Here is a 110,053-nt window from a genome sequence, read left to right as displayed (position 1 = left end):
CGCGCTGGAGACGGCCGGGACGCGGCGCGTCTCACCACGCACCGTCCCGATGCTCATGCCCAACGCGGCGGCAGCGCTGATCAGCATCGAGTACGGCGCCAGGGCCGGGGTCTACACGCCCGTCTCGGCCTGCTCCTCCGGCGCCGAGGCGATCGCCCTGGGCGCCAGGCTCATCCGCGCCGGCGAGGCGGACGTGGTCATCGCCGGTGGCACCGAGGCCGCGATCACCCCGATCACCGTCGCCGGCTTCGCCCAGGCCAAGGCACTGTCGCGGCACACCGCCGAACCCGCCTCGGCCTCCCGGCCGTTCGCCGCCGACCGCGACGGATTCGTCCTCAGCGAAGGCGCGGCCGTCGTCGTGCTCGAAAGCGCCGAACACGCCGCCGCCCGGGGCGCCCGCGTCCACGCGGTCATCGCGGGCGCCGGCATCGCCGCCGACGCCCACCACATCACCGCGCCCGCTCCCGACGGATCCGGCCAGATCTCCGCCATGCGCAAGGCCCTCGCGCAAGCCGGCCTGGCTCCGGGGCAGATCAGCCACATCAACGCCCACGCCACCGGAACCCCGGTCGGCGACACCGCCGAGGCGCGCGCGATCAGGGAGGTCTTCGGCCACGCCACCGTGACGGCGCCCAAGGCGGCGCTCGGACACCTCTTCGGTGCCGCCGGCGCCGTCGAGGCGCTCATCGCCGTCCTCAGCGTGAAGCACGGCGTCATCCCGCCGACCCGCAACCTCACCGCGGCCGGCGTCGGCGATGACATCGGCCTCGACGTCGTCGCCGAGCGACGGGACGCCCCCCAGGAAGCCGTGCTCAGCAACTCCTTCGGTTTCGGCGGGCAGAACGTCTCACTCATCGTCACCGGCGCACGCCACCAGGCGTCCCGTACGGCGCCGGCCACACCCTGACCCGCGCGAGAAGACGGCCCGTGCGGCAGCCGCCGCACGGGCCGGGCCGCCTGGCGCCACAGCTCGGGCAACCGGTCGACGGGTGCGGGGGAGCGCCGCTCCTCCAGCCGGTGGAGGCAGACCCGCAGGTCCGTCGCCGCCCTGACCCGGCGTCCACCGCGCCGCGGCCGGTTCGCCTCCCGCGACGAACCGGCCGCGGCCATCGGCACCTTCGTCCTGGCCGACGACGAACACGACGCCAGGCCCTGCCGCCGGAAGGATCAGCGCGGCGCCGCATCAGTGCTGGAAGAGCACTTCCGGATTGTCCGGCGAGGGGCCGTCCAGCAGCGGACTGCGGATCCCCTTCAGCGTCCGGTCGAAGAACGCCGTCACGTACTCGCGGGTGATCACCAGCCCGCGCTCCGGGGAGAGGGGCGGCGTCGGGAACCCGGCCTCCTCCAGAAGCAGGTCCAGGTCGCTGAAGCTGAAGTGGTCGGCGCCGGCGACCGTCAGCCACTTCTTGTAGCCGCCGAGGGCGGCCCAGGCCTGCTCCCACGTGGTGTCGTGGCCGCCGTCCGGGTGGGTGGCGGCCGCACCCAGCATGAGGAACGGCCGGTCGATCCGGCCGGGCACCGGGGCCGGGTGGAAGGAGCCGTCCATGTTCACTCCGGCCCGTACTCGCGGGTCGGCGATCATCGTGGCGGCGGACGCCGCTCCGCCGATGGAGTGTCCGGCCATGCCGATCTCGTGCTTGTCGATGAGGTGTGCCAGGCGCCACGCGGTATTGCCGTGCGTCAGCCGGTCGATCACGAAGGACACGTCCAGCGCGCGGCCGGCGGCGAGGGAGTCGAAGTCGAGCGTCGGGTCGTCGCAGACCGCGCACGGCGACGTCCGGCCGTCCGCCAGCGTCTCGCCGCTGTCCTCGTTGGTGTGGCCGACGAGTGCGACGACGTAGCCGTGACTGGCCAGGTCGGTCGCGAGCGCGGTGAGCGTCATGCGCGGGTCCTCGTGCGCGGGTGAGAGGACCACCAGCGGGTACTTGCCGCTCCGCGGCCGCGCGCCGTCGAAGGCGTGCGTGGTGACGCCGGAAAGGTTCTGCGGGGTGACGCCGGAGCTCGTCGGCAGCTTCCGGCGCTGGAGGATTCCGGCTGCCTCGCCGAGGGTCATGTAAGGGGCCGGAGTCCCGGTCCCGGGGACGGCCGGGTAGAGCATCGTGACGGTCAGTTGGCGGGGGCCGGATGACGGCACCCACGGGTCGGGACGGCTCGCGTCGGTGACGTGGATGACGTCCTCGCCGGCGGCGTAGGGGCCGGTCGGCGCGGGGAGCGTGCCGTGGAAGGACGGCGTGGGCACGGTGGCGGTGGCGGTGGCCGGTGCGGTGTCGAACGCGCGCGTGGCCACCGGTGTGCCCGACGGTGTGGTCGTGGCGGCGAACCCGGCGCCGGTTCCGGCGACGAGGGCGGCGAGCGCCAGCACCGCGACGGCGCTGATACGGCGGTTGCTTTTCATGGGATCGACGCTAGGTTCCGCGGCTCCGTACCGGCCATGAGCCTGGTATCCGAATCCGTGGTGGCACCAGCGCCACCGTTGCCGATCCTGTGGTGAACGCTCGCCGGCAGTGCCGGACCAGGTCGGAGCCGTCTCACGACCAGGCGAGTCGGCCTTCGGTGAACCGGCAGACCGGGAAGCTTCCATCGGCGATCCTCGTCAGCGTCTCCGCTACGGAGTCGAAATACCGGGCCATCGATTCGTACTCGCCCGTGATCGTGGGGCCACCCACGAACCACCTGCCGACGCGTCCGTCCCGCACATCGACGAACTTTCCCGTCCAGCCGTCCTGGTCCGACAGGAACGGGATCCACTCGTTACGCCAGAACGGACTGTCCGGCTGGTCCGGAGGGTCGAATCCGCAGGACGTGGAGCGGCTCGCGTAGAGCCTCTCCATCGCCCGGATGCCCAGAAAGAAGCTTCCCTCGTCGGGGAACCCGTCGAAGCCGCAGCACATCACGTCGTCGTCGACGTCTTCCTCCGGCAGATCCAGATTGTTCTGCAACAGCCAGGTCCGCAGGTCCCCATGCAGGGAGATCCCCATCCGTTCCTCGGCTGCCGCGAGCATCTGCTCGGTAGCGGGCCCTGGCAGCTCCGCGTGATCGGCCGGCGCGTGCTCCCGAAGAAGACTCATCACACGCGACCAACTCTCAGCCACACTCATCGCCCTCTGCCCTCTGCCCTCTGACTTCTCCACAGGGATGTTTCCGTCCGGCTACGCCACTGCGGAGGTTGGGAAGTACCGGCCGGAGCACCTTGCAGGGATGGTACTTCGCGCATGAGTTCCGACCGTGACAGGGGAATCCCCCGGCTTCAGCTGGGGGAGCGGAAGTCAATTCAGCAGGAAGTCGTACACCGCCTGCCGTCCGGCCGGGTTCGCCGCCCGGTTCTGTACCGAGTGCGCCGCCCCGGGCACGATCACGATCTGCGGGTCGTGCGCCAACTCGGCCTGCTCGTAGATCAGTTCATACGGCGTGGACAGGTCCCGGTCGCCGCCGAGCAGCAGCACCGGCACGTCCGGCAGCCTGCGGTCCTCCGGCGGCGCCGGCGGCACCTGCTCGCGCGGCCAGTCGAGACAGACCAGGAGGCTGCCGAGCCCGGTCGCGGTCGCCGCGTCGTACGGCCAGGTCTGCTCGGCGGTCAGCCGCTGCCGGGTGCGCTCCAGCGCCGCCGCCCGGCCCGCGACGGGGGTGTCGGTGGTGCCCCACGGGAAGCGCGAGTCGGCACACAGGGCGGCGGAGTGCAGCCCCTGGCTGAGCTCCTCGGCCGGGGCGGCGTCGACCTCCCGGCGGACGAGCGCGAAGAAGTCCTGGAGCTTCGCGGGCTGCCCGGCGGCGGCCTCGTGCAGGATCTCCGGGACCCCGCCGAAGTCCGGGTCGATGAACTCGTAACCGGTGAGCGCGCTCAGGACCTGCGCGCCGTTGCCGTACCGCCGGACGGTGGCAGCGAGGTCGGCGGCCGGGTCGGTGGTGCAGCCGGTGGCCTGGCAGGCGGCCCGCAGGACCCGGGCGGTCGCGGGCAGCGCGGCCAGGTCGAGGGGGTCCAAACCCTGCCGCGGCGTCACCGAGTCGAGCACCAGCCGGGCCACCCGCGACGGGTGGGCGAGCGCGTACCGCTCGGCGACGAAGCTGCCGTACGAGACGCCGTCCAGGGTGAGGCGCCGGGCGCCGAGGGCGCGGCGCAGCCGGTCGATGTCGGCGACGGTGTCCGCCGTGCTGTAGTGGCGGGAGTCCGGGCCGAGGGCGGCGGCACAGTCGGCGACCGACTGCCCGCGCGGCACGGCGAGGTCGGAGGAACCCATGTCCTCCTGGAGGCCCGGGCACTGGAGCGCGCCCCGGCCGGTGCCGCGCTGGTCGAACATCACCAGGCGGTAGTCCTTGAGGACGGGCTCCAGCTTGCCCGCCATCCGCCTGATCGTCGGGACGCCGGGCTGGCCGGGGCCGCCGGTGAGGAACAGCAGGTCGCCCCTGGGCGCCGTGGTGTTGCCGGTGAAGGCCACCTGGAGGCCGAGGGTGCCGGGGGTGGCGCCGCTGTGGTCGAACGGGACGGTGAGGGTCCCGCAGGTGAACTCGGGTGCGTCCGGGCAGGGCGCCTGCCCGGTGATCGCGCCGCCGCCGTGGGCCGGTCCGGCTGCTCTGGCCGTTCCGCCCGGCCCGGCCGTGGCGGCGAAGCCGGCAGCGGGGGAGGCCAGCGTGGTGCCGGCGACCACCGCGACGGCGCCCAGCAGGGCGGCGATGCGCCCGCGCGTGCTCGTCATGTTCGTCCTTCCGGTCGCGCCGCGCCCGTGCCGGCGTGGTCACGGAAGCAGCCTGCGCCCCGGGGCACTTCGATGGCGAGCGTCCGGGCGCGATTCGACCGGGAACGAACCCGTCAGGACCCGGACGGCCCCCGGAAGGCGGACGGAGCCGCCCGGCACCCGCTCAGGCGGGCACCGGCACCAGGGCGGTGACCAGACGGCGGACCAGCCGGTCGCTCCCCTCCGTCAGCACGCTGCCGTGCATCCGCAGATGGTGCACCGTGCCCGTGATCGCCAGCGCGAGCATCGCCGCGTCGGCCTCCGCCGGGACCCGCCCGAGCCGCTGCTCCGCCTCCAGGTACCGCGCCATCGCCTCCTCGACCGCGCCCGGCCCCGGCGCGCCGCCCTCCCAGGCCCGCCGGACCCGTTCCGCGACCCGGTGCCGGGACAGCGCCGCCGCCGCCATCGCCGGCCCGTTCGTCCCCAGCAGCGCCAGCGCCGCGCCCGTCAGGTTCTCCCGCACGTCGCCCCGCCCCGCCCGCCCGGGCAGCTCCCGGACCTCGGCCGCGATCCCCTCGAAGCGGTCCAGCACCAGCTGCGCCACGAAGTCGTCCAGGTCCGCGAAGTGGTTGTACAGCAGGCCCTTCGCGCAGTCAGCCTCCTCCGTGACGGCCCGGTTGGTCAGCCCCGCCGACCCCTCCCGGCCGAGCACGCGCTCGGCCGCCGCGAACAGCCGCTCCCGCACGTCCGGGATCGCTACGCCGCGTGGTGACATCGGGTCCTCCGTATCGGGCTTGCCGGTCGTATCGGGCTTGCCGGTCGTATCGGGCTTGCCAGTATGGGCGTTCGCCCATACCTTCTCTATGGGCGAACGCCCATACTAGCTGTCCGACAGGAGCCATCCCATGCGCCAGCTCGTCAACACCGCACAGTCCGAAGCCTGGAACGGCGAGGAGGGCCGGTACTGGAGCGACCACCACGACCGCTGGAACGCGGTCAACGAGGGCTTCGACCACCCCCTCCTCACCGCCGCCGCGATCACCCCCGGGGACCGGGTGCTCGACGTCGGCTGCGGCGCCGGCCAGACCACCCGGCTCGCCGCCCGCGCCGCCACCCACGGCTCCGCCCTGGGCCTGGACCTCTCCGGCCCGATGCTCGCCCGGGCCCGCGCCCTGGCCGCCGAAGAAGGCCTGCACCGGATCACGTTCGAGCAGGGCGACGCCCAGGTCCACCCGCTCCCCGCCGCCGGGTTCGACGTCGCGATCAGCCGCTTCGGGATCATGTTCTTCGCCGACCCGGTCGCCGCCTTCGCCACCATCGGCCGCGCCCTGCGCCCCGGCGGCCGGCTCGCCTTCGTCTGCGTCGCCGACCCGACCCGCTGCGAGTGGGTGCAGGTGCACGGCGCGGCGCGCGCCGCCCTGCCGCTCCCACCGGAGGACGCAGGCACCCCCGCCGGCCCGGGCATGTTCTCGCTCGCCGACCCCGCCGAGATCCGCCGGGTGCTCGGCGCGGCCGGCTTCACCGGCGTACGCGCCGAAACCGTCGAAGCCGACGGACACTTCGGCCGGGACGCCGCCGACGCCGCCGGCCACCTGCTGGGTTCCGGCCCCGGGCAGCACCTGGTGGGCCAACTCGGCGGCCCGGGCGGCGCCGACCGGGTGCGTGCCGCCCTGGCCGCCGCCCTCGCCCCGTACGAGCGGCCCACCGGCGTCCACCTGCGCACCGCGGCCTGGCTGGTGACCGCCACCCGCCCCTGACCGCCCACCGCACGGATGGACCGCGGGCCCGGGTCGTGCCCCGACGGCTACGTCTGCCTGTGAGTGGAGGGCGACTTCATCCGGGGCGGGACCGTCAACGGCGCGAAGTTCGGCTCCTTCCCGTCGAACCAGAACACCGGCGACATGGGCAAGCTCCAGAAGCGCGCCAGCGGCGGGGACAAGGGCATGCAGGACACCACCTCGTCCGTGCTGAACAACACCGGGAGCAGCATCTGCTTCTACGAGAACAACTGGTGCGCCGGCCCGGAGTTCAGGATCGGCCCCTGGGAGCGGTGGCCGTTGGTCCCGTCGTGGATCAACGACAGGATCAGCTCCTTCAAGTACTGCTGACCCGACCGGGCACCGCACGTGCCGCAAGCGCAGGCCCGGACCGCAGTGGATGCGGTCCGGGCCTGCGGTGTGTCCCTCAAGGCCTTACGAGCCGGCCCGGTGCGTGGGAAGTCGGTGGGGTCGACTTCTGGCGCAGGGTGGTGGCTTGGGTGCGGCAGTGGGTGAGGGCGTAGATGATGCGGCGGTCGGGGTTGGTGGTGGTGAGGAGTTCGCCGGCGGTGGTGAGGGTGGTCCAGTACTGGGCGGGGTTGCCGGTGCGGGGCAGGGGGCGGGCGGCGGCGAGGGAGAGGTAGGCGGTGGTGAGGTTGCCGGTGGTGATCCAGCGCTGGAGGCCGTGGTGGTGGCCGGCCCGGATGCCGCCCATGGCGTCGATGGCGGTCAGGAACAGGTTGACGATGGCGAGTTCGGTGTCGGTGAGGGACTTGGGGATGTCGAAGATGCCGAGGGCTTCGAGGACTTCGCCGGTGTCGGTTTCGGAGTTCGGGCGGGGGTCGGCGAGGAGGGGGAGGCCGGTGCCGTGTTCCCAGGCGTCCCAGGCGTCTTCGACGCGGCGGTAGCAGTCGTCGGTCATGGCGTCGCGGAGCCTGTGCCGGGGGATCCAGTGGAGGGCGCGGATCTGCTGCGGGGGCTGGTGGTGGCGGAGGGTGTGGGCTTGTCGGGGTGTGAGCATTCCGCCCGCGTAGACGAGGTCGAGGGCTTCGGGGGTGTCGGTGGCGGGGGTGTAGTCGATGGTGAGGATGGTGCGGAGGGGGAGGACGAGCCCGGTTTCGGTTTCGAGGTGCCGGCGGGCTGCGAGGTGGGGGAGTTCGTCCTGTTCGGCGGGGCCGCCGGGGAGGGTGAGGCCGTCTGTGTCGATGGGTTCGACGAGGAGGACGGAGAGGTCGTGCGAGCCGTCGGGGTCCTCGCGCAGGACGAGGGTGTGGTGGCCCGAGCGGCGGGTGGGGGGTTTGGTCGTGATGCGGGTCGTGCTCAACTCTGCTCCAGGCATGAGGGTTTGACGGTCACAGCGGTCGACGGTGCGACTTCCCGCAAGGCATGGGGAAATTTCCACAGATTGCGCTGCGCGTCCGGCAAATCACCGGGTGTAGCCATGGTGGGGGTTTATCCCCTACGATCGGAAGGCTTTCCCACTTGACAGTTTTCGCATGTGGAATTTGCACGGCAGTGGAGGCATGGCTATGCGTGAGTCTCAGCTGGATCCATCGGCTTCGCCCCTCAGGGCGTTCGGGGCTCAACTGCGCAGGTTGCGCAAGGCGGCGGGCTTGACGCAGATCGAGCTTGGCGAGCGCACGCAGTTGAGTGATAGTCAGATTTCGAACCTCGAAAGAGGGACGCGGAATCCCACACTTGAGTGGGTGCGTGCCGCTGACAAGGTACTTGAGACCGGCGGGACGCTGGAACTGACGTACTGGAGCCTCAGGGGCTCCTCCTTCCTGCCCGGCTACCCGGAATATGCGGCCAAGGAGCGGGAGGCCAGGGTCATCCGGCTCTTTGAGCTGGGCATCATCCCTGGCCTGGTGCAGACTCGTGGCTACGCTGAGGCCCTGGAGGCTGGTTCTGTTGCGCGAGGAAGTGTCACAGCCGAGCAGGGAATTGAGCGCGTGCGGCTCCTCCTGAACCGACAGGAGCGCATCAACAGGGATCCGGCTCCGCTGATCCATGTGATCCTTGACGAGAGCTGCCTTCGGACTGTGGTCGGCGGTGGAGTCGTAATGTCCCAGCAACTGGCCCATGTAGAGGAGTTGGCCCAGAGGCCCAACTATGTGGTCCAAGTTGCACCCTTTGACCTGGGCGCGCTTCGCCCGTTCATGAGGTCTATGTCGCTCCTTGATCTTGGCGATGGAGCCTCACTCGGGTACACCGAGACGCATCAGCGCGGATACTTGGAGAACGACCGGGCAATCGTGTCCGCCTGGGCGAAGGAATACGATCTGCTCCAAGTGGAAGCGCTGCCGCAGGCGGCATCACTCAAAACGATCAGCAAGGCGCGAAGGGACTCTTCAGCATGAGCGAGAACGTTGACCTGACGGGAGCTTCCTGGAGTAGGAGCAGCTACAGCGGCAATGGTGGGCAGTGTGTCGAGGTGGCCGCCAACTTCTCTGGCCTGATGCCCGTCCGTGACTCCAAGGATCCCTATGGCCCGGCCCTGATCTTTGCTGCTGAGGCTTGGACGTCGTTCGTCACCGCCGTCCGCAGCGGCGAGTTCGGAGATGTCTGATCCATCGCCTTGAACCGCAGGCCCGGGCCGTTCGTGGCCCGGGCCTGCGGTCTTTGGTCCGGAACTGGTAAGGCTGGTTGGCGTGCGTGCGTGCGTGCGTGCTTGGCGCCGGCACCGGCGTGGCCCGGTCCTGGAGTTCACTTCTGCGGCGTTCCAGGGGTTCCTCGATGCCGTCAAAGCGGGCGAGTTCCCGGTCTGGCTGTAACGGGTGAACGGCGGAAGGGTGGGTGCTGGCGAATCAGCCAGGCGGAGGGCGCAGACTGGTGCTCCGGCTCTGGCCGATGCGTGGGTGGGTAGAGAAGCCCGAAGCGCGGTCGAAGTAGGCCGGCTTCGTACTCTGGGGCGGCATCGCTCCTGTGATCAGCCAGGTGTGAAGGGACTCGGCATGAGTGAGAACGTTGACCTGACAGGTGCTTCTTGGAGCAAGAGCAGCTACAGCAACAACGGCGGAACCTGCGTCGAGGTAACAGCGGACTTCCCCGGCCTGGCCCCTGTCCGTGACTCCAAGGACCCTCAGGGCCCGGCCCTCGTTTTTCCGTCCGAGGCCTGGGCGTCGTTCGTCGCCGCCGTCCGCAGTGGTGAGTTCGGTGAGGTCTGACTGACTGACGGCCCCTGCGGGCGGGGCGCCCCTGACCGACCCTAGGGGGTGGCCCATCCCTGAGGGGGAGCGGCTCATCGTTCGAAGGTAGGTCGAGGGCCGGAGCCGGTCCGGACCGTGGGCTGACGACCCGGTACCCCGTCGGCTGTCAATGTGTCAGTTGCCGTCATTCACAGGGGTGTTGCATTCGCCCTTCGGCATGGACACGGGAAGGCGGACGGGCATGGCGGAACACAGGGGCGGAACGGGTCCGGGCGGTCGCGGTCGCGGCCGCGGGCGCACGGGGCGCCGGCGGGGCCACTCGGTCGCGCGCCTGGTGGCGCTCGCGCTGGCGGGCGCGGGCCTGGTGGGGGTGACGGCCCCGCCGGCCGGTGCCCTCGGCACAGCGGGACCGGTCGGAGTGGTGACGGTGACCGCTGTCCAGGACCCGGCGCGGGACGCCGCCGGCCGGGGGCCGCGCAAGGGCGTCGACCCCAGGGCCCTGGACGCCGCGGTGCGGGCCATCGTCGACTCCGGCGGCGCCTCGGCCTCACTCGCCCGGGTCGGCGAGTACGGCCGCAGCCGGTGGAAGGGCGCCGCCGGTACCGCCGACGACGCGACCGGCGCCCCCGCCTCGGCGACCGGCCGGTTCCGGATCGGCAGCGTGACCAAGACCTTCGTCTCCACCGTCGTCCTCCAGTTGGTCGCCGAGGGACGGCTGGGCCTGGACGACCCGGTGGAGCGGCTGCTGCCGGGCGCGGTGCCGAACGGCGCGAACATCACCCTGCGCCGGCTGCTCAACCACACCAGCGGGCTGTTCGACTACACCGAGGACCACGCCTTCGACCCCACGGCGCCCGGTTCCCTCGAACGATGGCTGGAGTCCGGCCGCTACACCCGCTGGACACCGCGGCAGCTCATCGCCCTGGCCAACAGCCACCCGGCGTACTTCCCGCCCGGCCAGGGCTACCACTACTCCAACACCGACTACATCCTGGCCGGACAGATCATCGAGCGGACCACCGGCCGCACCTGGCAGCAGGAGGTGGAGCGTCGCGTCATCAGCCCGCTGGGCCTGACCGGCACGTCCATGCCCGACCACGAGACGGCCGTCCCCGGTCCGCACGCGCACGGCTACTTCGACCTGCCCACCGGCCGCGTGGACGTCACCGACCTGGACCCGAGCATGGCGGGCGCGTCCGGCGCCGGGATCTCCACCACCGCCGACCTCAACACCTTCATCACCGCCCTGCTCGGCGGGCGGCTGCTGCCCCGGCCGCAGCTCGCCGAGATGATGACGGTCACCCCGCAGAGCCAGGGCGGGTACGGCCTGGGCCTGGAGCGGACCACCACCGACTGCGGTGAGCTCTGGGGCCACACGGGCGGCATCCCGGGCTTCAGCACCTTCCTGTACACCAGCCCCGACCTGCGCCGTCAGCTCTCCGTCTCGATGAACAACAGTGGCCTCTCGACCCCGCTGCCCACCCGGAAGGCCTTCGAGAAGCTGGTGGGCGCCGCGACCTGCACCGGCTGACCCCGCCCGGCCGGCACTGCTCCCGGACCTGAGAGGTGCGCCATGGCTGACCGCGTGGACCTGCCCGGTGCTTGCCGGGTCAAGTCCTCGTACTCCGCCAACGGCGGCAGCTGCGTGGAGACCACCGCGGACTTTCCGGGTCTCGCTCCCGTCCGCGACTCCAAGGACCCCTGTGGCCCGGCCCTGCTCTTCCCCGTCGTCGCCCGGGCGTCGTTCGTCACCGCCGTCCGCGGCGGCGAGTTCGGCGAGGTCTGAACCCGCCCGCCCTTCGGGTCACACGGGCAGGTTCCAGCCGGGCCCGTCCTCGCTGCCGAGCCACACCCGCTGCCCGTCGCCGGTGACGGTGATGCCGAACCGCTCCTGGTGCGGCGCACCTTCCGCCTGCCAGGCCTCGACCGCCTCCTCCACCCGGTCCCACAGGCGTAGCGGCCCGCGCTGGGTGACCGTCCATCCGCCGTGGCCGTCGGGCCGGGTGCGGGCCTGGGAGCCGGTGGCGTGGTCGATGAGGATCTGCTGGTCGCCGGCGCCGATGCGTTCGGCGGAGGGTGCGGCGAGCTGGGCGACCCAGGTTCCGGTCCAGGTGGTGATGGTGGCCGGGTCGATGCGGGCGGCGCGCTCCTCGCCCGGCAGCAGGGTGGGGTTCTGGCGCGGGGGCCGGTCGTGGGGGCGGGCGATCATGAAGCTGGTCCAGCCGGGCAGGAAGCGGCCGGTCGCCTCGCCGGGCTCGGTGACGGTCAGCAGGGCGAGGGCGTAGCCGAACTGCCAGCCGGAGAAGGTGACGAGGATCTTTCCGCCCGGCTTCACCTGGTGCAGCCAGGGGTAGGGCAGGGTGCGCACCGCGCAGGTCGCGATCAGCCGGTCGTACGGGCCTCGGGCCTTGTGGCCGGCCAGGCCGTCGCCGACGACCAGGTGCGGGGCGTACCCGGCCGTCCTGAGGGCGGCGGCGGCCCGGTCGGCGATCACCGCGTCGACTTCGACGCTGACGATGTTCTCCTCGCCGAGCCGGTGGGCGCCGAGCGCGGCCGAGTATCCGGTGCCGGTGCCGACCTCCAGGACCCGGTGGCCGTCGTGGACTTCGAGCTGCTGCCACATGCGCAGCACCAGGGAGGGCAGGGTGGACGACGAGGACGGGGATCCGGCGACCGGCCCGTCGGCGTCGGCGGGCCGGGTGCGGCCGTCGAGCTGGGTGACGAGGGTCCGGTTGGCGTAGACGGCCTCCAGCCAGCCGTCTGCGCCCTCGCGAACCGGCTCGTAGGAGGTCGGGAAGGAACCGTCGACCATGCGGAAGTAGTCGCCGACGAAGGCCTCGCGCGGTACGGCCGCCGCGGCGGCGTGCCACAGCGGGTCGGTGAGGCCTTCGCCGTCGGCGAGTTGCCGCACGAGGGCTGCGCGCAGGTCCGCGGCGGTGGAGGTCATGCGGTGTGGCCTTTCCGGAGCTGGTCGGCGATCGCCATGGCGATGGCGTCGGTGGTCGGGGGTGGGAAGAACGCCCACTGCCCGTTGCTGTTGCACTCCAGGAACCACCAGCGGCCGGAGGCGTCGACGGCGAAGTCGAAGGCGCCGTAGACGAGTCGGAAGTGCTCCAGGTAGCGGGCCACGGATCGGCGCACGGGCGCCGGGACGTCGACCGGGGTGCAGGTGAGCAGGGACTGGCGGCGCCGCCAGTCCAGGTCGGGGCTGTCGATCCGTACGGCGAAGAGCTCGCGGCCCACGGCGGTCAGTCGCACGTCGTGGTCCTTGGCCAGGCGGGCCTGGAACAGGTGTGGGCAGGCGCCGACGGCGTCGGTGATCTCGTCCGGGGCGACCTCGGCGACCCAGGCCTGCACCGGTCGGCCGTCCTCGTTCGTATAATGGGGAGTTCCACAGCGGCTTGTAGACCGTCCCGCCGGGCTGCTCGGCACAGAAGGCACGCGCCTGCCCGGGGTCGGTGGTGACGAGCGTGTCGGGAACGGCGAAGCCGACTGTGAGCGCGGCGTCGAGCTGGGCGGGCTTGTGCTCGGCGGCCCGGATCCGCCAGGGGTGGTTCACGTAGTGGGCGCCGGGCAGCGCGGCGAGGACGCCCCCGAGGCCCCACTGGGCCTGGGCGCGGGCGAACTCGGCGTCCTGCCCGGTCATACCGGCCGGCGCGGTCAACCCGACGGGCGCCGATGCCAGACCGACCGGACCCGACCGAGGTCGAGAGCGCGGCTGGCGGTGGTGAGGATGCCGCGCCGCCCGCCCGCCGTGTAGCGGGCGGTCAGCGCGGCACCTCGGTGGAGGTCGGCGCCGGGGTCCACGCGTACGACCGGCACCTGCCGTTCGGCCAGGATCCGCAGCACCAGGTCGGCCGTCGGATCGTAGGCGCAGGTCAGCACCAGGACCGCCGGCTGCCGGTCATCCGCCACGGCTCAGTCCTGGTCGTTGCTGGTCATGGTGTCGACGTCGGTCGGCTGCGCCTGGCCGCCGCTCTGCCCGTCCCCGCCACCGCCGCCGGTGCTGGTCGGGCCGGTCTGGTCGGTGCTGGTCCCGTGCTTGCCCATCTCGACGGTGCGGCCCCGCTCGTCGTGGAAGACCGCGGCCTGGGTTTCCGGGTCGATGACGGGCGTCAGCGCCGGCCACGGCGGTGTGCCGGTGCAGGGGCGCATCCGGGTCGTGCCCCACGGGGCGGTGACGGTGTCCGGCATCCGGCCTCTCCCGCATCTGATAGGTGACGCTGGTGATATGAGTGGTGACCATCGGTCATCATGCCGGTCGGCGGGACCTGTTGGGGGCGTTTCGCCGGACTCTCCACCAGGCGCTGTCGGTGGTCGCCGGCATGTTGCCGGGCGTGACTCCTGGGAAGGGCGCGACCGCCTTTCCCGGTGACCGCGCCCTGGCCGCCGTCCTCACCCCGTCCGAGCGGCCCGCCGGCGTCCACCTGCGCACCGCAGCCTGGCCGGTTACCGCAACCCGCCCCGTGACCGGGTGAACCCGCAGGTCCGGACCGCACGTTACGGCGGCCCGGGCCTGCGGTCCCGGGGGTGCCCGCCGGGCGTTGTCAGTGGCCGCCGGTAGTTTCGGAACATGACTCCTGCGAAGAGCATGACCACCTTCCCGACCGGCGCCGGCCGGGCCGCCGCGGCCGGGCGGAGCGTCGAGGCCCCGACCCGGGGCTGCGTCGCCGCCGTCGAGGTGATGCCCCTGTGGGCGCGGCGGTCGCCGGCCGCGCGGGCCGCCGAGGAGCGCTGAGCGTGACGGCGGGCGCCCCTTCGACGGGGCGGGCGATCCGTCGGATCCCTTCGTTTCAGGTGGAGACGGGGATCCGGCGGCGCCCCGGCCCGTCGGCCGCGGCGCCCGCCCGGCGGACCAGCACCCAGGAGGCCAGGGCCGTGGCCAGTCCGGCCGCCGCGAGCAGGGCGGCGACCCGGGAGGGCGCGGTGAAGCCGAGACCGGCGTCGATGACCCCGCCGCCGACCCACGGGCCGATCGTGTTGCCGATGTTGAACGCGGAGGTGTTGGTCGTGGTGGCCAGCGTCGGCGCGTCCCCGGCCTCCCGCATCACCTGTGCCTGGAGCGCCGGGTTGATGGAGAAGGCGGCCACGCCGAAGGCCACGACCGCCGCCACGGTGGCGGCCTTGTGGTGGGCGGCGAGCGGGATGAGCAGGAGAACCACGCCCATCGCGGTGATGCCCGCGCAGAGGCCGGGCAGCAGGTGCCGGTCGGCGAAGCGGCCGCCGATGACGCTGCCCAGGAAGCAGCCGGCGCCGAACAGGGCCAGCAGCAGCGGCACCACGGCCTCGGCGAAGCCGGTGACTTCGGTGAACAGCGGCGACAGGTAGCTGAAGCAGCAGAAGACGGCGGCCTGGGTGAGCATGGAGGTGCTCAGGGCCACCCACACCCGGGGATTGCGGAAGGCGCCGAACTCGGCTCCGATGCCGGCGTGCGGCGCGGTGGGACGGCGCGGGACGAGCAGGGCCACGCCGAGCAGGCCCAGGACGGCCAGCGCGTCGACCGCCCAGAAGCTGACGCGCCATCCGGCGTGCTGGCTGAGGAAGGTTCCCGCCGGGACGCCGACCACGTTGGCCACGGTCAGTCCGGCGAACATGACGGCCAGGGCCCTGCCGCGGCGTTCGGGGCCGGCGAGGTCCACGGCGACCACGGAGCCGATGCCGAAGAAGGCGCCCTGGGCGAGGGCGGCGATGACGCGTCCGGCCATGAGGACGTCGTAGCCGGGCGCCAGGGCGCAGACCGTCTGGCCGGCGATGAACAGGAGCAGCAGGCCGAGCAGCGAGGTCTTGCGGTTGACCCGGAGCGTGGCCAGGGTGACGGACGGGCCGCCGACGACCACGCCCAGGGCGTAGCCGGAGATCAGCCAGCCCACGGCGGGGATCGACACCGACAGATCGCCTGCCAGGTCCGGCAGCAGCCCGGAGATCATGAACTCGGTCGTCCCGATGCAGAACACCGTCAGACCGAGGACGTAGACCGGGATGGGCATCATGACTCCTCGATGGACTTGAATTGGAATGTGCGTTACAGAATCTGGGCATGCGGAGGCACGGCCGCCGCGAGGCCCGGGCGGCCCACGGCAACCGCCTCAGAGCATCGACAAGGTGGTGTCGACGATGCCGGCGAGCGCGCGGCGGTCGGCCGTCTTGCCCAGCACCCGCAGGCCGTACATGGAGTTGAGGACGAACAGGGCCAGCGCCCGGGGGTCCTTGCCGGGATCGACCTCGCCGTCCCGCTGCGCCCTGGCGAGCGCGGCGCACAGGGCCTCCTCCATGCGCTCGAAGATGCGGCGGACCCGTGCGGTGATCTCGGCGTCGAGGCCCGCCAGCTCGAGGGCGGCGTTGACCGCCAGGCAGCCCCGGGGGCCGGGGTCGTCCGTCCGGGACTCCTCCTCGACCACCGTCATCAGCAGGCTCCGGATCCGCTCCCGGATGTCGCCGGGCCCTTCGAGCAGTGCCTCCTGGCGGGCCGTCTGCGCCTCGCCGTACCGGGTGAGGGCCTCCTGGAAGAGGTGGTGCTTGCTGGAGAAGGCGTTGTACAGGCTTCCCCGGCCCAGGCCCGTGCTGTCCACGAGGTTCTGCGCCGAGGTCGCCGCGTAGCCCCTGCTCCAGAAGGCGTTCATCGCGGCGTCGAGGACGCGGTCGGGGTCGAATTCCTTCGGTCGTGCCATGGGGGGAGCATCGCAGATTTTGGAATGATGAGTCAAGAATAGTCGGGGCGCCCCGGCCGGCCAGCCTGGCCGGTTGTCGCCACCCGCCCGGGAACGCGTGAACCCGCGGGCCCGGACCGCACGTTCACGGCGGTCCGGGCCCGCGGGTTCATCCGGGAAGGCTCACGAGCCGGCGGTGGCCGCCTCCAGGGTCGTGGCCATCACCGGGCTGGTGAAGGTGTTCGTCGCGTCGCCCGTGGAGGGGTGGTAGGAGCCCCACTTGAGGTAGTTCCGGTCGCCGTCCCAGGTGGTGCCCTTGAACGTGCCCGAGCCGGTGGTGAACGTCTGCTTCACGCCGTCGAACCAGAAGTCGATGGTGCCGTCGGTGCGCCCCAGGCGGATCTTCAGCGCGTACGAGTGCCACGTGTTGTTGGTGGTCTGCGCGGTCCACAGCGAGTGCGACACGTGGGCGGTGTCCCACTCCTGGAGGCGCACGCGCCCGTTGAGGATGTCGATCTCGATCGGGTGGTTGGCCGTGTCGGTGCTCGGCGAGCACTTCAGCTGGAACACGTACCGGCTGTTGGTGTCCTGGATGTCCACCTTGGACGACCAGCCCAGGTAGAAGGTGTCGCCCTCCTTCAGGTCCGGGCTCAGCGTCTCGCAGCGCTCCTCGCCGGCGGCCTGGAAGGCCCGCCACACGTTGCCCTTGACCGCGTCCTTGACGACGCCGAAGTTGTTCGCCGCGCACTGGACCGCCTTGAACGAGGACGGGCCGGTGCTGGTGCTCGGGGTCCACAGGACCTGGCCGGCCGCGCTGCTGGGCGTCACCCCGGCGCAGGTGATCGCGAACGTGCCGAGGGCGACGGCCGCGGCGGCGGCCTTGCGGCGGTGGGTCAGAAGGGACATGCCTCTCCCGGGGGGATGAGTGGCCGATACGAGCGATCAGTGATTCGACCACTGCCGGGCCCGTCCGGCCACATGGAACGGCCGGCGGAAGATCCTTTTCGGACACTTCCGCCGGCCGCCCCGCGGGCCTGAACCCGGCCCCTACCTCGTCCGTTACGGCTTGCGCGGCTCCCCGGAGGCACCCTCGGCGCCTCCGGCACCCTCGGCGCCCTCGTCGTACGAGGACGTCCCCTCGTCCAGCAGCGGCTCCTGCGTCTTCAGGTGCGCCGGGGCCAGCGCCCGCAGCGCGTGGTAGCCGGTGATGACGACCAGCGTGCCCAGCGCGATGCCGCTGAGGCTGAAGGTGTCGGTGAACTTCAGCGTCACGTTGCCGATGCCGATGATGATGCCCGCCGCGGCCGGCACCAGGTTCAGCGGGTTGCGCAGGTCCACCCCGGACTTGGTCCAGATCTGCGCGCCGAGCAGGCCGATCATGCCGTACAGGATGACGGTGATGCCGCCGAGCACCCCGCCCGGGATCGCGGCCACGACCGCCCCGAACTTCGGGCACAGGCCGAACAGCAGCGCGAAGCAGGCCGCGGCCCAGTAGGCCGCCGTCGAGTAGACCCGGGTGGCGGCCATCACGCCGATGTTCTCCGAGTACGTGGTGTTCGGCGGGCCGCCGACCGCGGTGGAGAGCATCGAGCCGACGCCGTCCGCGGAGATCGCGGTGCCCAGCTTGTCGTCCAGGTTCGAGCCGGTCATCTCGCCGACCGCCTTGACGTGCCCGGCGTTCTCCGCGACCAGCGCGATCACCACGGGCAGCGCGACCAGGATCGCCGACCACTGGAACGACGGGCCGTGGAAGGTCGGCAGGCCGATCCAGTCCGCCTTGCCGACGCCCGACAGGTCCAGGCGCCAGTGGTCGGTCATGTGCCCGCCGCCGTCCACCGAGTGGATCTTCCCGAAGACCCGGTCGAACAGCCAGGAGATCCCGTAGCCGAACAGCAGCCCCAGGAAGATCGCCACCCGCGACCAGAAGCCGCGCAGGCACACCACGGCCAGACCGGTGAACAGCATCACCAGCAGCGCCGTCCACTGGTCCTGCGGCCAGTACGTCGAGGCGGTCACCGGGGCCAGGTTGAAGCCGATCAGCATGACCACCGCACCGGTGACGATCGGCGGCATCGTGGCGTGGATGATGCGCGCCCCGAACTTCTGGACCGCCAGCCCCACCAGGAACAGCGCCGCGCCCACCACGAACACCGCGCCGGTCACCGTCGCGCTGGTGCCGCCCTGCGCCCGGATCACCGCCGCCACACCCACGAAGGACAGCGAGCAGCCCAGGTAGCTCGGCACCCGGCCCTTGGTGGCCAGCAGGAAGATCACGGTCGACACGCCGGACATCATGATCGCGAGGTTCGGGTCGAGCCCCATCAGCACGGGCGCCACGAAGCTCGCCCCGAACATCGCCACCACGTGCTGGGCGCCGAGCCCTGCCGTACGGGGCCAGGAGAGCCGTTCGTCGGGACGGACCACCGCCCCCGGCGCGGGCGTGCGCCCGTCACCGTGCAGCTTCCAGCGCACGCCGAGATCCATGGTGAGGTTCGCTTTCTCTGTACTTCCGAAGAACTGTCCGCACCATTGTGGTGGCCGCTGCGGGTCCCGGCGGTCACCCGGCCCCCGTGTGAGCTGCGGATACGTGTGGTAGCGCCCCGGAAGCACCCGGATCCGGCCCGCTCAGCCCTCGCGCCGGATCCACTCGCTGCCGCCCAGCGGGTAGTCGTAGCCCGGCCGCCCGACGCCCGGACTGGTCCGGAACGGCTTGCCGTTGGCCGGCCTCGGGCGCCGCGGTCGCGGCGGCACCGGCCGGCTGCTGGTCGGCGGCGCCGCCGCTCTTCCCGTCCCCGCCGAAGGGCTCCAGGCCGAGCGCCACCACCCCCAGCACGGCCGCCGTCGCGACGGCGGCCACCAGCACCGCGCGCCGGCCCCGCCACGGGACGGGCCCCGCGGGCGGCGTCACGCCGACGGTGACCGGCTCCTCCTCCGCACCGCCCGGTGTCACGTCCGGCACCCGTACCGGTACCGGTACGGGCCCGGGCGCGGCCGCCGCACCGCCCGCCTCCTGGGCCGGCCGGGCCCGGCGGGCGCCGTCCGCCAGGATCCAGCGCCGGTGCAGCTCGGTCATCTCCTGCGGCGTCGCCCGGCACACCCGCGCCAGGCGGTCCAGCGGGGCGAACTCGGCGGGCACCACCGTGCCGATGCAGTAGCGGTGCAGCGTCGAGGTGCTCAGGCGCAGGCGCTTGGCCAGCACCCCGTAACTGAGCCCCGAACGAGGACTCCAAGCCGCAGGCCGTCGTCACCCTCAAGCCGGGGGAGTCCGGCTACGCCTCGGTGAACCTGTCCGCCGCCGACGGCAGCGGCGCCCACGGCCACACCGAGACCACACTCGCCGTCTACTTCCAGGGCCCGTCCGGCAACGAGAGCGTCGGCGCGGGAGGCAACCCCGGGCTGCCCTCGAAGGGTCTCTACATCGACGACTCGCTCAAGGTCACCTACTGGCAGCAGGACATGGACGACGCCGTCACCTGGTAGTTCCTCCGTCGTGTTCCCATGGGCGGCGGCGCCCCGGCCCCGCCGCCCGCGCGGACGCTCCGCGACCGGGGGATCGCCTGCCGTCATATGCTTGTCATATACATCTAAGGGGGGTGCGTGGAGTTCCGACTGCTGGGCACGGTGGCCGTGCTGGCCGCCGACGGCCGGGAGCTTCCGGCCGGATCGGCCAAACGCCGCAGCCTGCTGGCCATGCTGCTGCTCCACCCCGGAGCACCGGTCACCGTCGAGCGGCTCACCGAGACCCTCTGGGACACCGAACCGCCCCGCCACTCGCGCACCGTCATCCACAACCACGTCTCCGGACTGCGCGCCCTGCTCACCACCCACGGCGCCCCCGCCGCCGGCGTCGAACTCGTCACCGACAACGGCGCCTACCTGCTCCGGGCGCCCGAACTGGCCGTGGACACCGTCAGGTTCGACCACCTGGTGGCCCGCGCCCGCGCCCTGGACGACGCCCACCAGGCCGCCGCCGTCCTGAGCGAAGCACTCGCCCTGTGGCGCGGCCCCGCCCTCGCCGGCACCGCCGGACTGCCCCTGCGCTACGCCGCCCAGGCCCTGGAGGAACTGCGCCTGGCCGCCACCGAGGAACTGGCCCGCGCCCACGGCCGGCTCGGCGACCACGGCGCCGCCGCCACCCTCCTGCACACCGAGGCCACCGCCAACCCGCTGCGCGAACCCCTGATCGCCGGACTCATCCACGCGCTCGGCCGCGCCGGGCGCCGCTCGGAGGCCCTGGACTGGTTCCACCGCACCCGCCGGGCCCTGGCCGAGGAACTCGGCATCGACCCAGGCCCCGAACTCGCCGAGGCCTACGACCGCCTGCTGCACGCCGGGGCGTCGGCCCGCGCCGGGGCCCCGCCGCGCGCCGACGCCGACACGCAGCTGCGCAGCGACACCCCGGCGCGCACCGATGCGGCACGGCACCGGCCCGACCGGGTGCCGCCCGCCCGGCTGCCCGGCGACCAGGAGATGCCGGTCCGCCTGCCGTCGGACCGCTCGCCGTCGGACCGCGTCCCGCCCGCCCGGGTGCCGACCGTCGGCGGCCTGGCCTCCGTCCCCGACCGGCGGCCCGCCCCCGCCCCCGCGCCGGCCACCCCCGGGCAGCACGCCCCCTGGCCCTTCCCCCGCCGCCCACGCGGCTTCGCCGGCCGGGAGGACGAACTGACCGCGCTCGACCGGGCCACCACCGCCCCCGGCGCCGTCACCGTGCTCACCGGCGGCGCCGGCGTCGGCAAGACCACCGTCGCCCTGTACTGGGCCCACCGCCGCCGGCAGGACTTCCCCGACGGACGGCTCTTCGTCGACCTGTGCGGCCACAGCCCGCTGCCGGAACGCGACACCGCCGCCGTCCTGCGCGAACTGCTGCTCGCCCTCGGCCTGCCCGCCGAGCAGATGCCCGCCACCGCCGAGGCGATGGGCGCCCGCTACCGCGAACTGACCGCCACCCGCCGGATGCTGATCGTCCTGGACAACGCCCGCTGCTCCGAGCAGGTCCGCCCGCTGCTGCCGGACGGCGACGACTGCGTCACCCTGGTCACCAGCCGCGACCGGCTCGGCGGCCTGGTCGCCTCCGACGCCGCCCGCCCCGTCCCGCTCGCCGAACTGTCCGCCCCGCAGGCCGTCACCCTGCTCGCCGCCACCCTCGGCGCCGACCTGGTCGCCGCCGAACCCGAGGCCGCCACCCGCCTGGCCCGCCTGTGCGACGGGCTGCCGCTCGCCCTGCGGCTGGCCGCCGCCCGCCTCGCCACCGGCCCGGCCCGGGCGCTGGCCACCCTCGTCGACGAACTCGCCGACGAGCAGGACCGCCTGGACCTCCTCGACATCGAGGACACCAGCGTCGCCGCCACCCTCGCGCTGACCGTCCAGCACCTGACCGAGCCCGCCCGCCGGATGTTCCGCCGCCTCGGCGCCCACACCGGCGCCACCCTCGACAGCCGCACCGCCGCCGCCCTGGCCGGCTGCCGGCCCGAGGAGGCCGCCGAGGCCCTGGCCCAACTGGCCACCGCCCACCTGATCGTGGAGATCGGCCGGGACGCCTACACCCTGCACGACCTGGTCCGCCTCTACGCCCGCAGCCTGCCCGGCGACACCGACCGCGAGGTGCTGCCCCGGCTGCTCGACCACCTGCTGAACACCCTGCTGACCGCCTGCGGCACCGCCGAACCGGGCAGCGAACCGTGCTGCGCACTGCCGCCCGGCACCCGCCGCCCCGCCGACGTCCGCCCCTTCCCGGACCGGGCGAGCGCGCTCAGCTGGTACGCCGCCGAACGCGACACCCTGCGCGGCGCGGTCGAGGCGGCGGTCGCCGCCGGACTGCACGACCGCGCCTGGCGCCTGGTGCTGCTCCAGTGGCCGCTGATCGTCTGGCAGGTCAGGGACGGCTGGGCGCCGCTGCTCGAACACGGCCTGGCGGCCGCCGAGGCCGACCGCGACCCGGGCGCCCAGTCCCGCGCCCGCGCCCTGCTGGGCTGGGTCCTGCTGGAGGAGGGCCGCCCCGAACAGGCCCTGGTCCACCTGGAACGCGCCCCCGACCTCGCGGCCAGGGCCGGCGACATCAGCGCCCAGGCCGTCGCCCTGGTCAACCACGCCATCGCGCTGGCCCGCCACGGCGACCAGGGCGGCCGGGACCGGGTGAACGGGCTGCTGCTGAAGGCCCTGTCGCTGGCCGAACGGGCCGGGCGCGCCGACCTGGTCGGCCTCGCCCGGCTGCACCTGGCCGGCGAGTGCCTGGCCGCCGGCGCCGCCGAGGAGGCCGCCCGCCACGCCGCCCACGGCCTGGCCGTCGCCGAACCGCCCTTCCCGGTCACCCGCCGGGTGGTCCTCCAGACCCTCTACGGCCGGGCGCTGGCCGCCACCGGCCGCCCGGAGGAGGCCGCGCTCCACCTCGCCGCCGCCGTCCGCACCGCCCGCGCCCACGGGTACGGGGAAGGGGAGGCGGAGGCCGGCGCGGCCCTGCGCGCCCTGTCGGCCGGCAGCCCCGCCGTGGCCGCCGTCGCGCACACCGCCACGGCGGCGCCCGCCGAGGCCGCGGCGCCCGCCAGGGCCTCCGTGCCCGCCACGGCCGCCGCCGGTCCGGCGGACCGGGAACCGCCGGCGGCCCCCGCGGTGGCCGGAGCCGCCTGGTAGGCCGTCAGCCCGACCCGCGAGTCGGCTCGTTCCGTGCGTCGGCCCGCCCCGGGCGTCGGCCCGGCAGCACTGGCGGGCCGGCGTACAGGGAAGGATGGACACATCGGGGGGAGCCCGGGCAGCGGGCGAAGCCGGCACACCACCTGCCCGAGGGGGTTTCGCGATGACCACGCCGCCGGAGCCGAACCGTCCGCCGGACCGTCCGTCCGACCGTCAGTACGAGCTGCTGGAGCTGTACAAGCTCGCCGTGGAGATGGCCGACCGGGTCTCGGCCCGGCGCGGCACCGCCAACACCTTCTTCCTGTCCGTGCAGACCGCGCTGGTCACCCTGATCGGCTTCGGCATACCCAGGCTCTCCGAGTCCCCGTGGTGGGTGCCGACGGCCGTCGCACTGGCCGGCATCACCCTCTCCGGCGCCTGGTGGATGCAGCTGCGCAGCTACCGGGACCTCAACGGCGCCAAGTTCCAGGTCATCAACAGCCTGGAGGAGAAGCTGTCCGCGCGGATCTTCACCGACGAGTGGGACGTCCTGCGGAGCACCGAGGGGCCCGGCCGGCGCCACCGGCACTACACCGAACTCGGCACCACCGAACGGGCCGTACCGATGATCTTCGCGGTGGCTCATCTGATCCTCCTCGCGGGCACCCTCGCCGGCGGCACACTGGCCGTATGAGCCACCTCGATCCCATCGCCGAACTGATCCGCGACTGCCTGCCCTCGGAGGCCAGACCCCCGGCGGGCTCCGACGACCTGTTCCGCATCTACGCCGTGCTGCTCCAGGCCAAGGGCGAACAGGTCACCGACGAGGACGTCCACAACGCCTGGACGGCCTGGACCCAGACGACCGACGACACCCACCGGGCCCTGGTGGCCTTCCACGACCTCGACGCCCGCACCCGCGCCCTCGACGCCCCGTACACCCTCGCCATCCGCACTGCCGCCCGCAAGCTCCACCACCCCACGGTGGGTTAGGAGTTCGGGCCGCCGGGGGGTCGGGGCCACGCTGCCTCCGAGGGGTGCGGCGGGGCCGCCGCCGGGTCAGGCCCCGGGCGCGGCGGCGGCCAGGTCGTCGACGGTGCCGGACATGACGGTGCGCAGGTGGCGGGTGAGGTGTTCGGCGGGCCAGTCCCACCAGGCGAGGTCCAGCAGGCGGGCGACGTCGGCCCCGTCGTAGCGCGGCCGGATCACCTTGGCCGGGTTGCCGCCGGCGATCGCGTAGTCGGGGATGTCGGAGGTGACGACGGACCCGGCGGCGACGATCGCGCCGTGGCCGATGCGCACCCCGGGCATGACGGTGGTGCGGTAGCCGAGCCACACGTCGTTGCCGACCACGGTGTCGCCGCGCCCGGGCAGGCCGGTGAGCAGGTCGAAGTGCTCGGCCCAGGCGCCGCCCATGACGGGGAAGGGGAAGGTGGACGGCCCGTCCATCCGGTGGTTGGCGCCGTTCATCACGAACCGCACCCCCTCGGCGAAGGCGCAGAACTTCCCGATGACGAGCTTCTCCGGCCCGTAGTGGTACAGCACGTTGCGGGTCTCGAACGCCGTCGGGTCGTCGGGGTCGTCGTAGTACGAGTACTCGCCGACCTCGATCAGCGGCGAGGTGACCAGCGGCTTGAGGAGCACCACCCGCGGCTGCTCGGGGAAGGGGTGCAGCACGGTCGGGTCGGGTACGGCGGGGATCACGGAGGGGCACCGCTTTCGCGTGGGAGGTGGCGTCAGGGACGTGTGGGACACCGGAGGCGCCCGGGCGCGCCGCTCCATGATCCTCCGGTCGGCGCCGCCGGCCGGCGGGTTTCCCGTAGCCTGCCGGAACGCCCCGGACGGGTTTCACGGAACCTTCACCCCGGGCGGCCGCATCGATCGGCCGAGGCGGGGTAGTCGGGGCGTTCGACCGTGCCGACACGAGGAAAGGACTCCGATGGTCATGACCACTGGTGAACTGACCACTTCCGTTCCGCCGACGGACCCCTGCCGCACGGCCGCCTCCGCCACAGCCGACCTGCGCGGGCTCCTGCCACCGGAGCTCGACCCGGCCGAGGACCTGCGGGAGGTCGCGCCCGCCGACGCGCGCGAGCTGACCCGGGTGCTGCTGCGCCGGCTCGCGGCCCTGGAGGAGGGCACCCGGGAGTACTCGTACGTGCGGGCCACGCTGGTGGAGATGAACCTCTCGCTGGTCAGGTTCGCGATCCGCCGCTTCACCGCGCACCGGGAGCCGCAGGAGGACCTGTTGCAGGTCGGGGCGGTCGGGCTGATCAAGGCGATCGACCGGTTCGATCCCGATCTGGGCGTCGAGTTCACGACCTTCGCGCTGCCCACGGTGCTCGGCGAGGTCCGCCGGCACTTCCGTGACACCACCTGGGCCGTCCACGTGCCGCGCCGCCTCCAGGAGCTGCGGATCGTGCTGGCGAAGGCCCAGGAACGGCTGGCGCAGGAACTGGACCGGGCCCCCACGGTGGCCGAACTGGCCGCGGACCTCGGGCTCTCCCAGGAGGAGGTGGTGGAGGGGCTGACCGCCTCGAACGGGCACACCGCGGGCTCCCTGGACACCAGCAGCGAGGACGACGACCGCCCCGGCTGTCTGGGCGAGCGCCTCGGCGAGGAGGACCGGGACCTCTCCCTGGTGGAGGACCTGGTCGCGCTCAAGCCGCTGGTCGGCGCACTGCCGGAGCGGGACCGGCTGATCCTGTCGATGCGCTTCTGCGAGGACATGACGCAGTCGCAGATCGGCGAGCGCCTCGGGCTGTCCCAGATGCACGTCTCCCGGCTGCTCAGCCGCACCCTGCGGCGGCTGCGCGAGGGCCTGACCGAAGCCTGAGCCCGGGCGGGGTCGCGGACCGGGCGGGGCCCGGTCCGCGACCCCGCCGCTTGGCCGAGGGACACCGCCTACGTAAGGTCGGAGGGCACGGACCTGGAGGGGACGACGATGATGCCATCCGACAACGACCAGCGGGACCCCGCACCGGCGGCCGCCCCGTACCGTGCGGAGCCGGCGGTACGGACCCGCACCGCGGCTTGCGGCGCGGTGGTGTGCGCGCTGGCGGGCGACCTCGACATCGAGACGCTCGCGCCCGCGGCCGACACGCTCACCGCCCTGGTCGCGCAGCGGCCCGGCGCGGTGGTGATCGACCTCGCCGGAGTGGGGTTCTGCGACTCCTCCGGCCTGAACCTCCTGCTCAGGACCCGCCTCGCGGCGGAGGCGGAGGGCGTGCCGCTGCACCTGGCGGCGGTGCCGCCCACCGTCATGCGGGTCCTCGAACTGACCGGCACCCAGGCGGTGTTCTCCATCCACGAGTCCGCCGAGTCGGCCCTGGCGGCCTGAGCCGTTCCCCCGCCCCGCCGGGTAGGGCCCACCGGGTTCCCGTCCGGTTCGTACCGGGTTCGTACCGGGTTCCCGTCCGGTTCCCGACCCGGTTCCCGACCGGCTCGTGCCGGGACGCGTGCCGCAGAGGCCGCGCACCCGGTGCCCGGACAGGCATAATCCCGGAAGCGCCGGGAAACCGACCATGCGAAACCGCCGTCGATCCGTAAGGGTGCCCTCACATGACGATGAGCCGGGGAACCCTGGACGGCGACGCACACCCGGCCGGGCCGCCGCTGCCGCCCGGCGGCCAGCGCCGGCGGCTGACCCTGGCCGGGTTCCCCAAGCCGGTCGCCCGGGCCAGGGGCTTCACCGCCGAGGCGGTGGGGGACTGGTACCTGCCCGACGTCCACGAGGGCGTCGGCGCGGATGTCGTGCTGCTGGTGGCGGAGCTGGTGGCCAACGCCATGCTGCACGGGGACGGCCCGCTGGAGCTGGTCCTGGACGCCACCGGGGAACGCCTGCGGGTGGAGGTCAGCGACCGCAGCCCGGCGATGCCCGCCCTGCGCCACCCGCACGACCCGGCCCTGCCCGGCGGCCACGGCCTGTTCATCGTGCAGCGCACCGCCGACCGCTGGGGCGCCGAGCCGCACGGCCAGGGCAAGACGATCTGGGCCGAGTTCGACGCCCGCCGCCTGACCCGCGGCTGACCCGCGTCTGACCCGCGCCCTCGCAGACCCCGTACTCCCGCAGGCCCGCGCCCCCGCAGGCCCCGCACGGCGGCCGGCCGCCGCCCCGAGCGGGACGGCGGCCGGCGGCCCGGGCAGTCAGAGGATGCGGCCGCTGTAGAACGGCCCGTAGTAGAGCGCGTACCGCTCCCGCTCCTGGAACCCGGACTCCGTCTCCAGCGCCCCGCCGTCCAGGTCGGGACCGTTCTTGATCTCCTCCTTGGTCCGGTCCACGTACACCGTCCGCTCCGCGATCTCGATGCGGATGACGGTGCCGGCCGGCAGCAGCACCCGCTTCCCGAAGATCCAGGGGCCGGTGTCCACGACCAGGTACCGCGTTCCCACCTCCTCGGACAGCTTGTCCACCTTGCCGACGGGGCCGTCCTGGGCCTCCACGTGGAACCCGATGAGGTCGGTACCGGCGCTGTGGCCGCTGGTGCTGCGGAACTCCCAGATGTCGGTGTTCCCACTCATGCGCTTCTCCCTTCCATGGGGCAGGTACGGGCCGGCGGGGCGCCGGGCCCGGCGCGGGCGCGCGACCACCGGCTGCCCCCGGCCGCCGCATCCATGCCCCGCGGGCCCCGCCGACCGGGTCCCCGCCGGGCCGACGCCGTCACCGGCCGCCGCCGCCGTCCTTCCCGCTCTCCTTGGTGTCCCCGCCGCCGTCGTCGCGGCCCCCGCCGTCGTCGCCGCCCTCGTCCGGGTCCTCGGGTGCCCCGGGGAAGGAGACGTCGACCCGCTGCTCGGGCCGGCGCTCCTCCTGCCGGGCGACCGAGGACAGCACCGCCTGGTCGGCGTCCGTCAGCGGAGGCTGCAGCAGGCTGCGCGGCCACAGCCGCCGGGTGAGCACCACGTTGGCCTCGGCCGCGTACACGGTGACCTGCGCGGCCAGGTAGAGCCAGGACAGCAGCCCGATCACGGTCGCGAAGAACCCGTAGACCTGGCTCGCGTGGCGCAGCTCGTGGGTGACCAGCAGCGAGCCGCCCGCCTGGAGGGCGGTGAACAGCGGCCCGGCGAGCGCGCAGCCCGGCCACAGCGCCCGCAGCGGGACCTCGCGCGGGGTGAGCACCCGGAAGCAGGCCAGGCACAGGGCGGTGTTCACCAGCGCGGAGACGACCAGGCCCCCGATCCTGGCGGCCGGCCCGCCCAGCGCGCTGCCGACCAGCGAGGCGGCGGCGGTGCCCAGCACCAGCCCGCCGGCCAGCACCGCGAACAGCAGCACGCTGCGCGCCAGCCGCGGCCAGTAGCCGGGCCGCTGCACCCCCGGCACGTTCCAGACCTCGGCCATGGCGTGCTGGAGGACCTGCGCGATGCCGAGCGCCCCGTACAGCAGCCCGAGCACACCGATCAGCAGGGCCAGGCCGCTCCCCTGGAGCGAGTGGACGTTCTGGCGCAGCTGGTCGCCGATGATCGGGAAGTCGGCGAGCGCGGAGTCCAGCACCGCGCGCTGCGCCCCGGCGTGGCCGTGCAGGACGAAGCCGAGGACGGTGCTGAGCAGGAGCAGCAGCGGGACCAGGGCGACGAAGCCGTAGTAGGTGATCAGGGCGGCCAGCAGCCCGCCCCGGTCGTCCCCGTACTTGCGCACGACGCCGATCACCAGGCCGGGGGCCCGGTGGCGCTGCTGGAAGCCGTCCACGGCCCGCAGGGCCCGTTCGATCGGATTCACACCGCGCGTCTGCCCGCGGGGCGCGGCCCGACACCCCCCGGTCCTGGGCGTCCGGGGGCGGGTCCTGTTCCGGGGAGGTCGGGCCTGCTGCCCGATGGGGCCGATCAGCCGGTTCCCCGGCGCGTTCTCGTCGGCGCTCAGGCAGAACTCGGTGACGGCCGTCCGGAACTCCTCGTGGCTGATCACTTTGTCGCGCCCGGCTCCTCGGGCCCGGGTGAAGCCGGCGCGAACGCCCTGGCCGGCGGTGCTCCTGACGGCGGGTCCGGCCCGCTTCCTTGATCCACTGACGTCAAGTTGTCTGTACAGCTCGGAGTCTCTTACCGGTCACCGACCCGTCATCGGACACCACGGCTGCGTCCACCTCGGTCTCGTACACATAACGGGTCCGGTCCGAACCGCGCGGCCGGCCCCCGAAAGCGAAGACCCGCGGTCCGTCAGCAAGGAGCCCCACCCCCATGAGTCCGAAGCCCGAACTGTCGCGCCGCAGTGTCCTCGGCGGCGCGGCGGCGGCCGCGGTGCTGTCCGCCCTCCCGCTCAGCGTCCAGCAGGCGCTCGCCGCCCCGGCCAGGCCCGGACGGCTGGCGGACATCCAGCACGTCGTGGTGTTCATGCAGGAGAACCGCGCCTTCGACCACTACTTCGGCACCCTGACGGGCGTGCGCGGCTTCGGCGACCGCACCGCCGTCCGCGGCGTCGACGGCCGCTCGGTGTTCCACCAGCCCGACCCCGGCCGCAAGGAGGGCTACCTGCTGCCCTTCGCGATGAACGCCGCCCACACCAACGCCTACCAGCAGGGCGCGCCCGCCTTCGGCTACGGCGACTCCATGAACGCCTGGAACGACGGCCGCGCCGACGGCTCCGTCACCCGCCGCTCCTCCGGCTGGCTCGGCCAGGGCTACTACGAGTCCGCCGACATGCCCTTCTACCACGCCCTCGCCTCGGTGTTCACGGTCTGCGACGCCTACCACGCCTCCGTGCAGTGCAACACCAACACCAACCGCGACCACCTGATGACCGGCACCAGCGGCGGCACCGTCAGGGACACCCCGGTGACCGACAACACCGAGATCCCCGGCGGCTACGAGTGGACCACCTACGCCGAGCGCCTGGAGAAGGCCGGCGTCAGCTGGAAGACCTACCAGGCCATCGACAACTTCGACGACAACGCCCTCGCCTGGTTCGCCCCCTTCGTCAAGGCCAAGCCCGGCGAGCCGCTGTACGAGCGCGGCATGCGCGCCGTCGGCGACCCGGCCAAGAAGAACGACCCCTTCGCCATGGGCGACGCCCTCGTCGACGCCTTCACCGCCGACGTCCAGGCCGACCGCCTCCCGCAGGTCTCCTGGATCGTCGCCCCCGCCGCGCTGTCCGAGCACGCCAACTACGCGCCGCCGAACGGCGAACACCTCACCTCCCGGCTGCTGTCCGCGCTCGCCGCCAAGCCCGAGGTGTTCCAGAAGACCGTCTTCATCCTCAACTACGACGAGCACGGCGGCTTCTTCGACCACCAGCTGCCGCCCGTCCCGCCGCTCGCCACCGGCCGCGGCAAGTCCAACGTCCCGGTCGACGGCGAGGTCGTCGTCCGCGTCGCCAAGGGCGGCTCCACCTACCACCGGGTCGTCGACCAGGACGGCAGGTACCGGGTCAAGGCCGCCGACGGCACCCTCGGCTGGTCCGACACCCTCCCCGCCGGCGAGACCCTCGTCTCCGGCCCCTACCCGATGGGCCTGGGCGTCCGGGTGCCGATGATCGTCGTCTCCCCGTGGACCCGCGGCGGCGTCGTCGACTCCACCGTCTACGACCACACCTCCGTGCTGCGCTTCCTGGAACAGCGCTTCGGCGTCCAGGAACCCAACATCAGCCCCTGGCGGCGCGCGGTCTGCGGCGACCTCACCGGCGTCTTCGACTTCTCCGGCCGCAACCCCGCCTGGCCCCAGCTGCCCGACACCAGCGGCAACCGCCAGAAGGTCGTCGACACCGGCAAGCTCCCCGCCCCCACCGTGCCCAGCCCGCAGACCTTCCCCCAGCAGCAGCGCGGCACCCGCTCCTCCCGCCCCGCCCCGTACAACCTGCTGGTCAAGCCCCGCCTCAAGGGCGACGAACTCACCCTCGACTTCGTCAACCAGGGCCGCCAGGGCGCCGTCTTCGCCGTCTACCCCGCCCCCGGCGAGGCCCCCAAGCACTACACCGTCGCCGCCAAGTCCCGCCTCTCGGACGTCTGGAAGGTCGGCCCCGCCGGCTACGACCTGCGCGTCCACGGCCCCGACGGCGCCCTGTGGCACCTGCGCGGCGACACCGCCTCCGCCTACGAGGTCTCGCTCTCCGAGGAGGGCAACGGCAAGGTGCTGGAAGTCGACGTCATCAACCGCTCCCGCACCGCCCAGACCTTCCTCGTCGGCGACCTCGCCTACGGCGACGGCCTGCGCGAGGTGCGCGTCGCGGCCGGCGACGACCGCACCGTCAACCTCAAGGTCGGCCCCGAGGGCTGGTACGACGTCGCCGTCACCGTCCAGGGCGACCTCGCCTTCCGCCGCCGCCTCGCCAACCGCTTCCCCTGGGACGACCGCACCGTCACCGACCCCGCCATCGGCCTCGCCGACCCGCTCACCGTCAACCTCGCCCTCGGCGCCGCCTCCACCACCATCGACGAACCCGTCCTGCTGCCCGGCCGGCCCGCCACCGTCACCGCCACCCTCACCGCCACCGCGGCCCTCACCCGCCTGGAGGCCCAGCCGCTGCTCCCGCCCGGCTGGACGGCCACCGCCGTCACCGCCCCGCCCGAGCGGCTCGCCGCCGGCGCCAGTGCCACCGCCGTCTGGCAGGTCACCCCGCCCGCCCAGCTGCCCGCCACCGCCACCCACCGCCTGCTGGTCACCGCCCGCGCCCTCGCCGACGGCCGCCACGCCCTCGCCGACGGCGAACTCGCCGCCCGCCCCGCCCCGGTGATGACCGGCCACCTCCTCGACGAGGACTTCGAATCCCTGGCCGGCGCCCTCAAGCCGGAGTCCGGCCTGCTCGGCTGGACCGCCCAGGCCCCCCAGGGCTGGACGGTCGTCAACGCCCCCGCCATGCCCCAGGGCACCGTCCGCCTCCAGGGCTGGACCTTCCACACCAAGCGCGAATGGGCCGCCCTCGGCGCCCAGGACCGCGGCAACTTCACCCGCGCCCTCGGCGTCGTCGCCGTCGCCGACCCCGACGACTGGGACGACACAGGATCGCCCTCCCGCAAGGGCGTCTTCGACTCCACCCTGGTCTCGCCCGCCGTCACCATCCCGGCCGGCACCGACACCCTCCACCTCGCCTTCGACTCCCACTACCGCCAGGAAGCCCCCCAGAAGGCCTCCGTCACCGCCGTCTTCGACAACGGCACCGAGACCCGCCTGCTCGCCTACAGCTCCGACACCACCGGCAACGACAACGTCGGCAAGGACGTCCAGAACACCCGGATCACCCGCAGCTTCCCCGTCCCGGCCGGAGCCCGCTCGGTGACCCTCAGGTTCCGCATGTACGACGCCGGCAACAACTGGTACTGGGCCGTCGACCACATCCGCCTCGACACCCGCCCCGTCACCGGCTGACCGCTCCCAGCCCCTCCCAGCCCCGCCCGGGCCCGTCCGAGTCCCCGCACCCGGACGGGCCCGGGCCGTTCGCGGCGTGCGGCGGGTACAACTGCTTGCCACGACCACGATCCGCCGCGGGCGTCCGCGGCACAGGGGAGGAACCGATGGCGACCGACGCGACGGACCCGGCGGGCATCCGTGACCACTACCCGAGCCTGGACGAACTCGACGCCACCGCAAGGCAGTTGGCCGACCGGTGGCCCGGCCGGTGCCGGGTGCGCACCGTCGGCACCTCCCGCGCCGGGCGCCCGCTGACCCTGCTCACCGTCGGCCGCGGCCCGCACAACGTGCTGATCGTCTCCGGCGCCCACGCCGACGAGTTCGCCGGCCGCGCCGCCACCGAAGACCTCGCCCACCACGCCCTCACCCACCAACACCCGGACCTGGCCTGGCACTTCCTGCTCTGCCTCGACCCCGACGGTGCCCACCTCGCCGACGGCAGCCGCACCGCCCGCACCCTGCCCGCCTACTTCGACCACTACTACCGCCCCGCCGCCGACGAACAGCCCGAATGGGCCCCCGCCATCGGCGCCGCCCTCCCGGAGAGCCGCACCCTCCTCGACCTGATCGACGAACTGCGCCCCACCCTCCAGTTCTCCCTGCACAGCACCGACGTCGGCGGCACCTTCGTCCAGGCCACCAGCGACCCCGCCGCCCTCGCCCACCCCTTCGCCCGCTCCGCCGCCGCCCTCGGCATCCCCGTCGAGACCGGCGCCTTCGACACCTTCCGCCTCCACGAATCAGGCCCCGGCGTCTACCTGATGACCCCCCACCACATCGACCACCAGGAGAGCACCACCGGCATGCTCACCCCGCACGAGCGCACCGACGGCGTCCGGGCCGGCACCTGGTTCGCCCCGCAACGCCACGGTGGCGAGACCGTCCTGGTCGAAGTCCCCGCCTGGACCAGCGCCCACCTCGGCGACACCCGCCCCGCCGAAACCGCCCACCACCACCTGCGCTCCTGCGCCGACCGCCTGCGCGAACGCGGCGAGCAGCTCACCGCACTCCTCGACGCCGCCCGGCCCCACCTGCCCGCCCCCGACACCCCGCTGCTGCGCGCCGCCCGCACCCCGCTGACCGCCCTGCACCAACTCGCCGACGAATGGGACCCCGAGGCCCACGGACACGACCTCCCGCACACCCCGATGACCCGCGCCCGCCTCACCGGCATCGACCTGTGGGCCCACCGCGTCCCGGTCCGCGCCGCCGCCCTGCTGCGCCGCGCCGTCCGGGCCGCCGGCGCCCCCGCGGCACCCCAGGCCGCCCGCCTCGACGAACTCCTGGGGGACTGGTGCGCCCAGTACCAGCGGCGCTTCCGCCCCCGGTGGCTGCCCGTCGCCCGCCAGGCCGCCCAGCAGGCCAACACCGTCCGCGCCGCCGTCGCGCTGCGCCACGGCGTCCGGGGGTCGTGACGGCGGTTCGGCCGGCCCCGGGTACGGCCCCGGCCCCGGGTACGTGTCCTCAGAGGGCCGCCACAGCGAGGGCGCAGGCCACGACGGCCAGGAGGACGGCGGCCACCAGCACCGGCCGCCGGGTGCGTCCGTGCGGAACGGCCGTCACCGCGACCGCCGAGACGACCGGAACGGCGAAGGCGGAGAAGACCAGCAGCAGCGCCACCATGCGGGGCGGCGCCCCGGCGACCTGGACCCCCCACACGACGGTGAACACCAGGACCAGCCACACCGACGCGGTGGCCATCGCCCAGGTCCATCATCTTCACCACCACGTTGTCGCTGACGACGAACGCCGCGAACACGCTCACCATGATCAGCGCGCGCAGGTGATCACCCGCGCCGTGATCCCCAGCGCGTGCGCCACCGCGTCCTGGCTGCGCCCGGTGCGCAGCCAGGCCTCGTGCACCCGGGAGAGCAGGAAGATCTCGTAGTCCATGCTCAGCCCGAAGACGATCGCGAACATCATCATCGGCACGTAGCCCTCGATCGGGACCTTCCCCGCCACCCCCAGCGCCGGCCCGCCCCAGCCCCACTGGAAGACCGCCACCACCACCCCGTACGAGGCCGCGATCGACAGCAGGTTGAGCACCGCCGCCTTGACCGCGACCAGCAGGCCGCGGAAGACCGCCAGGATGATCAGGAAGGCCAGCCCGACCGCGCCGGTGTCGTCCCCGGCCTGGTAGAGCGTCACCTCGGCGCCGCCCAGCGGGGTGTCGCCGCTGCGGACCACCACGCACTGGCCGACGGGGGCCGGTGCCGCCGCGTGGGTGGGTCCGGCGGCGAGCTGGGCCAGGAGGGCGGCGGTCAGCAGGGCGCCGCGGCGTCGGCGCATGGGGGCTCCGTTTCGGCGGCAGGGGGACGGACGGCCGATGGCGGGCCGTCCGTCCCCCTGCCCGCCACATCCCCGGGCCGGGACGATGCGGGCCGGGACGGGCCGGGTGTCAGCCGAGCTGACGCAGTGCGGTGGTGGCGAAGGCGTGGTCCTGCTCGGGGGCGCCGCCGCCGACGCCGACGGCGCCGATCAGGCGGCCGTCGCGGTGGACGGGGACGCCGCCGGCGATGAACAGCAGCGGGCGGTCCAGCGCGGTGGGCAGGGTGTGGAACGGCCCGTCGGGCTTGACGAGGTCGACCAGGTCTGCGGTGGGGGCGTTCAGCTGGAGGGCGGTGTAGGCCTTGCGGGTGCTGGTCTCGCCGGAGATCAGTACGGCCCGGTCGTCGCGGCGGAAGGCGAGCAGGTGGCCGCCCGCGTCCAGGACGGTGACGCTGACCGGCACGTCCGCGGCCTCGGCGGCGGTGCGGGCTGCGGCGACGAGGGTCTCGGCGTCGGCGGTGGTCAGCGGGGCGACGGCGGTGGTGGTGGTGCTCATGTCGGTTCTCCGGGAGGGGCGTTCAGTGGTGGACGGGAACGGGGGTGGGGACGGTCGCGGCGGCCGGGCGGCTGTGGTCGCGGCGTTCCAGGGCGGCGGACCACAGGGCCAGCAGCAGGGCGGACGCGGCGAGGGCGGCGCCGACCCAGTTGGGGGCGGTGTAGCCGAGGCCGGCCGAGATGACGGCGCCGCCGAGCCAGGCGGCCAGCGCGTTGCCGAGGTTGAAGGCGCCGATGTTGACGGCGGAGGCCAGGGTGGGGGCGCCGTGGGCCTGGTCCAGGACCCGCTTCTGGAGCGGGGGGACGGTGGCGAAGCCGAGGGCTCCGATGAGCAGGACGGTGACGGCGGCGAGCACCTTGCTGTGGGCGGTGAGGGTGAACAGGGCCAGCACGACGGCGAGTCCGCCGAGGGTGGTGTAGAGCATCGGCATCAGCCTGCGGTCGGCGTAGCGGCCGCCGAGCAGATTGCCGAGGAACATGCCGACGCCGAGCAGCACCAGCAGCCAGGTGACGGAGCCGTCGGCGTAGCCGGCGACGTCGGTCATCATCGGGGCGATGTAGGTGATCGCGGCGAAGACCCCGCCGAAGCCGAGCACGGTCATCGCCATCGCGAGCAGCACCTGGGGGTTGCGGAAGGCGGTCAGCTCCCGGCGCAGGTGGGCGCCCTCGGGGCGGGGCAGGTCGGGGACGAGCCTGGCGATGCCGAGCAGGCCGACCACGCCGAGCGCGGCGACGAAGGCGAAGGTGGTGCGCCAGCCGACGGCCTGGCCGACGAAGGTGCCCAGCGGCACGCCGACGATGTTGGCGACGGTCAGCCCGGTGAACATGGTGGCGATGGCGCCGGCCTTCTTCTCCGGGGCGACCAGGTCGGCGGCGACGACGGAGCCGATGCCGAAGAAGGCGCCGTGGGCGAGCGAGGTCACGATGCGCCCGGCCAGCATCACGGGGAAGGACGGGGCGAACGCGGAGAGCAGGTTCCCCGCGGTGAACAGGCCCATCAGCAGCATGAGCATGGTCCTGCGGCCGATCCTGGTGCCGAGGACGGTCATCAGCGGCGCGCCGAGGACCACGCCGAGGGCGTAGCCGGTGACCAGCAGGCCCGCGTGGGGGATGGAGACGCCGTAGTCGCCGGCGATCTCGGGCAGCAGGCCCATGATCACGAACTCGGTGGTCCCGATCCCGAACGCGCCGATGGCCAGGGCGAGGAGAGCCAGGGGCATGGAACCGACCCTTCTGGGATTGCTTGAGTGAGCGCCTTGCATGCTTGAACAATAGTTGCAGGCGCGCGATAAATGCAAGCGCAGACAGGCGGCGTGCGCCAAGGGTTCCGGGGCGGGCGGGGTGGGCGGAAGCGCGGCCGGGCCCGGTCCGCCCCGGGCCGCGGGGTGCGGTCGGGGACGGGCCGGGCCCGGGGTGCGTACGGGTGGGCGGCCTGAAGTGGCAGCCGGGGTCGGCGGGCGGGGGAGGCAGCCGGGGTCGGTGGCCGGAGAAGCCGGCCGGGGTCAGTGGGCGGGGGAGGTGGCGTCCACGGCCTCGACCGCCCTGACCAGCGAGGCCAGTTCGGGGGTGCGGGCGGCCTCGCCGAGCGCCTCGCGCAGGGCGGCGTCGTTGGTCGGCCTGGCCTCCTCCAGGAGCCTGAGGCCGTCCTCGCTCACGTTGGTGTAGATGCCGCGGCGGTCGGTCGGGCAGAGGTAGCGCGCCAGCAGTCCGCGGTCCTCCAGTCGGGTGACCAGGCGGGTGGTGGCGCTCTGGCTGAGCACGACCGCGTCCGCGACCTGCTTCATCTGGAGGTGCCCGCCGTCGCCGTCGTGCTGGCGGCTGAGCACGTCGAGCAGCGAGTACTCCCGCACGCTCAGGCCGTGCCCGGACTGGAGGGCGCGTTCGATGTGGGACTCGATCCTGCCGTGCAGGAGGGACAGGGCGCCCCAGCCGTTGGCGAGGGCGGTGAGCGCGGGGTCCGTGGCGGTCATGGGCCTGGCCTCCTTGCGGGTGTGGCTGGGTACCAGGATAAGCCACGGACCAAAATATCGGCCAGAGCCCGTAGTGCGCTTATGCAAATATTTCCGCACGGGCGCGGATCGCCAACTGCCGTACGGTGCCCAGTATTCACGGGGTTTTGGCGCAAATGGTTCAGACCATTGACGCGGAGGGAAGGCAGATCCTACGGTGTCGGGCAACCGGTCTGGCACGGGCATGCCATGCCTCGGGCAGGCCATCGTGCGCACCCCCACGCGCACGTCCCGTGCCGGGCGCACACTCCATCCACCCCCACGGAGGAGCACCATGCGCATGCGCAAGCGCCACCTGATCGCCGCCGCCGCGGCCGCGATCGCCCTGCCGATCGCGGCGGCCCTGCCGGCCCAGTCGCACGGCTTCATCAACCTGCCGCCGAGCCGTTCCGCCCTCTGCGGCGCCAACGCCGTCCCGTGGGACTGCGGCGACATCCAGTGGGAGCCGCAGAGCGTCGAGGGCCCCAAGGGCTTCCCGAGCCGCGGCCCGGCGGACGGCACCATCTGCGCCGGCGGCGACGGCCGCTGGGCCCCGCTGGACAACCCCCGGGGCGGTGCCTGGCCGACCACCAAGGTGACGGCCGGTCAGCAGCTCAACTTCACCTGGGAGATCGAGGCCAGGCACTCCACCTCGTACTTCAAGTACTACCTGACCAAGCCCGGCTACAACGCGAGCCAGCCGATCACCCGGGCCTCCCTGGACCTGACCCCGTTCCTGACCGTCCCCTACAACGGCCGCCAGCCCGCCGCCACCACCGTCCACACCGCGACCCTGCCCAGCGGCCGCACCGGCCACCAGGTGGTCGTCGCCGTCTGGGACGTCGCCGACACCGGCAACGCCTTCTACTCCTGCACCGACGTCCAGTTCTGACCGTCGCGTCCTGACCGTCGCACCCTGACCGTCAGGCCCTGACCGTCACGTCCCGCCCGCGCCGTCCGACCCCGGACGGCGCGGGCGGGACACCGCCCGTACCGGAAGACCCCCCGGAGGCCCCCGCCCGTACCCGAGACCCCGCCCCGGAGCCGTGCTCGCGCGCCGCCGAAGCCGTCAATAGGTACATTGACGACATTTGGCAGCAGTGCCATGGCTTCGCGCGTCCACGAAAGAAGGCCGACCGCCTTCGGAAAGGGTCTCCATGCGCCCCGACCTCAGCCCCGCCGTCCTCGCCGAGCTGCGCCGGCCGCGGCCCTATCCGGCGGTGTCGATCCTGATGCCCACGCACCGCAGGGAGCCGGACAACGCCCAGGACCCGGTGCGGCTGCGCAACCTGCTGGCCGAGGCGAAGGAGCGCGTCCAGGCCGACCCGAAGGTCTCCCGCGCCGACCGGATCGAGGTGCTGGAGCAGCTCGACCGGGCCCTCGCCGAGGTCGACCTGGTGCACGCCGAGGACGGCCTGGCGGTGCTCGCCGCGCCGGGTGAGCACCAGGTGTGGTCACTCGGGCGCACCGCCCCCGCCCGGGTGGTCCTCTCCGACACCTTCCTGACCCGCAACCTGGTCGCCGCTCAGGCCGCCGAGCGCCCGCACTGGGTGCTCGCCGTCGCCGCCGACAGGGTCGTGCTGTGGGGCGGCACCGCGGAGCGGGTCACCGAGGACAGGGACCGCGGCTTCCCGCTGGTGCGCGTCTTCGACAACCCCGACCCCGAGCGGCAGGAGCAGATCGGCGACACGCCCAGCACCTTCCGCGACGAGGCGACCAAGACCTTCCTGCGCCAGGCCGACACCGAGGTCGGCAAGCTGCTGGCCGCCGCCCCCCGCCCGCTGTACGTGGTCGGCGAGGCCGCCGCGCTCGCCTTGCTGGACGCCGTCGGCCCGATCGCCAAGGAGTCCGCCGCGCAGCTGCCGCACGGCGGGCTGGCCCAGGCCGACGCCGAGACCGTCCGCAAGGTGGTCGAGCCCGCCGTGCGCGCGCAGGCCGAACGCGAGGTCGCCGAGAACCTCGCCCAGCTCGACAGGGCCCGCGGCGCCCAGCAGTTCGCGGCCGGCCTGGACGAGCTGTGGCAGGCCGTCGGCGACGGCCGGATCGCCCGGCTGGTGGTCGAGGAGAACTTCCGCGCCACCGTGCGCGACGACGGCGAGCACCTGGTACCCGCCGAGGCCGACCAGCCCGGGGCCCGCGAGGACATCGTCGACGAGGTCATCGAGCGCACCCTGGACACCGGCGGGCAGGTCGGCTTCGTCCCCGACGGCACCCTCGCCGACGCCGGCCGGATCGCCGCCGTCCTGCGCTACTGACCGGCCGCCGGCCCTGCCCGCGCGACAGGCAGGGCCGGGCGCTCAGCCGTCGCGCCGGCGCCGGCCGCCGGGGCGCGGCGGCGGGGGAGCGTCCTGCGCCAGCTCCGCCCTGCGGGCCTCGCCGTCGCGCTCCAGGGTGCCGACGATCCGGCGCAGCATCCCGGCCAGCTGCTCGCACTCCTCGTCGGACAGCGCGCCGGAGACGAAGGCCTCCTCCTCGTTGAAGCGGGGGAAGAGCTCCGCCATCAGCTCCTCGCCCGCCGGGCTCAGCCGCAGCAGCACCAGCCGCCCGTCCGAGGGGTGCCCGGAGCGCTCCACCAGGCCCCGGGACTCCAGCGTCCTGGCCACCCCGGTGAGCGTGCCCTTGGAGATGCCCGCCTCCTCGGCGACGTGACGGGTCTCCAGCTCGCCCCAGATCCACACCACCCAGAGCACCACGAACGAGGTCCAGCTGAGCTGCGCGCCGCGCAGCACCGAGTTCTCCAGGTGCTGGCGCACCGAGGCCGCGGCCCGGTGGATGTTGGCCACCGCGGCCATCCGGGCGCGCAGCAGCGGCACCCGGCCCAGTTTCGCCAGGACGGCGCGCTCGGTCTCCTGGACGGTATGCCTGCCGGTCACCGCTTGTCCCTTCCCCGTTGCGGCGGGCTGGCCCGCCGTGCGCCGTCGTCGGCTGTCGTGGGCCGAATCTAGCGTGCCGACCAGGCCATTTGCATCCGTACGATCTTGGGAGGGAAGGGACCGAGGGGCGGCGGGGCCGTCCCGGGAGCGGCCCGGGGCGGAGCCGCCGCCCGTCGGGGCTCAGCCTTCGCGGGCCGCCGGGACGATGCCCAGCCCGTCCGCGCCGACCTTCACGGCCGACTCGTCCAGCGCCGCCGACACCACCGGCCGCGGCCTGCCGTCCAGGTCCAGCACCGGCACCGCCTCCTTGTACCAGGACTCGATCACGGCGTTGCCCCAGAAGTCCCGCCGGCGGTCGTCGTTGACGTTCCAGCGGTACGTCTCGTGGTCCGGGTCGCCGGTGTAGTAGTCGGAGGTGTAGATCTCCACCCGGTGTCCGTCGGGGTCGCGCAGGTAGAGGTAGAAGGCGTTGGAGACGCCGTGGCGCCCGGGGCCGCGCTCGATGTGGTGCTCGGCGCGCAGCGAGCCGAAGATGTCGGCGGTGCGCAGCACCTGGTGCGCCTCGGGGGCGAACACCCCGACGTGGTGCAGCCGCGGTCCGGCGCCGCTGGTGAAGGCGACGTCGTGCACGGTCTGCTTGCGGTACATCCAGGCGGCGTACATCTCGTGCTCGTCGCCCTCGATGGTCTCCGAGCAGCCGAAGCCCAGCGAGCGGTAGTGCTCGTAGGCGGCCGGGATGTCCGGCACCACGATGTTGAAGTGGTCCAGGCGGGCCACCTCGGCGCCCCGGCGCAGGTCGTAGCGCTGGATCAGCCGCTCGGCCCGGTCGATCGCGTGGAAGAATTCGACCGGGAAGCCGAGCGGGTCCACGACCCGCACCGCGTCCCCGACGCCCAGGGTGCCCGCGCCGGCCGGCACCCGGCGCACCGGGCAGCCCAGGGCGGCGAAGAACTCCTCGGCGCGGTCCAGGTCCCGGGGGGCGCGGACCCGGTAGGCGAGGTGGTCCAGCGCGGGGGCGTCGCCGGTGCGCAGCACCAGGCTGTGGTGGGTGAGCTCGTCGGTGCCGCGCAGGTGGAGCGTGGCGGCGTCCTCGTGCTGGACGTGGAAGCCGAGCATGTCGACCCAGAACCAGCGGGCCCGGGCCAGGTCGGTGACCACGAGCTGGGCGTAGGCGGACCGTACGACGTCCGGCGGTGTGAGCATGTCCGTGACCTCCTTCGTGCGGGTTCAGTGCTGCCCGTCGGCGCCGAAGCGAGGGGTGTGGACCTCGCCGAGCATCACATGAACGATCTTGGACTCGGTGTAGAAGTCGATGCTGTGGGCACCGCCCTCGCGGCCGAGACCGCTGGCCTTCACACCGCCGAACGGCGTGCGCAGGTCGCGGACGTTGTGGGAGTTGATCCAGACCATGCCGGACTCCACCGCGTGGGCGACCCGGTGACCCCGCTTGAGGTCGGACGTCCACACGTAGGCGGCCAGACCGTACTCGGTGGCGTTGGCCAGGTCAACGGCCTCGTGCTCGTCGTCGAAGGGGGCCACCGCGACCACCGGGCCGAAGATCTCCTCCTGGAAGATCCGGGCGTCCCTGGGCACGTCGGCGAAGACGGTCGGCTGGAGGTAGTTGCCCTCGGGCAGGTGGGCGGGGCGGGTGCCGCCGGCCACCAGCCGGGCCTCGGCGCGCCCGGCCTCCACGTAGTCCAGCACCCGCCGGTAGTGCACCGGGTGGACCAGCGCGCCCACCTCGGTGGCCGGGTCGCCCGGCAGCCCCACCCTGACCCGCTCGGCGCGCTCGGCCAGGCGGCGGGTGAACTCCTCGTACAGCGGGCGCTCGACCAGCACCCGGGAGCCGGCCGTGCAGCGCTCGCCGTTCAGCGAGAAGACCCCGAAGACCACCGAGTCCAGCGCGGCCTCCACGTCGGCGTCGGCGAAGACCACCACCGGGGACTTGCCGCCCAGCTCCATGGAGACCGTCTTGAGCCGGTCCGCGGAGCAGCGCACGATGTGCCGGCCGGTGGCGGTGGAGCCGGTGAAGGACAGGATCGGCACGTCCGGGTGGTCGACCAGGGCCTGCCCGGCCTCGGTGCCGATGCCGTGGACGATGTTGACGACGCCGGCCGGCAGGCCCGCCTCGGCGAGGATGTCCGGCCACAGCGAGGCCGACAGCGGGGTCCACTCGGCGGGCTTGAGGACCAGGGTGCAGCCGGAGGCGATGGCGGGGGCCAGCTTCCAGCTCTCCAGCATGAACGGGGTGTTCCACGGGGTGATCAGCCCGGCGACGCCCACCGGGGTGCGCACCACGTAGTTCAGCTGCTGGGTGCCGACCCGGAAGGACTCCTCGCCGAGCGCGACGATCACGTCGGCGAAGTAGCGGAAGTTCTCGGCCGCGCGCCGGGCCTGGCCGCGGGCCTGGGTGATCGGCAGCCCGGTGTCGAAGGACTCGAAGGCCGCGAGCTGCTCCTCGCGGGCCTCCACCGCGTCGGCGATCCGGTTGAGCACGGTGGCCCGTTCGCGGTTGCCGAGCGCGGACCAGGCGGGGAAGGCGGCCCGCGCGGCGGCCACGGCGCGGTCCACGTCGGCGGCGCCGCCCGCGGCGGCGGTGGCGTAGACGGTGTTGGAGACCGGGTCGGCGACCTCGAAGGTGCGGCCGTCGGCGGAGGCGGCGGTGCGCCCGCCGATCCAGTGGTCGATCCGGTCCGGCAGCGCGGCCGGGCGGGCGGGGGAGGCGGCGGGGGCCTCGGTGGTGGTGGTCATCTCGTCTCCTGTGCTGCGGTGGGGGGTCACGGCTGCCGGGTGAGGTCGCCGCCCTGCGCGAGCAGGGCGCGGATCCGGGTGAGGCCGGCCTCGGTGGGGGAGGACAGCGGCGGGCGGACGCGGGCGGAGGCGATCCGGCCCTGCTCGGCGAGCACCCACTTGGCGGGGGCCGGGTTGGTCTCGACGAAGAGCAGGTCCACCAGCGGGTGCAGCCGGTAGTGCAGCTCCCGGGCGCCGGCGTGGTCGCCCTGCTCCCACAGCTCGTACATCCGGGCCACCGCGGCGGGCGCCAGGTTGGCGACCGCGCTGATGAATCCGGCCCCGCCGAGCGCCAGCAGCGGCAGGCACAGCAGCTCGATGCCGGACCAGACCAGCAGGTCGGGGCCGCAGGCGTGGATCACCCGGGAGAAGTGCTCGAAGTCCTTGGTGGTCTCCTTGACGCCGACGACGTTGTCGAAGTCGGTGAACAGCCGGCGCACCGTCTCCGGGTCGATGTCCACGGCGGTGCGCGAGGGCACGTTGTAGACCACCAGCGGCAGGTCGGGGAACTCCCGGGCCACCGTGGCGTACCAGTCGTAGAGGCCCTCCTGGGTGGGGCGGGCGTAGTAGGGCGTGATCACCAGGGCCGCGTCGGCGCCCAGTTCGGCCGCCGCGGCGGTCAGTTCGAGGGTCTCGTCGAGCTTGGCGGAGCCGGTGCCGGGCAGGAACGGGACCCGGTCGCCGACCTCCTCGGCGACGGTGCGCATCGCGGCGATCCGCTCGGCGGTGCTCTGGGCGCTCGGCTCGCCGGTGGAGCCGCCCAGCGAGATGCCGTGCGAGCCGGAGTCGAGCTGCCAGCGCACCAGGGAGCGCAGCGAGTCGTGGTCGACCGCGCCGTCCTCGGTGAAGGGGGTGACCACGGGGGCCAGGGAGCCGCGGATCGCGGCCGGGTCGCTTCGGAACTTCATCGGTTCTCCGTCGGGGTGGGGCGGGACGGGGGAGCGGGGGGTGGTTCAGGAGTCCTGGCGCTGTTCCTCGTAGCGGGCGCGCCAGTGCGGGGCCATCGGGTAGAGGCCGTCGACCGAGGCGCCGGCGTCGACCTGGCGGAGGATGAAGCGCTCCTCGTCCTCCTGCGCGGCGGCGTCGCGGGCGACCTCGGCGGCCAGGGCGGGCGGGATCACCACCACGCCCTCGGCGTCGCCGACCAGCACGTCGCCGGGGCACACCAGGACGCCGCCGCAGGCGACCGGCAGCTGGGAGTCCACCGGCACGTGGCGGCGGCCGAGCACCGCCGCGTGCGGCACCCCGTAGTAGGAGGGCAGGTCCAGGCCGGCGAAGGAGGGGCTGTCGCGCAGCCCGCCGTCGGTGATCACGCCGGCCGCGCCGCGGCGCAGCGCGCGCAGCGCCAGGATGTCGCCGAGGGTGCCGGCGCCGTGGTCGCCGCGGGCCTCGATCACCAGCACCTCGCCGGGCTGGAGCTCCTCGACGGTCCGCTTCTGGGCGTTCATCCCGCCGCCGACGGCGGCGAACACGTCCTCGCGCAGCGGCAGGTAGCGCAGCGTCCGGGCGGTGCCGACCATCCGCAGGTCGGGGCGGCCAGGGCGGACGCCCTCGACGAAGTGGTGGTCGATGCCGCGCCTGCGCAGCTGGGTGGAGAGGGTGGCGGTGGAGACGGTGCGCAGCAGCTCGGCGGTCCGCGCGTCCAGCCCGGGGACCGGCACGGCCTCCCCGGCGGTGTCCCCGGCGTCCGGGCGCGCGGAGCCGTGGGCGGCGCGGCGGACCTCCTCGGTGACGCGCGGCAGCACGCCGTACTCGGTGACGCCCGGCTCCTCGGCGACGACCTCGTTGCGCAGCCGTCCGCCGTCCGCCAGTTCGACCTCGACCACGTCGCCGGGGCGCACCACGGTGGAGCCGGCCGGGGTGCCCACCAGCAGCAGGTCGCCGGGCTCCAGGGTGGTGGAGCGCGAGACGTCGGCGATCAGCAGGTCGATCGGGAACAGCAGCTCCTCGGTGGAGGCGTCCTGGACCAGTTCGCCGTTGACCCAGGTGCGCAGCCGCAGCCGGGCGGGGTCCACGTCGGTGAGCAGGACCGGGCCGACCGGGGTGTAGCCGTCGCGGCCCTTGGCGCGCAGGTTGGAGCCGAGGTCGGCGTGCTTGAGGTCGTAGACGCCGAAGTCGTTGGCGGCGGCGTAGCCGGCCACGTGGGAGAGCGCCTCCTCGCGGCCGACCCGGTGCGCCCGGCGGCCGATGACCACGGCGATCTCGCCCTCGAAGGCGAGCAGTTCGCAGTTCGCGGGCCGGACCACCGGCCGGCCGTCCCAGGACAGCGAGGAGGACGGCTTCAGGAAGTAGGAGGGGACCTCGGGGGTGCGGCCGCGTTCGGCGGCGCGGCTGCGGTAGTTGAGATGGACCGCGACGATCTTTCCCGGTGCGAGGCCGAGGGGGTGCGCCATGTTGCCCTCCATAATCGTATACGCAATCATGCACGATAGCGGAGCGAAGAAGAGCTGACCATGGTCTATCCGATACGACTTCGTACATGATCTGCTGGCGCAAGTCCCCCTCGGCGGGAGTCCTGCGAGCAGGGGCGAGTGCCGTACTATCAAAAATCGTATGCGAAAACAGGGAGAGGTGTACCGGGCATGAGAGAGCTGACCGGCCTGGCCGTACGGATCGTCACACCGTCCGACGTCGGCCGCCCGGCCGTGGACGGCGCGCCCGCGGTGCTGCTGCTGCACGGCTTCGCCTCGGACGGCGAGAGCGACTGGATCGCGCCGGGCACCGCCGCCGAACTCGCCGCCGCCGGACGCACGGTGCTGGTGCCCGACCTGCCCGGCCACGGCGCCTCCCCGGCGCCCGCGGACCCGGCCGAGGCCGGTGCCACCGCACTGGTGGCCCGGCTGCTGGCCGCGCTGGACGCCGCCGGGGTGGCCGGGTTCGACGTGGTCGGCTACTCCCTGGGCGCCCGGCTGGCCTGGGAGTTCCCGGCCGTGGCCGGCGAGCGGGTGGGCCGGGTGGTGCTCGGCGGGCTGAGCCCGGCCGACCCCTTCGCGGCGCTCGACACGCAGGCCCTGCACCGCGCGGTGGCCGACGGCACCGAGCCCGCCGACCCGCTCACCGCGATGGTCGCCGGCCTGGTCCGCGCGCACGGCGAACGCGCCGCCGGACTCGCCCTGCTGGTCGAGGGCCTGGCCAGGACCCCCTTCGCGCCCGGGAGTTGGGCCCGCGCCGCGGCACCGCTGGTGGTGGTCGGCGCGGACGACGCGATGACCCGGGGCATCGACGGTATCGTTGCTTCCCTTGACGGGGCGGAGCTGGTCACCGTTCCCGGCGACCACCTCGGCGCTCTGACGGGGACCGCCTTCCGCGACACCGTGCGGAAGGCGTTGGAACGTTGACAGCCCAGGGCGCGCGGGCCGCGCTGCGGCCCGCGACGGGGGCGGGCAGCGCGGCGAGGAGAAGTGAGGGAAGGGCGTTGGGTTCCGCGAAGGAACAGTCCGGGGCCGCCGGCTCCAAGGCGGCGGCTCCGAAACAGGCCGCCTCGAAACAGGAGGCTTCGAAGGCGGCCGGCTCGAAGGCCGAGCAGAGCTACGAGCTGCTCCGCGCGCGCATCCTCGACGGCACGTACGGCCCCGGCTACCGGCTGGTGATCAATCAGCTGGCGCAGGAGGCCGGGGTCAGCACCATCCCGCTGCGCGAGGCGCTGCGCCGCCTCCAGTCGGACGGCCTGGTCGAGGTGGTGCGCAACATCGGCGCCCGGGTGGCGGTCTTCGAGGCCGTGCAGGTCGAGCACTCCCTGCAGATCCTGGCGAGGCTGGAGGGGTACGCGACGGCCGTCAGCGCACCGCTGCTGACGGCGGACCAGATCGCGGCCTCGCGCGAGATCAACCAGCGGATGGTGGCCGCGCTGGAGGGGTTCGACCCGGCCGCGTTCACCGCGCTCAACCGCACCTTCCACTTCTCGATCTACCAGCACTGCCCGGACCCGCACCTGCGCTCCCTGCTGGAGGCGGAGTGGGCGCGGCTGGACCACATGCGCCGCTCCACCTTCACCTACGTGCCGGGCCGGGCGCGGCGCTCGGTGGTGGAGCACGAGAACATCCTCGACCTGATCGAGCAGGGCGCGGACGCGGCCGAGATCGAGCGGGTCGCCTGCGCCCACAAGACGGCCACCGCCGAGGCGCTGCACCAGGCCAAGTCCGGTAGCTGACAAGGCCGTCGCACGAGGAGGGGGCGGGGAGCCACCGGCTCCCCGCCCCCTGCGCCGTACGGGTCAGACCAGCAGCTGGCCGCCGTCCACCTGGACCACCGCGCCGGTGATGTGCCGGGCCTGGTCGGAGGCGAGGAAGAGCACCAGCGGCGTCAGGTCGGCGGTCTCGGCGATCCGTCCCAGCGGGATGCGGGCCTCCCAGGCGGCGCGGGCCGCCGCGTCGTCCGTCAGCGGGGCGGTCATCGGGGTGTGGACGGGGCCCGGGGCCACGCCGTTGACCCGGATGCCGTGGCCGGCCAGCTCCAGGGCCGCGGTGCGGGTCAGCGCGTCCACGGCGGCCTTGGTGGCCTCGTAGTGACCGAGCCCCGGGGTGGGCTGGCGGGCCCCGATGGAGCTGATGTTGACGATCGCCCGGCCCCGGCCGGAGTCGGCCATCTGCCGTCCGACCACCTGGGTGACGTGGAAGGTGCCGCGCAGGTTGACCGAGAGCACCAGGTCGAAGACCTCCGCCGGCAGGTCGATCAGCGGCCCGCCGCCGCCCGCCAGCCCGGCGTTGTTGACCAGCACCTCGACCGGGCCGAAGCGGTCGGCGGCCTCGGCCACCGCCGCGACCACCGAGGCCCGGTCGGCGACGTCCATGGTGACGGCCAGCGCCGCCGCGCCGATGCCCGCCGCCACCCGCTGCGCCGCCGCCCCGTCCAGGTCGGCGACCACCACGCGGTCGCCCGCCGCGGCGAAGGCCTCGGCGACCGCGCGGCCGATCCCGCTGCCGGCCCCGGTGACCAGGACCACGCGCCCGGTGCTCACCGGGCCTCCGCGATGATGATCCGCGGGCTGCCGGGCAGCGCGCGGGTCTCCACCGGCTCCCAGCCGGCCTCGCGCAGCCAGCCGCGCACCTCGTCCTCGGGGTAGACCACGGTGCCGTCGATCACCAGGTACTCGCCGGCGTGCAGGGCGTCGATGGTGCGCTGGTGCTCGTCGGAGTCCAGGAAGAAGTCGAGCAGCACCAGGGTCGCGCCCTCGGCCGCCGCCTGGCGGGCCCGGCGGACGATGGCGCGGTTCTGCCCGGCGTCGAAGCGGTGCACCACGTGCTCCAGCAGCACCAGGTCGAAGCCGCCGGGCACCTCGCCCGCGGTCGCGTCGCCCTCGGCGATCTCCACCCGGTCCGCGACCCCGGCCGCCTCCAGGACGCCGCGGGCGTGTCCGACCAGCTCCCCGGCGGACAGGAAGGTGCCGGTGAGCCCGGGCGCCGAGGCCAGCGCCTCGGCCAGGAACGAGCCGGACAGCCCGCCGAGGTCCAGCACCCGCCGGTAGCGGGTGAAGTCGAAGTGCTCGGCCAGCTGCCGGGCGTGCAGCGCGTTGTAGGTCATCACGCCGGCCAGGAAGGCGGGCATCCGGTCGCCGGAGAGGTCGAGGGCGGCCGGTTCGGCGGTGCGGCTGGTCTCGCCGAAGCCCAGCCAGTGGCCGTAGCTGATCGAGTCGAGGAAGCCGAGGAAGGGGCGCAGGTCGACGCCGGTGCCGGTGCCGGCGAGGTAGGTGGCGGTCGCGGGGGAGTTGGCGTACCGTCCTTCGACCCGCTCCAGCAGGCCGAGGCCGGCCATCGCGTCGGCGAGGACGCGGCCGGTGCGCTCCGGCAGCCCGGTGCGGGCGGCGATGCCGGGAACGTCCAGCGGGCCGTCGGCCAGCGCGGCGAACAGGTCCGCGTCGGCGGCGGCGAACAGCTGCTTGGCGGCCATGTATCCGATGGCCGTCCCGATGATGGGGGTCGGGTCGGCCGCCGGCGGGGAGTCCGGGTGCAGGGACATCGCATGCCTCCTTGACGAAAAGAATATGCTGGATGCTATACGATCTGGGGGTCGGCGGCCAGGGCCGTACGGCATCCCATCCGAGGAGGTTGGCGTGGAGTTCTCGCAGACGGTGTCCCCCGACGGTGCGGCGGCGGGCGGCGGGGGAGCGGACGGCACGGCCCCCGGGGCCGCGGCCGCGGTGCCGTGCCGCCGGCTCGGCGCCCGCGGCCCCGAGGTGCCCGTGCTCGGGCTCGGCTCCTGGAACACCTGGGACCGGATGACCACCGAGGAGGCCGCCGAACTGGTGCACCGGGCGGTGGCGCACGGGGTCCACCTGTTCGACGTCGCGCACTACGACTTCGGCCCGCACGCCGAGAACGCCGTCACCGACATCCTGTTCGGCGAGGCGGTGCGCGGCGCGGGCCTGAAGCGCTCCGACTACCTGCTCTGCGGCAAGCTGTGGCTCTGGGACTACCCGGCCGCCTCCTTCGCCGAGCAGACCGACGTCTCGCTGGAGCGGATCGGCACCGACCGGGCGGACCTCATGGTCGCCGGCGACTACGTCGGCGAGCTGGACGTGGCCGCCGTGGTCACCGACGTGGCCGAGCTGATCAGGGCGGGGCGCTTCGACGCCTGGGGCGTCAACAACTGGTCCGCGCGGGCGCTCGGCGAGGCCGTGCGCTTCGCCCGCGCCGAGGGCATGCCCGAACCCGTCTTCGCCCAGCTCAAGTACAGCCTGGCGCGCCGCTCGGTGCCCGAGGGCGAACCGTACGGCCGGCTGTTCGCCGACGGCCTCGGGCTCCAGGCCTCGGACGTCTTCGAGGGCGGCATCCTGGCGGGCCGGCTGCACCCGCGGCGCAAGATCGGCGCCGACCCGGGCGGCATCCGCGAGGCGATCCGCGCCAGCCACCCCGAGGTGCTGCGGATCGCCCAGGGCTTCGGCGCCACCGCCGCCCAGCTCGCGGTGGCGTTCTGCCTCACCCACCCGGCCGCCGCCGGCGTGCTGTTCGGCGCCAGCAGCGCCGCCCAGTTCGAGAGCAACCTGGGAGCGCTGGACCTGCTGGCCAGGCACGGAGACGAACTGCGCGCCGCGGTGGAGCACCTGTGGCTGGACCGCGACGTGGTCGCCCCCGGTGCCTCCTGGGGCACCGACGTCCCCGCCTGACACACCGAGGGCGCGCCCCGGACCCCGCACGCGGCGGGTCCGGGGCGCGCCCGTGCGGCGGCCGGCCCGGCGTCAGGCCTCGTGCACCACCGTCCCGTCGACCACCGTCATGACCACCGGCACCTCGGGCAGCGCCGCCGGCTCGACCCCGCGCAGGTCGGCGCCCAGCACGCACAGGTCGGCGACCTTGCCCGCCTCCAGGGTGCCCTTCCACGCCTCCGCCCCGTCCTGCCGGGCCGGGGCCGCCGTGCAGGCGTACAGCGCCTCGGCCAGCGCGATCCGCTGCTCGGGGCCGTGGACGGTGCCGTCCACCCCGGCCCGGGTGACGGCGGCGGCCACCGACGCCCGCCAGTCCGGCGCGAGCACCGGCGCGTCGCTGCTCAGGCACAGCCGCACCCCGGCGGCCAGCGCGTCGCGCACCGGCCAGGCGTGCGCCAGCGCCGGTGCGCCCAGCGCGCCGGCCAGCATCGGCGCGGTCGCCACCGCGATGCCCGGCTGGGTGTTCAGCCCGACCCCGGCCGCCGCCATCGCGGCGAGCGTCGCCGGGTGCAGCACGTCGCCGTGGATCAGGTAGTGCCGCCCGTCCCGGCCGTCCAGCGCGCGGGCCTCGGCGAAGGCCTCGGTGACCACCCGGGTGGTGCGGCTGCCGGTGGCGTGCACCCCGACCTGGTGCCCGGCCGAGTGCGCCGCCCGGATCATGGCCCGCAGGTTCGCCTCCCGCTCGCCCGGGTCCGCGCCGTCCACCAGCAGCGCGCCGTGGCCCCCGTCGGCGTACGGCTCCTCGCTCCACGCGGTGCCCATCGGCGGGATGCCGTCGGCGAAGACCTTCACCCCGTTCACCCGGAACCAGCCGGGCACCTCGGCCGGGCCGGGGAAGCGCTCCAGCCCGCGCAGCAGGTCGGCGGCGCTGCTCGCGCCGTCCAGCAGCCCGAACAGCAGCAGCGCGGTGACCCGGGCGCGCAGCCGGCCCTCCGCGGCCAGCGCGGCGTACGTCTCCAGCACGGCGGCGGAGAAGCAGCCGGTGGGCCCGGCGTCCTCGCCCGGGCCCAGGCCCGGCTCGGTGTAGCTGGTGACGCCCAGGCCCGCGAGCAGCTCCCCGGTGCGCAGCACCGCCCGGCGGCGCTCCTCCTCGGTGGCCAGCGCCGCCAGCGCCGGGCCCTCGGCGCCGTGGCCGTGCCCGTCGTGCCCGCCCGGCTGCCCGTCGTGCCCGTCGTGCCCGCCGGGTCCGGGGCCGGCCGCGGCCAGCTGGTCCATCAGCGTGGCGGGCCACATGGTGCCCAGCCAGGCCCCGTGCAGGTGCGAGTCGTTGATGCCCGGCAGCACCGTGGCGCCGCGCAGGTCGACCACCCGGGTCCCGGCCCCGGCCAGCGGCGCGACCTCGGCGTCGGAGCCGACCCGGACGATCCGTCCGGCGCGTACCGCGAGCGCCTGCGCGACGCTGCGGCGGTCGTCCATCGTGATCACCCGACCACCCCGAATGACCAGGTCGGCCGGGTCGGCCGGGTCCGGGAATCCGTTGCGCATCATCTTGCTCCCAGCTCTGGACAGGGTCGATTGCGACTCTTAACGTACATGGAATCAGATACGATTTGCGAGTGCCGGAACCCCCGCCGGCACCCGGGCAATCGGAGGAATGACGATGCCCCTGCACCCCGAGGCACAACTGATCATCGACCGGTCCGGTGCGGAGGAGCAGCCCGCCCAGCCCGTCGAACTCGATGCCCAGGCCATGCGCGAGCAGTTCCGGACCACCTGGACCATGCCCGAGGACCTGCCCGCCGTCGCCGCCGTCGCGGACACCACCGTCCCCGGCCCGGCCGGCGACGTCCCGGTCCGGATCTACACCCCCGAAGGCGAAGGCCCCTTCCCCGCCCTCGTCTGGCTGCACGGCGGCGGCTGGACCATCGGCTGCCTCGACGAGAACGAGTACTCCTGCCGCGCCGTCTGCGCCCAGGCCCAGGCCGTCGTCGTCTCCGTCGACTACCGCCTCGCCCCCGAACACCGCTACCCCGCCGCCGCCGACGACTGCCACGCCGTCCTGACCTGGCTGCACGACAACGCCGCCGCCGTCGGCGCCGACCCGCGGCGCCTGGCCATCGGCGGCGAGAGCGCCGGCGGCAACCTGGCCGCCGTCACCAGCCTGCGCGCACGCGACCACGGCGGCCCCCCGATCGCCCTCCAGGTCCTGGTCTCGCCCGTCGTCGGCCACCCCGACGACGGCCGCGCCTCCTACCGCGACTACGCGGACGGCTACTTCCTCTCCAAGGGGAGCATGGACTGGTTCTTCGACCAGTACCCGCGCGACGCCGCCGACCTCGACGACCCCCACCTGCTGCCGCTGCGCGCCACCGACCTCTCCGGCCTGCCGCCCGCCCTCGTCCTGGAAGCCGAGTACGACGTCCTGCGCGACGAGGGCGAGGACTACGCCCACGCCCTCCTCCAGGCCGGAGTGCCCACCCGCCTCGTGCGCTTCGACGGCCTCATCCACGGCTTCTTCGGCCTGCTCGCCACCGAACTCACCGACGCCGCCCGGGCCCACACCCTGGTCGCCGACGCCCTCCGCCGCACCAGCGGGGACCCCGCGTGAGCACCCCGGCCCTCTCGCTGCGCGACGTCAGCATCAACCGGGCCGAGACCGAGGTCGTCCACGGCGTCAGCCTGGACGTCGCCCCCGCCGGGATCACCGTGCTGCTCGGCGCCAACGGCGCCGGCAAGACCACCCTGATGGACGGCATCGCCGGCCTGGTCCGCACCACCTCCGGCACCGTCGCCCTCGACGGCACCCCCATCGACCGGCTCCCCACCCACCGGCGCGCCGGCGCCGGCCTCGCCTACGTCGAACAGGCCCGCACCGTCTTCCGCACCCTCACCGTCGAACAGAACCTCCTGGTCGCCGAACACGGCGACGGCGACCTCGGCGCCGCCTACCGGCTCTTCCCCGAACTGGAGAAGCGCCGCACCCTCCAGGCCGGCCACCTCTCCGGCGGCGAACAGCAGATGCTCGTCCTCGGCCGCGCCCTGGTCGCCCGGCCCAGGACCGTCCTGATCGACGAGATGTCCTCCGGCCTCGCCCCCGTCGTGGTGCACCGCCTGATGCGCGCCGTCGCCGGCCTGGCCGACCTCGGCATCGCCGTGCTCCTCATCGAGCAGTTCGCCCATCTCGCCCTGGAGATCGGCACCCGGGCCTACGTCCTCGCCAAGGGCCGCATCGTCTTCGACGGCCGCTGCGCCGACCTGCGCGGCGACGCCGACCGCCTGCACGACTTCTACTTCGGCACGACCGGCACGACCGGCACGACCGGCACGACCGGCACGCCCGCCGCCGCGGGCGCGCCGCGCAGCCAGGGCTTGGGCCCGGCGGAGAGCGAGGGCGCATGAACCCCACCGGGCCGAACCCCTTCGGAACGACGGCCGCCCGCCGCCCGCCGGCCGCCGGCCTCGGCGCCGCCGTCCTCGCCTGCCTGCTCGTGCCCACCGTGCTGCCCGCGTACTGGGTCTACCTGGCCGTCACCGCCGTGGTGGGCGCCGTGATCATGCAGAGCTACGGCGTCATCGTCGGCCGGGTCGGCGTGATGTCGCTGTGCCAGGTGTCCTTCGCCGCGATCGGCGCCTGGGTGGTGCTGTGGCTCAACGCCGCCGACGCCCCCGGCGGCTTCCTGCTCTGGCTGCCGCTCGGCGGCCTGGCCGCCGTCCCCGTCGGCATCGCCGTGGGCCTGCCCGCCCTGCGCATCCGCGGCGTCAACCTGGCCGTGGTCACCTTCGGCTTCGCCGTCGCCGCCGACATCGTGCTCACCGCCAACGAGTTCCCCGGCATGGCCGACCTCACCACCCTGGAACGGCCCGCGCTGTTCTCCGACGACGGCGCCTACTTCGTGCTGGCCGTCGCCGTCTTCACCCTGATCGCACTCGGCCTGGCACTGCTCAACCGCACCCGGCTGGGGATGTCCTGGACGGAGCTGCGCCACTCCGAGCGGGCCGCGGCCGCGCACGGCGTGTCCGTCGCCCGCGGCAAGCTGGCCGCCTTCGCGATCAGCGCCTTCATCGCCGGCGTCGGCGGCGGCCTGATGGCCGGCCAGCTCGGCCTGGTGGTCCCCGGCAACTTCGCCATGATGCAGTCGCTCACCCTCTTCGCGGTCGCCATCATGATCGGCCCGCACAACCCCGAGGGCGCGATCATGGGCGGACTGTTCGGGGCGGTGATGGCCACCCTCCTGGACAAGCTCGGCCTGCCGCAGGACCTCGGCGGCATGCTGTTCGGCATCGGCGCGCTCTTCGCCCTGCGCTCCGGCGTCAGCCAGACCGACTTCACCCGGGCCCGCAAGCGCGAGCGCGCCGCCCGCAGGTTCCTCGCCGAACGCGAGGAGGCCGCCGCCGGGACCGGCACCGGCCCCGCCGGTCAAGCCGCCCCCGTCTCCGAAGCCGGGCCGCCCGCCCCGCCGCAGCCCGCCGCCCCGCGCGGCGAACCCTGCCTCACCGTCAGTGGACTGACGGTCCGTTACGGATCGGTGACGGCCCTGGACGCGGTGGACCTGAGCGTGCCGCGCGGCGCCGTGGTCGGCCTGATCGGCCCCAACGGCGCCGGCAAGTCCACCTTCATCGCCGCCGTCACCGGATTCGTCGGCGGCTACCAGGGGAGCGTCGCGCTCGCCGGCACCCCGCTCGACCGCCTCGCCCCCAACACCCGGGCCGCCCGCGGCCTGCGCCGCACCTTCCAGACCACCTCCATCGCCCCCGAACTCACCCAGTACGAGTACCTGACCATCGGCGCCGGGCGCCACCTCGACACCGCCGAAGCCGACGAACTGCTCGACTTCTTCGGCTGCCCGCCCGGACGGCTGCCGGTCTCCATGGTCGACGCCGGCGCCCGCCGCCTGCTCGACGTGGCCGCCGCCGTCGCCGCCCGCCCCGCCGTCGCCCTGCTGGACGAACCCGCCGCCGGCCAGTCCGCCGCCGAATCGCTGCTCCTCGGCCGCCGGCTCGCCGAGGTCCCCGCCCGCTTCGGGGTCTCCGTCCTGCTCGTCGAACACGACATGGACCTCGTCCAGGCCGCCTGCTCCGAGGTCACCGTGCTCGACTTCGGCCACGTCATCGCCTCCGGCCCCACCGCCGAGGTCCTCGCCGACCCGGCCGTGATGGCCGCCTACCTGGGCACCGCCGAACCCACCGCCGTCTGACCCGCCCCGCCACCCCCACCCGCGACGGGCCGCACACCCCCTCCCACCCCCGGTGCGGCCCCGCCCCCACGGAATTGGAAGTGCACCCCCATGAAGCACGCGAAACCGGCCGTGGCCCTCACCGCCCTCGCCCTGGTCCTCACCGCCACCGCCTGCTCCAAGGACGAGGACTCCGCCACCGGCCCGATCAAGGTCGGCTCGATCAACGGCATCACCGGCCTCTTCCAGACCCCCGAGGTCCCGCAGGCCGTCAAGGCCGTCTTCGACGAGGTCAACGCCGCCGGCGGCATCAACGGCCGCAAGCTCGAACTGATCAGCGTGGACGACGCGATGAACCCCCAGCGCTCCACCGAGGCCGCCGTCGACCTGATCCGCTCCAAGAACGTCGTCGCCCTGGTCGGCTCCTCCAGCGCCGTGGACTGCGGCCTCAACCGCGCCGCCTACACCAAGGCCCACGTGGTCTCGATCCCCGCCGTCGGCGTCGACCCCGCCTGCTTCACCAGCCCCGACATCGCCCCCGTCAACCCCGGCCCGTTCAACCTGCTGACCGCCAACCTCTACTACGCCTCCGAGGTCCTCAAGCGCGACAGGGTCTGCCTCGACTACACCGTGCTGCCCGGCAGCGGCAGCGGCATCGAGGACTCCATCAGGAAGTGGACCGAGCTGACCGGCAAGCAGCTCGCCCACAAGGAACTCGCCATCGCCGAGGGCGACCCGACCAAGTACCTGGTCGCCGACAAGAACGCGGGCTGCCAGGCGGTCCTCTACAACGGCATCGTCGGACCGTACTTCGCCCAGGCCAAGACCCAGGGCATGACCGACGTCGACTTCATCGTCGGCGCCAACAGCTACACCGACGCCAACGCCCAGGCCATCCCCGCCGGCCTCGACGTCTACGCCGGCACCGAGTGGCAGCCCTACACCGACACCACCCTGCCCGGCAACGACCGCTGGTCCCAGCTGGTGGAGAAGAACAAGGTCCAGAAGACCGCGTTCAGCCAGGGCGGTGTGATGGCCGCCGACCTGTTCGTCAAGGTCCTCAAGGGCATGAGCGGCCCCATCGACCGGGCCACCGTCACCAAGGCCTTCAAGGAGATGCAGCCCGTCGACTACCCGATGGTCGGCACCCCCTGGGTCTTCGGCCCCGGCGACAGCCACAACCCCGTCCAGGGCAGCCGGTTCGTCAAGGCCGTCAACGGCAGCTGGCAGGTCCTGCCGGAAGGCTTCGTCGTCCCCGCCAAGAAGTGACCGCCAGGCCGTGACCGCCCCCACCCGATCGAGCACCACAGGAGCTGTCCCGTGCTGAACTCCACACTCGCCGGCCTCACCGGCGGAGGCGTCTACGCACTGCTCGGACTGTGCGTCGTGCTGACCCACCGCCTGGTCGCCACCGTCAACTTCGCGATGGCCGCCGTCGGCGCGCTCGGCGCCTTCACCATGGTCGGCCTGACCGACGCGGGCACCGGCCTCTGGCTCGCCCTGCCGGTGGGGGTCCTCACCGGAGCCGCGCTCTCCGCCCTGCTCGGCGCGGTCCTGGTGCGCTGGTTCGCCGGGCACTCCCAGAACACCAAGGCCGCCGTCACGGTCGCCGTGTACGTCGCCGTCATGGCCGTCGGCCTGCGCCTGTTCGGCTCCAACACCACCGGCGCGCACACCTTCCCGAGCCCCTTCGAGAAGCCGCTGTTCACCGTCGGCGGCGTGGTGGTCCCGCAGTCCGTCCTGGTCACCGTCGCCCTCGCGGTGGTGATCGCCGGCGGGGTCGGACTGCTCCTCACCCGCACCAGGATCGGCCTGCGGCTCCAGGCACTGTCCGAACAGCCCGCCACCGCCGAGGTGGTCGGCATCCCGGTCGCCCGGCTGGCGGTGGCGCTGTGGGCCGCCATCGGCGCCGTCACCACCCTCGTCGTGGTGCTGGCCGCACCCCGGCTGGGCGGCGACTTCTCCAGCCTCGGCAAGCTGATCAACACCGCGCTGGCGGTGGCCATGCTCGGCGCCTTCCGCAGCCTGCCGCTCACCGTGGCCGGCGGCCTCTTCCTCGGCTGCCTGGAGGGCCTGTCCTCCTCGATCGAGGCGATCCAGAAGTACCAGGGCGTGGTGCCCTTCCTGGTCATCCTGGTGCTGCTCTGGTGGCGCAGCCGCCACGAGGTGTGGGACACCGCGCACAGCCGATGACCGCCCCGACCGGCCCGGACACCCGTCCGGGCCGCCGACACGGGGGACACGAGAGGAGACCGAGAGCGATGACGCTCCCCACGCACACCCGGGCGGCCGTCCTGCGGGCCCACGGCGAACCGCTGGTGACCGAGGAGATCCCGCTGCCCGACCGGATCGAACCGGGCGCCGCCCTGGTCAGGACCGACTGCGCCACGCTCTGCGCCACCGACGTGCACCTGTGGAGCGGCGCCATGACCTTCCCCGGCATGCTGCCCATGGTCCTCGGCCACGAGATGGTGGGCACCGTCCTGGCCGCCGGCGAGGGCACCGTGGACGCCCTGGGCCGGCCCGTCACCGCGGGCAGCCGGATCGGCTGGTCCGAGTCCACCTGCGGCCACTGCCACGGCTGTACGGTGCTGCGCACCCCGGTGGCATGCGAGCACCGCGGCTACGGCTTCCTCCAGCGCAGCGACCGCCACCCGTACGCCACCGCCGGGCTCGCCGAGCACGCCTACGTCACCCCGGGGGCGCAGAAGTACCTGCTGCCCGAGGAGGTCGAGGACACCTGGGCGGCGGCGGCCGGCTGCGCGGTCAAGACCGTGCTGCACGCCTTCGACCGGGCCGGCGGCACCCGCCCCGGATCCTCGGTGGTGATCCAGGGCGCGGGCGCGCTCGGCATCGTCGCCACCGCGGTGGCCAAGGCCGGCGGCGCCGGCCCGGTGATCACCATCGGTGCCCCGAAGCGCCGCCTCGACCTGGCCGAGGAGTTCGGCGCCGACCTGGTGCTCGGACTCGACGAGGGCCCCGCCGCCCGCAAGGAGGCGGTGCTCGCGGCCACCGGCGGCCGCGGCGCCGACCTGGTGATCGACCTGGCCGGCGCCCCCGGCGTCGGCGCCGAGGCCGTCGACCTCGCCGCCTGGGGCGGGCGCTTCGTGGTGGTCGGCACCACCGGCCCCGCGCCCCAGGAGATCCCGCTCGGCACCGTGATGGGCAAGGAGCTGACCGTGCTCGGCTCGCTCAACGGCGACGTCGGCGACTACCACCGGGCGATCGGCTTCCTGCGCGACTTCCGCTCCCGCTTCGACTGGGACGCCCTGTTCGGCGAGCCCGTCGGCCTGAGCGGCGCCACCGCCGCCGTCGAGGCGATGTCCCGGCTGGAGCAGACCAAGGCCGTCGTCGACCCCAGGCTGCCCTGACACCCCGCCACGGCGGCCCGGCCGGCCGCCACCCCCCGCCGCCCGGCGCCCCGAGGTCCCCGTGTGTGTCCCGACCCTCCGGGGCGCCGGGTCCCGTACCGACCCCGCCCGACCCGTCCGACCCGTCCCGACCTCATCCGCGAGGAGCAGCATGACCGCGACCACCAGGCCCATCGTGCCCAGGCGCCGGCTCGGCACCGCCGGCCCCGAGGCCTCCGTCCTCTCCCTGGGCTCCTGGCACACCTACGACCGGATGGACTTCGCCGACGCCGTCGCCATGGTCCGCCACGCCGTCGACCTCGGCGTCAACCTCTTCGACGTCGCCGTCTACGGCCTGCCCGGCGGCCCGCCGGTCTTCACCGACGTCCTGTTCTCCGCGATCGTGCGCGCCGCCGGCCTCGCCCGCGAGGACTACCTGCTGTCCGCGAAGCTCTGGCTGGAGCCCTACCCCGGGCTCCCGCTGCGCGAGCAGCTGCGCGGCGCCCTGTTCCGGGCCGGCGTCGAGCACGCCGACGTCGCCGTCCTCGGCGACGTGCGCCGCGACGACCTGGACCTGCGGGCCGTCGCCGAGGAACTCGCCGAACTGGAGCGCGAGGGCCTGATCGGCTGCTGGGGCGTCAACAACTGGTCGGCGACGCACATCCGCACCGTCCGCGAGCACGCCCGCGCGGCCGGATCGCCCGGCCCGCAGCTCGCCCAGCTCAAGTACAGCCCCTGCCGCCGCGCCATCCCCGACGGCGAACCGTTCGCCGCGCTCTTCGCCGAAGGCCTCTCGATGCAGGCCTCCGACGTGCTGGAGGGCGGCCTCCTGGCCGGCCGCGCCGCCCCCTCCCGGGAGATCGGCCGAGACCCCGGCGGCATCCGCGACCGGATCACCGCCGCCGCGCCCGGCCTGGCCGAGACCGCCGCCGGCCTGGGCGCCACCGCCGCGCAGCTGTGCGTCGCCTTCGCCCTCACCCACCCGGCCACCGCCACGGTGCTGTTCGGCGCCAGCCGGATGGCGCAACTGACCGACAACACCGGCGCCCTCGCCCTGGTCGAACGGGTCGGCGCCGAGCGGCTGCGCGAGCTGGTGGCCCCGTACTGGGCGGACCGCGGCGTGGTCGACCCGGAAGGACCGTGACCGATGGCCGACACCACCGCCCCGCCCGGATCCGCCCGCCCCGCCGACCTGGTGCTGCTCGACGGCGAGGTGCTCACCGTCGACGGCGCCTTCTCCACGGCGCGGGCCGTCGCCGTCCGGGACGGCCTGGTCCTCGCCGTCGGCAGCACCGCCGAAGTGCTCGCCCACGCCGGCCCCGCCACCAGGACCGTGGACCTGCGCGGGCGCACCCTGCTGCCCGGCATCAACGACTCCCACCTGCACGGCCACGCCTGGGGCCTGAACCGCCCCCCGCTCGCCCTGGACCTCAACCACCCCGCGGTGGGCTCGATCGCCGACGTCGTCGCCACGGTGGCCGCCGCCGCCCGCACGGCCGCCCCCGGCGAGTGGATCGTCGGCCGCGGCTGGGACGTCGGCTACCTCGCCGAGTGCCTGGACGGCAGCCGCGACCTGCCCGACCGCGCCGACCTGGACGCCGCCGCCCCCGACAACCCGGTCTGCCTGACCGACTTCTCCGACCACACCGCCTGGGTGAACTCCGCCGCCCTGCGCGTCGCCGGCATCGGCCGCGGCTCCGTCCCCCCGTCCGGTGGCACCATCGACACCGATCCGGCCGGGAACCCCACCGGCATCCTGCGCGAGGCCGCCCAGCGGGCCGTCCACGCCCACATCCCGCGCCCCGACGAACAGCGCCGCCGGGCCGCCGTCACCGGCGCGATCCGGGCCCTGAACGCCCTGGGCACCACCAGCTACACCGAACCCGGGCTCGGCCCCGGCGGCGAGGGCATCATGGCCGGCGCCCTCGGCGGCGCCGCCCTGCGCACCTACCTGGACCTCGCCCGGGCCGACGAGCTCCACGCCCGGGTCAGCGTGCTGCTGCTGCCCGCACCGATGGGCGGGGGAGTGGCCGACCTGGAGGCCGGACTCGCCGACCTGGCCGGCACCGCCCTCGACGGCATCGACCCGCGCCGCCTGGCCGTGCTCGGCGTCAAGCTCTTCGCCGACGGCGTACCGCCCAACCGGACGGCCTGGATGCGCGACGCCTACCCGGGCGGCGGCCACGGAGCGCTGTGCGTGCACGGCTCGGCACCGGCCCTGCAAGCCGCCGAACTGACCGCGATGATCGCCGTCGCGCACGCCGCCGGCCACCAGATCGGCGTCCACGTCACCGGCGACCGCGCCATCGACACCGTCGCCGACGCCCTCGCCGCCGCCCAGCTCGCCCACCCCAGGCCGGACGCCAGGCACTACCTGATCCACGGCGACTTCGCGACCCCCCGGGCCCTGGACCTGCTCGCCCGCCACGACTACGGCGTCAACATGAACCCGGCGATCAAGTGGACCATCTCCGACCTGATGGACGAGGTGGTCGGCCCGGACCGCTCGGCCCGGATGTGGCCGGTGCGCTCCGCCCTGGACGCCGGGGTCCGGGTGTGCGCCAGCTCGGACGCCCCGATCACCGAACCCGACTGGCGCCGGGGCGTCGCCGCCATGCTGCTGCGCGAGTCCAAGGCCACCGGCCGCACCAGCGGCCCGCGGGAGCGCGTCGGACTGCGCGACGCGGTGCGCGCCTACACCGCAGAGCCGGCCCGCCAGGACTTCGCCGAGCGGTGGAAGGGCAGCATCGAACCCGGCAAGGTCGCCGACCTGTGCGTCCTCGGCGGACGGCTGACCACCACCTCCCCGCACGACCTGCCCGGGCTCCCCGTCGACCTGACCTTCCTCGACGGCCGCCGGGTGCACGGCGAGGACTGACCGGCCCGGCCGCCCCGGAGCGCCGTCCGGCGGAACCGCCCGCCGGACGGCGCGGCCGCCCCGGCTCGGCGTGCCCGTCCCGGTCGCGCTGGGCTACCGCCCGACCGCCCCGCGCAGGCGGCCCCGCACCCGGCCGCCGTACCCTGTACGGAAACGAACCGGCCAATCGGCGCAAGGAACCCGCCACCGTCGCGAACCGCACGCGCAATGGTCACGAACGGTTCGCGGAGCCGTGGCGCCCGGTTCGACAACCGTCCCTAGCGTGCCGCCCATGACACAGAGTCACCGCCCCCGCGCCGGCCGCCGCACCGGCCTGCTCGCCGCCGCCGTCGCCGCCTCGCTCGGCCTCGGCGCCGTCGCCCTGAACGCCCCGGCCGCCGTCTCCGCCGAAGCCGCCCCCACCGCGGCCGGCGCCACCCCGGCCCCCGGCGAGGTCGTCCTCGACGAGCACTTCTCCACCCCCGCCCTGCCGGCCGGCTTCACCGCCGTCGAGGGCGACTGGAAGGTGGAGGGCGGTCGCCTGGTCGGCACCTCCGCCAACTCCGGCCAGCAGAGCCGGATCACCTTCGGCCGCCACCTGAACGACTTCCGCATCGAGGCCACCGCCCGCTTCGAGACCGTCCAGGACAACGCCCGCTGGACCGCCGTCGGCCTCGACGTCCCCGCCTCCGGCGCCACCCCCTGGTCGATCGCCACCATGCGCACCGGCACCACCGCCGCCAACGGCCTCGAATTCGCCCAGCGCACCGCCGCCAACGCCTGGAACGTCACCAACACCGCCGCGGCCCCCACCGCCGCCGGCACCGGCCGCGACGTCCGCGTCGCCGTCGAGGTCCACGGCACCACCGCCCGCTGGATCTTCGACGGCAAGGAGATCATGCGCACCACCCAGGTCGCCCGCACCGCCGACGGCGGCCAGGCCCTGGTGGTCAACGGCGCCAAGGTCTCCTTCGACGACCTCAAGGTCACCGCGCTCGCCCCCGGCGGCTGGCTGCGCCCGGCCGGCTCGCCGCTGACCGTCTTCGCCCACCGCGGCGCCTCCTCCGCCGCCCCCGAGAACACCCTCGTCTCCGACGAGATCGCCCGCCGCGGCGGCGCCGAGTGGATCGAGAACGACGTCCAGCCCAGCAAGGACGGCGTCCCCTACGTCCTGCACGACGACAGCGTCGACCGCACCACCAACGGCAAGGGCCGCATCCGCGACCTGACCGCCGCCCAGCTCGACGCCCTGGACGCCGGCTCCTGGTTCGGCCCCGCCTACACCGGCACCCGGGTGCCCACCCTGGCCGCCCAGCTGGAGGACCTGCGCACCCGCGGCGGCAACCTGCTGCTGGAGATCAAGGGCAAGCACAGCCGCGACGAGGTCGCCCGGATCGTCAAGGAGGTGCGCGACCAGCGGATGACCGGCCGGGTCTTCGTCCAGAGCTTCGAGGTCGACGCCCTGCGGTACACCCGCGAACTGGCCCCCGAACTGCCGCTCGGCCTGCTGCGCGGCGACCTCGACGCCGACCCGGTCGCCCTCTCCAAGGACCTCGGCCTGTCCGCCTACAACCCCTCCGACGGCGGCCTCGCCGCGCGCCCCGGCGTGGTGAAGGACCTGCACGCCGCCGGCGTCGCGGTCAACGTCTGGACGGTCGACTCCGCCACCCGCTGGAAGGCCCTGGAGGCCGCCGGTGTCGACGGCGTCATCACCAACCGCCCGGCGGAGCTGACCGGTTGGAACAGCGCCTGGCTCCAGGGCACCGCGCCCACCCAGCCCGCCGCACCCACCGTCGCGATCACCTCCCCGGCCGCCGGCGCCACCCTGGACCGCGCCCAGCAGCCGGTGACCGCCGTCCAGGCCACCGGTGCCGACACCGTCCGCCTCACCCTGGACGGCAGGGAACTGGCCGCCGGCACCGCCCTGGACACCACCGCCCTCGCGCTCGGCAAGCACACCCTGCGCGCCGAGGCCACCGGCCCCGGCGGCCGCGCCGAGACCACCGCCGAGTTCACCGTCGCCGCCACGCCCACCGGCCTGGCCGCCCTGGTGCTCACCTCCGGCGCCGACCGCAACGCCGTCGCCACCCTGACCGTGATGCTCGGTCAGGGCCAGTACCAGCCGCTCGCCCAGTGGGCCGAGAACCAGGCCGGCCGCGGCATCGCCGCCGACCGGGCCCGCCTGATCGCCGCCGACGCCCGCGCCCTGGACGGCGCCGCCCGCGGCTGACGTCCGATCCCTTGCCCCAGGTGGCCCCGTACCGTCGGCGGACGGTACGGGGCCACGGCACGTCAGGCACCCGGGGGGACAGGCACGGGGGAGTACCCAGGATTCGCCCAGGATTGGGTAGCGGTACGCATTGTTCCCGCCCGGCCCAGCCGGTTTCCTGGAGCCCGCCCGAACCGACGACCCTCACCCTCCCCGGAGGTCGCCCATGACCCGTCGCGAACGCCTGCGGCTCTACGCCGACGAGCACTTCACCGCCCCCGACCCAGGGCTGGTATCGCCCGCCCGCCGCAGCAGCGGCCTGCGCCGGCCCGGCCTGGCCCGGCTGGCCAGGCTCTCCCGGCTGGTCGAACGGGCCGGGCACCAGCAGCACTGCTGACCGGACCGGGTCCCGCCTCTTGAGGGAGCAGGCGGGACCCACCTCTTTCTCAGGAGGCGGCTTCCTCCGCGGCCAGCGCCTCACCCAGCCCCGCCCGGCCGACACCCAGTTTGCGCAGCGCGCTCGCCACGTGGTGCTCGACCGTACGGGTCGACAGGAACAGCGCCCGGGCGATGTCCTGGTTCGCCGCCCCCCGCGCGGCCAGCGCCGCGACCTGCCGCTCGCGCGGCGACAGCCGCTCCCCGTACCCGCGCCGCCCCGGCGACGCCACCCGGCCCAGACCCAGCTCACGGCGCAGCCGCTGACAGCGGGCCGCGTCCGAGGCCGCGCCCAGCGCCAGATAGGCCCGCTCGGCCGCGGCGATCCGCTCCCCGGCCGCCGCCCGGTCCGAGACCGCCGCCACGGCACCGGCCCGCTCCCCGGCCCGCGCCGCCTCGTACGGGCGCCCGATCCCCTCCCACAGCTCACCGGAGCGGACGAACTGCGCGCCCGCGCCCGCCGGATCCGCCCCGGCCAGCAGCAGACCCCGGGCGAAGGCCAGCGCCGCCAGCGCGGCCGGCGCGTCCCGCCCCTCCAGACCCGCCCCCGCCTGCCCGGCCAGCTCCCGCGCGCCCGCCCGGTCACCCGTGGCCAGCAGCACCTCGACCGCCACCGGCAGCAGCTCCGCCGCCCGCGCCCAGGCCCCGGCCCGGCGCAGCGCGGCCAGCGCCGGCTCCAGCGTGGCCGCCGCCCGTCCGCCGTCCCCCTCCGCCAGCTGGAGCGCCGCCGACCCGGCCGCCGCCCGCATCACCCCGGTCACCTGCGACTCCCGGTCCCCGTACGGGCCCGCCTCGGCGAACCGGGCGTGCGCCACCGCCAGCTGCCCGCGCGCCGCCGCCAGCCGGCCCAGCAGCAGGGCCTGCTCGATCCCCGCCATCGCCAGGTCGGGGAACTCCGCGCCCAGCGCCGCCAGCCGCTCCTCCAGCCCGTCCCAGTGCCCGGCCAGGCCGTCCAGCCGCACCAGGGCGATCCGGCTGTAGCACTCCAGGTACGGGATCGCCGCCTGCCGCGCCAGACGCCGGCTCTCCTCCAACAGCCGCGCCGCCCGCCGGTCGTGGCCCAGCTCGACGGAGATCTCGCCCACGTTGTACAGGGCGCGGGTGGTCTGCCGGACGATCTCCGGCCGGTCCGAACTGCGCGGCAGCGCGTCCAGCCGCTCCCACACCGACGGGTCCCCCTCGCGCGCCAGGAACGTCAGCCGGGTGGCCCGCACCGCGGCGGCCACCTCCTCGTCCGGGTGCCCGGCCAGCGTCCGCTCGGCCCGCTCCAGCCACCCCCAGGAGCGCTCGCCGGCGCCGTCGCGCTCGTTCATGGCCATCGCCACCATCGCCCTGGCCGCCCGGTCCGGGCGCTGCTCCAGCTCGTCGAGGGACTCCTCCATCCGGTCGAAACCGGCCCGGTCCCCGCCGTGCACGGCCATCAGGAAGCCCAGCGACAGGCGGATCTCGCCGCGGTCGGGCGCCGGCAGCCGCGGATCGGCGATGATCGCGGTCAGCGCCGCGGCACTGGCCACCGAGTCCACGCCGTCCGCCGCGATCCTGGCCAGCGCGATCGCGGCCCGCCCGCGCCGCTCCGGAGCGAGGTCCGGCTCGTCCAGCAGCCGCCGCAGCAGCGCGCCGGCACTGCCGCTGTCCCCGAGCGCGACCGCCTGCCCGGCGGCGGCCTCGGCCACCTCCTGCCAGGCCGCCCGGTCGCCCAGCGCCAGGGTGTGGTGGGCGATCTGCACCAGCGGCCTCGGCTCGCGCGCGCCCAGCGCCGCCACCGCCCGCCGGTGCAGGGCGGAGCGCCGCGGCCCGGGCAGCCGGCGGTAGGCCACCTGCTGCGCCAGGACGTGCCGGAACCCGTAGCGGGCCAGCGGCTGCTCGTTGAGCACCGCCGCCCGCAGCGCCTCGGTGAGGCCGTCCGCCGCGGCCTGCGCGTCGAGGCCGGCCACGGCCGCCAGCAGGTCCTCCCCGGCCGCCACGCCGAGCACCGCGGCGGCCGAGGCGATCGCGGCGGCGTCCGGGGACAGTGCCGCGAGCCGCTCGGCGACCGCGTCGTGCAGGCCGCGCGGCACCTCGGACTGCTCCAGGTCGGCGGCCAGGTCCGCGGCGTTGGTCAGCTCGCCGGCGCCGCGCCGCTCGCCCAGCGTGATCAGGTCCTCCTCGGCGACCAGCGGCAGGCCCTCGCTGCGGTCGAACAGCACCCGGGTGAGGGCGGGCGTCGCGCGCGGGCCCAGCGCGGCCCTGGCCAGCTCGTGCACCTCGGCCTCGGCGAGCGGGGCCAGCCGCAGCAGCGCGCCGCCCACGCCCGCCGGGCGCCGGTAGGCGGCGCCGAGCGCCGGGGTGTCCGGCGGCAGGTCCTCGGCCCGGTAGGTGAGCACCAGGGCCAGCCCGGCCGGCACGTCCCTGGCCAGCAGCAGGAGCAGCTCGCGGGTCGCGTCGTCCACCCAGTGCAGGTCCTCGATGACCAGGACCGTCTCGCCGAGCGCGTCGAGCAGCGCGCGCACCGCCTGGACGAGCAGCCGCAGCCCGGGCGGCCCCTCACCGGCGGCGGCGGGCAGCGGCGGCAGCCGGTCGGCGAGGTCGGGCAGCAGCGGGCGCAGCGCCCCGGCGCTGGCGGCGATGCGCCCGGCGGGCGGCAGGAACGGGCCGACGCCGCGCAGCGCGTCCACCACCGGGCCGAAGGCCAGCGGCTCGCGCAGCGGGTGGCAGAAGCCGGTCAGCACCCGGCGGCCCGCCGCCGCCGCGCCGGCCGCGGCCTCGGCCACCAGGCGGGACTTGCCGAGGCCGGCCTCGCCCTCGACCAGCACCACGGCGGGCGGGTGGAGCACCGCTTCGGTGAGGCGGTCCAGTTCGGGCCGGCGCCCGACGAACGCGAAACCGGCGCCGGGCGATCCCGGCTCGACGGGCCGACTCACGGCCGTCCGGTTGGTTCGGGTGCGCGGCGCTCGCCGAGGAGGGGTGCGAAGGCCATGCGCCCCATCATGCCGTGACGGCTCCGGGGGCAGCCCGCCGGGGGCACTCAGTCGGTGCCTCCGGCCAGGGCGTTCAGGCGGTGCGTTCAGGCGGTGCGTTCAGGCGGGTCGTCCAGGCGGGTCGTTCAGGCGGTGCGGGCGCGCAGGGGGCGCCGTCGCCGGGGTTCGGCGAGCAGCGCGGTCCGTACGGGCGCGGGCAGGGGCAGCGCGCCCGGGCCCGGCAGGTCGAGCACCGCGCAGCCCAGCGCCTCCAGCCGGCGCACGGTGGCCCGGGCACAGCGGTCGTCGAGCGAGAAGACGAACGGCCCGGGCACCAGCACCACGTTCACCCAGCCCTGCCCGGCCCGCTCCAGCAGCCGCTCCAGGGCGGGGCGCGGGTCCGCGGAACGCACCCCGTCGTCCAGGAAGGCGGAGGGCACCGGCAGGCCGCGCTGCCGGGCCAGGTGCTCCAGCACGGAGCGCTGGTAGTCCAGCCCCGCCGCGTCGGCGGGGTAACAGCGCAGGTACAGCGCGGGCCGGGCGGGGCGGGGAGGCCGGGAGGGGCGGTCGGTCATGTCGTGCACCTGCTTCGTCCGCGAGGAGTGCGACGGGGTGGGGGAACCCGTCCACTCCAGCAGGCCCCGGTGAACAGTGCGGGATCAATAGCGGTCGCCACCCAATCGGGTGGCCGCCGAGCAGACCACCACGGCGCCCGTCCCGGGCGTCCGGGGCGTCCCGGGTGACGGGTGGCGGCGGCCCGGAACGGTGGGGCGGCGCCAACTCGCCGATCCGGACGGTGCGTTCGCGACGGCGGAGGAGCCGGCGTGATCGACGGGCGCGCCTTCGCCAGGGCCGCCGGGGACTGCCGGGGGCCGCACCGGCCGGACCCCCGTACCGGTCGGGGCGCCCCCGGCGGCCCGCGTCGGCGCCGGGCGGCCGTCCGTCCGGGACGGGCCCCGCGGCCTCGTGGGGGAGAAGCCGCGGGACGTCGGTCACCGGCCGCCGGCGGCCGGCCGTGCGCCGGCCGGCCGTGCGGGGGTCACCCGGAGGTCGTCCACCGCTGCTCGGAACCGCCGGTGCAGGTCCACTGGACGACCGGGGCGCCCGGCGTCGTACTCGAAGCGCCGACCGCGGCGCACAGGCCGCTCGCCCGGTTCCTGATCTGCGCGAAGCCCGTGTCCGGGTTGGAGCCGAAGTACCAGGTCTGCTCCGCCCCCTTGTCGCAGCCGTACTGGATCAGCTGGACCCCGGCGTTCGGCGAACTCGCCGGATCGGCCAGGCACTTGCCGCTGTTCTTGTTCACGATCTCGTAGCCGCCACCGGAGTTCGGCATGGGGTAGAGGCCCCAGTACTGCTCGGCGCCGCCGTAACAGGACCACTGGATGATCCCGGCCCCGCCCGCCGTGCTCCCGGCCCCGACCGACAGGCAGTGCTGGCTGTTGTAGTTCCAGAGCTCCACGATCTCCCCGTCCCTGACCGACGGGGACGCGCCCCCACCGCCCTGCTGCGCCGAGGCGGGCGTCACCCCCGCCGCGAACGCGATCGCGGCGGCGAGCCCGATGGCCCCCGCGCCGAGCTTCGTCCGGGTGCGGCCGGCGACGGCGGCCGGCTTCCTGTGAACGATCACTGGTCCTGTTCCTCTCGGGGTTGGTCCGTGCGGTGAATCCAGGAAACGCCGGGCCGATCGACCGGTCGAATGATTCGATTTCTTTCGAAGGGGCTGGCGAAGGGGGAGCGTTCGTGATCCGGATCCGCCTGGGGGCCCGGGGGCTGGGGAACGTCAGGTTCGCGGTCTCGCCGGTCGGCGCGGCCAAGGACCTGCTCCGCCTGGTGGGCTTCAGCCCGGGCACACTGACCCCGCAGTGGCGGGGCAGGGCCACGGAGGCGCTGTCCCGGCACCGGCTCGGGCTGCTGGCCGTGGTCGGCGGAGGCGGTCCCCTCGGGTACGCCCCGGACTTCCTCCGGCCGGAGCCGCCGGCCTTCCTGACCGACATCGACACGGCGCTGCACCAGATCGCGACGACTCCGCGGGAGCGGATCCGCTACGAGCTGGCCGGGGCCGTCAACGGCCACTCCTGGGAGCCCGGTTCGGCTCACCCGCCGCCGCGGCAGTTGCTCCGGGCCCTCGACCGGGGGGAGGACCACCTCGCGCGCCGCCTCGCCGACGAGATGGCGCGGTTCTGGCAGACGGCCCTGGCACCCTCGTGGCCGGCGATCCGGGCCGGGCTGGAGGCCGACGTCACCGCCCGGGCCACCGAGATCGCCCGGTCCGGGCTTGCCGAGGCGCTCAACCGGCTGGCTCCGAACCTGGAGTGGCGTGACGGCGAGCTGATCGTCCACCTGCGCACGGACAGCATCCACCGGCTGACGGTGGACGCGGACGCGGTGATCCTGACGCCGAGCGTCTTCGTCGACTGGGCGCTGTTCTGCGCGGGGGAGCCGCCCGGTGTGCCGGCACCGCGCACTCCGCTGATCGTCTACCCGGCCGCGCGGTTGGACTGTCTGCCGCCGGCCCAGGACCATCCGCTGATCGGTGCGATGCGGCGGAAACTGCTGGCGGAGCTGAGCCAGCCGAGGTCCACGACGGAGATCGCGCAGCGGCTGTACCTGAGCCCGGCCACGGCCTCGTACCACCTACAGATCCTTCACCGGGCCGGGCTCGTGACCCGGACCCGGTGCTCCCGGCACGTGCTCTACCAGCGGCTCGGCGGAGCGACGTAGACGCCGTACGGGAACGGCTCCCCCGCGACGGGGCGAGTCGTACAGTCCTGGCCATGACCGAAACCACCACCACCGCTCCGTGGCGCGAGACAGAACGCGCCACCGTCTTCAGCGAGTTCGGCCGGGCCGTGGACCGCGTCGACTACGAGATGCCCGACGGCAGGAAGGAGGAGTTCTACCTCAAGCGCGAGCGCCCGGCCGGCGCCGTGCTCGCCCTCACCCCCGACCGGCACGTCATCCTGGCCCGCCAGTACCGTCCGGGCCCCGGCCGCGTCCTGCACGAACTCCCGGGCGGCGACATCGAACCCGGGGAGTCCGCGGCGGACGCCGTCGCCCGAGAACTGCTGGAGGAAACCGGCTACCAGGGCGACGTACGCGAGGTCGGGTCGTACTGGCTCGACGCCTACTCCGACACCCGCCGCCACGCCTTCCTCGCCACCGGCTGCGTCAAGGTCCGCGAACCGCGGCCGGAGCGCACCGAGTTCATCGACGTGGCCATCCTCGACCTGGCGGAGTTCCGCACCCGCGTGCTCCGCACCGGCGAGCTGACCGACGCCGCCGCGGCCTACCTCGCCCTCGATCACCTCGGGCTCCTGTAGCCGGGGAGGGGAGCAGCGGGCGAGCCGGCCGGACGCCGCGCCCACCCGTCCCGTAGGGAGGGCCCCGTGACCGAACGGAGCGCCACCGGAACCTGCCCCGCCGACCGGTACACCAGCAGGTTCGTCTCCCCGCCCGCCCGCGCCGCCGCCCTGGTCCCGGCCGACGGCAGGGGCAGCCGCCCGCGCGCCGAAGGTGCTGGTGCCGCACGGCTCCGGCCTCGGAGCCGTGCGGTGGGTCGTCGAGCGTACGAACCGCCTGCATCCACGGCTTCCGCCGCCTGCGGAGCCGCTGGGACATCCGCGACGATGCCCATGAGGCCTTCCCCGGGGTGGCCGAAGTCCCTTGCCATACTGGTGCGATGTGCTTTCGAGGGGCCACTCCGAACCGGCATCACGTCTGTCTGCCCTGCCGTGCCTCGTTCAAGAAGCGCGGCACGTGGGCGAGCCGTTGCCCGCGCTGCCGTGTGGAGTTGATCGACGCGGGCCAGGACCTCGCTGTGCCGAAGCGGAGTGACACCGCCGGCTGGCGGGCGTTGACCGCCCTGCTCGGCGCGGGTGTCACGTTCCACTCGGGCTGCTGCGACGGGCCCGGTTGGCGGCCCCGTACCCCGCGCGAGGTGCGCGAGCGGCTGGCCGCCGCGGCGGGCACGGGCGTGCCGCTGAGCGTGGCGCTGACGACGGTCGACAGTCACGAACTCCGCTCCCGGCGCGGCGTTGCCCGGTGAGCCGTCGGCGTTACGTGGCCCGTGGTGTGCCCGGCGGCTACCGGATCTGGGACAACCGGGCCCGCCGCTGGTGGGGCGACAACTACGAGCTCTGCCCCGACGATCTCCTCACCGAACTCAACGGCAGAGCCGACCCGGAGGCGCTGACCGGCCTGCTCAGGCGCTACCGAGCGCAGAAACGGTAGGCCGGGCGCGACGCGGCCAACAGCCTCCGACTGCCAGTCGTGAGCGGGATGGTCGCGGTGTGGCCGGTGTGAGCACGGTGCCGGAGCGGCTTGCCCGCGCCGGCCGGCCGGCGGGCGGGCGCCCCCGAGGGGACCAGGGCGCCGCCTCCGGGAGCCGTCGGGGGCGGGCCCCTGCCCAGGTCGTAGCCGCCCCGCCGCAGGGGTGCGACCTGGTGGGGAGAGCGGGTCGGCCCTGAGTCTGACGATCCGCCGCAGGAACGCTGGGACAGTCTCAACTGTCAGATGGAAGACGGAAGTTGGTGACAGCTTCCGGCGGAGACGGTGGAGGTTGTCATGGTGGGGACGTCGAGGAGCGGAGCCGGACGCCGCCGGGCGCGGGCCGTCCGCGTGGCGGCGGTCGTGCTGGCGGGGGTGGGACTGGTGGCCGGTGTGGTCCCGGCGGCCCTCGCGCAGGGCACGGGCGGCACGAACGCCGGCACCGCGAGCGCCGTCGGAGCGGTGGCCGACCAGGCGCGGCGGGTCGACCGGGCGGCGCTGGACGCCGGCCTGCGGGTAGTGGTGGCGCCGGGCGGTGCCACCGCCGCGATCGGCCGGGTGCGCGAGGACGGCCACACCCTCTGGAAGGGCGCGGCCGGAACCGCCGACCTCACCACCGGCGAGCCCGCCGCGGCCCGCGACCGCTTCCGGATCGGCAGCGCCACCAAGACCTTCGTGGCGACCGTCGTCCTCCAGCTCGTCGCCGAGCACCGGATCGCCCTGGACGACCCGGTCGCGACGCACCTGCCCGGCGTCCTGCGCGACGGCGCCCGCATCAGCGTCCGCCAACTGCTCAACCACACCGGCGGCGTCTACAACTACACCTCGGACCGGGCCTTCGCCTACGCCGACGACGCCTCGTTCCGGACCTGGCTCAGCACCGACCGCTGGAAGTCGCGGACGATGGCGGAACTCGTCGCCGTCGCCGAGACCCACCCGGCGTACTTCCCGCCCGGTCAGGACTGGCACTACTCCAACACCGACTACATCCTGCTCGGCATGCTCATCGAGAAGGCCACCGGCCGCAGTTGGCAGCAGGAGGTCGAGCGCCGGATCGTCCGGCCACTGGGCCTGAGCGAGACCACCATGCCGGAGAACGACCCCACCGTCCCCGGCCGCCACACCCGCGCCTACGTCAGCATGCCCGGCGGGCCGGTGGACATCACGCTGTTCAACCCGACCATCGCCGGCCCGGCCGGCGCCGGCATCTCCACCACCGCCGACCTCGCCGCCTTCATGTCCGCCCTGCTCGGAGGACGGCTCCTCGGGCCCGCCGAACTCGCCGAGATGAAGCACACCACGGGCCTCGGGCGCGGGGCCGACTACGGCCTCGGCCTGGAGCGCACGCCCACCCCGTGCGGGGACTTCTGGGGCCACCGCGGCGACAGCCTCGGCTACAGCAGCATCATGCTCGGTGACGACACCGGGCAGCGCCAGGTCGTGCTCTCCCGCAACCCGTACGACCCGGCCGGACTGCCCGCCTCCGAGGCCGCCTTCACCGCCCTGGTGACCGCGGCGGCCTGCGCCGGCCGGACGACCTGAGGCCCTGAGGCCTGCCGGCCGGGCGCCCCGACCGCACCTGCGATCATGAACCCATGCCCGAGGAATCGAACCTTTTGTCAGACTTGTGGCCGCTCGCGCCGGCCGGCGCGACGGCCTGGCTGTCCGAGCTGTGCGGCGACGGTCTGACCGGGTTCATGCCGCCGGCGATGCCCGACGCGGCCTGGGTGCTCAACGCCATGTACGAGCACGAGCACGGGCCGGGCGACGTGTCGCACCACGAGTACCGCCAGGCACGGCTGGCGGACGGGAGCATCCCGCGCGAGATCGCCGGGGGCATCGACCTCGACGCCGTGTGCGTCGCCGTGGGAGGCGGCCTGGGCCGCGCGGAGCACCCCGGCCCGGGCTGGCGGCGGCTGCGCTGGGCGGAACTCGCCCGCCGGACCGGTGACCCGGTCGTCCCCGACGGGCTGCTGCCCTCCTTCCGCTGCTTCCCCTCGGCCACGAAGAACGGCAGCTGGCCGCTCGGCATCGCCCCGCCCACCGAGGGGAGCCTGGACCGTGAAACGTGGACGCGGCTGATCGACATCCTCACCGCGCACAGCCCCGCGGGCCCGGACACCCGCTGCCTGGCCTACTACAACCCGCTCACGCTCGGGGCCGTCGACTTCGACAACCTCCACGTGCGGGCGGGACGCCTCGGCGACGCCGGGTTCCTCTACGACGTGCCCGAGGCCGACCTGACGGACGCCAGCCCCGCCAACCTCTGGGCCGAGGACCGCTCATGGGTCCTGTGCAGCGGCTACGACCTGTGGGGCACCAAGGTCGCCGGGTCTCCGGCCCTCATCGAGGCGCTGCTGAACGACAGCGGCGTCGAGGCGGTACGGCTGCCCTGGGCGACCTGAGCCGAGAGCGAGCCGTACGGGCCCGTCAGGTGGTCGAACTCGCCGGCTTTGAGGGCGTGGAGGAGGGTGGCGAAGGTGGCGGGGGTGGTGTGGAGGGTGAGGTGGGCCTCGTCGGACTCGCGGAGTTCGACCAGGTTGCCGACCGTGCGGACCTCGACGCACTCGTTGTTCGCGGCGCTGTAGCTGGACTTCTGCCATGCCGACTCAGGCATGTGTGTCCTTCCTGGCTGGCCGTTGTGATTGCGTCCCTCGCCCTGGGTGGGGCGAGGGACGCGGGTGGGGCTGTCAGGCGTGGTGGTCGAACTCGCCGGCCTTGATGCCGTGGAGGAGTGCGGCGAGGGCGGTGGGGGTGGTGTGGAGGGTGAGGTGGGCCTCGTCGGACTCGTGGAGTTCGACCATCTCATTCATGGCCCGCAGCTCGACGCAGTTGTCGCTTGCGCCGGAGTAGCTGGACTTCTGCCATGTCGACTCGGGCATGTGTGTCCTTCCTGCCTGGATTGTGGTTGCGCCCCTCGCCCTGGGTGGGGCGAGGGGCGCGGGTGGGGCTGTCAGGCGTGGTGGTCGAACTCGCCGGCCTTGATGCCGTGGAGAAAGGTGGCGAGGGCGGTGGGGGTGGTGCGGAGGGTGAGGTGGGCCTCGTCGGACTCGCGGAGTTCAACCAGGTTGCCGACCGTGCGAACCTCGACGCACTCGTTGCTTGAAGCGCTGTAGCTGGACTTCTGCCATGCCGACTCAGGCATACGTTTCTTCCAGTTCCTTCTTGATGGATCGGATGAAGTTTCGAGACCCATCTTCAGGGAGAGCCGTGGTGTCAAGACGCGCGAAGATCACCCGGTACCTTGCAAGGTCAGCTGGAGCGTCGAAGAACAGGGCACCTTGCGAGACGTCCATCTGGATGGTGTCCAGTTCGGGGACTGGCCCTTCCGCGAACGTCAGGTTCTCTCCGGCGCCGGGGAACGTGTCGACCGCGAACGGAACGACTCGAACGGAGATACCGGACTGCTGGGAGTCTTCGAGCAGGGCATCAAGCTGGTCCACGAGTACCTTCGGCCCACCGAACTGCATCCTTAGCGCGGCTTCGTGGATGAATGCTCGAAACGGAGTGCGGCCGGAACGGATGACCTGCTGCCTCTGGATGCGGAACGCAGTTCGAATGTCGACATCTTTGCGGGGCAACGGAGGATAGATCCTCTTGAAAACCGCCGAGGCGTAGCTGGCCGTCTGGAGGGGCCCGGGGATGTACGTGGTGGTGCACATGGAGAGCTTCTCCGCATGACCCTCGATCTCGGCGACCTCAAGGTAGTCCGATGTAAGGACCTCGTCGTACTCCTCCCACCAGCCCTTTCCCCTCTCCGCGATTATGGCGGCGAGCGCGTCGATCAAGGGCCGATTGGCGCAGTTGCATGCGGCCGCGATGGTGTGGAGCCGTTCGACACTGATGCCAATCCGGCCTGACTCCATCTGCGTCACCTGGGCTGGACTCATGCCTACGGTGCGGCCGAGCTGCGAGCCACCGAACCCGGACTGTTCGCGCATTCTCCGTAGCTCAGTTCCGAGCCTGCGCTGGCGGAGCGTTGGGTTCGATCGTGGCGGCATGACTTCCTTCCAGGCGTGCGTGTGGCCAGTGTGCCGCGCGTGTTGAGCGGAGGTCCACCAGTTACCACCATAGGGGGAAGAATCCATGAAGAGTGGAAAATTAGATACTCGACTGCGCTATGGTCGATCTCACATCGATCCGACGGATCGTCAGTAACGCCTGCTGGCAAGCACCGCAGAGCAGCCACGTCCATCTCCACCGGCCTGGCTCACGGCGACCTCTTCCGCCGGTTCCCCCTCACTCACGCCTCGGGAGAACTCCCATGCGTCACATCAACACGCCCACCATCGCCATCGCCCGTCAGACCCTCTGCACCACCATGACGCGCGTCGGCTGGTCCTCCTCCACCATCTTCGACGCGCAGCTCGCGCTCTGTGAGCTGCTCGTGAACGCGTGGCGCCACACCGACACCCCCGCGCCGCTGGTCGAGATCATCTCCGTCAACGACTCGCTCCGGGTCTCCGTCACGGACGAGAGCCCGGTCCTGCCCTCCGCCCCACCGCTGTCCCTGCTCGCCGAGTCCGGGCGCGGCCTCCAGCTGGTCGGGGCGCTCACCCACCGCTGGGGCGTCGATCCCCACGAGCGTGCCAAATCCGTGTGGTTCGAGCTGCTGAAGGACGCCGCCTGATGGTCTACCGTCCCGGCCGTCACCCGATGCTGCCGACCGACCCCCGGATCCGGTACTACACCGAGGACCACATCCGCGCCCTGATGGACGAAGTCCGGGAGCGGGGGCGCGAGTTCGGCCTCATCTTCCCCTCGATCGACACCGACAGGACCATGGACGGCCGCGTCCTCGTCCGTTTCAACACCGCGCCGGCGTCGACCCTCCTCAACCTCCTCACCCTGCTCCTCGACGCCGAACGCAGGACCTCGTGCGATACCTGATCGGGACGGCCCTCGCCGTCCTCCACGCCCTCGCCTTCGCGACCGTCGCCCTGGGCGTCGTCACCGCCCTCCGCGCCGCCCCGCCGCCCGACGAGGACACCTGACCGTCGGCCCCCGCCGCCCACGCGCCGGGGGCCGCGACACAACCCGCCCCACCAACCCGGCGTCCGTGGCAGATGGAGAGACGGCCGTGGCACTACGGTTCCTGAGTATCGACAGGAGGGCGTGCGATGTCGCAGAAGGTACCGAGCTTCTATGAACTCCTGGATACCGCCGAGCACTCGGCCGTCCACCTGGAGATGCGGGACCAGTACGGCATCTCGGAGGAGTCCGACGAGATCGCCCGGTGGCAGCGGGGCGAAGCCGTCGACGTGGACCCCGACTCGGAGTACTGGCAGGACTGGACCGAGGCCGTACGCCGCGCGGTCGCGCGTGGCGTCGTCGTCCGGCGGGCACGGATCGTGTCGGAGCCGGTGACGGCCTACATCCGCTACGAACACCACATCACCCAGGTGAACGTGGCGGCCGGTGAACTGGTTCGCTGGCTTCCCCGAAGCCAGGCGTCGGACCTTGTCCTCCCCGGCAACGACTTCTGGCTGTTCGACGGGAAGCTGGTTCGCTTCAATCTGTTCGACGGATACGGGAGGGGCCTGGGGCCGCAGCACTCCGACGACGCCGACGTGGCGCGGCTCTGCACCTCGGCCTTCGAGGCTGTCTGGGCGCGTGCCACCGACCACGAGAAGTACAAGGTCTGAGCCCTGCGGCGCTGTGCGGGGGTCGGGCCCATCCCGAGCCGTGCCCTTGACGCTCCTTCACGGGCGGGGTCAAGGTTCGTGGAACTGCGTGGAATCCACTCGGTACAGGAGGTAGTCATGGCGCTAAAGTTTCTGGGGATCTACCCGAACACCCCCGATGACGGCTCGCCGACCATCTGGCTGGACGAGGCGACCGGCGACCTGGTGATCCAGTCCTGGAAGGCCGACGAAGCCACCATCAGGGAGGCCCAGGAGGTCGGTTCCATCCCGGGCCACTCCACGGACATCCCGGATCACGAGGGCGTGTTCCGGCTTCCCGCCAACATGATCCAGTTCATCCCCCGGCCGGACAGTGAGGTCAACGACGGTGGCAACGGCGGTTCGTGAGCAGCTCGCAAAGGCGCAGCGCTCGGCGGTGCATCTGGAGATGCGGGACGGCTACATGCTGGACGACCCCGAGTTCATCGCCTGGCAGCAGGGCAAACGGCTTGATCCGATGGACCGCGAGTCGTGGTGGCGGTCGTGGCTCGACGTGGTGGCCGAGACGACCGGCCGTGGGGTCGCCATGCGCCGTCTGCGCGTGGTCTCCGAGCCGGTGACCGACTACATCCGGTACGAGTACGACGTGACCTTTCCGAATGTCGCGGCGGGAGAAGACGTGCGATGGTTGCCGCGCTCCCGCGCCGGTGACCTGTTCCTGCCCGGTCTGGACGGCTGGGTGATGGATGACGAGGTGGTGATCCTGCACCACTTCACCGGGGACGGGCAGTGGGCCGAGGCCGGCATGGAGGTCCGGACCGATCCGGAGCTGGCCGAACGGTACCTGGCGGCCTACGAGATCGCATGGGAACGGGCGACACCGCACGCGGAGTACCGTCCCGCCTGATCGATAACCGTCCATGGCTGTCCCGGCATCGTCAAGTGTCCAGCGCGCCCGCCAGAATCTCGCCGACCGGCTCGGCGAGATTCAGCGGGATGCCGGGCTGACCGGGCGTGACCTGGCCGCGGCGTGCGGCTGGTACCCGTCCAAGGTCTCGCGTCTGCTGAACGCCCGCACGCCGCCGTCCGAGGACGACATCCGGGAGTGGTGCCGGGCCTGCGGGGCCGAGGACCGCGCGCCGGACCTGATCGCTTCCCTGCGAGCGGTCGAAGGCATGTTCATCGAGTGGCGACGCATGGAACGCGCCGGTCTCAAGGCAGCTCAGGAAGCCCGGCTCCCGCTGTACGAGCGAACGCGTCGGTTCCGGTCCTACTCGTCCTGGTTGGTGCCCGGCCTGATTCAGACGCCGGGGTACACGACTGCTGCCCTCCAAGCCATTCAGCAGCGCCGAGGGCTCGTTGACGACGTTCCGGCCGCTGTGGCCGCCCGCATGCAGCGCCAACGGGTGCTGTACGCGGGCGACCGGCGGTTCGCCTTCCTGATCGAGGAGTCCGTGCTGCGCTGCGGGATCGGCGGTGGCGGCGTCATGCGCGACCAACTGCACCACCTGACGACAGTCGGATCGCTTCCCAACGTGAGCTTGGGAGTTGTTCCGATGCGTCCCGATCGGACGCGCTGGCCGGCTGAGGGCTTCTGGATCTTCGACAGTGCGCAGGTGAATGTGGAACTGATCTCCGGATACCTGACGATCACCCAGCCGAGCGAGATCACGATGTACGCCGAGACGTTCGGTGAGCTTGCCGAGTCGGCTGTCTACGGGGCGACCGCTCGTGAGCTCATCACGTCTGCCGCTGCGCTGCTCGGGTGACCCCTGCAATCGGCGTGGAATCCTGTGGAATTTCATGGCGGGGTCTGCCGCTCACTCCGTACTTTCCTGCCAAGAGCATCGACGCCGGAGAGCGGCGCGAGATCGAACGGCCGGATCAACAACCCGGCCGACTGCCCGAGCTGTTGATCCCGTCAGCACCACGAAACGGAGGCGCAGCACAGATGACAACCGCACCGTGGGGTACCACCCGCATGGGGCCGTTCACGGCCACCGTCCCGGTCCCGCAGTACACGCCTGTCATCGACCCCGAGACGCAGGTCGCCGTTTTCGTGGACGAGCACGGCCGCACGGTGGAGATGGGCGGCCACGGCACCAGCACCAGCGGTTTGACGCCCACGCGGACCACGCCCGACGGAAACCCGGGCAGCCCGACCGACACCGACACCACCGAGTCCTACGACCAGGACCAGAGCAGCGACTGATGGATGACCGAAGCGGGTCGGTGCTGGTGCTGACCAACCCCCTTGACGCGACTGCGGATGCGGTACTGCGGGTGCTCGCCGAGCGCCGGGTTCCGGTGGTCCGTCTCGATCCCGGCACCGACCTGCACACGGGTGCCTCGCTGACCGCCGCGTACCGTACGGGCGGTCAGCGAGGCACTCTGCGCACGGTCGGCCGGGACGTCGATCTCTCCGTCGTGCGGTCCGTCTGGGTGCGCCGGGCCTCGCCCTACGAGGGCCCTTCCGAACTGGACGGACAGGACCGCCGGTTCGCCGCCTCGCAAGCCCTGTGGGGCGCGGGCGGCATCCTCGCGTCGCTCCCCGCCGCGCACTACGTGAACCATCCCTGGGCCAACCGCGCCGCCGAGTACAAGCCGGCACAGCTCGCGGCCGCGCAGCGCTTCGGATTCCTGGTCCCCGACACGGTGATCACGAACAGCGAGGACGAGGCCAGGGAGTTCGTTGCCGCCCAGGCCTGCGGGGCGGTGTACAAGCCGCTGTGGAACACCCCCTACGCGGTCGGCGGGCGGCCCCACGCGGTGTGGGTGCGAGAGGTCGATCCGGCCGACCTCACCGATGCGGTGTCCGTCTGCCCGCACCTCTTCCAAGCGAAGGTGCCGAAAGCGTTCGACGCACGGGTGACGGCCGTCGGCAACCGTCTGTTCGGCGTCCGGATCGACAGTCCCGACCTCGACTGGCGGCGGCGCCAGGACCGGATGACGTGCACGCCGATCGACGTACCCGAGCCGGTCGCGCGCTCGGTTGCCGCCTACCTCGGACAGCTTCGTCTGGTTTACGGAGCCTTCGACTTCGCGGTGACCGCCTCGGGTGCCTGGTACTTCCTTGAGTCCAACCCGAACGGCCAGTGGGCGTGGCAGCCGGCCGGGACCACCGACGCCATCGCCCACGCTCTCGCCGACCAGCTCCAGAAAGGCCGTGACACATGAGCACACCGGCTGAACTCCGCGCCGCTCTGGCCGACAGGCTCACGGGGAACGGCGTGCTGACCGAACGCGCGTGGGAGAGCGCCGTGCGGGCCGTTCCGCGGGAACTCTTCGCCGGAACCTACTTCGCTCCGGTCGCCGGCAGCGTTCCGACCGGCTACCGGCCCGTCCGCGAGGGCGAGCCCGGATGGCTGGAGGGGATCTACGAGGACCAGACGCTGGTCACCCGGCTCGACGGCCGCATCGGGCCCGAGGACACGGACGGGGAAACCGTGACGGGCATCCCGTCCTCGTCGTCCACCCTCCCGTCCGTGGTGCTGCGCATGTGGCAGCAGCTCGGTGCCAGGGCCGGACACCGTGTGCTGGAGGTCGGCACCGGGACCGGGTACTCGACCGCCCTCGGCGCCCACCGCTTCGGGGACGCCGACCTCACCAGCGTCGAGTACGACCCGACGGTCGGCGCGGCAGCCGCGACAGCGATCAAGGCCGCGGGATTCTCCCCGCGGCTGATCACCGGTGACGGGCTGCGCGGCGATCCGGACGGGGGCCGGTACGACCGGCTCATCGCCACCTGTTCGGTCCGGTACATCCCTCTCCCGTGGCTCCACCAGGTCAGGCCCGGCGGTCGGATCCTGGTCACCCTCTCCGGGTGGAGCTACGCGAACGCCCTCGCGCTGCTCGACGTGACCGGCCCCGGCGAGGCCACCGGCCGGTTCCTGGCCGACCAGACCAGCTTCATGATCGCGCGCCCGCACGACCGGCCGCCCCTCCCGACGCTGGACCTGCTGCCCGGCGACGAGTCCAGGACCCGCATCGACCCGGCGGCGCTCGACGGCTGGACGGGCGGTTGGGTGGCCCAACTCGCCGCGCCCGCAGCCATCCGGATGGGTGTGGGGGCTCAGCAGATCCTCTGGGACCCGTCCACCGGGTCGCAGGCCCGGACGGCACCCGGCCCCGGCGGCGGGTGGACCGTGACGCAGCGCGGGCCCGTCCGGCTGTGGGACCGGGTCGAGCGCGCGGTCCAGTGCTGGCAGGCGGCCGGTGAGCCGCACCAGGACGGTTTCGGGATCACCGTGTCGGCGGCCGGACAGCGCGTCTGGCTGGGCACGGAGGACGGACCGGGCTGGAACCTGCCCATCTGAGCCGGGCCGTCCCCGGTGCGAGGTGCGAGATCGACCGGGCACTGCCCCCACCTCGTCGGATACGCCTGGCAGCCGGCCGAAGGCATCGCCGAGGAGGCGCTGCGGCCCGGGTCCTGGCCGCGTCGTAGCGCTCAATCGCCCTGCCCGCACCTGCCGTTATCAGTCCCTGCCACCCCGGCAACGACTCGCACCGACCGGCTGATCGCGGTGGTCCCGGCCTGGCCGGGACCACCGCAACGCGGACGGGTGGTCTTCGCCCGAATTCCTGCGCCCGGGCACGCCGGGCATCAGGATGGCCCGGGTGACGACCACCTCACCCGCCCAAGCCGCCGCGCCGGACCTCTGGCACCACTACGGCCGAGCCCGTGCCGACGCGGACCGGACCGTCCCCGACTCCTTCCACTGGGTCTGGGCCCAGGACGGCGGGCCCGGAAGCGAGGTGCTGGGTGACGTCACCGGCCTCGTCCTGGCCGACCTCGGCGCCGGCGCCGCCCGACACGCCGCCCACCTCGTCGTCCACCACGACCCGGCCCGGGTCGACGCCATCGACGCCTCCCCGGCCCAACACGCGATGGCCTGCGACCTCTACGGCCATCTCGCGCCGCGCCTGCGCACCCTGCACGCCAACGCGATCGAACACCTGGAGGCGCATCCGGACGAGTACGACGTCCTCTACTCGGTATTCGGCGGCCTCGACTTCGCCGACCCCCGCGGGCTGCTTCCTGCCGCTGCCCGCGCCCTGCGTCCCGGCGGACTGCTCGCCGCCTCCACCCTGGGCCACTACGTCGATGGAGCGCCCGCCGAACCGGACGTCCGGCACGCCGACATCCCGGCCCGTGCCTCGGACGGCACTCCGACGACGATGCGCCGCTGGGTCCTCCAGGAGCACGTCTGGACGAAGCTGCTGGACGAGGCCGGGTTCACCGCGATCAGCATCGACCGCTTCCCCCCTGCCACTTCGGGTGCGGGCTCGGCCGACACACTGCTTGTCCAGGCCTACCGGCAACGGTGAGGAACGCCTTCACGGCGCCAGCGTCGGGCCGTTCATCTTCCTCGTGTAGTCCGAGATCATCGCGGGCATCCACCTGCTCGGCAGTGGCGGTCTCGACGCGGGCATGCACGAGGTCGACAGCAAGGCCCGCGAAGCCATCGCGGCTACGTGGCTCGACTTCTACAACAGGTGATCCCTTGGCCATCACGGCAGACCACATCAGCACCACACTCGCGGCGTACCTCGACCGCTTCCCCGAGGACAGGGCGAACCTCGCCGTTCCCCTGGGGTTGCTGGCCGACGACGCGGACGTGACCAGCCGGAAGGAGTTCCGAGGCCACGTCACCGCCGGGGCCGTCCTGGTCAACGGCAGGCGGGAGGCCCTGTTCATCCTGGCGGCGGGCCGAAGGCATCGCCGAGGAGGCGCTGCGGCCCGGGTCCTGGCCGCGTCATAGCGCACGACGGCCCCGCCCGCACCCCGTGCGGGCGGGGCCGCACCTGCCGTCGCAGGGCGACAGGCCATGTGAACGGGCAACCTTCCGTTTGTGCGGGGGAGTTCGGGGTTGTGGGTGTGCGGAGAAGATGATCGGGGCATGCTCTGACAAATTCATGCCAGGTGTCGGCGGCGTGACGACCTGACACCTCCCGTCCCGAGGAGTCCCCTTGGCGAACGCCTTCCTGCGGCGGCTGTCCTTACCCGCCGCGCTCGCCGTCCTGACCGTGGCGGCTTCGGCCTTCTCCACCGGCACGGCCCACGCGGCCGAGCCGGGCGGCCCGTGTGACCCCCGCGTGACCCGGTACGGGCTGTACGAGGTCTCGACCGCCGTCGTCGACCCGGTGCTCACGCACTGGAAGGGCATCACCATCGCCCCCGGCACCACCGGTTCCATCGAGACCACCGTGTCCGAGGTCCAGAACGTGAGCACGACCTTCAACGCCTCGACCGAGATCAACGCGCAAGCGGGCGCGTTCTTCGCGAAGGTCTCCGTCAAGGTCGGCTTCTCCGTCCAGACCAGCAAGTCCAGCAGCAGCACCTGGTCCCAGAAGGTCACGCTGAACTTCTCCCGCCCGGGCGACTACGCGGTGTTCAAGGGCACCAACCGCGTCCAGGGCAAGGCCGACGAGTACGTCTGCCTCCTCCGCGACTTCGGGGGCAGCAACCCCGGCGACGGGTACTGGGCCTACCTCTTCGGCTCCCACCCCACCTACAGCACCTTCGACGCCGAGACCGAGGGCACCGTCTCCTGCGACACACCGGTCTCCGCCGGCACCGTCCAGGAGCTCGCACGCAACAAGCTCGTCTGCCACTGAGCGCCGCCCCGCCCGAGGAGGACGCCTGACCCACCCGCCGACCCCCGCCGCCCACGGCGGTTTCTAGGGGCCGTGGCGCAACCCCGGCTCCCGAGAGGCCGCCAAGTCGGCGTTCCGTCAGAAGACGGAACTCCCGGCAAGGCAGCCTCTCGGGAGCCGGGTGCTGGACTTCGCCCCGGACTTCGTCGATCCGCGCGGTACCGGGCACCCCGTCGCACAGGAAGTCGGCCGGTCCGACTTTCTACGTCAAGCCCGGCACGTGGGGTTACGCGCTGCCGCCCCTGCCGCGCAGGAGGTCCGCGATGCGCGCGTCGACCTGCTCGCGGTCGTAGCCCCGCCACCTGATGCGGAACGCCGGAACGGGTGGCGGTGCACCGGCTCCGGACAGGGCGTCAAGGTAGCGGTCGACCTCGGGGCGGTCGTAGCCCCGCCGTACCAGGTCGAAACCGCGGAACTCCGGGAATGCTGACACCTCGTGGGTCCTCCGACTCCTCGGGCCGGCCGGCGGCGCGACCTCGGTCGCCCGCCACCGGCCGGCGTCTTCACGTACCCAGTGTGCACGCCGGAATTCCGCCGGCCGGCCCGGCGGGATCCGGAAGCGGACCATGACAGGGCTGTTGCACGCGAAGTGACGCGGCTCACGGCGGTGCCGTCCCGGGGCGTGATCGACTCGGCTGATGCGCCAGTTCTCCGTTCCCCGCCGCCAGCCGGCGGCCAGTTGTCTCGCCGCGACCGCCGCCCTGCTGCTCGTGGGCTGCGGCACCGTGACGGCCGCGGGCTCCGGCGGGGGAGCGGAGGCGTCCGGCACTCCGGGGGCGTGCGCGACGCCGACCCCGACGGCGACGGCGACGACGCCCGGGGTGGCGCAGCCGACCGGGCTCGCGCAGGGCGGGGTGCGGATCACCGTCTCCGGCCCCGGCTGCGCCGAGTACGAGGTGACCAACCCGAACGGCGAACCGTACGACTACACCGTGCTGTTCAGCCTCCGCTCCGCGCAGGGCGAGGTGCTGGACAACCTCACCCGGACCGTCACCGCGCTCGCCCCCGGCGCCACCGAGAAGGGGCGGATCGACCTGGGCGGGCCCAGCCGGACCCCCGAGCCCGGCCCGCCGCCCACCCTCACCCTGCCCGGCACCCGTACGTCCACGGCGAAGCCGGAGATCGCCAAGGTCCGCGGCGTGCCCACCGCCGAGGCCCCGAACTCCGGTGGCCCCTGCCCGACTTCCGGCGTGCGGCTGTACGCCGACGAGGGGGACGCCGCGATGGGCCTGCGCGTGGTCGGACTGCACCTGCGCAACTGCGGCACCACCCCCGTCACCCTCGACGGCTACCCCCAGGTGCAGCCGCTCGACCTCGACCACCGCCCCCTGGGCGGGGTGAGCGTGCTGCGCGGCGGCGCCGGGATCGCCACCGGCACCGGCGCCGACGACCCGCCCCGGAAGTTCGCCCTGCTCCCCGGGGAGGGCGCCCGCACCACCCTGGTGTGGCGCAACACCACCGAGGCCGGTCTCGGCGAACCGCTGAACGCCCCCTACGTCCGGGTGCGCGCCACCCCCGACGCGGCCCCCGTGGTGGTCACCCCGGAACTCGACCTCGGCACCACGGGACGCCTCGGCGCCGGCGCCTGGACCAGGGAGGACGCCGACACGCGGTCGCCGTCGTCGGCCCCGAGGCCGTGATCACACCACACCGATCCTGACCGGCGGTCGCCCGGGGACAGCGTCCACGCGGGTGCCGGTCCGCCTCCCTCCGGAAGCCTGCGAGCTCACCCCAGGATGAAAGGGGGTCAGTAGAGGCCCAGTCCTACCTGCTTCCACTTCACCTTTCGATCATGGTGCCAGTGCACGTGATATGGCTGGGGGAGGCCCTGATACGGCTTGATGCCGTGAGTCCGGCCATCGCAAATCGGTCTGATGGTGTGACGCCGTCCCCTGGATTCCGTGCCGCCGACCACCTGAATCGTGGAGCCGTTGGCGTCGGACCAGCAGACGTACTCGATCCACCTGCTCTGCGTGTAACCGCAGGTGCGTGGTCCGTTGCTGGCGTTGGACGTGTTCCATCGGCCGAGCCATGACCAACGCGGAAACGAGTCCATGTAAGGCTTGACACCCCGTGTGCACATCTCCAGTGAAGGAACCGCGTTGGAGGCGGATGCCTGGGCTGCCGGAGCAGCCGGCACTCCAAGCGTGAGAGCAGTGACGCCGGCCAAGACCCCGAGGCGGGCACGACGCATCGCGGATCTCCCTTCCAGCCCGGGGCGCCCTGCGCGCTCATCGGACCTCGATACAGTTTCCCGCGCCGGGGTCTCCAGGTGCGCCGGACCGGGAGCTTGCTCCAACTTGGCGCATTTCCGGTGTAATCGGTCTCACCCGGCGCCTCCTCGGGCCGGGACGCGCGGGGCCAGGCCGTCCACGATGAGGGAGAGCCCCGCCTCGAACGCCGCTTCGGGGTCGATCGGCGGAACGCCGGCCGGCAGGCCCGGGCCGTCGCCGCTGCCGTCGTCGCCGCCGGAGGCCGCCTGTTCCTCCAGGACGCTGCCGACCGTGAAGCGGCCGGCCGTCAGCATCGCCATCCGGGCGTCCTGCTCGGGCACGCCGGAGTCGACGAGGAAGGACATCTTGCGGCGGATCCGGTCGAGGTCCGCGGTGGGCGTGGAGCCGGCGTGGAGGCGTGCGCCGTCGCGGCGCATCAGCAGGGTCCGCCGGAAGCTGCGGGTGTTCTCCAGGAACCACGCGCGCCAGTCGTCCCCGGGCGCCGGCAGCGGTGCGCTCGCATGGGGTGCCATCGCGGCCTGCGCCATGGCGGCCAGGAGGTCCTTCTTGGTGAGGAAGTGCCAGTACAGCGACGGCTGTTCGACGCCCAGCCGCCTCGCCAGCTGCCGGGTGCTGACGGCGTCCAGGCCGACCTCGTCGAGCAGGTCGAGCGCCTCGGCGACCACGGTCTCACGGTTCATCTTCGTCACGTTGACAATCTATCGCCGATAGATGACGCTGGAGAGGAATCATTCACTGATAGATTTTGGATGGTGGACATGACACGGGGTGCGGGAACGCGGTCCTTGCGCGTCCTCATCGCCGGCGGCGGAGTCGCGGGGCAGGCGCTGGCCTTCTGGCTGACGCGGGGCGGCCACCGGGTGACCGTCGTCGAACGCTTCCCCGCGCTGCGGGCCACCGGCGCCCAGGTCGACCTCCGGGGCCAGGGCATCGAGGCCGTGCGCCGCATGGGACTGCTCGACGAGGTCCGGAGCAAGCTCGTGGACGAGAAGGGCGTCGCCTTCGTCGACGCCCGCGGCAGGGCCAGGGCGACGATCATGGCCAACACCTCGGGGCAGGGCCGCCAGAGCCTGACCTCCGAGTACGAGATCATGCGCGGCGACCTGGTCCGCATCCTCCACGACGCGACCAGGCACGACACCGAGTACGTCTTCGGCACGAGCGTGGACGGTTTCGAGCAGGACGAGCACGAGGTCGTCGCGCACTTCTCCGACGGGTCGTCCGGCGGGTTCGACCTCCTGGTCGGCGCGGACGGCCAGGGATCGCGCATCCGCCGGGCGATCCTCCCGGAGGGTGCCGACCCGTACTGGCGGGTCGGCATCCACATGGCGTACTGGTTCGTCCCGCGCACCGACTCCGACAGCGACATCCGGGACACCTACATGGTCCCGGGCGGCCGTCAGATCATGCGCCGCAGCCACAACCCGACCGAGACCCAGGTCCACTTCGTGCTGCGCGAGGAGTCCGAGGAGGCCTCGGCGGTCCACCGGGAACCCGTCGAGCGTCAACAGGCCTTCTGGGCGGGCAGGTTCCGCGACGCCGGGTGGCAGACCGAGCGCTTCACCGCGGGCATGGGGAGCAGCCCCTTCTTCCACTCCCAGGAGGTCGTCCAGGTGCGCACCGGCACCTGGTCCGAGGGCCGCGTGGTGCTGGCGGGGGACGCCGCGCACTGCGCCTCGCCCTACAGCGGCATGGGCGTCTCCGGCGGCCTGGTCGGCGCCCACGTCCTGGCCGACGAGATCAACCGGCACCCCGACGACCTGCCGACCGCACTGGCGAACTACGACACCGTGCTGCGGCCCTTCGTCGACCGCATCCAGGCCGAGGTCAGTCCGCGGCTCCTGCGCCTGGGCCTGCCGATGACCCGGCGCGCCATCGAGGCCTTCCAGGCGGCCACCGCGCTGGCCTCCTTCCTGCACATCCCCGACCTCGTCGCGCGCCGGTCGAAGGAGGAGCGCGGCGGCGACTGGCAGCTCCCGGGCCCGGTACGGCCGAGTACCGCCTGAGGACCGCTCCACGTTCCGGACCCGGGGCACCCCCACAGGGCCCCGGGAGGGGATGACCGGCCGTCAGCCGCAGTCCGGGTGGTACGGCACGACGGGCAGCAGCCGGGACCACTCCTCGCGGGGCAGCGGCGCGCGCAGCACGGCGCAGGCCCGGGCGGCGGCGGTGGCCGGGGTGAGGCTCCACAGCGGCGCCGAACCGTTGTCGCCGCCGACCAGGGCCCGCCCGTCGGGCAGGAAGGCGACGGAGTTGAGCGCCTGTCCCGGACCGGTGAGGGTGGCCGGCGCGGTGGGGGAGTCGGGGGTCCACAGCCGCAGGCCGCCCTCGAAGCCGACGCCGGCCACGCCGCGGCCGTCCGGGGCGAAGGCCAGGGCCCGGGCGCTGTCCTCGCCCGCCGTGTGCCCGCCGGTGTCCAGCCGCTCGCCCGTACCGGCGTCCCAGACGCGGACCTGGCGGTCGTTGCCGGTGGTGGCCAGGCGCCGGCCGTCGGCGCTGACGGCGAGTCTGAGCAGCAGGTCGTCGTGCCGGACGTCGCCCCGGCGGGCGGTGGCGGCCGGGTCGGCGGCGTCGAGCAGGCCGACGTACTGCGAGTCGTGGGCGAAGGCCACCACGGCGCCGTCGCCGAGGAAGGCCACGGCGTGCACCCGGTCCTTGTCGGCGTGCCAGCGCGGGCGCAGCGGTGTGCCGTCCGGGGCCCCGGTGAGCAGCCGCCCGTCGGCGGTGCCCGCCGCCAGGAGCGTGCCGTCGGGGCTCAGGGCGACGGCCGTGGGCTCGATCTCGGCGCCGACGGCGGTGGTGGCCCGCAGCGAGCCGTCCCGGGCGTCGTGGACGCGCAGGGTGCCGTCGGTGCCGGCGCTCACCAGGGTGCGCCCGGCCCGGTCGAAGGCCAGCGCGGCGACGGGGTGCCCGGTCGGCGCGGTGGTGGCGACCGGGCGGGGGGAGGGGCCGGTGACGTCCCACAGCGCGGTGCGGCCGTCGGCCGTGCCGACCGCGGCCCGCCCGCCGGCCGCCGCGACCGCGGTGACGGGCGGGTGGTCGGGGCCGGGGGCCAGGTCGGTGCCGCGCCCCAGGTCCCAGATCAGCACGCTGCCGGACGGCCGGCTGATCCCGGCCGAGGTGACGACCGTACGGTTGTCGCCGCCGACCGCGACGCCCAGCACGAAGGTCGGGTGGCCGCGCAGCTCGGCGGTGACCCGCCGGGTGGGCAGGTCCCAGACCAGGGCGCTCTGGTCGGCGCCGGCCGAGACCAGGGTGGCGCCGTCGGGGGTCAGGCCCAGCGCGTTGACTGGGCCGAGGTGACGGGCCGGCAGGTCGGTGACCGGCCACTCGGCGCCCCCGCCCGAGGCACTGCCGGGGGAGCCGCCTGGGGAGTCGACCGGGGCACCGCCCGCCGGCGGCCGCCACAGCCGGATGCCGCCCTGCTCGTCGCCGACCGCCAGCAGCCCGCCGTCCGCCGCGAAGGCCAGCGACCGCGGTGAGGGCGAGCGCCCGGAGAACACCACCGGCGCCCCGCCGTCCTCCCGGGCCGGCGCGTCCAGGTCCCGCACCAGCACCGTGCCGTCCGTGGCCGCCGACGCCAGCCGATGGCCGGAGCCGAACCCCAGGCCCTGGATCGCCCCGCCCTGGTCGACCAGGGTCCGCACCGGAAGGGCGGCGCCCGCCGCCACCCGCCACACCCACACCCGCCCCGGCAGGTCCGGGTCGCTGCTGCCCGCCGCGAGCAGCGTGCCGTCCGCGCTGAACGCCACCCGCTTGGCGACGGTCGACTGCCCGGAGGCGCTCGGCGGCATCACCGGCGAGGGCAGCGCCCGACGGTCCGCCACCCGCCACAGCAGCACCCGCCGCCGCGGGTCGCGGGTGAGCGTGGCGGCCAGCAGCGACCCGTCGGGGCTGAACTCCACGTCCTGCACGGGATGCGTCACGAACCCCTGCAACTCGGCCACCAGCGCCGTGGTCGCGGTGTCCCACAGCGCCACCCGCCCCTGCGAGTCACCGGTGGCCACCAGCCGCCGGTCCGGGCTCAGCGCCAGCGCGTTGACGCCCCACGGGAAGCCCGGGATCCGCCCGGCCAGGTACCCGGCCTGGGTGCTCAGCACCGCGTCGTCGGCGCTGCGCCGTAGCTCCGGCACGCCCGCGCGGGCGACCCGCCGGGCCTCCAGCGACTGGGCGAGCGCCGCGTACGGGTCGCGGGCGCTGCTGCGCTGGGCGTCGGTGAGCAGCGTCAGCGCGGTGCGGCCGAGCACCGCCGCGGCGGCCCGGTCGCGCTCCTGCCACAGCAGCCCGCCGGCCAGCAGCGCCGACACCAGCAGCAGCGTCAGCACGCCCGCGACCTGCCGCCGGGCGCGCAGTCGGCGCCGCTCGGCCCGTCGCTCCTGCCGCCGGCGGGCGGCGGCCGCGGCCAGGAACTCGCGCTCGACCGGGGCGAGGACGGCGCCCCCGGAGACCCCGGCGTCCCCGGCCTCCTCGGCGGACGGCCCGGCCCACTGGCGGGCGAGGTCCAGCCGGCTGCCCCGGTAGAGCAGCGCGGCCTCGCGCCCCGAGGCGGCCCAGTGCTCGGCGTCCTGGGCGAGCTGCTGGTGCAGCCGCAGCCCGGTGCGGCCCTCCTCGATCCAGCCGCGCAGCCGCGGCCAGGCGCGCAGCAGGGCCTCGTGGGAGAGCGTCACCCCGGTGGCGTCCAGGGTGACCAGCCGGTCGGCGGCGAACGAGGCCAGGACGTGGTCCAGGCGCGGCCCGTCGGCGTCGGCGGCGGCCAGTTGCGCGCGCTCGGCACGCCGGCGCGAGACCTGGCCGTCGGGGCCGAGGTGGACCAGCCGCAGCAGCACCCGGCGGGCGGTGGCCCTGGCCGGCTCGTCCAGCCGCGACCAGGCCCGCTCGGCGGTCAGCGCCACCGAGCCGTGCAGCCCGCCGATCGCCCGGTAGCCGGCCAGGGTGAGGGAGCGTCCGGTGCGCTGCTGCCACACCGCGCGCAGGGTGTGCGCCAGCAGCGGCAGCGCGCCCGGGTCGTAGGCGCCGGCAGTCCCGGCACCGTCCGGACCAGCGCCGGCAGTGCCGTCCAGGCCGGGGCCGGTCAGCCCGAGGTCGGCCAGCAGCAGCTCCAGCAGGCCCGCCTCCAGGTCGAGCCGGGCGGTACGGGCCGGGGCGGTGATCGCCGAACTCAGCTCCGCGGCGCTCATCGGGCCGAGCGCCAGCTGCCCGCGCCGCACCGCCCGCAGCAGGCCCTCGTGCGCCAGGCAGTGCCCGTACACGTCCGCCCGTACGCCCAGGACGACCAGCCGGGTGCCGCCGGGCCCGGCCTCCGCGCAGAGCCGGTCGAGGAAGGCCCGCCGCTCGTCGGCGTCCGGGCACAGGGTGAACAACTCCTCGGCCTGGTCGACGACCCAGACGGGGGAGCGGTCCCCGTCCAGCGCCGCCAGCCGCTCCAGCGGCGCGGCGCCGGGGGACAGCAGCGCGGCGCCCGCGGGGCCCAGGCCCGGCAGGGCGCCGCGCCGCAGCGCGGGCAGCAGCCCGGCCCGCAGCAGCGAGGACTTGCCCGCGCCGGAGGGCCCCACCACCACGACCGGCCCGCCGCGGTCCGCCAGCCGCTCGCCGAGCAGCGCGAGCAGTTCGGCGCGGGCCCGCTCGCGGCCGTGGAACCAGCGCTCGTCCTCCGCCCGGAAGGAGGCGAGCCCCGGGTACGGGCACTGGCCGCGGGTGGCCAGTGCCACCAGCTCGCCGCCGGCCCGCAGCGCCTGGTCGCAGGCCCGGGCGAAGTCCGCGGTGGCCGGCTTGTCGCCGTTCTCCACCTTGCTGATGTGGCTCTTGTCGTAGTGCACCCGCAGGGCCAGGCCGGACTGCGAGAGGCCCTGCGCCCGCCGCCGCTCGCGCAGCGCCGCCGCGAAGCCCTCCGCCGCCCGCGCCCCGGCCGCGCCGTGCCCGCTCCAGTCGTTCCCGGGCCTGCCGGGACCGCTCCCGCCGCTTCCGTGCCCGTCCCCGCTCCCGTCCCCGCCGGAGCGCCCGTCCCGTCCGGATCGCGGCGCGCCCTGCTCCGGCACCCGCCGCCGCTCGCCCTCCGCGCTCACCCGCAGCCCCCGGTCCGATCGTGTCCCAACCATTCAACGAGGCCGGGCCGCAGCGGTCACGGGAGGCGGGGACGTTCCCCGCGAACGAGCGAAGCCGCAGGTCAGAGCCGTTGTCGAGGTGCCCGCGCCGGGCGACAACAGGCAACCGCTACACCCCAGCCGCCCACCCGGCGAAGCTCTCACCAGGCCCCGGGACACACCGGCAGGACCGCCACCCCGGGGCGACGCTCCGTCACCACCCCCGCACCACCGCAGAGGAGAACCCCCCTCATGAAGCCCGACTCCCGTCCCAGGACCCGCACCGCGCTGCGGACGGCCGTCGTCACCGCCCTCGCCGCCCTCACTGTCCTCGCCGCCGCACCGGCCGGACTCGTCCCGGCCGCGAGCGCCGACGCCGCCGGCGGCCCGCAGGCCTACGCGGTGCACGGCTTCGACAGCTCCCACCACAGCCACGGGACCGAGGGCGGCGACCGGGCCTACGACTGGCCCGCGATCGTCCGCGGCGGCTGGTCCTTCGTCTACCTCAAGGCCACCGAAGGCCTCACCTTCGACGACGGCTGGTTCACCCGCGACCTCGCCGGCGCCCGCTCGGTGAACCTCCCGCACGGCGCCTACCACTACTTCAAGGCCGACAAGGAGGGCGCCGCCCAGGCCGACCACTTCCTCGCCGCGCTGCGCCGGGCCGGCCACACCGGCGGCAAGCCGGGCGAACTGCCGCCCGCCGTCGACGTGGAGGAGTGCCGCCACGACGGCCACCGGCTGCGGCTCGACCAGCTCAAGGCCTTCCTCCAGCGGGTCCGGCAGGCCACCGGCACCGCACCCGTCCTCTACACCCGCCGCGACATCGTCGACGACTGCCTCGGCGGCACCAGGGACCTCGCCGGCCACCGGGCCTGGCTCGCCCGCTACGGCACCACCGAACCCCGCCCGCTGCCCGGCGCCACCGGCTGGGACTTCTGGCAGCACAGCGAACAGGCCCGCATCCCCGGAACCGCCGGCCGCCCGATGGACGCCGACGTCTTCCACGGCGACCACGCCGCGCTGCGCCGCCTCGCCCACCTGGGCTGAGGGCCGCACCCGGACCACTCCGTACCGCTCGTCACCGCACCACCTGTCACGGCACCACCTGTCACGGCATCACCTCTCCGAAGGGAAACACCGTCATGAACCGCATCCGCCGCTGGAGCATCCCCGCCCTCGCCGCCACCGCGCTGCTCGGCTCGCTCACCCTCACCGCGCCCGCCCTCGCCGCCACCGCGCCGGCCGGCGACACCGCCGTCGTCCTCCAGGCACAGGACCAGCGGGCCGCCGCCCCGAAGATCACCCGCGCCGAGGAGATCCGCCGCGCCAAGCTCTGGCTGACCGCCAACGGGGGCAAGCCCGTCCCGTACAGCCAGCACAAGAACTGGAAGGACGGCTACCGCCAGGACTGCTCCGGCTACGCCTCGATGGCGCTGGGCCTGCCCAAGTCGGGCCCGAACACCGTCGCGCTGAAGAACGACGGCTGGACCAAGCCCATCAAGATGTCCGAGCTGCGCCGCGGCGACCTGGTCATCAAGGCGAACAGCGGCGACCCGGACCACCGGCACGTCGTCATCTTCGACGGCTGGAACAGCGGCAAGGGCTCGTACCAGGCCTACGAGCAGGCCGGCCAGGTCGGCACCCGGCACGCCTCGCACAGCTACGGCCTCAAGAGCGGCGACGGCTACCACGCCTACCGCCCGGTCAACCTGTCCGACTGACCCGCGGACCGGTCGGAAGGGACCGGTCGGCACGGGCCGACGGCCCGGCACGCTCCCCCGTGGCGTGCCGGGCCGTCGGGCTCGGAAGTGGATCACAACGCTCCGCCGCGCGGTGTTCCTCGTGGAGGATGTCAGGACCCGGCGCGGCCGTGTTGGCGCCCAGTGGACAGTTCCTTGGCATTGCGTGCACGTTCCCGTTCCGGTTCCCGCGCCCGGCCGTGCGCAGGGCGTCCGCCTACCCGCCCAGGGCCCGGCGGCGGTGCTCGCGGGGGGAGAGGCCGTACGCGGCCTTGAAGGCGCGGCTGAACTCGGAGGCGCCGGGCAGGCCGCAGCGGACGGCGACGGTCTGGACGGGCAGGGCGCGCAGCGCGGGGTCGGCCAGGTCGCGGTGGGCGCGCTCCAGCCGGTGGCGGCGGATGAAGGCGGCGACGGTCTCGCCGTCGGAGCGCCGGGTGAACAGGCGGTGCAGGTAGCTGACGGAGATGTGGTGGGTGGCGGCGATCACGGCGGGCGTCAGTTCGGGGTCGTGCAGGTTGCGTCCGATGAAGGCCCGGACGTTCTCGACCAGGGCCCGCTGCCGGCTGTCGTCGGGCACGGCGGCCTCGGCGTCCAGCTCCCGGGCGATCCAGGCGGACACCAGGTCGATCACGATGCCGCCCAGGCGGGGGGTCTCGACCGGGCCCAGGGCGGCGGCCTGGCGGTCGAGGCCGACGATGAAGTCCGTGAGCAGCGCGGAGGTGCCCTCCCGGGCGGAGAAGCCGCGGCCCAGCACCTCCTCCAGCCGGTGCGGCGGCAGCGGCAGCAGGGAGATCGGGAAGTCGATGCCGACGGCTTCGACGCGGCGCTCCGGCGGGGCCTCGGCGCGGGAGCCGTAGGACCGCAGGTCGAACGGGTGGGAGCTGTCGAGCATGTGCAGCTTGCCGGGCTCCAGGATCTCGGTGGGCTCGGTGCCGCGGCTGAGGGCGAAGCCGCCGTCGAGCAGCAGGGTGAGGTGGAACGTCTCCTGGTCCGAGCGCTGGACCCGGCGCGCGGTGCGATGGAAGCGGGTCGGCGGGAAGGAGGTCCGCAGCAGGGTCACCGGGCCGAGCTCCAGGCGCCGCATCTCCGCGCGGAAGTCGGCGGAGTGGTCGCTGGTCACCTCGCTGTCCCGGGTGCGGCCGACCAACTCCCGCCAGCACTCGAACCGTTCCTTCTCGGGCATGCCCTCACTGCTGAACACGTTCTCCGTGCTCGTGGCCACCGTCCGTCCTTCCCTTTCCCGTTCTGCCTGGCCGGGCCCCCTTCCCCCACCTGGCGTCACCGATTCCTCGCCGTCGGTGACACCGAAACCTACAAGGTCGGGCCGGGTGTCCCGCGCCCGGGCCCGGGTGTGCGGGGTCGGGTGTGCGGCGAGGGGGTCTTGGCAGGCCCAGGGGAGTCGGAGGCCTTCCGCTGCCCCCGGGAACCACGGTGAACCGGGTGTCGATCACCGCCCGTTGGCATGGACGCGGGGGTCGAGAGGCCCCGCTCCCACCGCACGGCGGCGGGCGGGCCCCGGGGCCGGTCCGCCGCGGTCAAGGACACCGTGCCGCGGACGGCCAGGAGCCGTGCCGCAGCGGAAAAGAGGGGAACCATGCGGAACACCGGAACGGTCAGGCGCGCCCTTTCGCTCGTCGGAGCCGCACTGGCACTGGCCTCGGTCACCGGGCTGGCGACCGCGACCAGCGCCTCCGCCGACGTCAACAGCGAGTGGAACTGCTCGCGCAACCCGAGCGGCTGGGACCACATGAACTGGGGCAGCTGTCTGCTGCCCGGCGACTCGCTCGTCTCCGGCAACGGCGACTACCGGCTGCTGTACCAGAACGACGGCAACCTCGTGCAGTACGACACCAACACCGGCTACCCGGTGTGGGCCAGCGGCACCAACAGCGGCGGCCCGGGCAAGGTGATCATGCAGTACGACGGCAACCTCGTCGTCTACGACACCTTCAAGAAGGCCAAGTGGTCCTCCGGCACCGCCCTCGGCTGCAACCCCAGTGCCAACTGGCTGCGCATGCAGAACGACGGCAACCTCGTCGTCTACCGCCCGCACGACAACGGCAGCGCCTGGACGCCGGTCTGGTCCTCGTACAACGGCCGCGTCGGCACCTGCTGACAGCCGCCCGCCCCGCCGTCGGCGGCCGCACCCGCGGCCGCCGGACGGTCAGTTCGCGTTCTGAGCGTTCTGAGCGTCCGGGGTGTCCGGGGTGTCCGGAGCGCCCAGGGCGAGGGTGAAGCTGAACCGGTCGCCGCGGTAGAGGGTGCGCACCTGCTCCAGCGGGTGCCCGGCGGCGTCCCGGCTGCGGCGGTGCAGCAGCAGCATCGGCAGCGCCGGCGGGGTGCCGATCAGCAGTGCCTCGCGCGGGGTGGCCAGCACCGTCTCGATCCGCTCGTCGGCGGCGCCCAGGCGCACCCCCTGCTCGCGCAGGTAGCCGTAGAAGGACCCCTCGGGGTCGAAGTCCCGCCCCAGTGCGGGCACCCGGGCGACCGGCACGTACGTGGACTCCAGTCCGACGCGCTCCTCGTCCGCGCGCAGCACCCGCTCCAGGTGCCACAGCGGCTCGCCCTCGGCGACGTCCAGCAGCCGGGCCATCGCCGCGTCGGCGGGCAGCCGGTCCAGGGCGATCAGGGTACGGCCGGGGCGCAGGCCCTGGCGGGAGACGCCCTCGGTGTAGCTGCTCAAGGACAGCGGCTGCTCGATCTTCGGCCCCGCGACCACCGTGCCCCGGCCCTGCCGGCGCAGCCGGCCTTCCAGCAGCAGTTCGCGCAGCGCCTGGCGCACGGTGGCCCGGGCGACGCCGTGACGCTGCGCCAGATCGGCCTCGGTGGGCAGCCGGCCGCCCGGGCCGAGCTCGCCGATCAGCTCCTCCAGGCGGGCCTTGACCAGGTAGTACTTGGGCACCCGGCCGTGCTCGGGGACGCCGGCGCGGGCGGGTTCCGGGCCGGCCCTGGGGATGGGGTGGTTCACCGCGCCAGCCTATCGAGGACCGGTTCCGCGGTGCCGTGGGGCCGCCGGGCCGTTCGGGGCCGGCGTCGGTGATCACGAAAGTATAACGGGTCTGGACTGAATTTCGGCGGTTGTTCATACAACCGTGGACTCGGTGAGGGGCCGCCCTCGCCCGCCCGGCCCATCCTCACTCCCGGTGCAACTGCACCGCGCCGACGACCAGTTGGGGAGTCCTCCGTTGCGTACCTCCCGCTCCTCCCGCTCCACCCGCACCGCCGTCCTCGCCGCCGCCACGGTCGCCGCCACCGTGGCCGCGCTGACCCCGCTGTCCGCCGCCGCCTCGGCCGCCGCGCCCGCCCTTGCCGCCGTGCCCGCCGCCTCTGCCGCGGGCGGCCCGTACCGGGGCCTGCCCAACGGCACCAAGCAGGCCAAGACCCTGGTCATCGGCGTCGACGGCACCCGCTACGACAAGCTGCTCACCGCCGACGCCCCCCACCTCAAGGCCCTGATGGCCGGCGGCATGACCGCCACCGGCAACCTCTACGCCAACCCGCTGGCCCCCACCCTCTCCGGCCCCGGCTGGTCGACCATCGCCACCGGCGTGTGGCCCGACAAGCACCAGGTCAAGGACAACGCCTTCACCGGCGCCCGCTTCGACCTCTACCCCGACTTCGCCACCCGCCTGGAGAACGCCGACCCCGGCAACTCCACCCTGGTGATCGGCTCCTGGAACCCCATCGCCGGCAACGTCTTCAACGGCCGCGCCGACCTGCGCCTCCAGGAGAGCGAGAACGACACCACCACCGCCGCCGACGCCGCCGACTACCTCGCCCACGGCAACCCCGACACCACCTTCCTGCACTTCGACCAGGTCGACGAGGCCGGCCACAACCACGGCGGCGCCAGCGCCGACTACCTGGCCGCCCTCCACAGCGCCGACACCCTGGTCGGCCAGGTCCTCCAGGCCGTCAGGTCCCGCCCCACGTACGGCTCGGAGGACTGGCTGATCATCGTCACCACCGACCACGGCCACACCGACGCCGGCGGCCACGGCGGCAACAGCGCCAACGAGCGCCAGACCTTCCTGATCGCCGACGGCACCGGCTACGCCCCCGGCTCCCGCCGCTACGACGTCAGGCCCGCCGACATCGCCCCCACCGTCCTCAAGCACGAGGGCGCCGCCATCGACCCCGCCTGGAAGCTCGACGGCCGCCCCATCGACGAGATCACCCCCGACGACTTCGACGCGCTGCGCCCGGGCCTGTCGGCCCGCGCCGACGAGAGCGGCATCCCGGCCGGCGTGAAGGGCTGGACCCACACCCCGCCGGCCGGCTGGAGCATCGACAACTCCCGGATGCCCAGCGGCGGCGTCACCGAGTGGCGCGGCTGGACCTTCGCCACCGACGAGTTCTGGACCGCCTCCCAGCTCGGCCAGTCCCGCGAGACCAACGTGCGCGCCCGCAACGTGTTCGCCGTCGCCGACTCCGACGAGTGGGACGACAAGGCGCACGGCGCGGGCCAGTTCGACTCCACCCTGGTCAGCCCCGCCTACCCGGTCTCCGGCAGGAGCCGCGGCGTGCTGTCCTTCGCGACCGACTACAAGATCGACGGGCCGCAGACCGGCGACCTCTACGTGGTCTTCGACAACGGCGCCCCGCAGCTGGTGAAGTCCTACCGCGCCGACCTCAACACCGTCGAGAACCTCCCCGTCACCGTCCCGGCCGGCGCCGCCACCGCCCGCTTCCAGTTCCGCTACACCGGCACCAACAGCGCCTTCTGGACCGTCGACCAGGTCACCTTCACCACTTCCTGACCCGGACGCCGCCGGCGGGGGAGGGGCACCGGGCCCCGCCCCGCCGGCGGCTCCGTCGGCCCTCCCGGGCGGGGCTCACGCAGCCCGCCCGCCGCTCTCCTCGACATGACGCCGGAAGTCGGCCAGGTCGTCGATCACCCGGCGGTCGACGAAACCGAGCGCCTCGGCCACGTGCTCCCACAACCCGTGCGGCTCGACCTCCAGCTGGAGCATCACCCGGGTGGTCCGGTCGTCCACGGGGTGGAAGGTGACCACACCCCGGTGCCGCGCCGGCCCGGGCCCGCTGTCCCACGCCACCCGCTCCCGCTCCACCAGCTCCGTGGTCACGGCCTCGAACTCCCGCGGCCCGGCGGCGGTCCGCACCACCCAGCTGGTGCCGCGCTCCGACCGGTCCACGCTGACCACCCCCCGCATGAAACCGGGGAACTCCTCGCACCTCACCCAGCTCCCGTAGACCGCGTCCAGCGGCGCCGCGACCTCGACGGACTCCTCGATCCGATGCATCGTTCCTCCTGACGTCTCCTCACCGGCTGCCCCCCAGGGGGACGGTGTTCCGTAGGACGCGGCTTCCCCGTGTGCGGCCCGGCATGCCCCCGGGGCGCGGCCGGCGCCCGGCGGCGCACCCCGCCGTGCCGCCGTACGGGCCCAGGGCGTAGGGTCCGGCCGGTGACACCGGAACCGCCCGCCCCGCCCGCCTCCCTCCCCCCGCTCGACCCCGCCTGGGCCGCGCTGACCCGCGCCGACGGCGTCGAGCACCGGACCGGCCTCGGCTGGCTGTCCGGGCTCGGTTCCAACCGCGCGGCGCCCGTCGACCTGCTGCTGCGCCTCCTGGACGCCGGCCGGTGGAACCTGCTCTACCGCAGGGACCTGCCCGAGGAGGTCGTGGACGCCGCGATCACCCACCCGGACCCGCAGGTGCGCACGGGCCTCACCGAGGCCCGCCGGCCGTCACCGGAGCAGTGGGAGCGGCTCATCGCCGCCTCGCCCGAACCGCGCCTGCGCCGGCGGTTCACGCTGCTCGCCGAGGAGACCCGGGGCGCCGGCCGCGAACCCCGCCCGTCGCCCGCCACCCCCGCCGAGCTGACGGCGCTGGCCGACCAGGCCCCCGACATCGAGCCCGGCAGCTTCAGCACGGCCCTGGCCTGGGTCGTCGCACTGCACGCGGACACCGACGCGATGCGGCTGCTCGCCGCCTCCCCGAAGCCGCTGGTCCGCCGCAGCGTCGCCCGCGCGCCGCGCCTGCCCGCCGACGTGGCGGACCTCCTCGCCCGGGACGAGGACCGCGTGGTGCGGCTCTTCCTGGCGGAGTCCTGCGACGACGCCCCGCCCGGGATGCTGCTGGAGGTGGCGTCGTGGTGGGAGGGCAGCCTCTCCTTCCCCGGCCGCCCGCGCAGCCACCCCAACTTCCCCCGCGAGGGCCTGCTGCGCCTGGCCGCCGACCCGAACCCGCTCCTGCGGGTCGCCGCCCTCGACGACCCCGAAGCCACCCCGGCCGACGCCGACCGGGCCGCCGCGGACCCCGACCCGGTGGTCCGCCGGGCCGCCGCCGGGCACCACCGGCTGCCCCCGGCGACCGCGGCCGCGCTCACCGCCGACGGCGACCGCGGCGTGCGGTGGCTCGCCAGGACCAACCCGGCCCTGCCCCCGGACGACCTGGTGACCCTGCTCCTCGACCCGCGCAGGGCCGACACCGGCGCCCGCAACCCAGGCGTCCCCGTCGCCGTCATGCACCACATGGTCACCCTCGCGACCGCCGGCCCGGACCTCGATCCCGGCCCCGGCCCCGATCCCGCTGCCGGCTCCGCCCCGGACCCGGGCCGGATTCCGCCGGCGCCCTGACCACGGCCCCGGACTCGTCATATTTCCTGGCATTCCCGGCATTGGGATGACGCCCGGCGCCCTCTCCCGTGCGTCGGCCCCGCGAACGCGCCCCCTGCCCTGAGGGTGCCGGTGTCGGGGCCGGCCGGGGTTCGCCGGCGAGGGTGCGCAGCCGGAAGGGGCAGTGACGTGGACTATGGCCTGATGTCATTCGGATCGGCGCTCGGGGAGCCCGTCGCCGTCGAGGACGCGGTCTCCGAGTACACCGCGGACGTCGAGCGCGTCCAGGCGTACGGCTACCGCACCATCCACCGCGCCCCGGACGGGGTCGGGCTCACCGACCTGGCCTTCGACGCCGCCCGGGCGGCCCTGGACGAGGCGGACACCGACCCCGCCGAACTGGACCTGGTGGTCCTCGCGATCACCGACATCCCCGAGTACCTGTACTGGGACGCGGCCGCGAGCCTCCAGGACCGGCTGGGCGCCCACCGCGCCGAGGCGGTCCTGGTCAGCCAGGGCTGCGTCAGCGGGATCACCTGCTTCGACCTGCTCGCCGGCCGCTTCGCCACCCACCCCGACTACCAGCGGGCGCTGGTGGTCGGGGCGAACCGGACCTGCGACGCGTACTGGAACCGGATGTACACCAACTCGCTGCTGTTCTCCGACGGCGCCGGCGCGGCCGTGGCCGGACGCGACCACCCCGAACTGCGCTGGCGGGCAGGCGAGGTGATCAGCGACGGCCGCTACGCCGACCTGTTCCGGATGGACCAGGGCGGCGCGGCCGCCCCCTTCCAGGGCGGCCGGGTGCCCCCGCCGGCCCGCGACGCCTGGGACCTGATGGAGTTCTTCGACTACGACACGGAGCGCTTCCAGGAGTTCATCGGCCTGATGGGCGACCGGGTGCAGGAGGTGACGGCCCGGGCCTGCAAGCGGATCGGCGTCTCCGTGTCGGACCTGGCCAGGGTGGTGCTGCTCAACGACAACCTCTCCACCCTGACCAAGCTGGCCGACCTGCTCGGCGTCCCGCCGGAGCGCACCAACCTCGACATCTCCCTGGAACGGGGCCACTTCGGGGCCGCCGACCACATCCTCAACCTCCAGCACCACCGCGCGGCGGGACACCTCGCCCAGGGCGACCTGATCGCCCTGGCCGGCATGGGCCGCGGCATGCACTGGGCCTGCGCCCTGCTGGAGTGCTGACCGGCAACCCCGGCCCGGGGTGACGCCGAACCCCAGGGTGATGTCAGTGCCGTCCGCCATGATTCCCACATGATCGACACCGCCGCCCCGCTGGCCTCCCCGTCCGAGTAAGGGCGAGGGCGGCGTCGGCGTCGGGAGCGACGGGGGACCGCTGGCCGGCGAGGCCGTCGTGGTCACCGGCAGCATGACCGGCGCGCTCGCCGCCCTCTCCCGCAACCAGATGAACGAGCTGATCGAACAGGCCGGGGGCAAGGCCTCCTCCTCCGTCTCCAAGCGCACCACCCTCCTGGTCGCGGGCGAGAAGGCCGGCTCCAAGCGGGCCAAGGCCGAGGAACTCGGCATCCGCGTCCTCACCCCCGAGGAGTTCGCCACCCTGGTGGCCGCCCACCTCCCGGCCTGACGCGGCGGCCGGGGCCGCGGGGGCCGGGCACCCCCGAGGGAACTCGGATACCGGCGGGCCCGGAGCATCGGCAAGGATGCGTAGGCACTCCGAACGCACCCCTGCACGGGGCGTACTCGCGTCCGTTGCCGCGCGCACGTCCCGGCCCACGAGGGTCCGGCCCGGGGGGCCGGACCCTCGTGTTCACGCCTCCGCCCGCCCTCCTCCGGCCTGGCCGGCGTGCTCCGCGAGCCGGAACACCGCGACCTCCCAGCCGAATCCGGCCACCAGCCGGTCCGCCGGGGCCGCGGCCAGCGCGCCGACCGGCAGCGGCAGCACCAGGTCGGGGCCGACCCGGGCGAGCGTGGCCAGGTCCCAGGTCCGTACGGTGCCGTCGGAGCCGCCGGTGACGAGGACCGGGCGGCCCGCGATCCGTGCGACGGTCATCGCGGTGAGGCCGTCGTCGGTGGCGCGCAGGGGCGGGCCGACCGGGGTGCGGGTGAGCAGGTCCCAGACGTGCACCAGGCCGTCGTCGACGCCCACCGCCAGGACCGGGCGGCCGTCGACCACCGCCGCCGCCACCGCCTTGACGACCGGCCCGTCGTCCGGCTCCTCGTCCTCGTCCTCGTCCTCTTCGTCGATGTCGTCGATGTCGTCGATGTCGCCGGCGTCCTCGGCGTCCTCGTCCGCCGGCTCCCGCTCCCGCTCCCGTCGCGGGGCGTCGGTCACGGCCGGGAGCCCGATCGGCTCGCCGACCGGCGCACCGGTGGCTGGCTCCCACAGCCGCACCGTGTCCCCGTCCGCCGTCACGGCGAGCGGCCGGCCGTCGACCACCACGGTGGTCACGGCGGTCACGGCGGACCCGTGGCCGGCCAGGGGCCCGTGAAGGTCCTCGCCGGTGGCGAGGTCCCAGACCCGGACGAGGCCGCCCGTGCCCCCGGTCACGGCGAGCGGCCGCCCGTCGGCCACCACGCCGGCCACCGCGCGCACCCGGCCGTCGTGGGCGAGGGGTTCGCCCACCGGGGCCCCGGTCGCCGGGTCCCACAGCCGGACGGCGGTGTCGCCCTCGGTGGTGACCAGCACGGGACGGCCGTCGACCACCGCCGCCGCCATCGCCTGCACCCAGCCCCGGTGCCCGGTGGAGGGGGTGCCCGCAGCGGCGCCGGTGTCCGGGTCCCACAGGCGCGCCGTGCCGTCCGCGGCGGTGCTGACCACCAGCGCGGCGCCGTCGGCCCCGACCGTCACCACGGCGGTCACCGGGCCGCCGTGGCCCGGCAGCGGGTCGCCCACGGGACGGACGTCGAGGTCCGGATCCCAGCGGTGCACCCGGCCGTCGTCGGTGCCGACCAGCACCACGGGACGTCCGTCCAGCACCGTCGTGGCCAGGGCCCGGGTCCCGCCCCGGGGGCCGGCGAAGGCCTGGGCGAGCTGCCGCCCGGTGGCCGGGTCCAGGAGCCGCACCAGGCCGGCGTGGTCGCTGACGGCCACCGCCACCCCGCCACCGGTCTCCACCGCCGTCGCCTTGTGCGACGCATCCTTCGGGCCGGCCATGCGCTCGCCGGCCCGGCGGCCCGTGGCCACGTCCCACAGGGTGGTCACGCCGCCGAAGTGGCCGACGGCCACGGCCGGGCGGCCGTCCACCAGCACCGCGGCCAGGGACGACACCGAGCCGCCCCCGGTCTCCAGCGCCGGCCCCAGCTGACGGCCCTTCGCCAGCTCCCACACCCGCAGGGTGCCGCCCATGTCGCCGGTCACCGCCACCGGCCGGCGGCCGAGCACCGTCGTGACCAGCGCCGACAGCCTGCTCCTGTAGTGGTGGGCGGTGAGCGGCGGCTCGTGCATCGGCGTGCCGACCGGCTCGCCGGAGGCCAGGTCCCAGACCCGCACGGTGCGGTCCTCGCCGCAGGTGACGGCCACCGTCCGGCCCCGCACCACCGCCGTGTCCACCGCGGTCACCCAGCCGGTGTGCCCGGTCAGGGGAGGGTGCAGGAGCCGGCGCGTCCTCAGGTCCCAGACCCGTACGGTCCGGTCGACCCCGCCGGACACCGCGACCGGGCGGCCGTCCGGCTCGGCCGTCGCCACGGAGCGGATGAGCTGGGTGTGGCCGGTCATCGGTTCGCCGACCGGTTCGCCGGTGGCCAGGTCCCACAGGCGTACGGTGCCCTCCTCCCCGCCGGTGACCACGACCGGGCGGCCGTCCACGGTGGCCGTGGTGACCGCCGACGTGCCCTTCGGGTGGCCGGCCACGCTCCAGAGACAGCCGCCCAGTTGGGAGCCGCTGGCCCACACCGGGTGCCACTGCGGGAAGCGTTCGTCCAGCGGGACGGCCTCGAACCGGGCCGCCAGCTCGCGGTCCCCGTACCGCAGGGCGTCCAGGACCAGCAGCCGGCGGCGCACCGCGGGGCCGGCGTCCCGGTGCCGGTGGGCCGAGGCCTGGTACACCGCGGCGCCCGGCCGCCCGAACCCCCAGGCCTCCGGCAGCACGGCCCGCATCGTCGCCGGATCGGCGTTCACCAGGAAGGCGCCGTCGGCCAGCGGGATGGAGCCCAGGCAGGTCGCGACGGCCTGGCGCAGCCCGGGATCGGGGCCCCTGGCCGCGCGCAGCCACAGCGCGACCGCCTCCGCCATCCTGCCGTCCTGGGAGAGCATCCCCCCGAGCCGTTCCTCGGCGAGCTGCCGGTAGGGATCGATCTCGGTCGTGACCGCGCCGCGCAGCAACTGCTCGGCCTGGGCCAGGTCGCCGCGGTAGTACGCCTGGTCGGCCTCGTCGATCGCCGTCGCGGCGTCGACCATGGCCCGCGCCACGTCCGGCGGCAGGGAGTCCAGGTCGACCAGCTCCCCGGGGCGCGCCCACGCCCGGCGGTCCTCGGGGACGGGCCGGGCGGCCTGCGTGCGGCGACCGCCGAGCAACCGGCCTATCCAGCCGCGGTGTTCCTGCGAGTCAGACATCACTCTCCCCACTCCGGTACCGGTCGGGCCCACCCTATGACCGGTCCCGGACAGGGAGCGCCGGCGACGGGGCTCCCGGGCCCTCAGGCCTTGGGCTGAGGGCCAGGCGCCGAGGCCGCCGCACCCGCAGCCGCCGTAGGTGGTGCCGCGGCAACCGGCCGGCGATACGACACCGACCACCGGAAGGTTTGCTCAGGCGGACTCCTGCTTGGGCGCGTAGCGCAGGAGTGCGACGTCGCCGACCGTCTCCACTCCGAGGAGACGCATCCGCCGGGTGCTTCCGCCGGGGTAGTCGGCCGGGTGGAGGAAACGGGGTGCGGCTGCGTCCCCGACGACGAGCGGTGCGACGGCGAGGTGGACCTCGTCGACCAGGCCCTGGGAGAGGAACTGGGTGTGAATCCGTCCGCCGCCTTCGACCATGAGCCGCTCGACACCGCGGGTGGCGAGGTCGTCGAGCAGCACGCCGAAGTCGACGACCTCACCGGTGCTTACGACGTCGGCCAGGCCGTCCAGTTCCGCACGGACCTTGGCGGCGGCGGAGTTGGTGGTGTACACGACCTTCCTGTCCCCGAAACGCCAGAACTTGAGGTCCCGGCTCAAGTCTCCGCTGCCGCTGACCGTCACCTTGAGCGGGTACTCCGGTTTGCCGGCAGCCACGCGGTCGGCGCGGCGCTTGTCGCTGTTCACGAGCAGCCGGGGATTGTCGCTGCGCAAGGTGTTGCCGCCGATGAGGATCGCATCCGACTCGGCTCGAACCTGGTCGACACGGTCGAAGTCAGCCGAGTTCGACAGCAGGAGACGGTCGGGCGAGGTGTCGTCGATGTGGCCGTCGACAGAGGTGGCGACGCTGAGCAGGACGAAGGGGCGGATGGCCATCGCGGTCCGTTCTCTCGGTGGTACTGGGCACTTTGGTGATTCAGACGTCATGGAGGAGATGGCTGTCGAAGACTTCCCGGAACCGGTCGACCTCGGGAACGCCCCGGCATCGTTGCAGCAGTCCGTCGAGCATGGCCAACTCCGTGAAGATCCGGGCTGAGCCGGTCGTGACGGCGATCGCCAGTGCTGTCTCGCCCGTGGCGGCTGCCTCCTCAGGGCTGTTGGCAGCGAGCTGGGAGATGGCCGCGCGAGCGAGGTAGACGCCCCGGTCGCGGCGGAAGTTCAGAGGAAGGGCGTGGATCGCCCGATCGAAGCCGGCCACCGCCTCGTGGTGGCGCCCGAGTAGCGACAGCGATCGAGCGCGCTGGGCCTCCACGTACGCGGCGTCGAGCCATCTGCCGCGGCCGATCGGCGCTTCGGAGGGGTCGGCGATCAGCGCGAGCGCGTGGTCGAACGTGTGCTGGGCGGTCAGCTCGTCGCCGAGGAGCGCGTACCCGTGAGCACCGTAGACCGCGCCCATGGCGCTCAGCCGGCTTCCGGGACGGGCCAGGCGCTGGGCGTAGTCGGCAAGGTCGACGGCGTCGACGGACTCCTTCATGTCGCCGGCCAGTTGGGCCTTCCTGGCCATGATGTATGCGGTCAGGTCGTGGTCGTCACAGGCGTTCGCCCAGTCGGTCGCGCGGTCGGCCCAGTACTGGGCGGCGCGATGGTCTCCACCGTCCTGGTGGAGCCAGCTACAGAACTCCGCGTACTCGGCGAGAACTTGTAGCCAGGTCCGTCGTTCCTGGCCGCCGGCCTCCCGGCGGAGGTGCTGGATCAGCTGGATGTGCCCTTGTGCGGTGGCGACGACCTCGCGTGGTCCGAGGACGTTGTCGCACTCGACCAGGGACCTTCGCAGCGACCGCAGGCTCTCGATCGGGTGAAGTGAAGGGGACAGCGTGGGAAGCAGGGTCCGGGCGTCGGGCACCGCATGACCGGACAAGCGCGTGGCAACCGATGGCGCCAGTACCCCGTGCGCCAATGCCCGGCGCGGCATGGTCACGAAGATGACCCTCCCGTCGGCCATCCGGCGACCGACCCGGACGCCACGTCCCTCTATCAGGCTCGGGACGCCGGTATCACCACGTTTGGATCAGCCCCCCTTCACGGCGGAGATCTGCCAGGCATGATGACACCCGAACTGGTCGGCCTCATCCGACCCGGTTTGACGCCCGCCACCGCCGCGCTCCTGGTCGTGGCCTCCTGCCCCGGCCTGAACGTCATGCTCCTGTCCGCGAGCAGCGCCGCGCACTGGCAGGATGCCCGGCAAGCCACCGCCGTGCCGCTGGAGCCCCACCAGCTCAGGAGAGTGATCCGTGCAGTCGCCTGACGAACCGACCCGCGTCCGCATGGAAGCCGCGCACGCCACCGCGGCGGCCCGCCTGGGTGCGACCTGTACCGGTGACCCCGCCTGGGGCTTCGCGGGCAGCACCATCGGCCGCCGCGCCGGCGCCCACTGGCTGCGCGTCGCCGCTGCTTCCCCGACCGGCTCCCGCACGCCCGGGCACGGCATCGCCGGTGCCGACGCGCTCGTCCCGCCGGACGTGCCCCGGCCGCGCCTCCACGGCGCCCTCGACTGGGCGGAGGACGGCTGCGGGTACCAGGCCGACCTCCTCGACCGTGTGACCGAGCCGATGGTCTCCACCCGGCCCGACCTGACCGACGACCCCGGCCTTCCCGACTCCTGGTGGCACAGCCTCCGGAGCGCGACCGAGAGCCTGGCCACCGCCAAGGGCGTGCGGACCACCGTGAGGGACAGCTGGATCGGGAGAGCGTTTCCTCAGTTCCTCGGCATCCCCGCCCCGGAGAAGGTCGAACGAGTCACCGGGCACGGTGACTTCCATTGGGGCAATCTCGCCGGCCCCCGGCTGACCATCGTCGACTGGGAACGCTGGGGGATGATTCCCGTCGGCTTCGACGCGGGCATGCTCCATGCCAACAGCCTTCTCGTCCCCGCCGTCGCCGCAAGGGTCCGCGACGAGTTCGCCGCCGTTCTCGCCACCCCGGCCGGTCGCACCGGTGAGCTGACCGCCCTCGCCGAGATGCTCCAGGCCGTCGCCCGCGGGTGGTACCCGGAACTGGCGCCCCTCCTCGCCGACCGGGCACGTGAGTTGACCGGGGTGGCTCCGCCGCAGAAGGCGGCTTCCGAACTCGTCGGATAGGCACGGCTGTCCACGCCGCGCCCTGGGCGGACCGGGTGGACCGTACGGGCGGGGGCGCCGACGTCGGGCCGATGCTCGTGCGACCGGACGGCCATGTGTGCCGGGCCGGCGGCCCGGACGGCCTGGGGGAGGCGCGGGCCCGCCGGTGCGGCGAGCCCGCGCGGGTGAACCGGGCCCGGCGGAGGGCGGCGATACGATCGGCCGCCGAAGCGGCCGTCTCCGCGCCGCCCTCGTCCGGAAGGCCCACCGTGTCGCACTTCGCCCTGGTCGTCGCCCTCCCGGGCGCCGCCGGTGACGACGTCCCGGGCGCGCTCCGTGCCGCGCTCGCGCCGTTCAGGTCCGACCTGGAGGTCGACCCCTACCCCGCGTACCTGGACGGCGCCCCGGCCGGGATCGGCTGCGTCGCCGCCCTGCGGGCAGCGGGCCTGCTCCCCGGCCACGACGACCTGACCTGGGACCAGGTCGCCGAGGCCCACAACCGCAGGTACGGCTTCGGACCCGGGGACGACGACCGCCTGCACGTCGACGGGCAGGGCCGCGCCTACTTCCTGTCGACCTACAACCGGAACGGGGAGCTGGACTACCACCTGATCGGCGGCCTGTTCGCCGGCCACTTCCTCCCGCTGCCCGGCGCGGGCGCCGATCCCCGGCTGATCCACCCCACCGGCCCGGCGGGGGAGCGCCCGCGCTGCGACGGCGGCCCGCGCGCCCTGCTCGACCTCGACGGGCACCGGGACCTGGCGGCCCGGCAGGCCGCCGAGCGGCACGACCGGTGGACCGCGCTCGTCGACGGCCTGCCCCCGGCCCGCCCGTGGGCGCACTTCCGGGCCCGTCATGACGCCGACCCGGCGGGCTACCCGGTCGAGCGGGCCCGGCAGGACCACCGGGCACAGCCCAGGTGCCTGGCCGCCGCCGGTACGGAGGAGTTCGCCCACTGGGACGGAGGCTTCGCGACTCCCCGCGACCGTTACGCGGCCGCCGCCCGCGAGGCCGCCGTCCCCGGGCACGCGCTGCTGCGCCTGGACGGGACCTGGACGGACGCCGACGCGGCGCCGTCCCGCGACGCGTACCTCCGGGCCGCCAACGGCTACCTGGACGGCCTCGACGGCGGCGCGATCCTGGTCGCCCTGGACTGCCACTGCTGACCTACGGGTGGGAAGCCCCGGTGCTCCCGGGCCGCCGTGCGCTGACGCCGGGCCGCCGGCTCTGCCCGTGGCGAATCCGCGGCGGGCAGAAGGGCGGCATCGGGGGGCCCTCCCGGGGCGACAGTGGGGTGGACGGCAACTCCGCCCCCGACCAGGGAGAGCAGATGGCTCCACTCACCGCACCCCCGCCCCGCGCGGGGGAGGGCGACACCCCGCCCAGCCCCTTCGACGACCACCTGGCGGCGCAGCTGCTCGCCCAGCGGATCGTCCTCCTCGGCACCCAGGTCGACGACGTGTCGGCGAACCGGGTGTGCGCGCAGCTGCTGCTGCTGTCGGCGGAGGACCCGCGCTCCGACATCAGCCTGTACATCAACAGCCCCGGCGGGTCGGTCACCGCGGGGCTCGCCATCTACGACACCATGCGGCTCATCCCGAACGACGTCTCCACCCTGGCGATGGGGTTCGCCGCCAGCATGGGCCAGTTCCTGCTCGCCGTGGGCTCGCCCGGCAAGCGGTTCGCGCTGCCGAACGCGCGGATCATGATGCACCAGCCCTCGGCGGGCATCGGCGGCACCGCCGCGGACATCGAGATCCAGGCGGAGAACCTCCTGTTCACCAAGCGGGCCATCGAGCGGATCACCGCCGAGCACACCGGGCAGAGCGAGGAGACGATCGCGCGCGACGGCGACCGGGACCGCTGGTTCACCGCCGAACAGGCCAGGGAGTACGGGATCGTGGACCGGGTGGTGGAGTCGGTCGCCGACATCCGCCCGGCCTCCTCCCGCCGACGGATGGGGCTGTGAGATGGGCTCGTACACGGTTCCCTACGTCGTCCAGCGCACCGCGCAGGGCGAGCGGTCCTACGACGTCTTCAGCCGGCTGCTGAACGAGCGGATCATCTTCCTCGGCACCGAGATCGACGACGGCGTCGCCAACGTGGTCATCGCGCAGCTCCTGCACCTGGAGGCGGAGAACCCGGAGCGCGAGATCTCGATCTACCTCAACTCGCCCGGCGGATCGTTCACTTCGCTGATGGCGATCTACGACACCATGACGTTCGTGCAGGCGCCGATCTCCACGTTCTGCGTCGGCCAGGCGGCGTCGACGGCGGCGGTGCTGCTGGCCGGCGGGGACCCGGGGCGGCGCTTCGTGCTCCGGCACGCGCGGGTGCTGCTCGGCCAGCCCGCCAGCGGCGGCCGGCAGGGGACGGTCTCCGACCTGAGCCTCGCGGCCAAGGAGATGGTCCGGATCCGCTCGCAGGTGGAGGAGGTCCTGTCCCGGCACACCGGGCACGACGCGGCGACGCTGCGCGCGGACATGGACCGGGACAAGGTGCTCACCGCCGAGGAGGCCGTCGCCTACGGGATCGCCGACGAGGTGCTGAGCCGGCGGCAGTTGTTCGGCTGAACCCGCGGCGGCCGGTACGGCGGTGGGCGCACCACCGCCG

At 73.9% G+C, this 110,053-nt stretch carries 108 protein-coding genes and 4 pseudogenes (1 of these 112 cut by a window edge); 65 read left to right on the top strand and 47 right to left on the bottom strand.

The window, feature by feature from the left end:
* A protein-coding gene (locus ACZ7C5_RS22190; protein WP_470323286.1) for a beta-ketoacyl-[acyl-carrier-protein] synthase family protein crosses the window boundary here: on the top strand, nucleotides 1-907 show its 3' portion. 332 nt of this gene lie to the left of the window's left edge; only the last 907 of its 1,239 coding nucleotides appear in the window; the start codon falls outside the window, past its left edge; its stop codon occupies nucleotides 905-907.
* 276 nt (nucleotides 908-1,183) lie between these two features.
* Here ACZ7C5_RS22190 and ACZ7C5_RS22185 read toward each other — a convergent pair whose 3' ends face one another.
* The 4 genes from ACZ7C5_RS22185 to ACZ7C5_RS22170 form a co-directional block, all read right to left on the bottom strand.
* Nucleotides 1,184-2,395, bottom strand: a complete 1,212-nt coding sequence (locus ACZ7C5_RS22185; RefSeq protein WP_470323285.1) for an alpha/beta hydrolase family protein — start codon at nucleotides 2,393-2,395, stop codon at nucleotides 1,184-1,186.
* Between the two features lie 133 nt (nucleotides 2,396-2,528).
* Entirely contained in the window at nucleotides 2,529-3,131 is a 603-nt protein-coding gene (locus ACZ7C5_RS22180; protein WP_401089493.1) for an SMI1/KNR4 family protein, read from the bottom strand.
* Between the two features lie 135 nt (nucleotides 3,132-3,266).
* Nucleotides 3,267-4,691: an alpha/beta fold hydrolase gene (locus tag ACZ7C5_RS22175; protein ID WP_470323284.1), complete on the bottom strand. Its 1,425-nt coding sequence runs from the start codon at nucleotides 4,689-4,691 to the stop codon at nucleotides 3,267-3,269.
* A gap of 163 nt (nucleotides 4,692-4,854) precedes the next feature.
* The gene (locus ACZ7C5_RS22170; RefSeq protein WP_401089497.1) at nucleotides 4,855-5,445 is read right to left on the bottom strand and encodes a TetR/AcrR family transcriptional regulator; all 591 of its coding nucleotides are present in this window, start codon (nucleotides 5,443-5,445) and stop codon (nucleotides 4,855-4,857) included.
* Nucleotides 5,446-5,575: 130 nt separating this feature from the next.
* Between ACZ7C5_RS22170 and ACZ7C5_RS22165 the strand changes: the two genes are divergently transcribed.
* Together ACZ7C5_RS22165 and ACZ7C5_RS22160 are read left to right on the top strand one after the other, a co-directional pair.
* Nucleotides 5,576-6,427, top strand: a complete 852-nt coding sequence (locus ACZ7C5_RS22165; RefSeq protein WP_470323283.1) for a class I SAM-dependent methyltransferase — start codon at nucleotides 5,576-5,578, stop codon at nucleotides 6,425-6,427.
* Nucleotides 6,428-6,490: 63 nt separating this feature from the next.
* Nucleotides 6,491-6,778, top strand: coding sequence for a peptidase inhibitor family I36 protein (locus ACZ7C5_RS22160; RefSeq protein WP_401089501.1), 288 nt, complete (start codon nucleotides 6,491-6,493; stop codon nucleotides 6,776-6,778).
* Nucleotides 6,779-6,854: 76 nt separating this feature from the next.
* Here the strand turns inward: ACZ7C5_RS22160 and ACZ7C5_RS22155 are convergent, their stop codons facing one another.
* The gene (locus tag ACZ7C5_RS22155) at nucleotides 6,855-7,751 is read right to left on the bottom strand and encodes an NUDIX domain-containing protein (protein WP_470323282.1); all 897 of its coding nucleotides are present in this window, start codon (nucleotides 7,749-7,751) and stop codon (nucleotides 6,855-6,857) included.
* A gap of 172 nt (nucleotides 7,752-7,923) precedes the next feature.
* Here ACZ7C5_RS22155 and ACZ7C5_RS22150 point away from each other — a divergent pair, with 172 nt between their 5' ends.
* The 5 genes from ACZ7C5_RS22150 to ACZ7C5_RS22130 all read left to right on the top strand — a co-directional run bounded on the left by ACZ7C5_RS22150 (nucleotide 7,924) and on the right by ACZ7C5_RS22130 (nucleotide 11,362).
* A complete protein-coding gene (locus ACZ7C5_RS22150; RefSeq protein ID WP_470323281.1) occupies nucleotides 7,924-8,787 on the top strand; it encodes a helix-turn-helix domain-containing protein in 864 nt (287 codons plus the stop codon).
* Entirely contained in the window at nucleotides 8,784-8,996 is a 213-nt protein-coding gene (locus ACZ7C5_RS22145; protein WP_401089507.1) for a DUF397 domain-containing protein, read from the top strand. The genes ACZ7C5_RS22150 and ACZ7C5_RS22145 overlap by 4 nt, the downstream gene beginning before the upstream one ends.
* Before the next feature lie 385 nt (nucleotides 8,997-9,381).
* On the top strand, nucleotides 9,382-9,594 hold the full coding sequence (locus ACZ7C5_RS22140) for a DUF397 domain-containing protein (protein WP_401089509.1): 213 nt from the start codon (nucleotides 9,382-9,384) through the stop codon (nucleotides 9,592-9,594).
* 409 nt (nucleotides 9,595-10,003) lie between these two features.
* Nucleotides 10,004-11,107 carry a serine hydrolase domain-containing protein gene (locus ACZ7C5_RS22135; protein ID WP_401089511.1) on the top strand — a complete coding sequence of 368 codons (1,104 nt, stop codon included), beginning with the start codon at nucleotides 10,004-10,006 and terminating at the stop codon, nucleotides 11,105-11,107.
* 42 nt (nucleotides 11,108-11,149) lie between these two features.
* The gene (locus ACZ7C5_RS22130; protein WP_401089513.1) at nucleotides 11,150-11,362 is read left to right on the top strand and encodes a DUF397 domain-containing protein; all 213 of its coding nucleotides are present in this window, start codon (nucleotides 11,150-11,152) and stop codon (nucleotides 11,360-11,362) included.
* An 18-nt stretch (nucleotides 11,363-11,380) separates the two neighbouring features.
* Here ACZ7C5_RS22130 and tgmC (ACZ7C5_RS22125) read toward each other — a convergent pair whose 3' ends face one another.
* The 4 genes from tgmC (ACZ7C5_RS22125) to tgmA (ACZ7C5_RS22110) form a co-directional block, all read right to left on the bottom strand.
* A complete protein-coding gene (gene tgmC, locus ACZ7C5_RS22125; protein ID WP_401089515.1) occupies nucleotides 11,381-12,523 on the bottom strand; it encodes an ATP-grasp peptide maturase system methyltransferase in 1,143 nt (380 codons plus the stop codon).
* Nucleotides 12,520-12,933: an MvdC/MvdD family ATP grasp protein gene (locus ACZ7C5_RS22120; protein ID WP_401089517.1), complete on the bottom strand. Its 414-nt coding sequence runs from the start codon at nucleotides 12,931-12,933 to the stop codon at nucleotides 12,520-12,522. Before ACZ7C5_RS22120 ends, tgmC (ACZ7C5_RS22125) begins: the two co-directional genes overlap by 4 nt.
* Nucleotides 12,934-13,236: 303 nt before the next feature.
* The gene (locus tag ACZ7C5_RS22115) at nucleotides 13,237-13,491 is read right to left on the bottom strand and encodes an MvdC/MvdD family ATP grasp protein (RefSeq protein ID WP_401089519.1); all 255 of its coding nucleotides are present in this window, start codon (nucleotides 13,489-13,491) and stop codon (nucleotides 13,237-13,239) included.
* A gap of 3 nt (nucleotides 13,492-13,494) precedes the next feature.
* The gene (gene tgmA, locus ACZ7C5_RS22110; protein ID WP_401089521.1) at nucleotides 13,495-13,770 is read right to left on the bottom strand and encodes a putative ATP-grasp-modified RiPP; all 276 of its coding nucleotides are present in this window, start codon (nucleotides 13,768-13,770) and stop codon (nucleotides 13,495-13,497) included.
* A 379-nt stretch (nucleotides 13,771-14,149) separates the two neighbouring features.
* Here tgmA (ACZ7C5_RS22110) and ACZ7C5_RS22105 point away from each other — a divergent pair, with 379 nt between their 5' ends.
* Entirely contained in the window at nucleotides 14,150-14,314 is a 165-nt protein-coding gene (locus ACZ7C5_RS22105; RefSeq protein ID WP_401089523.1) for a hypothetical protein, read from the top strand.
* A gap of 55 nt (nucleotides 14,315-14,369) precedes the next feature.
* Here the strand turns inward: ACZ7C5_RS22105 and ACZ7C5_RS22100 are convergent, their stop codons facing one another.
* The 5 genes from ACZ7C5_RS22100 to ACZ7C5_RS22080 form a co-directional block, all read right to left on the bottom strand.
* Nucleotides 14,370-15,563, bottom strand: a complete 1,194-nt coding sequence (locus ACZ7C5_RS22100) for a Cmx/CmrA family chloramphenicol efflux MFS transporter (RefSeq protein ID WP_470323280.1) — start codon at nucleotides 15,561-15,563, stop codon at nucleotides 14,370-14,372.
* Between the two features lie 99 nt (nucleotides 15,564-15,662).
* Nucleotides 15,663-16,244, bottom strand: coding sequence for a TetR/AcrR family transcriptional regulator (locus tag ACZ7C5_RS22095; protein WP_470323279.1), 582 nt, complete (start codon nucleotides 16,242-16,244; stop codon nucleotides 15,663-15,665).
* Nucleotides 16,245-16,406: 162 nt separating this feature from the next.
* Entirely contained in the window at nucleotides 16,407-17,129 is a 723-nt protein-coding gene (locus ACZ7C5_RS22090) for a polysaccharide lyase family protein (RefSeq protein ID WP_401089529.1), read from the bottom strand.
* Between the two features lie 153 nt (nucleotides 17,130-17,282).
* Nucleotides 17,283-18,707, bottom strand: coding sequence for a uracil-xanthine permease family protein (locus ACZ7C5_RS22085; protein WP_470323278.1), 1,425 nt, complete (start codon nucleotides 18,705-18,707; stop codon nucleotides 17,283-17,285).
* Nucleotides 18,708-18,780: 73 nt separating this feature from the next.
* Nucleotides 18,781-19,422, bottom strand: coding sequence for a hypothetical protein (locus tag ACZ7C5_RS22080; protein WP_470323277.1), 642 nt, complete (start codon nucleotides 19,420-19,422; stop codon nucleotides 18,781-18,783).
* Between the two features lie 74 nt (nucleotides 19,423-19,496).
* Between ACZ7C5_RS22080 and ACZ7C5_RS22075 the strand changes: the two are divergent.
* From ACZ7C5_RS22075 to ACZ7C5_RS22060, 4 genes and pseudogenes are all read left to right on the top strand, one after another.
* Nucleotides 19,497-19,703 (top strand): annotated as a pseudogene (locus tag ACZ7C5_RS22075) (DUF4232 domain-containing protein); the annotation flags it as partial.
* A 117-nt stretch (nucleotides 19,704-19,820) separates the two neighbouring features.
* Entirely contained in the window at nucleotides 19,821-22,850 is a 3,030-nt protein-coding gene (locus ACZ7C5_RS22070; protein ID WP_470323276.1) for an AfsR/SARP family transcriptional regulator, read from the top strand.
* Between the two features lie 163 nt (nucleotides 22,851-23,013).
* Complete coding sequence (locus tag ACZ7C5_RS22065; protein ID WP_401089537.1) at nucleotides 23,014-23,523, top strand: RipA family octameric membrane protein; 510 nt, start codon at nucleotides 23,014-23,016, stop codon at nucleotides 23,521-23,523.
* Entirely contained in the window at nucleotides 23,520-23,822 is a 303-nt protein-coding gene (locus ACZ7C5_RS22060; RefSeq protein WP_188297203.1) for a DUF7701 domain-containing protein, read from the top strand. Before ACZ7C5_RS22065 ends, ACZ7C5_RS22060 begins: the two co-directional genes overlap by 4 nt.
* Before the next feature lie 66 nt (nucleotides 23,823-23,888).
* On the opposite strand, the gene ACZ7C5_RS22055 is transcribed toward ACZ7C5_RS22060, so the two are convergent.
* Nucleotides 23,889-24,530: a CatB-related O-acetyltransferase gene (locus ACZ7C5_RS22055; RefSeq protein ID WP_401089712.1), complete on the bottom strand. Its 642-nt coding sequence runs from the start codon at nucleotides 24,528-24,530 to the stop codon at nucleotides 23,889-23,891.
* A 244-nt stretch (nucleotides 24,531-24,774) separates the two neighbouring features.
* Here ACZ7C5_RS22055 and ACZ7C5_RS22050 point away from each other — a divergent pair, with 244 nt between their 5' ends.
* The 3 genes from ACZ7C5_RS22050 (at nucleotide 24,775) to ACZ7C5_RS22040 (ending at nucleotide 26,858) form a co-directional block, all read left to right on the top strand.
* Nucleotides 24,775-25,665 (top strand): SigB/SigF/SigG family RNA polymerase sigma factor, encoded by an 891-nt coding sequence (locus ACZ7C5_RS22050; protein ID WP_401089539.1) that lies wholly within the window; start codon nucleotides 24,775-24,777, stop codon nucleotides 25,663-25,665.
* A gap of 108 nt (nucleotides 25,666-25,773) precedes the next feature.
* Nucleotides 25,774-26,169, top strand: coding sequence for an STAS domain-containing protein (locus ACZ7C5_RS22045; RefSeq protein WP_470323275.1), 396 nt, complete (start codon nucleotides 25,774-25,776; stop codon nucleotides 26,167-26,169).
* A 221-nt stretch (nucleotides 26,170-26,390) separates the two neighbouring features.
* Nucleotides 26,391-26,858 (top strand): ATP-binding protein, encoded by a 468-nt coding sequence (locus ACZ7C5_RS22040; RefSeq protein WP_401089543.1) that lies wholly within the window; start codon nucleotides 26,391-26,393, stop codon nucleotides 26,856-26,858.
* A 117-nt stretch (nucleotides 26,859-26,975) separates the two neighbouring features.
* On the opposite strand, the gene ACZ7C5_RS22035 is transcribed toward ACZ7C5_RS22040, so the two are convergent.
* Nucleotides 26,976-27,350: a PRC-barrel domain-containing protein gene (locus tag ACZ7C5_RS22035; protein WP_401089545.1), complete on the bottom strand. Its 375-nt coding sequence runs from the start codon at nucleotides 27,348-27,350 to the stop codon at nucleotides 26,976-26,978.
* A gap of 139 nt (nucleotides 27,351-27,489) precedes the next feature.
* The gene (locus tag ACZ7C5_RS22030; protein WP_401089547.1) at nucleotides 27,490-28,542 is read right to left on the bottom strand and encodes a YihY/virulence factor BrkB family protein; all 1,053 of its coding nucleotides are present in this window, start codon (nucleotides 28,540-28,542) and stop codon (nucleotides 27,490-27,492) included.
* A 455-nt stretch (nucleotides 28,543-28,997) separates the two neighbouring features.
* On the opposite strand from ACZ7C5_RS22030, the gene ACZ7C5_RS22025 reads away from it, so the two are divergent.
* Together ACZ7C5_RS22025 and ACZ7C5_RS22020 are read left to right on the top strand one after the other, a co-directional pair.
* Nucleotides 28,998-32,117, top strand: coding sequence for a phosphocholine-specific phospholipase C (locus tag ACZ7C5_RS22025; RefSeq protein ID WP_470323274.1), 3,120 nt, complete (start codon nucleotides 28,998-29,000; stop codon nucleotides 32,115-32,117).
* A gap of 146 nt (nucleotides 32,118-32,263) precedes the next feature.
* Nucleotides 32,264-33,574, top strand: coding sequence for a M14 family zinc carboxypeptidase (locus tag ACZ7C5_RS22020; RefSeq protein WP_470323273.1), 1,311 nt, complete (start codon nucleotides 32,264-32,266; stop codon nucleotides 33,572-33,574).
* Between the two features lie 49 nt (nucleotides 33,575-33,623).
* Here ACZ7C5_RS22020 and ACZ7C5_RS22015 read toward each other — a convergent pair whose 3' ends face one another.
* The 5 genes and pseudogenes from ACZ7C5_RS22015 to ACZ7C5_RS21995 all read right to left on the bottom strand — a co-directional run bounded on the left by ACZ7C5_RS22015 (nucleotide 33,624) and on the right by ACZ7C5_RS21995 (nucleotide 36,952).
* Nucleotides 33,624-33,860, bottom strand: a complete 237-nt coding sequence (locus tag ACZ7C5_RS22015) for a hypothetical protein (protein WP_401089553.1) — start codon at nucleotides 33,858-33,860, stop codon at nucleotides 33,624-33,626.
* Nucleotide 33,861: 1 nt separating this feature from the next.
* Nucleotides 33,862-34,271 (bottom strand): annotated as a pseudogene (locus ACZ7C5_RS22010) (MMPL family transporter); the annotation flags it as partial.
* A 286-nt stretch (nucleotides 34,272-34,557) separates the two neighbouring features.
* A complete protein-coding gene (locus tag ACZ7C5_RS22005) occupies nucleotides 34,558-34,983 on the bottom strand; it encodes a GlcG/HbpS family heme-binding protein (protein WP_401089555.1) in 426 nt (141 codons plus the stop codon).
* A gap of 22 nt (nucleotides 34,984-35,005) precedes the next feature.
* A complete protein-coding gene (locus ACZ7C5_RS22000) occupies nucleotides 35,006-36,202 on the bottom strand; it encodes an MFS transporter (RefSeq protein WP_401089557.1) in 1,197 nt (398 codons plus the stop codon).
* A 282-nt stretch (nucleotides 36,203-36,484) separates the two neighbouring features.
* Entirely contained in the window at nucleotides 36,485-36,952 is a 468-nt protein-coding gene (locus ACZ7C5_RS21995) for a MarR family winged helix-turn-helix transcriptional regulator (RefSeq protein WP_470323272.1), read from the bottom strand.
* Between the two features lie 319 nt (nucleotides 36,953-37,271).
* On the opposite strand from ACZ7C5_RS21995, the gene ACZ7C5_RS21990 reads away from it, so the two are divergent.
* Nucleotides 37,272-37,862 carry a lytic polysaccharide monooxygenase gene (locus tag ACZ7C5_RS21990; protein ID WP_401089561.1) on the top strand — a complete coding sequence of 197 codons (591 nt, stop codon included), beginning with the start codon at nucleotides 37,272-37,274 and terminating at the stop codon, nucleotides 37,860-37,862.
* 265 nt (nucleotides 37,863-38,127) lie between these two features.
* On the top strand, nucleotides 38,128-39,225 hold the full coding sequence (locus tag ACZ7C5_RS21985; protein ID WP_470323271.1) for a baeRF3 domain-containing protein: 1,098 nt from the start codon (nucleotides 38,128-38,130) through the stop codon (nucleotides 39,223-39,225).
* Between the two features lie 42 nt (nucleotides 39,226-39,267).
* Here the strand turns inward: ACZ7C5_RS21985 and ACZ7C5_RS21980 are convergent, their stop codons facing one another.
* From ACZ7C5_RS21980 to ACZ7C5_RS21960, 5 genes are all read right to left on the bottom strand, one after another.
* A complete protein-coding gene (locus tag ACZ7C5_RS21980; protein ID WP_401089565.1) occupies nucleotides 39,268-39,843 on the bottom strand; it encodes a MarR family winged helix-turn-helix transcriptional regulator in 576 nt (191 codons plus the stop codon).
* 180 nt (nucleotides 39,844-40,023) lie between these two features.
* On the bottom strand, nucleotides 40,024-41,046 hold the full coding sequence (hpaD, locus tag ACZ7C5_RS21975; RefSeq protein WP_401089567.1) for a 3,4-dihydroxyphenylacetate 2,3-dioxygenase: 1,023 nt from the start codon (nucleotides 41,044-41,046) through the stop codon (nucleotides 40,024-40,026).
* Nucleotides 41,047-41,070: 24 nt separating this feature from the next.
* The gene (gene hpaE / locus ACZ7C5_RS21970; protein ID WP_401089569.1) at nucleotides 41,071-42,594 is read right to left on the bottom strand and encodes a 5-carboxymethyl-2-hydroxymuconate semialdehyde dehydrogenase; all 1,524 of its coding nucleotides are present in this window, start codon (nucleotides 42,592-42,594) and stop codon (nucleotides 41,071-41,073) included.
* 26 nt (nucleotides 42,595-42,620) lie between these two features.
* On the bottom strand, nucleotides 42,621-43,541 hold the full coding sequence (dapA, locus tag ACZ7C5_RS21965; protein ID WP_188296844.1) for a 4-hydroxy-tetrahydrodipicolinate synthase: 921 nt from the start codon (nucleotides 43,539-43,541) through the stop codon (nucleotides 42,621-42,623).
* Between the two features lie 45 nt (nucleotides 43,542-43,586).
* Nucleotides 43,587-45,026: a fumarylacetoacetate hydrolase family protein gene (locus ACZ7C5_RS21960; RefSeq protein ID WP_470323270.1), complete on the bottom strand. Its 1,440-nt coding sequence runs from the start codon at nucleotides 45,024-45,026 to the stop codon at nucleotides 43,587-43,589.
* A gap of 189 nt (nucleotides 45,027-45,215) precedes the next feature.
* Between ACZ7C5_RS21960 and ACZ7C5_RS21955 the strand changes: the two genes are divergently transcribed.
* Together ACZ7C5_RS21955 and ACZ7C5_RS21950 are read left to right on the top strand one after the other, a co-directional pair.
* Nucleotides 45,216-45,971: an alpha/beta fold hydrolase gene (locus ACZ7C5_RS21955; protein ID WP_401089572.1), complete on the top strand. Its 756-nt coding sequence runs from the start codon at nucleotides 45,216-45,218 to the stop codon at nucleotides 45,969-45,971.
* A gap of 77 nt (nucleotides 45,972-46,048) precedes the next feature.
* Complete coding sequence (locus tag ACZ7C5_RS21950) at nucleotides 46,049-46,783, top strand: GntR family transcriptional regulator (protein WP_470323269.1); 735 nt, start codon at nucleotides 46,049-46,051, stop codon at nucleotides 46,781-46,783.
* Nucleotides 46,784-46,846: 63 nt separating this feature from the next.
* Here the strand turns inward: ACZ7C5_RS21950 and ACZ7C5_RS21945 are convergent, their stop codons facing one another.
* Both ACZ7C5_RS21945 and ACZ7C5_RS21940 read right to left on the bottom strand, forming a co-directional pair.
* Nucleotides 46,847-47,590, bottom strand: a complete 744-nt coding sequence (locus ACZ7C5_RS21945; RefSeq protein WP_401089576.1) for an SDR family NAD(P)-dependent oxidoreductase — start codon at nucleotides 47,588-47,590, stop codon at nucleotides 46,847-46,849.
* Nucleotides 47,587-48,588 carry a methyltransferase gene (locus tag ACZ7C5_RS21940; protein ID WP_401089578.1) on the bottom strand — a complete coding sequence of 334 codons (1,002 nt, stop codon included), beginning with the start codon at nucleotides 48,586-48,588 and terminating at the stop codon, nucleotides 47,587-47,589. Before ACZ7C5_RS21940 ends, ACZ7C5_RS21945 begins: the two co-directional genes overlap by 4 nt.
* 94 nt (nucleotides 48,589-48,682) lie before the next feature.
* On the opposite strand from ACZ7C5_RS21940, the gene ACZ7C5_RS21935 reads away from it, so the two are divergent.
* Entirely contained in the window at nucleotides 48,683-49,735 is a 1,053-nt protein-coding gene (locus tag ACZ7C5_RS21935) for an aldo/keto reductase (RefSeq protein WP_401089580.1), read from the top strand.
* A gap of 72 nt (nucleotides 49,736-49,807) precedes the next feature.
* Here the strand turns inward: ACZ7C5_RS21935 and ACZ7C5_RS21930 are convergent, their stop codons facing one another.
* Nucleotides 49,808-51,259, bottom strand: coding sequence for an amidohydrolase (locus ACZ7C5_RS21930; protein WP_470323268.1), 1,452 nt, complete (start codon nucleotides 51,257-51,259; stop codon nucleotides 49,808-49,810).
* A 115-nt stretch (nucleotides 51,260-51,374) separates the two neighbouring features.
* Here ACZ7C5_RS21930 and ACZ7C5_RS21925 point away from each other — a divergent pair, with 115 nt between their 5' ends.
* The 10 genes from ACZ7C5_RS21925 (at nucleotide 51,375) to ACZ7C5_RS21880 (ending at nucleotide 63,701) form a co-directional block, all read left to right on the top strand.
* Nucleotides 51,375-52,322 carry an alpha/beta hydrolase gene (locus ACZ7C5_RS21925; protein WP_470323267.1) on the top strand — a complete coding sequence of 316 codons (948 nt, stop codon included), beginning with the start codon at nucleotides 51,375-51,377 and terminating at the stop codon, nucleotides 52,320-52,322.
* Complete coding sequence (locus ACZ7C5_RS21920; protein ID WP_470323266.1) at nucleotides 52,319-53,113, top strand: ABC transporter ATP-binding protein; 795 nt, start codon at nucleotides 52,319-52,321, stop codon at nucleotides 53,111-53,113. Before ACZ7C5_RS21925 ends, ACZ7C5_RS21920 begins: the two co-directional genes overlap by 4 nt.
* On the top strand, nucleotides 53,110-54,909 hold the full coding sequence (locus ACZ7C5_RS21915; RefSeq protein WP_470323265.1) for a branched-chain amino acid ABC transporter ATP-binding protein/permease: 1,800 nt from the start codon (nucleotides 53,110-53,112) through the stop codon (nucleotides 54,907-54,909). Before ACZ7C5_RS21920 ends, ACZ7C5_RS21915 begins: the two co-directional genes overlap by 4 nt.
* Nucleotides 54,910-54,999: 90 nt before the next feature.
* Entirely contained in the window at nucleotides 55,000-56,157 is a 1,158-nt protein-coding gene (locus ACZ7C5_RS21910; protein WP_401089590.1) for an ABC transporter substrate-binding protein, read from the top strand.
* Between the two features lie 51 nt (nucleotides 56,158-56,208).
* Nucleotides 56,209-57,081, top strand: coding sequence for a branched-chain amino acid ABC transporter permease (locus ACZ7C5_RS21905; protein ID WP_401089592.1), 873 nt, complete (start codon nucleotides 56,209-56,211; stop codon nucleotides 57,079-57,081).
* Between the two features lie 68 nt (nucleotides 57,082-57,149).
* On the top strand, nucleotides 57,150-58,259 hold the full coding sequence (locus tag ACZ7C5_RS21900) for a zinc-binding dehydrogenase (RefSeq protein WP_401089594.1): 1,110 nt from the start codon (nucleotides 57,150-57,152) through the stop codon (nucleotides 58,257-58,259).
* 151 nt (nucleotides 58,260-58,410) lie between these two features.
* Nucleotides 58,411-59,382 carry an aldo/keto reductase gene (locus ACZ7C5_RS21895; protein ID WP_401089596.1) on the top strand — a complete coding sequence of 324 codons (972 nt, stop codon included), beginning with the start codon at nucleotides 58,411-58,413 and terminating at the stop codon, nucleotides 59,380-59,382.
* Nucleotides 59,383-59,385: 3 nt separating this feature from the next.
* A complete protein-coding gene (locus tag ACZ7C5_RS21890; protein WP_401089598.1) occupies nucleotides 59,386-61,116 on the top strand; it encodes an amidohydrolase in 1,731 nt (576 codons plus the stop codon).
* 271 nt (nucleotides 61,117-61,387) lie between these two features.
* Nucleotides 61,388-63,325, top strand: a complete 1,938-nt coding sequence (locus ACZ7C5_RS21885) for a glycerophosphodiester phosphodiesterase family protein (RefSeq protein WP_470323264.1) — start codon at nucleotides 61,388-61,390, stop codon at nucleotides 63,323-63,325.
* 205 nt (nucleotides 63,326-63,530) lie between these two features.
* Nucleotides 63,531-63,701, top strand: a complete 171-nt coding sequence (locus tag ACZ7C5_RS21880) for a hypothetical protein (protein ID WP_188296538.1) — start codon at nucleotides 63,531-63,533, stop codon at nucleotides 63,699-63,701.
* A gap of 49 nt (nucleotides 63,702-63,750) precedes the next feature.
* Here the strand turns inward: ACZ7C5_RS21880 and ACZ7C5_RS21875 are convergent, their stop codons facing one another.
* The 3 genes from ACZ7C5_RS21875 to ACZ7C5_RS21865 form a co-directional block, all read right to left on the bottom strand.
* The gene (locus ACZ7C5_RS21875) at nucleotides 63,751-66,639 is read right to left on the bottom strand and encodes an ATP-binding protein (protein ID WP_401089602.1); all 2,889 of its coding nucleotides are present in this window, start codon (nucleotides 66,637-66,639) and stop codon (nucleotides 63,751-63,753) included.
* A 182-nt stretch (nucleotides 66,640-66,821) separates the two neighbouring features.
* Nucleotides 66,822-67,250 carry a recombinase family protein gene (locus ACZ7C5_RS21870; protein ID WP_401089605.1) on the bottom strand — a complete coding sequence of 143 codons (429 nt, stop codon included), beginning with the start codon at nucleotides 67,248-67,250 and terminating at the stop codon, nucleotides 66,822-66,824.
* Between the two features lie 464 nt (nucleotides 67,251-67,714).
* The gene (locus ACZ7C5_RS21865) at nucleotides 67,715-68,302 is read right to left on the bottom strand and encodes an RICIN domain-containing protein (protein WP_401089607.1); all 588 of its coding nucleotides are present in this window, start codon (nucleotides 68,300-68,302) and stop codon (nucleotides 67,715-67,717) included.
* A 113-nt stretch (nucleotides 68,303-68,415) separates the two neighbouring features.
* Between ACZ7C5_RS21865 and ACZ7C5_RS21860 the strand changes: the two genes are divergently transcribed.
* The 6 genes from ACZ7C5_RS21860 (at nucleotide 68,416) to ACZ7C5_RS21835 (ending at nucleotide 73,346) form a co-directional block, all read left to right on the top strand.
* Nucleotides 68,416-69,396, top strand: coding sequence for an ArsR/SmtB family transcription factor (locus ACZ7C5_RS21860; protein ID WP_401089609.1), 981 nt, complete (start codon nucleotides 68,416-68,418; stop codon nucleotides 69,394-69,396).
* A gap of 53 nt (nucleotides 69,397-69,449) precedes the next feature.
* A complete protein-coding gene (locus tag ACZ7C5_RS21855; RefSeq protein ID WP_470323263.1) occupies nucleotides 69,450-69,995 on the top strand; it encodes an NUDIX hydrolase in 546 nt (181 codons plus the stop codon).
* A 497-nt stretch (nucleotides 69,996-70,492) separates the two neighbouring features.
* Entirely contained in the window at nucleotides 70,493-70,720 is a 228-nt protein-coding gene (locus ACZ7C5_RS21850; protein WP_470323262.1) for a hypothetical protein, read from the top strand.
* Nucleotides 70,717-70,905, top strand: a complete 189-nt coding sequence (locus tag ACZ7C5_RS21845) for a hypothetical protein (RefSeq protein WP_401089615.1) — start codon at nucleotides 70,717-70,719, stop codon at nucleotides 70,903-70,905. The genes ACZ7C5_RS21850 and ACZ7C5_RS21845 overlap by 4 nt, the downstream gene beginning before the upstream one ends.
* Before the next feature lie 333 nt (nucleotides 70,906-71,238).
* A complete protein-coding gene (locus ACZ7C5_RS21840) occupies nucleotides 71,239-72,483 on the top strand; it encodes a serine hydrolase domain-containing protein (protein WP_470323261.1) in 1,245 nt (414 codons plus the stop codon).
* A gap of 53 nt (nucleotides 72,484-72,536) precedes the next feature.
* On the top strand, nucleotides 72,537-73,346 hold the full coding sequence (locus ACZ7C5_RS21835) for a hypothetical protein (protein ID WP_470323260.1): 810 nt from the start codon (nucleotides 72,537-72,539) through the stop codon (nucleotides 73,344-73,346).
* Here the strand turns inward: ACZ7C5_RS21835 and ACZ7C5_RS21830 are convergent.
* From ACZ7C5_RS21830 to ACZ7C5_RS21810, 5 genes and pseudogenes are all read right to left on the bottom strand, one after another.
* Entirely contained in the window at nucleotides 73,244-73,558 is a 315-nt protein-coding gene (locus ACZ7C5_RS21830; protein WP_470323259.1) for a DUF397 domain-containing protein, read from the bottom strand. The two genes, ACZ7C5_RS21835 and ACZ7C5_RS21830, sit on opposite strands and share 103 nt — an antisense overlap.
* A gap of 73 nt (nucleotides 73,559-73,631) precedes the next feature.
* Entirely contained in the window at nucleotides 73,632-73,823 is a 192-nt protein-coding gene (locus ACZ7C5_RS21825; protein ID WP_470323258.1) for a DUF397 domain-containing protein, read from the bottom strand.
* Nucleotides 73,824-73,894: 71 nt separating this feature from the next.
* Nucleotides 73,895-74,086, bottom strand: a complete 192-nt coding sequence (locus ACZ7C5_RS21820; RefSeq protein ID WP_470323257.1) for a DUF397 domain-containing protein — start codon at nucleotides 74,084-74,086, stop codon at nucleotides 73,895-73,897.
* Nucleotides 74,079-74,729 (bottom strand): DUF5753 domain-containing protein, encoded by a 651-nt coding sequence (locus ACZ7C5_RS21815; protein ID WP_470323400.1) that lies wholly within the window; start codon nucleotides 74,727-74,729, stop codon nucleotides 74,079-74,081. Before ACZ7C5_RS21815 ends, ACZ7C5_RS21820 begins: the two co-directional genes overlap by 8 nt.
* Nucleotides 74,730-74,942 (bottom strand): annotated as a pseudogene (locus ACZ7C5_RS21810) (helix-turn-helix domain-containing protein); the annotation flags it as partial.
* A 263-nt stretch (nucleotides 74,943-75,205) separates the two neighbouring features.
* Between ACZ7C5_RS21810 and ACZ7C5_RS21805 the strand changes: the two are divergent.
* From ACZ7C5_RS21805 to ACZ7C5_RS21750, 12 genes are all read left to right on the top strand, one after another.
* Nucleotides 75,206-75,571, top strand: a complete 366-nt coding sequence (locus ACZ7C5_RS21805; RefSeq protein WP_470323256.1) for an ATP-binding protein — start codon at nucleotides 75,206-75,208, stop codon at nucleotides 75,569-75,571.
* A complete protein-coding gene (locus ACZ7C5_RS21800; RefSeq protein WP_470323255.1) occupies nucleotides 75,571-75,831 on the top strand; it encodes a hypothetical protein in 261 nt (86 codons plus the stop codon). The genes ACZ7C5_RS21805 and ACZ7C5_RS21800 overlap by 1 nt, the downstream gene beginning before the upstream one ends.
* A gap of 230 nt (nucleotides 75,832-76,061) precedes the next feature.
* Nucleotides 76,062-76,586, top strand: coding sequence for a DUF6879 family protein (locus ACZ7C5_RS21795; protein ID WP_470323254.1), 525 nt, complete (start codon nucleotides 76,062-76,064; stop codon nucleotides 76,584-76,586).
* A 117-nt stretch (nucleotides 76,587-76,703) separates the two neighbouring features.
* The gene (locus ACZ7C5_RS21790) at nucleotides 76,704-76,973 is read left to right on the top strand and encodes a hypothetical protein (protein ID WP_401089629.1); all 270 of its coding nucleotides are present in this window, start codon (nucleotides 76,704-76,706) and stop codon (nucleotides 76,971-76,973) included.
* Nucleotides 76,954-77,472, top strand: a complete 519-nt coding sequence (locus ACZ7C5_RS21785; protein WP_470323253.1) for a DUF6879 family protein — start codon at nucleotides 76,954-76,956, stop codon at nucleotides 77,470-77,472. The genes ACZ7C5_RS21790 and ACZ7C5_RS21785 overlap by 20 nt, the downstream gene beginning before the upstream one ends.
* Nucleotides 77,473-77,485: 13 nt before the next feature.
* The gene (locus ACZ7C5_RS21780) at nucleotides 77,486-78,334 is read left to right on the top strand and encodes a helix-turn-helix domain-containing protein (RefSeq protein WP_470323252.1); all 849 of its coding nucleotides are present in this window, start codon (nucleotides 77,486-77,488) and stop codon (nucleotides 78,332-78,334) included.
* 182 nt (nucleotides 78,335-78,516) lie between these two features.
* A complete protein-coding gene (gene tgmA, locus ACZ7C5_RS21775) occupies nucleotides 78,517-78,777 on the top strand; it encodes a putative ATP-grasp-modified RiPP (RefSeq protein ID WP_470323251.1) in 261 nt (86 codons plus the stop codon).
* Complete coding sequence (gene tgmB, locus ACZ7C5_RS21770) at nucleotides 78,777-79,742, top strand: ATP-grasp ribosomal peptide maturase (RefSeq protein WP_470323250.1); 966 nt, start codon at nucleotides 78,777-78,779, stop codon at nucleotides 79,740-79,742. Before tgmA (ACZ7C5_RS21775) ends, tgmB begins: the two co-directional genes overlap by 1 nt.
* On the top strand, nucleotides 79,739-80,881 hold the full coding sequence (gene tgmC, locus ACZ7C5_RS21765) for an ATP-grasp peptide maturase system methyltransferase (protein ID WP_401089638.1): 1,143 nt from the start codon (nucleotides 79,739-79,741) through the stop codon (nucleotides 80,879-80,881). Before tgmB ends, tgmC (ACZ7C5_RS21765) begins: the two co-directional genes overlap by 4 nt.
* 301 nt (nucleotides 80,882-81,182) lie before the next feature.
* A complete protein-coding gene (locus ACZ7C5_RS21760) occupies nucleotides 81,183-81,893 on the top strand; it encodes a class I SAM-dependent methyltransferase (RefSeq protein ID WP_470323249.1) in 711 nt (236 codons plus the stop codon).
* 176 nt (nucleotides 81,894-82,069) lie between these two features.
* On the top strand, nucleotides 82,070-82,327 hold the full coding sequence (locus tag ACZ7C5_RS21755) for a hypothetical protein (RefSeq protein ID WP_470323248.1): 258 nt from the start codon (nucleotides 82,070-82,072) through the stop codon (nucleotides 82,325-82,327).
* A 208-nt stretch (nucleotides 82,328-82,535) separates the two neighbouring features.
* On the top strand, nucleotides 82,536-83,183 hold the full coding sequence (locus ACZ7C5_RS21750) for a hypothetical protein (protein ID WP_401089640.1): 648 nt from the start codon (nucleotides 82,536-82,538) through the stop codon (nucleotides 83,181-83,183).
* Nucleotides 83,184-83,448: 265 nt separating this feature from the next.
* Here the strand turns inward: ACZ7C5_RS21750 and ACZ7C5_RS21745 are convergent, their stop codons facing one another.
* A complete protein-coding gene (locus tag ACZ7C5_RS21745) occupies nucleotides 83,449-83,655 on the bottom strand; it encodes a DivIVA domain-containing protein (RefSeq protein ID WP_401089642.1) in 207 nt (68 codons plus the stop codon).
* Nucleotides 83,656-83,860: 205 nt separating this feature from the next.
* On the opposite strand from ACZ7C5_RS21745, the gene ACZ7C5_RS21740 reads away from it, so the two are divergent.
* Nucleotides 83,861-84,862, top strand: a complete 1,002-nt coding sequence (locus ACZ7C5_RS21740; RefSeq protein ID WP_470323247.1) for a DUF4232 domain-containing protein — start codon at nucleotides 83,861-83,863, stop codon at nucleotides 84,860-84,862.
* 686 nt (nucleotides 84,863-85,548) lie between these two features.
* On the opposite strand, the gene ACZ7C5_RS21735 is transcribed toward ACZ7C5_RS21740, so the two are convergent.
* Nucleotides 85,549-86,136 (bottom strand): TetR/AcrR family transcriptional regulator C-terminal domain-containing protein, encoded by a 588-nt coding sequence (locus ACZ7C5_RS21735; protein ID WP_470323399.1) that lies wholly within the window; start codon nucleotides 86,134-86,136, stop codon nucleotides 85,549-85,551.
* 105 nt (nucleotides 86,137-86,241) lie between these two features.
* On the opposite strand from ACZ7C5_RS21735, the gene ACZ7C5_RS21730 reads away from it, so the two are divergent.
* Nucleotides 86,242-87,462, top strand: coding sequence for an FAD-dependent monooxygenase (locus tag ACZ7C5_RS21730; RefSeq protein ID WP_470323246.1), 1,221 nt, complete (start codon nucleotides 86,242-86,244; stop codon nucleotides 87,460-87,462).
* A 63-nt stretch (nucleotides 87,463-87,525) separates the two neighbouring features.
* Here ACZ7C5_RS21730 and ACZ7C5_RS21725 read toward each other — a convergent pair whose 3' ends face one another.
* On the bottom strand, nucleotides 87,526-91,551 hold the full coding sequence (locus ACZ7C5_RS21725; RefSeq protein ID WP_470323245.1) for an nSTAND1 domain-containing NTPase: 4,026 nt from the start codon (nucleotides 91,549-91,551) through the stop codon (nucleotides 87,526-87,528).
* A 237-nt stretch (nucleotides 91,552-91,788) separates the two neighbouring features.
* Here ACZ7C5_RS21725 and ACZ7C5_RS21720 point away from each other — a divergent pair, with 237 nt between their 5' ends.
* Together ACZ7C5_RS21720 and ACZ7C5_RS21715 are read left to right on the top strand one after the other, a co-directional pair.
* Nucleotides 91,789-92,586 carry a glycoside hydrolase family 25 protein gene (locus ACZ7C5_RS21720; protein WP_470323244.1) on the top strand — a complete coding sequence of 266 codons (798 nt, stop codon included), beginning with the start codon at nucleotides 91,789-91,791 and terminating at the stop codon, nucleotides 92,584-92,586.
* A gap of 95 nt (nucleotides 92,587-92,681) precedes the next feature.
* On the top strand, nucleotides 92,682-93,260 hold the full coding sequence (locus tag ACZ7C5_RS21715) for a C40 family peptidase (RefSeq protein ID WP_470323243.1): 579 nt from the start codon (nucleotides 92,682-92,684) through the stop codon (nucleotides 93,258-93,260).
* A 235-nt stretch (nucleotides 93,261-93,495) separates the two neighbouring features.
* Here ACZ7C5_RS21715 and ACZ7C5_RS21710 read toward each other — a convergent pair whose 3' ends face one another.
* Entirely contained in the window at nucleotides 93,496-94,461 is a 966-nt protein-coding gene (locus ACZ7C5_RS21710) for a helix-turn-helix domain-containing protein (protein ID WP_401089716.1), read from the bottom strand.
* A 411-nt stretch (nucleotides 94,462-94,872) separates the two neighbouring features.
* Here ACZ7C5_RS21710 and ACZ7C5_RS21705 point away from each other — a divergent pair, with 411 nt between their 5' ends.
* Nucleotides 94,873-95,394 (top strand): hypothetical protein, encoded by a 522-nt coding sequence (locus tag ACZ7C5_RS21705; RefSeq protein WP_188301286.1) that lies wholly within the window; start codon nucleotides 94,873-94,875, stop codon nucleotides 95,392-95,394.
* A gap of 48 nt (nucleotides 95,395-95,442) precedes the next feature.
* Here ACZ7C5_RS21705 and ACZ7C5_RS21700 read toward each other — a convergent pair whose 3' ends face one another.
* Nucleotides 95,443-96,246, bottom strand: a complete 804-nt coding sequence (locus ACZ7C5_RS21700) for a GntR family transcriptional regulator (RefSeq protein WP_470323242.1) — start codon at nucleotides 96,244-96,246, stop codon at nucleotides 95,443-95,445.
* A 217-nt stretch (nucleotides 96,247-96,463) separates the two neighbouring features.
* On the opposite strand from ACZ7C5_RS21700, the gene ACZ7C5_RS21695 reads away from it, so the two are divergent.
* Nucleotides 96,464-98,038, top strand: a complete 1,575-nt coding sequence (locus ACZ7C5_RS21695) for an alkaline phosphatase family protein (protein WP_470323241.1) — start codon at nucleotides 96,464-96,466, stop codon at nucleotides 98,036-98,038.
* Nucleotides 98,039-98,113: 75 nt separating this feature from the next.
* On the opposite strand, the gene ACZ7C5_RS21690 is transcribed toward ACZ7C5_RS21695, so the two are convergent.
* Nucleotides 98,114-98,542 carry an SRPBCC family protein gene (locus ACZ7C5_RS21690; protein WP_401089658.1) on the bottom strand — a complete coding sequence of 143 codons (429 nt, stop codon included), beginning with the start codon at nucleotides 98,540-98,542 and terminating at the stop codon, nucleotides 98,114-98,116.
* 162 nt (nucleotides 98,543-98,704) lie between these two features.
* Here ACZ7C5_RS21690 and ACZ7C5_RS21685 point away from each other — a divergent pair, with 162 nt between their 5' ends.
* The 3 genes and pseudogenes from ACZ7C5_RS21685 to ACZ7C5_RS21675 form a co-directional block, all read left to right on the top strand.
* Nucleotides 98,705-99,877 carry a hypothetical protein gene (locus ACZ7C5_RS21685; RefSeq protein WP_470323240.1) on the top strand — a complete coding sequence of 391 codons (1,173 nt, stop codon included), beginning with the start codon at nucleotides 98,705-98,707 and terminating at the stop codon, nucleotides 99,875-99,877.
* 183 nt (nucleotides 99,878-100,060) lie between these two features.
* Nucleotides 100,061-101,056, top strand: coding sequence for a 3-oxoacyl-ACP synthase III family protein (locus ACZ7C5_RS21680; RefSeq protein ID WP_401089661.1), 996 nt, complete (start codon nucleotides 100,061-100,063; stop codon nucleotides 101,054-101,056).
* 73 nt (nucleotides 101,057-101,129) lie between these two features.
* Nucleotides 101,130-101,456 (top strand): annotated as a pseudogene (locus ACZ7C5_RS21675) (BRCT domain-containing protein); the annotation flags it as partial.
* A 183-nt stretch (nucleotides 101,457-101,639) separates the two neighbouring features.
* On the opposite strand, the gene ACZ7C5_RS21670 reads toward ACZ7C5_RS21675, so the two are convergent.
* From ACZ7C5_RS21670 to ACZ7C5_RS21660, 3 genes are all read right to left on the bottom strand, one after another.
* Complete coding sequence (locus tag ACZ7C5_RS21670; RefSeq protein WP_470323239.1) at nucleotides 101,640-104,384, bottom strand: hypothetical protein; 2,745 nt, start codon at nucleotides 104,382-104,384, stop codon at nucleotides 101,640-101,642.
* 192 nt (nucleotides 104,385-104,576) lie between these two features.
* Entirely contained in the window at nucleotides 104,577-105,260 is a 684-nt protein-coding gene (locus ACZ7C5_RS21665) for a RibD family protein (protein WP_470323238.1), read from the bottom strand.
* Between the two features lie 40 nt (nucleotides 105,261-105,300).
* Entirely contained in the window at nucleotides 105,301-106,302 is a 1,002-nt protein-coding gene (locus ACZ7C5_RS21660; RefSeq protein WP_470323237.1) for a DNA-binding protein, read from the bottom strand.
* 123 nt (nucleotides 106,303-106,425) lie between these two features.
* Here ACZ7C5_RS21660 and ACZ7C5_RS21655 point away from each other — a divergent pair, with 123 nt between their 5' ends.
* The 5 genes from ACZ7C5_RS21655 (at nucleotide 106,426) to ACZ7C5_RS21635 (ending at nucleotide 110,013) form a co-directional block, all read left to right on the top strand.
* A complete protein-coding gene (locus ACZ7C5_RS21655) occupies nucleotides 106,426-106,629 on the top strand; it encodes a hypothetical protein (RefSeq protein ID WP_401089669.1) in 204 nt (67 codons plus the stop codon).
* Complete coding sequence (locus tag ACZ7C5_RS21650; RefSeq protein WP_401089671.1) at nucleotides 106,616-107,461, top strand: phosphotransferase; 846 nt, start codon at nucleotides 106,616-106,618, stop codon at nucleotides 107,459-107,461. Before ACZ7C5_RS21655 ends, ACZ7C5_RS21650 begins: the two co-directional genes overlap by 14 nt.
* A gap of 248 nt (nucleotides 107,462-107,709) precedes the next feature.
* A complete protein-coding gene (locus ACZ7C5_RS21645) occupies nucleotides 107,710-108,606 on the top strand; it encodes a hypothetical protein (RefSeq protein WP_401089673.1) in 897 nt (298 codons plus the stop codon).
* Nucleotides 108,607-108,770: 164 nt separating this feature from the next.
* Nucleotides 108,771-109,409, top strand: a complete 639-nt coding sequence (locus tag ACZ7C5_RS21640) for an ATP-dependent Clp protease proteolytic subunit (protein WP_401089675.1) — start codon at nucleotides 108,771-108,773, stop codon at nucleotides 109,407-109,409.
* A gap of 1 nt (nucleotide 109,410) precedes the next feature.
* On the top strand, nucleotides 109,411-110,013 hold the full coding sequence (locus tag ACZ7C5_RS21635) for a ClpP family protease (RefSeq protein ID WP_401089677.1): 603 nt from the start codon (nucleotides 109,411-109,413) through the stop codon (nucleotides 110,011-110,013).
* Nucleotides 110,014-110,053 lie beyond the last annotated feature (40 nt).

The sequence above is a fragment of the Kitasatospora sp. NPDC036993 genome, assembly GCF_055607525.1.
This window is presented reverse-complemented; position numbering and strand designations above follow the sequence as displayed.

Bases quoted from the DNA above. Each gene is read 5' to 3' on its own strand.
- ACZ7C5_RS22185 (WP_470323285.1), bottom strand. From the start codon at position 2,395: ATGAAAAGCAACCGCCGTATCAGCGCCGTCGCGGTGCTGGCGCTCGCC.
- ACZ7C5_RS22175 (WP_470323284.1), bottom strand. From the start codon at position 4,691: ATGACGAGCACGCGCGGGCGCATCGCCGCCCTGCTGGGCGCCGTCGCG.
- ACZ7C5_RS22170 (WP_401089497.1), bottom strand. From the start codon at position 5,445: ATGTCACCACGCGGCGTAGCGATCCCGGACGTGCGGGAGCGGCTGTTC.
- ACZ7C5_RS22165 (WP_470323283.1), top strand. From the start codon at position 5,576: ATGCGCCAGCTCGTCAACACCGCACAGTCCGAAGCCTGGAACGGCGAG.
- ACZ7C5_RS22150 (WP_470323281.1), top strand. From the start codon at position 7,924: ATGTGGAATTTGCACGGCAGTGGAGGCATGGCTATGCGTGAGTCTCAG.
- ACZ7C5_RS22145 (WP_401089507.1), top strand. From the start codon at position 8,784: ATGAGCGAGAACGTTGACCTGACGGGAGCTTCCTGGAGTAGGAGCAGC.
- ACZ7C5_RS22140 (WP_401089509.1), top strand. From the start codon at position 9,382: ATGAGTGAGAACGTTGACCTGACAGGTGCTTCTTGGAGCAAGAGCAGC.
- ACZ7C5_RS22130 (WP_401089513.1), top strand. From the start codon at position 11,150: ATGGCTGACCGCGTGGACCTGCCCGGTGCTTGCCGGGTCAAGTCCTCG.
- tgmC (WP_401089515.1), bottom strand. From the start codon at position 12,523: ATGACCTCCACCGCCGCGGACCTGCGCGCAGCCCTCGTGCGGCAACTC.
- tgmA (WP_401089521.1), bottom strand. From the start codon at position 13,770: ATGCCGGACACCGTCACCGCCCCGTGGGGCACGACCCGGATGCGCCCC.
- ACZ7C5_RS22105 (WP_401089523.1), top strand. From the start codon at position 14,150: ATGACTCCTGCGAAGAGCATGACCACCTTCCCGACCGGCGCCGGCCGG.
- ACZ7C5_RS22100 (WP_470323280.1), bottom strand. From the start codon at position 15,563: ATGCCCATCCCGGTCTACGTCCTCGGTCTGACGGTGTTCTGCATCGGG.
- ACZ7C5_RS22095 (WP_470323279.1), bottom strand. From the start codon at position 16,244: ATGGCACGACCGAAGGAATTCGACCCCGACCGCGTCCTCGACGCCGCG.
- ACZ7C5_RS22090 (WP_401089529.1), bottom strand. From the start codon at position 17,129: ATGTCCCTTCTGACCCACCGCCGCAAGGCCGCCGCCGCGGCCGTCGCC.
- ACZ7C5_RS22085 (WP_470323278.1), bottom strand. From the start codon at position 18,707: ATGGATCTCGGCGTGCGCTGGAAGCTGCACGGTGACGGGCGCACGCCC.
- ACZ7C5_RS22065 (WP_401089537.1), top strand. From the start codon at position 23,014: ATGACCACGCCGCCGGAGCCGAACCGTCCGCCGGACCGTCCGTCCGAC.
- ACZ7C5_RS22060 (WP_188297203.1), top strand. From the start codon at position 23,520: ATGAGCCACCTCGATCCCATCGCCGAACTGATCCGCGACTGCCTGCCC.
- ACZ7C5_RS22050 (WP_401089539.1), top strand. From the start codon at position 24,775: ATGACCACTGGTGAACTGACCACTTCCGTTCCGCCGACGGACCCCTGC.
- ACZ7C5_RS22045 (WP_470323275.1), top strand. From the start codon at position 25,774: ATGATGCCATCCGACAACGACCAGCGGGACCCCGCACCGGCGGCCGCC.
- ACZ7C5_RS22040 (WP_401089543.1), top strand. From the start codon at position 26,391: ATGACGATGAGCCGGGGAACCCTGGACGGCGACGCACACCCGGCCGGG.
- ACZ7C5_RS22035 (WP_401089545.1), bottom strand. From the start codon at position 27,350: ATGAGTGGGAACACCGACATCTGGGAGTTCCGCAGCACCAGCGGCCAC.
- ACZ7C5_RS22025 (WP_470323274.1), top strand. From the start codon at position 28,998: ATGAGTCCGAAGCCCGAACTGTCGCGCCGCAGTGTCCTCGGCGGCGCG.
- ACZ7C5_RS22020 (WP_470323273.1), top strand. From the start codon at position 32,264: ATGGCGACCGACGCGACGGACCCGGCGGGCATCCGTGACCACTACCCG.
- ACZ7C5_RS22015 (WP_401089553.1), bottom strand. From the start codon at position 33,860: ATGGCCACCGCGTCGGTGTGGCTGGTCCTGGTGTTCACCGTCGTGTGG.
- ACZ7C5_RS22005 (WP_401089555.1), bottom strand. From the start codon at position 34,983: ATGAGCACCACCACCACCGCCGTCGCCCCGCTGACCACCGCCGACGCC.
- ACZ7C5_RS22000 (WP_401089557.1), bottom strand. From the start codon at position 36,202: ATGCCCCTGGCTCTCCTCGCCCTGGCCATCGGCGCGTTCGGGATCGGG.
- ACZ7C5_RS21995 (WP_470323272.1), bottom strand. From the start codon at position 36,952: ATGACCGCCACGGACCCCGCGCTCACCGCCCTCGCCAACGGCTGGGGC.
- ACZ7C5_RS21990 (WP_401089561.1), top strand. From the start codon at position 37,272: ATGCGCAAGCGCCACCTGATCGCCGCCGCCGCGGCCGCGATCGCCCTG.
- ACZ7C5_RS21985 (WP_470323271.1), top strand. From the start codon at position 38,128: ATGCGCCCCGACCTCAGCCCCGCCGTCCTCGCCGAGCTGCGCCGGCCG.
- hpaD (WP_401089567.1), bottom strand. From the start codon at position 41,046: ATGCTCACACCGCCGGACGTCGTACGGTCCGCCTACGCCCAGCTCGTG.
- hpaE (WP_401089569.1), bottom strand. From the start codon at position 42,594: ATGACCACCACCACCGAGGCCCCCGCCGCCTCCCCCGCCCGCCCGGCC.
- dapA (WP_188296844.1), bottom strand. From the start codon at position 43,541: ATGAAGTTCCGAAGCGACCCGGCCGCGATCCGCGGCTCCCTGGCCCCC.
- ACZ7C5_RS21960 (WP_470323270.1), bottom strand. From the start codon at position 45,026: ATGGCGCACCCCCTCGGCCTCGCACCGGGAAAGATCGTCGCGGTCCAT.
- ACZ7C5_RS21955 (WP_401089572.1), top strand. From the start codon at position 45,216: ATGAGAGAGCTGACCGGCCTGGCCGTACGGATCGTCACACCGTCCGAC.
- ACZ7C5_RS21940 (WP_401089578.1), bottom strand. From the start codon at position 48,588: ATGTCCCTGCACCCGGACTCCCCGCCGGCGGCCGACCCGACCCCCATC.
- ACZ7C5_RS21930 (WP_470323268.1), bottom strand. From the start codon at position 51,259: ATGCGCAACGGATTCCCGGACCCGGCCGACCCGGCCGACCTGGTCATT.
- ACZ7C5_RS21925 (WP_470323267.1), top strand. From the start codon at position 51,375: ATGCCCCTGCACCCCGAGGCACAACTGATCATCGACCGGTCCGGTGCG.
- ACZ7C5_RS21915 (WP_470323265.1), top strand. From the start codon at position 53,110: ATGAACCCCACCGGGCCGAACCCCTTCGGAACGACGGCCGCCCGCCGC.
- ACZ7C5_RS21910 (WP_401089590.1), top strand. From the start codon at position 55,000: ATGAAGCACGCGAAACCGGCCGTGGCCCTCACCGCCCTCGCCCTGGTC.
- ACZ7C5_RS21900 (WP_401089594.1), top strand. From the start codon at position 57,150: ATGACGCTCCCCACGCACACCCGGGCGGCCGTCCTGCGGGCCCACGGC.
- ACZ7C5_RS21895 (WP_401089596.1), top strand. From the start codon at position 58,411: ATGACCGCGACCACCAGGCCCATCGTGCCCAGGCGCCGGCTCGGCACC.
- ACZ7C5_RS21890 (WP_401089598.1), top strand. From the start codon at position 59,386: ATGGCCGACACCACCGCCCCGCCCGGATCCGCCCGCCCCGCCGACCTG.
- ACZ7C5_RS21885 (WP_470323264.1), top strand. From the start codon at position 61,388: ATGACACAGAGTCACCGCCCCCGCGCCGGCCGCCGCACCGGCCTGCTC.
- ACZ7C5_RS21880 (WP_188296538.1), top strand. From the start codon at position 63,531: ATGACCCGTCGCGAACGCCTGCGGCTCTACGCCGACGAGCACTTCACC.
- ACZ7C5_RS21870 (WP_401089605.1), bottom strand. From the start codon at position 67,250: ATGACCGACCGCCCCTCCCGGCCTCCCCGCCCCGCCCGGCCCGCGCTG.
- ACZ7C5_RS21855 (WP_470323263.1), top strand. From the start codon at position 69,450: ATGACCGAAACCACCACCACCGCTCCGTGGCGCGAGACAGAACGCGCC.
- ACZ7C5_RS21840 (WP_470323261.1), top strand. From the start codon at position 71,239: ATGGTGGGGACGTCGAGGAGCGGAGCCGGACGCCGCCGGGCGCGGGCC.
- ACZ7C5_RS21835 (WP_470323260.1), top strand. From the start codon at position 72,537: ATGCCCGAGGAATCGAACCTTTTGTCAGACTTGTGGCCGCTCGCGCCG.
- ACZ7C5_RS21830 (WP_470323259.1), bottom strand. From the start codon at position 73,558: ATGCCTGAGTCGGCATGGCAGAAGTCCAGCTACAGCGCCGCGAACAAC.
- ACZ7C5_RS21825 (WP_470323258.1), bottom strand. From the start codon at position 73,823: ATGCCCGAGTCGACATGGCAGAAGTCCAGCTACTCCGGCGCAAGCGAC.
- ACZ7C5_RS21820 (WP_470323257.1), bottom strand. From the start codon at position 74,086: ATGCCTGAGTCGGCATGGCAGAAGTCCAGCTACAGCGCTTCAAGCAAC.
- ACZ7C5_RS21805 (WP_470323256.1), top strand. From the start codon at position 75,206: ATGCGTCACATCAACACGCCCACCATCGCCATCGCCCGTCAGACCCTC.
- ACZ7C5_RS21800 (WP_470323255.1), top strand. From the start codon at position 75,571: ATGGTCTACCGTCCCGGCCGTCACCCGATGCTGCCGACCGACCCCCGG.
- ACZ7C5_RS21795 (WP_470323254.1), top strand. From the start codon at position 76,062: ATGTCGCAGAAGGTACCGAGCTTCTATGAACTCCTGGATACCGCCGAG.
- ACZ7C5_RS21790 (WP_401089629.1), top strand. From the start codon at position 76,704: ATGGCGCTAAAGTTTCTGGGGATCTACCCGAACACCCCCGATGACGGC.
- ACZ7C5_RS21780 (WP_470323252.1), top strand. From the start codon at position 77,486: ATGGCTGTCCCGGCATCGTCAAGTGTCCAGCGCGCCCGCCAGAATCTC.
- tgmA (WP_470323251.1), top strand. From the start codon at position 78,517: ATGACAACCGCACCGTGGGGTACCACCCGCATGGGGCCGTTCACGGCC.
- tgmB (WP_470323250.1), top strand. From the start codon at position 78,777: ATGGATGACCGAAGCGGGTCGGTGCTGGTGCTGACCAACCCCCTTGAC.
- tgmC (WP_401089638.1), top strand. From the start codon at position 79,739: ATGAGCACACCGGCTGAACTCCGCGCCGCTCTGGCCGACAGGCTCACG.
- ACZ7C5_RS21740 (WP_470323247.1), top strand. From the start codon at position 83,861: ATGCGCCAGTTCTCCGTTCCCCGCCGCCAGCCGGCGGCCAGTTGTCTC.
- ACZ7C5_RS21735 (WP_470323399.1), bottom strand. From the start codon at position 86,136: ATGAACCGTGAGACCGTGGTCGCCGAGGCGCTCGACCTGCTCGACGAG.
- ACZ7C5_RS21725 (WP_470323245.1), bottom strand. From the start codon at position 91,551: ATGGTTGGGACACGATCGGACCGGGGGCTGCGGGTGAGCGCGGAGGGC.
- ACZ7C5_RS21720 (WP_470323244.1), top strand. From the start codon at position 91,789: ATGAAGCCCGACTCCCGTCCCAGGACCCGCACCGCGCTGCGGACGGCC.
- ACZ7C5_RS21715 (WP_470323243.1), top strand. From the start codon at position 92,682: ATGAACCGCATCCGCCGCTGGAGCATCCCCGCCCTCGCCGCCACCGCG.
- ACZ7C5_RS21710 (WP_401089716.1), bottom strand. From the start codon at position 94,461: ATGCCCGAGAAGGAACGGTTCGAGTGCTGGCGGGAGTTGGTCGGCCGC.
- ACZ7C5_RS21705 (WP_188301286.1), top strand. From the start codon at position 94,873: ATGCGGAACACCGGAACGGTCAGGCGCGCCCTTTCGCTCGTCGGAGCC.
- ACZ7C5_RS21690 (WP_401089658.1), bottom strand. From the start codon at position 98,542: ATGCATCGGATCGAGGAGTCCGTCGAGGTCGCGGCGCCGCTGGACGCG.
- ACZ7C5_RS21680 (WP_401089661.1), top strand. From the start codon at position 100,061: ATGTCATTCGGATCGGCGCTCGGGGAGCCCGTCGCCGTCGAGGACGCG.
- ACZ7C5_RS21670 (WP_470323239.1), bottom strand. From the start codon at position 104,384: ATGTCTGACTCGCAGGAACACCGCGGCTGGATAGGCCGGTTGCTCGGC.
- ACZ7C5_RS21665 (WP_470323238.1), bottom strand. From the start codon at position 105,260: ATGGCCATCCGCCCCTTCGTCCTGCTCAGCGTCGCCACCTCTGTCGAC.
- ACZ7C5_RS21655 (WP_401089669.1), top strand. From the start codon at position 106,426: ATGATGACACCCGAACTGGTCGGCCTCATCCGACCCGGTTTGACGCCC.
- ACZ7C5_RS21640 (WP_401089675.1), top strand. From the start codon at position 108,771: ATGGCTCCACTCACCGCACCCCCGCCCCGCGCGGGGGAGGGCGACACC.
- ACZ7C5_RS21635 (WP_401089677.1), top strand. From the start codon at position 109,411: ATGGGCTCGTACACGGTTCCCTACGTCGTCCAGCGCACCGCGCAGGGC.